Source organism: Synechococcus sp. 63AY4M2, assembly GCF_002760475.1.
GTDB lineage: Bacteria > Cyanobacteriota > Cyanobacteriia > Thermostichales > Thermostichaceae > Thermostichus.
Genome location: NZ_AXUX01000001.1, coordinates 1,162,669 through 1,246,449, shown reverse-complemented (window position 1 = coordinate 1,246,449; position 83,781 = coordinate 1,162,669). Strand labels below are relative to the sequence as shown.

Genomic DNA, 83,781 nt, shown 5'->3' with positions numbered 1-83,781 from the left:
GAGGGGCAATGCAAACCGGAGCAGAAGCTCAAGTCCAACAGCGAAAAAAGGAGGCAGGATCCTGGAGAGACATTCGGCTGTTGGTATTGGACATCGACGGCACGATTGCCGGGCCTTCCAACCAGGTTTCGGAGCCGGTGCGGCAGGCCATTCAAAAAGCCAAGGCGGCAGGCGTGCGGGTAGCCATTGCTACAGGTCGGATGCATCGCTCTGCTGAGCGGTTTCACTACGCCATTGGGGCCGATATGCCCCTCTGCAGCTATCAGGGGGCGCTCATTCGCGATCCCGACAGCCAAAAGACCTTGAAGCATTGGAGCCTGGACTGGTCGCTGGCGGAGGAGCTGCTGCAGGTGCTGCAGGATCAGCCGGTGGGGGTGCACCTCTACATCGACGATCAGCTCTATTTGCGGGAGCTCAGCCCCCTCAGCCAAGCCTATGCCGAGCGCTCCCAGGTGCCGTTCCAGATGCTCTCCCCCGCCCAACACGGGAAAAGCCCCACCAAGATCCTGGCTGTTTCGGAGGATACGGAGTTTCTGCAGCAACTCCAGGGATCCCTGCGGCAGCGGTATTCTCCTGAGCAGATCTACCTCACCCGCTCGGAGCCGATTTTTTTGGAGGCCACCCATGCGGCGGTGAACAAGGGCAATGCCGTTCGTTTTCTGGCGGAAGAGCTGCTGGGGGTGTCGGCGGATCAGGTGATGGCCATCGGCGATGGCGACAACGACATCGAGATGCTCCAGTATGCGGGGATCGGGGTAGCCATGGGGAACGCCTCGCCGGCTCTGCTGCCCCACGCTGATTGGGTTGCTCCCCCCGTCACCGAAGATGGGGTGGCGGTGGCCATTGAGACCTTTATCCTCGGCTAGTTGCGGATGCAATGGTGAGCTTGGCAGATTCTCCTTTTCCCCAAGTCACGTTGCGTCCAGAACAGCAACGGGCATTGGCGTATCGGTCGGGGCCTCTGGGGATCGCGGCAGTTCCGGGGAGCGGCAAGACGTTTATCCTGGAGCTGCTAATCGCCGATCTCATCCTGAATCGCGGCGTTCCACCGGAGCGCATTGGGGTGTTCACCTACATGCGTTCGGCGCGAAGCAATTTGATCAACCGCATCAACCAACGCCTGCAACAGGCGGGCTATCCGGATCGCTTTACCCAAGCCTTCACCTTGCACTCGCTGGCGCTGCGGGTGTTGCGGGAGGTTCCCGGCCCTTGGGAAGAGCTGTCCATCCTGGAGGAATATGAACAGGAGCGCCTGCTCAGCCGTCTCTGCCGCGCCTGGCTCGCCCACCACACCCACCTCTGGGAGCCCTTGATCCCTGCCGAGAAGCCCCACAAGGTGGTCCGAAACCGGCTGCGGTTTCGACGCAGCTTCCAGCAGATGGTGCGGGCGGTGATCAGCACGGCCAAGAATCTGCGTCTGGGGCCGGAGGCGATCCCCACAACTACTCAGGGCTATCTGGGCTGGGCGGCCCCCATCTATGCTGCCTACCAAGCGGAGCTGCGTCGCCTGGGCAAGCTGGACTACGACGACCTGGGCTGGCAGGCAGTGGAGCTAATCGAGCGCGACCCGGCCCTGCGGCAGCAGGTGCAAAATTGGTACGACTACCTATTCGAGGACGAGGCCCAGGACAGCTCCCCCCTCCAAGAAGAGCTGCTGCGGCTGCTCAGCCAGCGCACCGGCAACCTGGTACGGGTCGGGGATCCCAACCAAAGCATCATGGGCACCTTCACCACCGCCGAGCCGCGGCTGTTTCGCGCCTTTTGTCAGGCCAATCCCCAGGTGACGTTGAAAGAGTCCAGCCGCAGCGCCCCCCAGATCCTGGAGTTGGCCAACCGCCTGGTGGACTGGGTGAACCAGAAGCACCCCATCCCAGCCCTGCGCACCGCCCTGGCTCCCCAGCACATTTGCCCGGCCAGCGCTGGCGGCCTAAATCCCCCGGCCAGCGAAGGGGAGGTGGTGTTTCGCCGGGTAGTCGGATCCCCGGAGCAGGAGCTGCAGGAGGTGACGCGGTGGGCCCTGGCAGCCGCCCAGGCTTTTCCCGACCAGACGGTGGCCATTCTGGTCACCACCAACGAGCTGGGGGGCAAGGCCCTCGACTACCTGCGGGAACTGGGGGCAGAGCAGGTGATCGATCTGTTGCGGGGCAACCCCAGCCAGCGGCGGGTGTTGCTGCAACTCAAGGGAATCATCGACTGGTTGGCCCAGCCCATTTCCTCTGCCCGCTTGGCCGCTGCTGTGGATCACCTGGCCGACTGGGCCGGGATCCCGCGCCTGGAGCTGGGGCCGATGCTGGACTGGATCCGCGCCTCGCTGCCGGAGCGGCTGCTATTTCCCCAGTTTGGGGAAGCCCCCACTTTGCCGGATAGCCCCTCTTGGCAAAACTTGGGCAGGCTGCTGCGCATCCTTGCCGGTTGGCTGCGGGCCGGGCGCTCCCCTTGGCCGGAGGTGCTCAATGTGATTGTCCAAAGCCTCTACCGCAAGCCGGAAGAGCTGTTTGTGGGTTGCTACGTCATCGACCAGTTGGAGCAGGTGCTGGGATCCCTGCCCGAGGTCGATTGGCAGGAGATTGCCCAAGAATTGCGGGTGATTCTGGATCGCCGCCTCAACAACCTGCCCTCGGAGATCTTTGCCTTCAACCCGGAGCCGGGCAGCATCACCGTTACGACTCTGCACCGCGCCAAGGGCTTGGAATGGGATCAGGTGTTCATCCCCCAGGTGTCGGCCTACGAGTTTCCCACCTACTCTGAAGAGCGACCGGTGGGGCTGAGGTTTTTGGAGGATGTCGATATGAGAGCAGAAGCCCTGGCCCAGTTGCGGCAGCTCAGCCGCAGAAGTTGTTGGGAGCAGCAGGCCGACTCGGCCACCGAGCAAGCCTTTTTGGATCTGGCCGCAGAGCGGCTGCGGCTGCTGTACGTGGGCATCACCCGCAGCAAACGGCGGCTTACCCTCTCCGTCTCCAGCCAATCTCGCTTTGGCGAAGAGCAGAGTGCATCGTTGGTGTTTCGCGTGTTGAGCCGCCCTTGCGAGGCAAGTTGACAGCGAGGCGCCCGGGCCTCTGGTTCTTCATTGCCCCGCGGCAGGCTGCTAGCATGGCTAAGCCCGATAGCGCCGCCTTGCGCGATGGGGCAGTCGTTTAAAAACATGGGTATTCTGCAATGCAACCTCGGCGTGTTGCCCGCGAACTGGCCCTGCTGGGGGTCAACCAACTGCCGGCCACAGCGGCCAAACTGAGCGAAAAACAACTGGAGGACTTGCTGCTGGCAGCCATCCGCGCTCTGCAGGAAGAGACCCATGAAACTCTCTCCACAGCGGCGGCGGAGATCCAGCGCAGCGATCGCCTGTTGCACGAGAGCGATCCCCTGTTATTGGCCGCTTCTGATGCCAAGGAAGAGGGCGGAGCTCGCTCTCTTACTGTCCGCCTTCAGCAGGCCCAACGACATCTGCAACGCTTGGAAACGGCTCTGAAGGAGGCCAACGCCGGCGACACCGTGCAGGGAGAATTGCTGGAGCTGGCCCACCAAGCCCAAGTGGCCCTCAGCAACGCCGGCCAAGCCCTGGAACACCTGGAACAGCGGCTGTACAGCGTCCGCCGCATCCTGGATGAGGTCGTTCAGTTGTCCCAAAAGGCGGTCAACCGGCTGGGAGTTGCCCTCTCCATGCCGGAGCTGTTGCACATTGCCCAAGCTCAAGAGGTACGCGCCTACGCTCTCCAACTGTTGACCGCCCTGCGCACCCATAAGGAGGCTATCGACGCCCGTTTGCAAGGGGTTTTGGTAGGCTGGCAACTGAAGCGGGTGGGGCGGATCGAGCGCGATATCCTGCGCCTGGCGGTAGTGGAAATGGAGATCCTGCGCAGCAGCCCCGACAAGGTCGCCATCAACGAAGCTGTAGAATTGGCCAAAAAATACGGGGATCCGGAGGCCGCCGCTTTTGTCAACGGGGTGCTACGGCGGCTGGTGGACAGCCGCATGGAAGCCCCTTTCGGTCGGAATCCTTCGCCAGCCGGGGATCTCAGAAGCTAGGCTCCTCACTGCCTTAGGGTGAAGGCCCTGCGTGGGGCAGATTGTTTGACCCTCCTACCGCCCAGGGGATTTTTACGCAGTCCGCAAGCGGACTCACAGAGGCGTTGTCAAGACACCTCTAGACAGTTCCTGGAGGCAAGGCCCCAAGGTTCTGCTGACTTTTCTGATCGCGTCAGCGGGACGGAGTCGTTGCAGGTTGGCTGAGACGGCAGTCTCTTCCGGACGCTTGCCACCGGTCGGGTTTTTCACCGTCTTAGGGGCTCGCCTGGGAACGGCACGCCTCGGTGATAACTATGCCATTGATGAGCAGCTAAAGTTGCTCACGGGCCTTTCCGCCCCGCACTCAAGTACGGGGCCAGCCAGCTATCCCTCTGTGTTTTCGATGGGGAAGCGGGCGATGAGATTCGAACTCACGACATCCAGCTTGGGAAGCTAGCGTTCTACCACTGAACTACGCCCGCAGGGATCCAGGCTCGACAACCTGGAGACTTTCCTAACGCATAGTTTAGCATTTCTTGGACGGGATCCCTGGTACAACAGAAGCAGCGTTCTACTTCTTTTGTTGATCCATGCCGGCCATCCTCCTGCTCTCCGGTAGTCCTGGCCCTCTTTCTCGGGAAGCCGCTGGCCCGCCACCGCGGTCGGAAGCGATTTTGCACCACGCTGCCGGGATCCTGTCCGGTCTGGGATTGACGACGGAGTTTGTCTCGGTGCGGGATTTGCCGCCAGAGGATCTGGTGCGGGTTAACTTTGAGAGCCCTCACCTCCAGCAGATTCAGGAAAAGGTGGCCCAGGCTGCCGGGATCGTCATCTCTGCTCCTGTCTATAAAGCTTCTTATCCAGGCGTGTTGAAGGCGCTGCTGGATTTGCTAGACCAGGATGCTTTTACCGGCAAGGTGATTCTCCCCATTGCCACCGGGGGAACCCTGGCCCACCTGCTGGCCATCGACTTTGCCATGAAGCCGGTGCTGGCCGTGATGGGCGCAACCCATATCTTGAAAGGGATCTACATCCTCAGCTCGCAGATCCAGTTTGAGGCCGACGGCACCCTGCGGCTGGAGGCCGACATTGAAGAACGTCTGCAAGCAGGGATCCGGGCGCTTGCCCAGGCGGTGAAATAAGGATTTTTCGTTCATGCGGAAGCGCCCAGCCAACAACTGAAAGGCAACTCTCCGGTGCAGCCTTCAGGGATCCCTCAACAGCACCGTCGCAGTCACAGCGGCACTTTGTCCCAACCGGTCGAAAACCCGTAAACTGAGCAGGTAAGAGCCGGGCACCAAGTTCAAAGGGGGGCGGATGCGGAAGCGAGTAGTGCAGGACACGTTGCCGGAGACACAGTTGACCTGGGCTGCTGACAGCGTCTGCACCTCGATCCCCGACCATGACACCTGAAACGCCAGCTCCGCTGGGAGCCGCCCCGGCACCGACACCGAGACCCCAACCTCCAAAAAGCCGCCCCGGCTAACGGCGGCAGGAATGTCGCTGCTGGTGATTAGCGGCGGCAGAGGGGGGCTGGCAGTGAGCGCGGCGGCACCACAACCGACCAGAGCCACGCCCAGCAGGGCCAGCGTCAACCCCCAAGGTTTGGATCCCAGCTTGATCACAGGGCTCCCGCTTCAGAACTCCATCCCCCAAGTATAGAGGATGGAGGCAACATCTCTAGCGTTAGTTTTGGGAGAACTCAAAAATTCACGCTATAGGTGGTGTCAAGCTGGATATTTGCCCGGAGCATCTGCTAGAGTAAAGCCCATAATCTGTCGAGCAGCCGGGCTATGGAAGTGGAAGAGGAGCTGAAAGCTTTGCGGGCGCGCGTGCGCAACTTGGAGCGATCCCTAGCAGAGTCAGAGGCACTGTCATTGCAGCAGATTGAATGTACCCATCGCCTGGAACAGCAACTGCTGGAAGCGCAGGCCCAACTGCAGGAGCGGGAGCAAGCTTTGCAGGCTTGTCAAGAGGAGAAGGCGCGGCTGGAACAACGTCCTACCCTGGAAGCTTTTCAGCTCCAACAGCAGCACATTGAAGAGTTACAAAATCTTCTCTGGGAAATGGAGCGCCGACCCACGCTGGAGCACTACCAGATCCTGCAGCAACAGTTGCAGACCAGCCAAGCAGAAATCGAAACCCTGAAGGCAGAACTGCAGCGGCGCGTCGATCCGGCCCGGTTCTATCAACTGCAGCAGGAGCTCTGGGAGCTGAAACAGCAGGCCAACCAGTTGGGGGAATACGCCGTCAAGTTGCCGCAGGTACAGCTTTTACAAGCCCAATCGCAGCTCCGCATTCAAGCGCTGGAGGAAGAGAAGGCGCAGTTGCAGGCGCAAATCCAGGAGCTGGCCGCTCGGCCCTCTGCGCAGGAAATGGAAGCCCTACGGGCGGAGCTGGAGGCGGCCCACCGCCAGGCCGAGGCTGAGGGGCAGCGTCTCAAAGCCGAGCTGGAAAGCGAAAAGGCACGCCTGCAAGCCGACCTGAATGCAGCGCAGCAACGTCTTCGCGAATTGGAAGAACGCCCTTCGCAGGAGCAATGGGCAAGCTTGCAAGCGGAGCTGAACCAGTTGCGCCAACAAGCCTCTTTTGCCAAGGCCGAGCGAACCACCTTGCTGGCGGAGCTGCAGCAGAGCCAGCAGCGCCAGGCAGAACAGGCCCAGCAAATTGCCAAACTGGAGGCGGAGCTGCAGGCTCTGCGCCAAGAGCGAAAAGCCCAAGTGGATCCCAGCGGCGAGGCGGAGTCTCTGCAGACGCAGCGGCTCCTTGCTCTAGAAGAGCAAGTGCAGGCTCTCACCCGGGAGCTCGACGCCTTGCGGGCCGAACGGGATCAGCTTCTCCAAGAGCTGGCTCAGCGGCCCACCCTTGTCCAGTGGCAGGAAGTGCAGCAGCAGCTTCGGGAGCTGGCCCAGCGACCAACTCGGGAAAGCCTGGAAGAAGCCCGGCGGGCACAGGAGCTGGCGGAGGCCCATCATCTGGTTAGCCAGAAACAGATCGAGAAGCTGCAGCAGCAGGTGGCGACTTTGAAAACCGAGTGTGTGCAGGCCCACGCCTATGCCCAAACTCAGGAAAAAGAGGTGGCCCTGTTGTTGCAACGCAATCAGGAGCTGGAGGAGCAGCTAGCCGCTCTGCGGCAGTCGTCTGCGGCTCCTCCCCAAGCAGGTGTCGAGCTCAGGTCTGGCCGCCCGGCTCAGGAACGGGTTCAGGCGGCAGCTGAAGGGCCTGCTCCCTCCCCAGCGGTGGCTGCCGCCCCACCCACCAGCCGACCCACAACTGGGAGAACGCCCGCTGGTGGGATCCCACCCCTTGCCCTTGAGGAGCGGCAGGATCGGGCGGAGAAGCTGCTGAGACGCTCCGCCTTGGCGGCTGCACGGGCTGGGGGAGAAGGGGGCAGCCGCAGCCGCATCGAGTTGCCGGCTTTTGTACAGCGGCGGCCCTACTGAGGCTGCCATTCTTGCGGATCCAAGCGCTCTCCCGCCTGGAAACGGGGCCAGGCCCAGCGCAGCAGGGATCCCAACTGGGCGTGGAACCGCTCCGGCGCAAATTGCAAGGCATGGGTCCGAATCCGCTGCGGATCCCATTCCTGGCGCTCCGCCTGGCGCAGCCCTTCGACGAGGGCTTCCACCCTGGCTTCGGGGATGAGGATCCCCGTCTGGCCGTGGATGACGGTCTCGCGGGTGCCTCCCCGGTTCAGGGCGACCACAGGACGACCACAGGCTTGCGCCTCCACCGCCACCAGGCCAAAATCCTCTTCCCAGGGAAACAGCAGCAGCCGGCAATTGGCCAGCAGCTCCTGCAGGCGGTCTTGGGGCTGGTGGGGCAAAAACTCCACTTGCGGCCCTGCCAGTTGCTTCAGTCGCGGCAGCTCCGGCCCTTCCCCCACCACTACCAGGCGGCGGCCCAGCTGCTTACAGGCAGCGATCGCCAAATCCACCCGCTTGTAGGGCACCAGCCGGCCCACCACCAGGTCGTAGTCGGCTTGGGGATGGGTTACCGGCTCAAACCCCTGCAGCGGCACCGGCGGATAGATAACCACAGCCTCGCGGCGGTAGAGCTTGGCCAGGCGCCGGCGGATGTGCTGCGAGTTGGCAATCAATAGGTCTGGCCGCTGGGCTGCCACAAAGTCCCACTGGCGCAGGCGGTGCAACAGCCAGCGGCTGAGGGCGGCAAGCGGGCGGATCCCCGTCAACCCCTCCCGCTCCAGATAGAGCTCCTGGTTTTCCCAGAGGTAACGGGGCGGGCTGTGGATGTAGCTAAGGTGCAGAGTGGAAGGCCCTGTCAGGATCCCTTTGGCAAAGGCATGGCTGCTGGAGATGACGCAGTCATAGGCGGAGAAGTCAAAGCTCTCGTAGGCCAAGGGCATCCAGGGCAGCAGGTACTTAAGGCGGCTGTGATAGTTGCGCCGCAGCACCCCCAGCCAGCGGGCCCAGCCCTGCAAAAACGAGGTGTAAACCGACCGCTGCTGCCAGCTCGGCGGCAAGGTGTGGGACGAGAAGAGGCTGACGTAGAGAGGTGCCTGTGGGGCAAAGGCAAGGAGCTCCTGCAAAACCTTTTCCGATCCCCCTGGCCAGATCAAATACTCGTGCACCAGCGCCAGGCGCTGCGCCCAGGAGGGATCCCAAGCAGGCATGGCTAGGCTTGGGTCGAGGGGGACCTTTTGCCGATGGGCCCGCTTACTTGCCTGGCTTTCTCGTCCAGCCGTTCGCTGATGTAGGCGTAGATCTCGCGGAAGCGGGGCACTGCCCGCATCTCTAGGCGGCTGCCGTCTTTGAGGGTGAGCACCATATCGCCCCAGGTGCCTAGGCCCCGTGGCACCGTCACCACCTTGGCAATCTCTTTGTAAATGACATCAGAGCGCTCCTTGCCGCCCCAGCCGCCGATCACAGTGATGCGACGGTTGGTTATCCGGTAGTGAACCCAAAGCTTGCGCACCAGGGCGCCCACAAACAGAGGCAAGCCAACGAGGGTGAGGCCGAGGAAGGAGTTCAACACCAGATCGCCCGTGTGAGGGCCGCCCTCAAAAAAAACTTCTTCTTTGATCGCCATGCTCAGCCCACCTAATGTCGAATGTCAGCATCAACAATGCTAAAAACAATCTTAAGCTAAACGGTTTCTCACCCCAACTGTCTGCCGAGTTAGCGGTGGATGCGGGATCGAGTCAGTTTTTGGAGGGCTTGCCCCGAGCGGTAGGTAGCCAAGATCAGGTGAACAAACAACACCATCACCACCAGCGCCACCGCCACCGCCCCGACATTGCCCAGCCAGCCCCACCCTTCCAGACCTGTCAGAGCCACCAAAGCCCAAGAGGCAGGGTGCAGCATTCCCCCCAAAAGAAGAATCTGGGAGAACAGGTGCCCGGCTGTGAAGCGGGATCCCAACGCCACCAGCGCCAGGCCGCCGCCGATGTTGATCAGCCCCATATTGCCCAAAAAGGCGTAGCAGATGTGCCAGGCGTACTTTTGTTTGGGCACCTCTTGCCAGGAAAGGGGTTCCCTAGGGATCCCTGGCAAATCTTGCGGAGCGGGCAGCAGCGGCTGAACCTGACTGAGGATGAGGCCCAGGACGATGGCTGCCAGCAGCATCACCACTCCCGCCTTTACATTGAGCTTGCCAGGGATGGCCAATTCAGGATGTGCCAACATTGCAGGTTCTCTCGATCCCGTCCTAGCCTATCCTGTCTTTGCCCCCAACCGGCAGATTGGCCAGCGGACTGCTGGCTGGAGAGGCTTGGCTATCCGGATAGAGCGGCGTGCCGCAGCGCTTACAAAACTGGGCATCCTCATCGTGCTGGGAGAGGCCGCATCCCGGGCAGGCCCACTGCAGCGAGGTGCCGCTTTTCACCAGTTGCTTGATCAGCTCCCCTACTTGCCAAGGGATCAGGGCCACGCCCGTCAGGATCATCAGCACCGTCAACAGCCGGCCCAGCTCAGAGGTGGGGGTGAGATCCCCAAACCCTACCGTGGTCATGGTAACAACCGAAAAGTAGAAAGCATCCAAAAAGGTGGCAAAAGCGCCGGGATTGGCCGGATGTTCCACCTGGTAGATGAGGCCAGAGTAGACGAAGACAATCGCAAAGAGAGTAAAAAGGATGCGCAACAAGATGCGGGTGTCGGCGGAGATGACCTGACCAAAGAGGGTCTTGCCCTCCACCAGGCGCAGCAGCCGCAAGATACGAAACCAGCGCAAGAGGCGGATAAAGCGAATATCCGTCAGCCCGGCAAAAAAAGGCAAAATCGCCAGCAAGTCAATGAGCGAATAGAGGCTGAAGACGTAGCGCAGCTTCTGCAGGGCCGCTGCCCAGCGCAGTAGATATTCCACCACGAATAGGCCGAGGATGAGGCGATCCAGCCGCTCCAGCCCAAGGCGGAGTTGGGGGGGAATGGGGTAGGTCTCCACTACAAAAAAGGCAGACGAACAGAAAACCAGCACCGCCACCAGCCAATTGACCCAGCGGCTTTCGGGTGTGTCCTGATCCCCCCAGTAGCGCTGGAGGAGGCCAGCAGGGGCAAGCTCAGTTTGGGTGGCCTGGGAGGGTAGGGTGGTCACAGACGGGATCCCGTTGGGAAGAGATCGAGAGGGTTTCCCTTGAGCGCCTATCGGGCGTACCTTGACTAGGTTAATGGAAACTAGTAGTAGAGCAAACTTCAGTCCTGCAAACGTCTAGGCTTGAGTTGAGCATTGAATCGATGTTGCCTCCCATTGTCCTGGCTTCGCAATCTCCTGCCCGCCGCCAATTGTTAGAAGCTGCCCGGATCCCTTTTCGCGTTCAACCCAGCTACTTTGACGAAAGCCAAATCCAGAGCCCGGATCCGGTGGAGCTGGTGCAGAAGCTGGCTGCGGCCAAAGCCGAAGCGGTGGCGGCTCAGCAACGGGAGCCCGTCTTGGTGATCGGGGCTGACTCCGTGCTCTACCTAGGGGGGGAGATCCTGGGCAAGCCGGCCAATGCTCTAGAGGCGGAACGGCGCCTGCGGCAAATGCGGGGCGAAGTGGGAGAGCTCTACACGGGCCATGCCTTGATTGACACGAGGCAGAACCGCCGCCTCGTCCACTATGCGGTAACACGGGTGTTTTTTGCCAAGCCCAGCGACGAGGAGATCCGCGCCTACGTGGCCACCGGCGAGCCGCTCAATTGTGCTGGCTGCTTTGCCATTGACGGCCGCGGCAGCTTGTTTGTGGAGCGGATCGAGGGGTGCCCTGGCAACGTCATTGGGCTGAGTTTGCCGTTGCTGCGGCGCATGATCCAGGAATTGGGCTATTCCCTCACCGAAGCCTGGAATTAGCCGTCTAGATGCCGCTTGAGCAGCTCGTTGGCCAGCTTGGGATCCGCCCGTCCTTGGGTTTTTTTCATCAGTTGCCCGACAAAGTAGCCGAAGAGCTTGGTTTTGCCCTCCCGGTACTGCTGCAGTTGCTCGGGGTTCTCGGCCAGCACCTCGGCGATCATTGGCTCCAAGAGGCTGCTATCGGAGATCTGGGTCAGGCCCTTGGCCTCCACCAGGGCGCGGGCCGAGCCGCCTTTTTCCAGCAGCTCCGGCAGGATCTCCTTGGCAATTTTGCTGGAAATAGTGCCTTGCTCGATGAGGCCGATTAGCTCAGCCAGGGTTTCCGGCTTCAAGGCGATGTCCGGGTAGTCCAGCTTGTGGGTGTTGAGGTAGCTGGCGATGTCGCTCATCATCCAGTTGGCGGCTGCCTTCGGGTCGGCGCCGGCAGCAACCACGGCCTCAAAGTACTCGGCGGTGTTGCGTTCGTCGCTGAGGTAGCGGGAGTCATACACCGAGAGGCCGTACACCTGTTGGTAGCGCCGCCGCTTCACACTGGGCAATTCCGGCAGCTCCGCCTGCCAGCGGGCTTTTTGCGCTTCCGTCACACGAATGGGCGGCAGATCCGGCTCCGGAAAATAGCGGTAGTCGCTGGATCCCTCTTTCTTGCGCATGCTGATGGTGCGCTGGCTGTTTTCTTCCCAGAGGCGGGTCTCCTGTACGATGGGCTCGCCTGCTTCCACGGCCTTAACTTGGCGGTTGAACTCGTACTCGATGGCCCGCTGGATGGCGTTGAAGGAGTTCATGTTCTTGATTTCCACCTTCGTGCCAAAGGTCGGGGAGCCCAGCGGGCGCACCGAGATGTTGACGTCGCAGCGCAGGGATCCCTCCTGTAGGTTGCCATCGCACAGCCCGGCGTAGCGGAGGATGCGGCGCAGCTCCTGTACATACTCGGCTGCTTCTTCCCCAGTGCGGATATCCGGCTCGCTGACGATCTCGATGAGGGGAACTCCTGCCCGGTTGAAATCCACCAGGGAATAGCTGGATCCCGACAGCCGATCGCTGCCGGCATGCACCAATTTGCCCGCGTCTTCTTCTATGTGCAAACGGGTGATGCCGATGCGCTTGCTGCGGCCGTCGCTGAGCTGGATCTCGACCCAGCCGTGGGTGGCAATGGGCAGGTCGTACTGGGAGATTTGGTAGTTTTTGGGCAGGTCGGGGTAGAAGTACTGCTTGCGGTCGAACTTGCTGTAGGGGGCGATGGTGCAATTGAGGGCCAGGCCAGCCTTGACCGCGTATTCCAGCACCTTCTCGTTCAGCACGGGCAGGGTGCCGGGCAGGCCCATGCAGACAGGGTCAATTTGGGTGTTGGGGGGAGCGCCAAAGGCCGTCGCGCTGCTGGAGAAGATCTTGGAGCGGGTGCTGAGCTGGCAGTGCACCTCCAGCCCAATCACAGCTTCGTATTCCACTTTGGCAGGGGCAGCAACCGTCATGGCCAAACGAGAAAGAGTAGGTTTTCCCATTCTAGTGGGATATCGCTAGCTGCTGAGCTGCTGCCTCAAACGGTGGGGCGGATCTCGAAGGTGGAGAGGCCTTCGGGTGGCTCGAAGCGGTGTTCGACGGCCTCCACCCGCGAGCCGGGGCTGCCCTGCTGGCACCAGCGCAACATCGCCTCCACCGCCGCCGGGGATCCTTCAAAAACCGCCTCCACCCGGCCATCCCGCAGATTGCGCACCCAGCCGTGGACGCCGGCGTTGCGGGCCATGGCTTCGGTGTAGGCCCGAAACCCCACTCCCTGAACCCGCCCGCGCACCCAAACGTGAACGCGAACCCTGTCGCTCATGCTGAGGGGGATCCCTCCGAGGTGTTGCCAAGTTCTGAAGCCGAGGGCGACTCGGCTGGCTGGGCCGTAGCTTTCTCCGCCTGCTGCTCTAGGCGCTGCCAGAGAAAGTTGACAAGGGCAACCAGTCCCACGATCCCCAGCGAGATCCCGCCGGCGTACCCAATGGCTTGCCACAGCACAGGAGACATAGGCCAACCTCGCTGGTGCAGAAAGCTCCCTTCTGACCTTACCAGACGGAAACCCCAGAGAGAGGGGATCCCTGGCGGCTTGGCCCTCTCCTCGACAACGCCCTCCAAGCTGGACAAGATTCGGCACAATGGGGAGAAGTGTTGCTAGCGAGCAGTTGAGAAGAGGCCATGGCCCACAAACTCTGGATCTACGGCCAATGGGTTGACAGCCAAGGGGGAAACCTGATGGTCATCGAGAACCCGGCTACGGGCGAGCAATTGGCGGAGGTGGTGGACGCCAGCCCTGCCGATGTGGATCGGGCGGTGCAGGCGGCCCACACGGCTTTCTACGATGGCCGTTGGTCGAAGCTCACCCCCGGCGAGCGATCCCTGGCCCTCTGGAAGTTGGCGGATCTCATCGAAGCTCGCGCTGCCGAGCTGGCCCGTCTGGAGTCGGAAAACACCGGCAAGCCCTACGAGCTGGTCAGCTTGGGAGGGGATCTGGCCTTTGCGGTGGATAACCTGCGTTTCTTTGCCGCTGCCGCCCGCGACATCCATGGTTTGAGCGCCGGAGAATACGCCAGAGGTTACACCTCGCTATTTCGCAAGGAGCCAGTGGGGGTGTGCGCGCAAATTACCCCTTGGAACTACCCGCTGCTGATGGCCGTCTGGAAGATCGGCCCCGCCCTGGCTGCCGGCTGCACAGTAGTGCTCAAGCCCGCTCCCACCACCCCTCTGACTACCCTGATGCTGGCGGAGCTGACTGCTGAGGCCGGGATCCCGCCGGGGGTGGTCAACATCGTTACCGGAGGCGATGCTACCGGCCAAGCCCTGGTGGAGCACCCGCAGGTACGCATGGTCAGCCTCACCGGCTCTACTGCCACTGGCAAGCAGGTGATGCGGACGGCGGCAGACACTCTCAAGCGGGTGCATCTGGAGCTGGGAGGCAAAGCCCCGTTTTTGGTTTTCGAGGATGCCGACGTGGAGACTGTGGCCGCCAAGGCTGCTTTTGCCGCCACCTTCAACAGCGGCCAGGACTGCACGGCAGCCACCCGCCTCTATGTGCACGAGAGCAAGCTGGCGCAGATGCAAGAGGCCATCGTCGAGGCGATGCGCAAAGTAAGGCTGGGATCCCCTTTTGAGGCGGGGGTGGAGATGGGGCCCTTGGTCTCGGCAGCCCAGCGGGAGCGGGTGAGGGGATTTGTGGAGCGGGCCAAAGCCGAGGGAGCCAAGGTGCTGACCGGCGGGCGGATCCCTCCTCAGTTTGACCGGGGCTACTACTACGAACCCACAGTGATTACCCATGTCGATCAAAAAGCGGAGATCGTGCAGAGTGAGGTTTTTGGGCCGGTCCTCACGCTCGGCTCGTTCCGCGAAGAAGCGGAAGCGCTACGCCTGGGCAATGACGTCCTATACGGGCTGGCGGCTTCTGTGTGGACTCAAGACCTCGGACGAGCCATGAAACTGGCCGCCGATCTGGAGTTCGGAACCGTCTGGATCAACGATCATCTCCCCATCGCCTCCGAGGCTCCCCACGGCGGCTTCAAGCAATCGGGATTTGGCAAAGATCTCTCGGCAGAGGCCGTGCGAGAGTATCAAATTGCCAAGCATGTGATGATTGCTACTTGTTGAGGGGTGGCTCTGGCAACCTCGTTCGAGGAAGAGGCTAGCGGTAGCCAGTTGGCAAGGCTCCGGGAAACTCCTACAAGCGATAGACTTGAGTGCATGTCTCCCTACCTCGAGCCCCTATCGTGCCGATGGCCACGTTCTACTCCTCAACCTCAGGATCGGCAGCTCTAGCCCCTCCCCGCACTTTCCCTCTTACCGCCGTGGTCGGCCAGCAAACCGCCAAGCTGGCTCTCCTGTTGGCGGCGGTGGATCCCAGCTTGGGAGGAGTGGTGCTGGTGGGGCCGCGCGGCACGGCCAAGTCGGTCTTGGCCCGAGGGATCCACGCCCTGCTGCCCCCCATCGAGGTGATTGCCGGCTCCTATTGCAACGACGACCCGGCGCGGCCCGAGACCTGGTCGGACTGGGCCAAGGCCCGCTACCCCCAGGGAACGACACCCCCCACCCAGGTGATAGCCCCTCCCTTTGTCCAAGTGCCTTTGGGGGTGACCGAGGATCGGCTCTTGGGATCCGTGGATGTGGAGGCCTCGGTGAGGCAGGGGGAAACGGTTTTTCAGCCGGGGCTCTTGGCTGCCGCCCACCGCGGCGTGCTCTACGTGGATGACATCCACCTCTTGGACGACGCCATCGTCAACCTGCTGCTGACGGTGGTGGGAGATGGGGTCAACCGCCTGGAGCGGGAAGGGCTGAGCCTGCAACACCCCTGCCGGCCTCTCTTGGTGGCCACCTACAACCCCGAAGAGGGATCCCTGCGCCCCCACCTGCTGGATCGCCTGGCGCTGGTGGTGCCGGTGGGGCAGGAGCTGAGCCTGGAAGAGCGCAGGGAAATTGTCCAGCGGGCAACGCAATTTGTCGACGCTCCCGAGTCCTTTCTGGCGGAACACCAAGCGGAACTGGAGGAAATCCGCACCCGCATTCTCCTGGCGCGGGAGTGGCTGCCCCAGGTCAAGCCCAAGCGGGAACAGATCCTCTACCTGGTGCAAGAGGCCATCCGCGGCAACGTCCAAGGCCATCGAGGGGAGCAGTTTGCCCTGCGGGCCGCCTGTGCCCTGGCCGCCCTGGAGGGACGGGATCGCCTGGTGGCCGAGGATCTGCAACAGGCAGTGCAACTGGTGCTGCTGCCCCGCGCCCGCTACGATCCCGACCAACCCCCGCCGCCACCCCAATCGCAACAGTCGGATCCCCCGCCCAGCTCCTCCGACAACAGCGACCCAGAGGAGACGGATCCCCAGCCGCAAAGCCCCAGCCTGCCCCAGGAGTTTTTCTTCGATCCCGAACAAGTGGCCCTCGACCCGCGCCTCTTGGCCTTTGCCCAATCCCTCAACCAACAAGGGAAAACGGGATCCCGCAGCCTGGTGTTCAGCGCCGACCGGGGCCGCTACGTCAAGCCCATCCTGCCCCAGGGCGCCAATCCCCGCATCGCCGTCGACGCCACTCTGCGGGCGGCTGCCCCCTACCAGAAAAGCCGCCGCCAGCGGCAGCCGGGGCGGGCCGTCATTGTTGAGCCCGGCGACATCCGCGCCAAGAAGCTGGCCCGCAAGGCAGGGGCCTTGGTGATCTTCGTGGTAGACGCCTCCGGCTCCATGGCCCTCAACCGCATGCAGGCGGCCAAAGGCGCCGCCCTGCGCCTGCTCACTGAGGCCTACCAAAACCGCGACAAAGTTGCCCTGATTGCCTTTCGCGGCGAGGCTGCCGAGGTGCTGCTGCCCCCCACCCGCTCCATCGAGCTGGCCCGCCGCCGCCTGGAATCCCTGCCCTGCGGCGGGGGATCCCCACTGGCCCATGCCCTCACCCAAGCGGTGCGCCTGGGGGTGAACGCCCGCGCCAGCGGCGACGTGGGAGAGGTGCTCCTGGTAGCCCTCACCGATGGCCGGGCCAACATCCCCCTCAGCCGCTCCCTGGGACGCAGCGAAAGCGATCCCATCGACCTGAAGCAGGAGCTGCGGGAGATCGCCCTGCGCATCCGCGCCCTGGGATTGAAGCTGCTTCTCATCGACTCGCAGAGCCGCTTTGTAACCACCGGTTTCAGCGCCGAGCTGGCGGAACTGGCGGGCGGACGGTACTTTCATCTGCCCCGCGCCACCGACCAGGGGATCGCAGCCGTGGCCCGCTCGGCCATGCAAGAGGGACGCCCATACCCTTGAGAGAGCAGCTCTCCCTCGGTAGGAGCTGTAACTTTTCTTAATGGTTGGTTATGATCCCTGTAGGCGCTCTTAGCTTGCCCTATGGTCACAGGACTCCTGCCAGAACTCTCTTTGCCTCATTCCATGCTTACTGACTGGGTCAGCCGGGGAGTGAGCGCAGCCATTCGCGCTCTCTTCAAGCAGGCAGAGCGGCTGGAGGCGCGCGTGCGGGCAGAGCCCATCGCCAAGCTGTTGCAAGGACGCATCGACAGCTTTGAGCTGGTGGGCCAGAACCTGCAGATGTACAACGGCCTGCGGCTTTCGCTTTTAGAGCTGTTTTGCAACGCTGTAGCCATTGACTTTAGCCAAATCTGGCAGGGTCGGATTAAGCTGCGGCAGCCGGTGCAGGCCAGGATGCGGGTGGTGCTGAGCGAAGCGGATCTGGCGCGATCCTTTAACACGCCTTTTGTGCTGAACAAGCTGGCTCAGGTGGATCAGGGGGGCAAGCCGCTCTCATTTCATCAGGTCGAGGTTCACCTCACCCCAGAGCAGCGGTTGCGATTGCAGGCCGAGGTTCAGCCAGGGGGAGAAAAGCCCTTGCAGGTGGGCTTTTCCGCTCGCATCGAGGTGCTAGAACGTCGCCGCATTTGCCTTGCCGATCCGCTGTTTGAGGGCGACACGGAGGAGGGGCGGGCCCTGAGCCGAGCCTTGGTGGATCACCTGAATGCGCTCCTGGATTTGGATCGGCTAGCCCTGCAAGGGAGCAAGCTGCGAGTAGATCGGGTGTGCCTACAGCCTCACCAGATGATCCTCTACGGCAGCGCTGCTCTGGTGCGGTTTCCCACCCGCTAGCCCCCCTGGGAAAATGCTTGACAACCTTTTGGAAGGCGGGTACGCTCAGGGGTGGTGAGGAGTGAAGAGAAGAAGCCTCTGGGGTCGAAACACGGACAGACGCCCAGAGGTTTTTTCATGACCTGCTCAGCCTCAACGGGGACACCGCCATCCCTACCTAGCCTCCGAGTTTTAACTATTCTCAACCACAGGGGATGGGGGACTTTTCCCAACACCCCGGCCTCTTGCCCCAATTGGGAAAAAGCCTGTCCCCCCAAACTGGCTACGACCCTTTGAATTCAGGCTGGGACATAGCACCTGCCACAACTTTTTTTGCTCGAAAAGGTTCCAAAGAGTCTCCCCTGAGCCTCAGGGGTCTTGGTTCAGTTGCAAGTCCCCTCCCAGGTCATCGCCTGCCAGAAGGCCGCAGAAGGTTGGTGCAACACAATGCGATTGCCATCGGGATCCCGGAAGTCCACCTCCTGGCCGTGAAAGGCCTGCCGCAGCGGCGAAACGGAGATCTGGTGCTCCGCCAACACCGCCGCCAGGGATCCCAGGCATGCCGCCAGATCCTGCACCTGCAGGCAAAGACTTGCTGCTCCCGCCTGGGCGGCAAACTCTGGATGGAGACTGCGGTAGAGGCCCAGTCGCAGGCCAGGCAGGCGAAACTCCACATACACTGGCTCTCCCTCCCTGGAGAGCTGGACTTGGGGCGGGATCCCCAAGAGGGCCTGGTAAAAGTGCAACAAACGGGGCAAATTGGGGGTGGCCAAGCTCAGCAAAGCTGCAGCAATCTGCATCGCAACCGGAAAAAGGAAGCCACTCATTCTAATCCGAACTTCCGCTGATAGCCAGCCCTAACTGCGCCACTCGGAAAGGGATCCCCGCCTCTCCTAGGATTGGACTATAGTAGGTAGCGAGACTTGCTGCTCTTTCTTCACGAATAAAAACTGGAGCAACCTACCGTGGGGCTATTCAGCCGATTTTCCCGTGACATGGGCATCGATCTGGGCACGGCCAACACCCTAGTCTATGTGGCTGGCCGCGGCATTGTCCTACAGGAGCCCTCTGTCGTCGCCATCGACCAAAACACCAAACAACCGCTGGCCGTGGGGGAAGATGCCAAAAAAATGTTGGGCCGTACCCCGGGCAACATCGTGGCTGTGCGTCCTCTGCGGGATGGGGTGATCGCCGACTTCGACACGGCGGAGATGATGCTGAAGCACTTCATCCAGCGGGTGCATGGAGGTCGTTACTTGATCGCCCCGCGCATCGTCATCGGGATCCCAAGTGGGGTGACCGGCGTAGAGCGACGGGCAGTGATGGAAGCGGCCCTGCAAGCCGGCTCGCGGGAGGTGTATTTGGTGGATGAGCCGGTGGCAGCAGCCATCGGCGCGGGGCTGCCGGTGCAAGAGCCCACCGGGAACATGATCATCGACATCGGCGGCGGCACCACCGAGGTGGCCGTCCTCAGCTTGCAAGGGATCGTCCTCAGCGAGTCGGTGCGGGTGGCAGGAGACGAGCTGAGCGAGGCCATCATTCAGTACATGAAAAAAGTTCACAATCTCACCATCGGGGAGCGCACTGCCGAAGAGATTAAAATTCAAATCGGCTCTGCCTACCCAACTCAAGAGGAGATGACCATGGAAGTGCGGGGGCTGCATTTGCTTTCGGGTTTGCCCCGCACTGTGACGGTGAAGAGCACTGAGATCCGTGAGAGCATGGCCGAGCCCCTCTCGGTCATTGTGGAGGCCATCAAGCGCACCCTGGAGCGCACGCCGCCGGAATTGGCGGCAGACATCATCGACCGCGGCATTATGTTGGCGGGAGGGGGGGCGTTGCTCAAGGGGCTAGACGCCCTGATCAGCCATGAGACCGGGATCCTGGTTCACATTGCCCCGGATCCCCTCAGTTGTGTGGTGCTCGGTACAGGGCGGGTTTTGGAGGATTTCAAAACCTTGGGTCGAGTGTTGAGCGGCAGCTTCAAGGGTTAGAGGAGTTTCCTCTGAATCCCTGATTCGAGGTGTGAGTCGAGTGGGTTAGAGAGGTATTGCTTGAATCGGCTACACCAGTGGTGGATGCGTTATGGTTTGGGGTTGCTCCTGTCTGCTTCGGCGATAGGAGGGGCGTGGGCTTTGCGCCAGACCCAGGGATCCCTGCTGGTGGAGCTGTACAGTTGGCTCACCGCACCCATCCGTCCACCTGTGGATCCTGACGCCGTACTTAGCCAGGCCGCCACCCGCGAGCTACAGGCCCTGGTGGCCGAGCTGCGGCACCAAAACCGCGAGCTGAAGCGCCTGCTGCAATTTACCGAGCAAATGCCCCAAGCAGGGATCCCGGCGGCGGTGGTGGGCCGCAGCGCCGATCACTGGTGGCAACAGCTCACCCTCAGCCGCGGCAGCCAGCATGGGGTCAGGGTAGGAGATGTGGTTATGGCACCGGGGGGATTGGTCGGGCGGGTTGAGGCGGTAACCCCCAACACCAGCCGCGTGCTGCTTATTAGCGATCCCACCAGCCGTGTCGGGGTGATGCTCAGCCGCAGCCGGCACATGGGCATCTTGCGGGGCACCGGCACCCAGAACGCCATCTTGGATTTTTTCGATAAGGATCCCAAAGTGGAAGTGGGGGATGTGGTGGTAACTTCGGGCCTGAGCAGCTTCTACCCGGCGGGGGTTGTGGTGGGAACGGTTCGAGCCATCAACCTGGATGCCAGCCCTGCCCCACAAGCCACAGTCGAATTGTCGGCGCCCCTGGGCCTCTTGGAGTGGGCCTTGATTTACCGCTATGCTCAACCTTAAGTCTCGCCTCAATTGGCTGGTCACCGCCTTGTCAGGGCTGTTGGCGGTGGTGGCCCCTTGGTGGCGGGGGCCGGGCTTGGAGCTGGCGGGCCTAACCCCCGATTGGCCCCTGATCTGGGTGGTGTGCTGGAGCGTGCGGCGCAAGGCTTGGCAGGGGGCTGTTGCCGGGATCACATTGGGTTTTCTGCAGGATGCCCTGACCAACCCTTATCCTACCCATGCCCTGGGGTTGGCGGTGGTCGGGATCCTCACGGCCAAGTTGCAGAAGCAGCGCTACATGCAAGAGGACTTCATCTCCGTGGCTTTGATCGTCTTCGGCATGGTGGTGATTGCCGAGACGCTGATGGCGCTGCAATGGATGTGGCTGACGGCCTCTCAGGGATCCGCTGGCCTCGAGCCGGCGGAAATGGCAACTTGGTTGGATGGGTTGGCAAACTCCTCGCCCGCCGCCGGCGCCATTGGCGGCGATGGCCCCCGTTCTCTGGAGAGCATCTGGTGGAACCATCAGCGCAATGCCCTCACGTCGGCCATTTTAAGCAGCCTGTGGGCCCCCGCTCTCTATTGGCCCCTCAGCCGTTGGTGGCAATCTCAAGAGCAGGATTTGAGAGAGACCTAGCTGCAGGTTCTGCCGCCAGTGATCTGCATTCCCCACAGCCGCTGCCGGGCGCGATGGGACATCGGTTGCACAGCTACTGCTCCCAACGGCGGCAAAACGGTTCCTTGCCCCATTTCCTCTCTCCCTAGGAGAGGAACGGGGGGTGAGGGCTTGGGGTCGCTCTCAGAGGGATCCGTTTTCGCCTAAAATGACAAAGCCCTCTGCCACCCACTGCCAACGGGCCAACAGACTCTGGGCCAAGCGGATGGGAAGGTGTTGAGGTTGACTCGATTGAGGGAGAGGGATCCATGCCTCATACCATCGTCACCGATATTTGTGAAGGCGTTGCCGACTGTGTGGAGGCCTGCCCCGTCGCCTGCATTCACCCTGGGGACGGCAAAAATGCCAAAGGCACCGACTACTTCTGGATCGACTTTGCCACCTGTATTGACTGTGGCATCTGTCTTCAGGTTTGCCCTGTGGAAGGGGCGATCCTGCCGGAGGAAAAACCGCACCTGCAGCGAGTGCCCAACTAGCCCGGCGGGCTGCTTCTTCCCAATTTTGCAATTGCCTTTCAGCCCAGAGAAGCCAAAGCCACAACGGCGCTGGTCAACCAGTTCAAGGACAGGAGCCCGCCCAGGAAGGCCAACGGGATCAGACCCGCCAGGCGCCACCACTCCAGATCCAGCGCCACCGCTGCCGCCCGCACCTGCCAAACCACAAACCACAACAGCGCCACGAACCCCAACAGGGATCCGGCCACTCCGCCCAAGGATTGGGCAGGTCCCAGCAGCAGCCAGGGCAGGCCAGCAAAGCCCGTCAGGCAGAGGAGCGACGCAAAAGAAGGGGCAGCCCGCCCAAAACAAAAGGCCAGCGCCTGCAGCAGGGCCGCCAGGCTTACCCATCCCAGGAAGCCTGCCAGCAGCGCCAGCACCATGCTCGGCAGGTTTACCCCGAAACGACGCACAGCCTCGAGAATGTTCAGCAGCGCCACCACCCCAAAAGCTTGCCAGAGAACAGGCTGTTGCCGCAGCGAGCGAAAGGTGGGCTCCGGCAGAAACCAAGCGCCGTAAATGTTATCCAACAAAGAGTCGAGCATGGCCGGCAAAAAGTCGGTCTGCCCTCCTATCCTAGCCCAACGACAAGAGGGCTCCTCCAAAGCCAAGCAAATGCCGATCCCGTCCTTGGCAAAGCCCTGATGAGCACTTGACAAGCACGGCCCGCAGATGCGGTATGATGGGCTAAGGATTCTGAGGCGTTGGTGACTGCCGTTACGTTTTTGCGATCGATACCCTTCGACAATTAGGACGGGTGTGGATGTGAGAGCAGTAAGCCAAACTCGATTTGGAAACTATCGATAGTCATCCCCGATGTCCTACACTGGCTTTTCCAGGTCGAAAACCACGGTAAAACGGCGCAATAGGATCCTCAAGAAGGCTCTCGCTGGAGGGCCTTCTTGCTCTTAATGGCTGCACGGGATCCCTCGTCAGGCAAGTTTTGAGGGGAGCTGAGGTGGTTGTGGGATGGGGGTTAGGCGGCCTGTTGTTTGGCCTGTTGGCAATTTTGAACGGCAGGGATGCGGCGCCAATTTAAGTTAGCAAGCACCAGGGCGCTGAGGGGACGGGTGTGAGCCAGCAGCCCGGCAAGGAGCAGCAGCCAACGGCTCAAGGCAGAGCCGGCCAACAGCCAATGGATGAGCAGAGCTGCCCCTCCTCCTTCTACCCCTGCCGCCAAGACCCAGGCCCAGGCAACTTTCCCATGCCGGGACAGGAGGATCCCTTGCAATCCACCGACGCCAAGCCCCACCAGCAAGCCACGCAGCGGGCTGGCCATCGCCTGCAAGGCGTTCTGCAGCCAGGGATCCCTGGGATCGAAAGCGAAGGTTGCCATCCCCGCCTCCAGGGTATCTGCTGCTACCCAACCCAAAGCCGTGGCCAGCAGCGTGGCCGCCACCCACCGCCAAGAGACCTGCCGCCGCAATACCGCCCACTGGAGTAGCCCCATCCCCAAGCCCAGGCCGGCCCCGGCCACCGCTCCTTGGAGCGAACCCAAAGCAGCCAGCAGGGGAGCTGCCGCCCCCAGCCCCAGATAGCCGATCCCAGCCGCCGCCCAATTGGCCAGGAGCCAGCCCAGGGCCAATCCTTTGCGCTGGCGGGGCTTGCCTGAGGTGGGGAGGGTGGGCTTCTGGTGGGGGCTAACCTGTTCCTGGCCGACCTGCTGTTCGACCTCGCGCAGCCCCTGTTCTGCCGAGGGGTTACCCGGCTCCAGCCGCAGCACTCCTTGATAGTCCATCTGGGCAAGGCCCCAATGGCCCTGCCGCTGGTGGGCCAGGCCGCGGTATAGGTAGTAGCGGGCTTCGTTGGGGGCACTCTGGATCAGCTTGTTAAGCAGGTGGACAGCCATTTTGTATTCGCCTGCCTCGATCAAACGCACCGCCCGCTGCAGCTCTTCTTCCTCAGCTTCCGAAACAGGGGCGGCTCGGCTCTGCTGGGTGGCTTGCTGGCCAAAGCCGGCAGGGATCCGCTGCAGAGGAGCCTTTTGAGGGGGAGGCGGGATCTTGTCCCCATAGACGGCTCGGAGCTGCTGGGCCAGCTCCTCCATGGTGGCCGGGCGAAGGGCAGGGTCTTTCTCCAAGCAACGCAGCACCACCTTTTCTAGGGCCTCAGGGATGGGGTGGGGCAGCGGATGGTCTTGAAAAGGGCGGGGCTTTTGAAAGTTGTGGACGTGGTACCAGCCCTGCAGGGTGTCGGTCTCTGGCTCGAAGGGCAACGCACCGGTTAACAGCTCGTACAAAACCACCCCCAGGGAATAGATGTCGGAGCGGCCATCCAGCTTCTCTCCCCGCATCTGCTCCGGCGAGGCATAGACCATCGTGCCCAAAAAATACCCGGTTTGCGTCAGGCCACGAGAGGTTTCCCCCATGAGTTTGGAAATGCCAAAGTCCAGGAGCTTGACCCGTTCTTTGCCATCGGGCCCTTTTTGCACAAAGATGTTGCTGGGCTTGATATCGCGGTGGATGACCCCTCGAATCGAGTGTTTGCCCAGATCCATGTGAAAGTTGTGGGCGTGGTGCAGGGCCGAGCAAATTTGCAAAGCCAAGTTCACCACCCGCTCTGGGTGCAGGGGACCTTCCCGTGCCAACACATAGTCCAAGCCCTGGCCCGTGTAAGGCTTGGCCTTCAGGTACTCCATCACCAGGTAGGGCTGGTTTTGGTACAGACCGTAGGAGCGCACCTGCACAATGTTGGGGTGCTCGCCCAACAGGGCGCTGACCCTGGCCTCGTCCAGGAAGCGCTGCTGCAGTTGCTGGTAATACTCCGGCTCCATGTCTGGCGGCGGCGGGCGCAACAACTTAACGGCCACCGGCTCGTCATTCAACTGGGTATCCACCGCCTCGAACACATTGCCGTAGCCACCCTCGCTGATGTGGTGGGTCAGTCGGTAGCGGTTGCCGATCAGTTGTCCAATTAGGCGCTGGTTCATGGAGGAGGAGGGCCAGCCGAGGGGAGGGTCTACCTAAAATGATTCTAGTCAGCTTGAGGGCGCAAGACCTGTGGGTGAGGGATCCGCCCTTTTTCGCCCCAGAAGTCAGGGATCCCGCTAGGATTGGGGCATGGGTGCTTCTCCTGAAACCGCTTCTCTCCCGCCCTTCTGGCTGGAGGTTACCGAGTTTGCCCTGCAGGCCACGGCAAAGGTCGGAGCGCAGCTCTTGGCAGACTTTGGCCAGGCCTCCTCTACGGAAAAAGCGGACGGCAGCTTGGTGACCGCTTCTGACCAATGGGCGGATCGCGCCTTTCAGGAGGCAATTGCCGCGGCCTACCCGGATCACGGCTGCCTGAGCGAGGAGTCCAACCACATTTTCCTGGAGAAAGAGTGGTGCTGGGTGGTGGATCCCCTGGATGGCACCACCAATTTTGCCCACGGGATCCCCATCTGGGGCAGCTCGCTGGCGCTGTTGCACTGGGGTGTGCCTGTGTTTGGCTGTGTGCATCTGCCCCCCATCCGCCAGACTTTCTACGGCTACTGGCCTCAGTTTCCCGACGACGCGCCGGCAGGAGCTTTTCTCATCCGCCACGACCGGGATCCCGTCCGTCCTCAGCCCATTGGCCCCAGCACCGCCCCACCCGGACCCAACCAACTGTTTAATTTTTGCTCCCGCAGCAGCCACTGGATTAGCCCGCAATTTCCCTGCAAAGCCCGCATGCTGGGCGGCGCTGCCTACAACCTGCTGGCGGTGGCCGGCGGCAGCCTTTTGGGGGCGGTAGAACGCTCGCCCAAGATCTGGGATGTGGCGGCGGTGTGGGCCATTGTCAAGGGGGCCGGCGCCGTTTGGGAACCCCTTGGCCCTGCCGACCCGGATCCCGGAACGCCCTTGCTCCCCGGCAAGGACTATGGTCGGCTGACCTATCCGACCCTGGTGAGCGCTCAGAACAGGTGGATCCCCGTGTTTCGGGCTTTCATCGCTCTGTAGCTCTCGTAAACCGCCTGGACGTTGTACCAGTTGAGGAAGAAAACCCGACACAGCTCCAAGGCCAACTGCGAGCGGCCCTGCCGGATCAACCAGCGCAGCAGCGGCTCTAAGCGCTTCTCGTTCAGCCACCCCCCCAGCGACAGAAGGCCCCACAGGCATTGATGCAGAGGCGTCAGTTGGATCATCAGGCGCACGGCCCAGGTGGGGTGCTTTTGGTAAAAGAGGATGCCCATGCGGCCCCGCTGCCGCTCCCGCTCGATAAGGGCTGGGATTTGCGCCAGCTCGAAGGGCGGATGCCAATGGTAGCCGGTGGCTTGGGGGCACTTGACCAGGCGCAGGCCCAGGCGCTTTAGCCGCACCCCCAGCTCCAGGTCTTCCCAGCCGTAGAGGTGAAACCGCTCGTCAAAGGGGCCGGCAGGGGTTTCACAAGCCCGCTCCAGCCAATGGCGGGCAATGGCCACGTTGCCGGTGGCAAAGAAGGCTGCCGAAAAATCGGTGGGCTTGAAGGGCTCGGAGCAGGGATCCCGAAAATTGCAGGTGTTGATTACCCGCCCGTAGGTGAAGACCTTGGCCTCGTGGGGCGAGTCGGGATTGCCGGTAACCCCGTGTCGCCGCAGCATCTGGGCATGAGCGGCCAAAAAGTGCTCCACCACCACCAGGTCGCTGTCGATAAAGACAATGATGGATCCCTGGGCGTGGCGAAACCCCAGGTTGCGGGCGGCAGCAGGGCCGCGGTGTTCTTGGCACAAAAGCCTGATCGGCGGCAAATCTGGCGGCTGGCTCTGCAGCCATTCCAGCGTGCCATCGGTGGAGCCGTCGTCCACCACCACCACCTCGTAGCCGTCGTAGGGGCCAGGCTGCTGCTGCGCCAAGGCCTGCAGACATTTCTGCAAGATGGGACGGCGGTTGTAGGTGGGGATGATGACGCTGATGTACACCGGGGATCCCTGGCTCGTAAGGCAAACCCTACCCCTAAAGTCAAGGGGTTTTTCCATACGGCTAGAGAGCTTTGAGCAGCTCTGCCGCCTGGCGCACCGTCTCGAAAAAGTGATGGACATTGGCCTCCGGAGTGGTGTGGTGCACGCCGTGGCCCAGGTTCATGATGTGGCCGCGAGATCCCGCCTTTTGAATCACCTCCAGGGTGCGCTGCCGGATGAATTTCGGGGATCCCAGCAACACCATCGGGTCGAGATTGCCCTGCACCGCCAGGGATCCCAGGCGGGCCCTGGCCTCGGCCATATCGCTCATCCAATCGAGGCTGAACACATCGATGCCAGCTTTGCCCACCCGCTCCAACAAAGCAGCGCTGCCGTTGATGTAGAGAATGAGCGGCACCTGCGGGCACCGAGCTTTCACCTGATCCACAATTTGCTTTTGGTAGGGCAAGGCCCAGGTTTCGTAGTCGCCGGGGCTGAGCTGGCCGGCCCAGGTGTCGAAGAGCTGCACCACCTGGGCGCCGCACTCGATCTGGTAGATCACGTAGCGGGCAATGCTATCCGCCAGCTTACTCAGCAACTGATGCAACACCTGCGGCTGAGTGAAGGCCAGGCTCTTGATATGGGCATAATCTTTGGAGCTGCGGCCCTCCACGGCGTAGCAGGCCAAGGTCCAAGGGGAGCCGACAAAGCCCAGCAGCGTCGCCTTCCCTTCCACCTCGCGGCGCAGAGTGCTGAGGATGGTCTTGATAAAGGGCAGGCTTTCTTCCGGCTCTAGCAGTCGGATTTGCTCAACTTGGGCCTGGGAGCGGATCGGCGGGTCGATGATCGGCCCCTGCTGCTCCACCAACTCAAAGGGGATCCCCATGCCCTCGAGGGGGGTGAGGATGTCGCTGAACATAATGACGCCGTCGGGGGCAAAGGCGCGAAACGGCTGCAGCGAGATCTCAATCGCCAGCTCCGGGATCTCGCAGCGCTGCTTGAAGGTGTATTTGCTCTGCAGCTCGCGGTAGGCCGCCATGTAGCGACCCGCCTGGCGCATCATCCAAACGGGGGGACGATCTACCACTTCCCCGCGGGCCGCCCGCAGCAGACGGTCGCCATCGCCGACGGAGGAAGGAGAAGCGCTGAGCTGAGCAGGTGAGTGGGACATGGGAAGACCAAGCCGGTTCAAGATCCTCAATGCATCCTGACATTGGGGGGACGGCTAGCGCAAGCTCGCGGCCCTTCCTCTTGACCCTTTCCTTAGGGGTTGCAACTTGCTTTCACCGGCTGAGGAAGGCGGATCCCGACCTAGAGTGGACATGAGATAATGTCAGCTTGCAGGCCTGTTGTAGAACCCCTTCCCGCCGTTGCTGAGTTGAGAGGAGCCCTCCCTTGGTTGCCCAAACCTTCAACCTGGACACCTACTTGAGCCAACGCCAGCAACAGGTGGAAGAGGCGCTTTCTGCGGCATTGGTTCCCGCCTATCCGGAGCGCATTTACGAGGCGATGCGCTACAGCCTGCTGGCGGGGGGGAAACGCCTGAGGCCGATCCTCTGTCTGGCGGCCTGTGAGTTGGCCGGCGGCTCTGTGGAGCAGGCCATGCCCACCGCCTGCGCCCTGGAGATGATCCACACCATGTCGCTGATCCACGACGATCTGCCGGCGATGGACAACGACGATTTTCGCCGCGGCAAGCCCACCAATCACAAGGTATTCGGCGAGGATATCGCCATTTTGGCAGGAGATGCCCTGTTGGCCTATGCCTTTGAGCATATCGCCAGCCAAACGCGGGGGGTGCCGCCGCAGTTGGTGCTGCAAGTCATTGCCCGCATTGGCCATGCTGTGGCGGCAACCGGCTTGGTAGGGGGCCAGGTGGTGGATCTGGAGTCCGAAGGCAAAGCCATTTCCCTAGAAACTTTGGAGTACATCCACAGTCACAAGACGGGTGCTCTGCTGGAGGCCTCGGTGGTTTCGGGAGGGATCCTGGCAGGGGCCGATGAGGAGCTGCTGGCGCGGCTGAGCCACTACGCTCGGGACATCGGCCTGGCTTTTCAGATCGTGGACGACATTTTGGATGTTACTGCCACCAGCGAGCAACTGGGCAAAACGGCAGGCAAGGATCAAGCTGCCGCCAAAGCCACCTACCCCAGCTTGTTGGGCCTAGAGGCTTCCCGGCAGAAAGCTGAGGAACTGATCCAATCGGCCAAGGAGGCGTTGCGCCCCTACGGATCCCAGGCCGAGCCCCTGTTGGCTCTGGCCGATTTCATCACCCGCCGCCAGCATTGAGACAAGAGGACAAGAAGGTAGATGGGATCCCTGTCCACCCTGTCGGAGACCCTGGTCGCGTTCTGGTGCCGGAGAGCCCTATGCTGCAGCAGTTGATGGCCAACCACGTTCTCTGGGTTGCTCTGCTGGCCAGTGTCTTGGCCCAGGCCATCAAGCTGATCCTGGCCTATGTGCGTTCGGGCAAGCTCAACCTGCGGGTTTTGGTGGAGACAGGGGGGATGCCCAGCTCTCACGCAGCGCTGGTAACGGCTTTGTCGGTGGGGGTGGGGCTGGAGGAAGGCTGGGACAGCCTGCTGTTTGCGGCAACGATGGTCTTTGCGCTGGTGGTGATGTACGATGCCGCCGGGATCCGTCAGGCTGCCGGCAAGCAGGCGCGGGTGCTGAACCGCCTCATGGAAGAATGGTTTGAGGAGAAGGGTGCAGATCGCTTCCAGGAGCCCTACTTGAGGGAGTTGCTGGGCCATACGCCCGTCCAGGTGATCGCCGGAGCAGCCTTGGGGGCAGCCTGTATCACGTTATCTTTTGTCCTGGGAATCAACTGAACGCAATTGGGGCATGCTAGAGCAGGAGCATCACGGGTGGTCATGGCCTCCAGTTCTCAACCTCGTCCGATCCAGCGCTGCCCGGCCTGTGGCAAGCCGATCCCGGCCTATCGCTACAAGTCCCCCTACTGCGACCACTGCGGTTGGCGGGCAACCCCGGCAGGGCAAACCCCTCAAACAGGCGGATCTGGGGGCCAGAGATCCGGAGCTCAGGGGAGTAGGATTCAACAACACATTCAGCGCCTCGGCCTGCCCCCTCTGTTGCAGCCGCTGTTGAAGTTCGACTTTTACCTCTATCTGGGCTGGGGGATCAGCCCTCTGTTTCCGCTAGTCGTGGATCGACCGCTGCTGGCCGAATCCAATTACCTGTTGCTGCTCCCGCTCCTGTTGAGCTGGGGGCTGCTCTACTTGGCAGTGCGGGATCGGCCGTTGCCCCAGGATTTGCGGCTGCCGCGGCTGCTGCTGGATGTGGCGTTTATCCTGCTGCCCTTCTTCCAAAAAATCAACGTTTCCAAGGCCCCCAACCGGCCCTACTGGAATGCTCTGCTCATCTGGGTCATCGGGCTCCTCCTGTTTGCCGCCGTGGGGCTGTGGAGCTTTAGCCTGCTTCTGACGGCATTGACGCTGCTGTTGACCAGCTTCTGCACGCTGCTGTTCTAGCCGAGATGGTTGACAAACACTCCAGCCTCCCATGAGCATTCCTGCTGCCCGCCAACGCTTCCTCCAAGAAATTCAAGCGGATCCCATCGATCTGGACCGAGCGGCCCTCTGGATCGCCCAAGAAGCCTATCCCGACTTGGATGTAGAAGAGTATTTGGCCGCTTTGGATGAGATGGCCGCAGAAGTGCAAGAGCGTCTTCCTCCCGAGCGCTACCCCCTGCGCGTCATCCGGATTTTAAATCGCTATCTCTTTGAAGATCTGGGCTTTTGTGGCAACAGCGAAGACTATTATGACCCGCGCAACAGCTTTTTAAACGAGGTGATCGATCGGCGCACCGGGATCCCGATCACTCTTTCTCTGATCTATCTAGAGCTGGCGCGGCGGATCGATTTTCCCATGGCAGGGGTAGGCATGCCCGGCCACTTTCTGGTGCGGCCCCTGTTTGCAGACGCGGAGATTTTTGTGGATCCCTTTCATCAGGGAGAAATTTTGTTTCCCGAGGACTGCCAAGAGCGTTTGGCACAGATCTACGGGCCCAGGATCCCTTTACAAGATCATCACCTCCGCCCCACCCCTCCTCGCCTAATCTTGGTGCGGCTGCTCAACAATCTTAAGCAGATTTACTTGAGCCGCGCCCAGCTAGAGCTTGCCTTGGCAGCGGTGGAGCGCATCTTGTTATTGATCCCAGAGTCCTTGCCCCACCTGAGGGATCGGGGCTTGCTCTGTTACCAGTTGGGGCGTTGGCAGCAGGCCTGTCAGGATCTGAGGCACTACCTCAACCAGGCGACCCTCCACCCAGAGCTCAGCGGCCCCGACGAGCATTTAATCCAAGAGATCCTACAAAGGCTAGAAGCTTACTCTGACTAAAGTCAGGTGCAGCAATTGCTCGAAAAAATCCTCCAATCGAGAGCTGGCCACCTAAGCAATACGGATCTCACCTGAGATCTCGCCTTGCCATCTTTGGGTGTCGCTGGGGCTTTTGCAAGAGTCTGGAGCAGCTTTCACCTCCTGGCGAAGAATTGCCTCTACCAGCTCGTCTAAAGCTTCCAGGTCAGATAGGTTGTAGTCTTTTTCCCGAAGGATTTTGTTAATAGAAAACTCCTGCTGCAGCGTCAGGGTCGAGGATCGTAAGACCTCGTCGATAATCTCGCGAATGCTCATTACAACCTCACAATCTGATGGCAATCTCAGCGGAGAATTTGTTATCTGAGCTCATAAACCTAGAATGCAAGAAATACTTGACGTAGCCATCCTGAGGATCACGTATTTTGGCCAAGATCTAGGGCCGCCCATGCTAAGGGAAACTGCCAAGGGTACTTTCACGGGGCCTCGCCGAGGCTTGGGAGCTCCCCAGGGAGGCTTGTCCGGTTCGCCTTTCCCAATCTTTTGCGAAGGGGGTGGGAGTGATGGGTTCACCCGATAGCTGCTGCAGTTTTGGCGACTTTGGGGCCAGTCGCGCCACGAGTGAGTTGCTTGGTCTAGGATCCCGGGGGGCGATCCACTAGTCTGTTGGTACTCCATTAGGATGAAGTGGGATCCTGTCGGCTAGCGGGTTTTGTGGGAAATCCCAGTCAAATCGCAGGTGAGGTTGTAGCACCATGACATTGACTTGGCAAACGGATGGACAGACTTGGTTTCTTCTGCCTCCCCAACCCCGTGCCGTGATCCACTTTCTGGGCGGAGCTTTTGTGGGATCCGCCCCACAATTTTTCTACAGCCGCCTGCTGGAAGAATTGGCCCGTATGGGCATGGCCGTTGTGGCTACCCCCTACACCACCGATATCGATCACGCGCAACTGGCTTTTAAAGCAGCGCAATCTTTGCATAGAAGCCTGCAGAGCAAAGGTTTGATGGGGTTGCCCCTCTTTGGCTTGGGCCACAGCCTTGGCGGTAAGCTGCAGATCCTCTCCTGCCTAGCCCTTCCTTCTTTGGGATCCCAGCGGCGCGGCAATATTTTCTTGGCCTACAGCAATGCGGGACTGGAACGGGCGCTGCCGGTGCTGCAGGCCTTGGCCCAGGCGTGGCCGCAACAGCAACTGAGCACTCTGTGGCGGATGTGGATGGGATCCTCGTCACCGCCAGTGAATCTGTGGTTGGAGTTTGAGCCTTCTCCGGCAGAAACCAATCGCCTTATCGAGGAGCAGTATCCGGTTAGAAACAACCTGCTTGTAGAGTTTCAGCAGGATGATATTGACGATATTCCGCTGCTCTATCAACAGCTTCGCCGCAAGTACGGAGGCTACACCGAATGGCAACGCCTGGAGGGGGATCACTTAACCCCGCTGGGTTTCAGCTATCCTTTCCGGGTCGGGGGGGAGTTCAGTCCCATCGATGCTTTCGCGCAGTTTTTTTATCAAAACTTACTGGCTCCTAACCAACGAATGATCCGGAGTATTCAAGCCTGGCTGGCAGCACAACTGGCTTAGTCGAGCCAGCTTAGGTCGGAGAGGAGCTCCTGTGAGTGGGGAGACTGAGCCTGCAGAGGAAACAGCATCTGTAGAATATCGCTCATCAGGAAGTAACAGGTTAAAACACCACCGGCAGCTACGGCCACCAGCGTTCCCGCCAACATGCGCGAGAACTCCTGCCGCTGAAACGCCTGTTCCATTAAGCGCAGCGCCCAGAACCCCAGTAGGATCACAATGGCAAGGATAATCAACATATCGTAATCTAAGCTGTAATCTATTGTAACGAACCTGTCGCTCAACTGCTATTGACAAAACCTGGTTAAAGCGTAAAGAGTTCTCTGTCTTCTGCAGCCAGCAACTTGTCGGCGGGGTAGCGGCGGGCGCGGCCCCCTGGGGCCTTGCCGGCCTTGTCTAAGCTACAGGCCCCAAAGGGATCCCGCTGGCAAAGATTGCTGGGCGTTCAAGCGGCCTACACCTGTCGCCCTTCGGGGGAAGCGCCGGCAACTGTTGCAAGATCTGGCAAAGGAGAAAGCTTCCGGGCAGCTCCTAGCTCCTCAGGCCAATTGTCTGCAGGATACCAAAATACATCGACCCGCCAGCGGCTGCTCGTAGGGGGATCCCTTACACTTGAGCTAACTGCTGCTTGAGAGGTGGGGTATGGTACGGCGGAGGCTGGCCGGCGCGGCTGGATCCCTGGCACTTCAGCGTTCTCTGCAGGCTCCTTTGCAGCAGCGCAGCCGGGCGATCAACCGTCGCCGCAAACTGATCTACCGCAGAACTCGCCTACTCTACCAGCGCAACTTGCCCCTTTACCTGCGCAATTTGCTGTTGCAGTACCGCACCAGCTTTATCTACAACCTCAAAGCTAGAGCTGTGATCAGAACTCGCTAGAGAATGTCGAGCTATCTTTTCGCTCTCAGCACAACGGTCTTCACAGCGCGAAAAACAGGCAGATGGCGATGGACATTGCCCTGCCGGAAAGTCTGGATTTATAGTTAAAAATTGTTGTCTGTAAGTCTTCTAAGAGAGAGGCCGGTCTCCCTCCGAGAGAAAAGAGTTGGAAGCGGGAGCCAAGCTAAGGCTACCGAATTGTAAAGCGGCCAACTCCTATCTTCTCGCCGTTGACATGAACCTCGACGCGGTAGCGCCCGGTGTAGGGTTGGCTGAAGCTGAGAAAGCCTCGCACCGTGTCGGCTAGGGGATCCCAGGGAAAATCAAACTTGCGGATCAGTTGCTCGCTCCCGGCTTCTCCGCCCTTGTAGTACCAGAGCATCTCCACCTGGGCGTTGGCAGGGAGGCTGCCCACCGGCAAGATGGCCCAGATCAAGGTGTCGGTGGTCTTAAACTCGGTTGTGGCCTCGCCAGGGCTGCCGTCTCCCCGACCTCGGTGCAGGCTGATCACCCTTGTCCCCGCCTCGTTTGGGGCTTTCTGGCTATAGGCGCGGGCATTGGCTTGCGCTTCCTGAGCGAGGCGATCCAGCTCGGCCAGCAAATCTTCCTGCCGCTTCAGGGCCTCGGTTGCTTCCTGTAGCCAGTGGGCGATCGGCTGCTCTGGAGCTGGGGAAGAAGGCTTTCGGGCGGCCCCGGTAAGGTTTTGGATGGGAAAGCCCCGAGCCGTCCCCACCTCGCTGCCCAGCAAGTTCAGCCAGCGGCTCCGCATTTCGGGTGTCATCTCTGGCTTGGCGGCGTAGGCAATGCGCACAGGGCCGTCTGGGCCTTGGGTGATGCGGCCAATTTCATGCTCTTGGATCCCGGCAACCTGCCCACGACAGCCGGCGCTACGGAACTCGTAGAGGACATCCTCTTCGCTTTCCCGGTGAAACTCCCACATTGTTTGGGGGCAGTACTCTAGGAGATTATTCCGCATATTGTTTGCCAGGAAGCGGGGCAATTTTGGTACCTGAACGTTCATGACCGAGAGCATTTCTCTCCAAGAGGCCAAGCTCGCCTCGGGCCGTATGAGAACAGTCAATGTAGCTGTCTCAGTAACTTGGCGATCGGCAAAAGCCCACTCCCCCACATCTCCTTCAATGAGGACATTTCCTGAAGGGCTGAGGTGAGCCAAGGCAAAGAGCAGGCCGGCAAAAAGGTTCAACATGATGATCCTCCCTACCAAGATTTGTACTGGGAAATGAGAGGGGAAAGTTCTCAATCAGCTCGCCGGGCAGGCAACGAAAGGAGACTGGACAAGAAGGACAGCCCTTTGTTGTCGCTTTCTCAAGGCTCACCCCAGAGGAGCTCAATGATCCGGGTGGCTTTTGGCAAAATGGCAGTTACAGCCTGCTTGGGCAAAACCCGTATCGTCACACGAGCTGAAACCTTACTCAGGTAAGGTTTTTTCTGTGGGCTATATTCCTTTGAACCGCAAGCTCTAGAGGGCACCAGTAGCCTATCACAGGCTAGCTCAGTTTCGATCCCTGTTTTTCAGAAACGCCACATTCTTTCTGAGCAGTATACTCGTTTACCTTAAGCAGATATGATTTTGTTCGTTCAAAAACCTAAAACTCTCTCGGATGACAATTGAGAGTCATCGAGAACAAATCATTCACCGGAGTCGTCGGCGCCAGAAGGGAGGATCTTCCCGGTTATCAACCAGTTATCCCCCACAGTCTGCAGTTGCGGCTCCAACAGTTGCCAGCTTTGGTTCACATCCGGGATCCCTTCTCCTGCTACGGGGGTTGGCGCGTCGGCCCCGCCCAAGATCTTGGGAGCGATGAAGGCGGCCACCTTCTGGATGGCCCCATCTTTAAGGGCTGCCCAGGCCAAGGTGCCGCCGCATTCCCAGAGGGCACTCAGACAGCCTCGCTCAAAGAGAACCTGCGCCGCTTGAGCCGGGGTTACTTGATCCAGGTGCAGCAGCTCCACCCCTTGCTTGGCCAGGGATCCCCAGAGGGGATGGGCTTCAGTGGCCTCGGTAATCACCAAAGTTGGCGCCTCCTCCGCTCGCCACAGGTGGGCCAGCGGGGGCAGATTCAGAGAGCGGCTGAGAACCACTCGCAGGGGCTGGGATCCGTGAAAATCCGGCAGGCGGCAGGTAAGGTGGGGGTTATCGTGCCAGACGGTGCCGGAGCCCACGATGACTGCATCGTGCCAGGCCCGCTGGCGGTGAACCCACTCTCGCGCCAGCGGATTGCTGATCCAGCGGCTGTGGCCGGTGGCGGCGGCGCTCTTGCCGTCTAGGGTCATGGCGTATTTGAGCAGGCCAAAACACCGTTTCTGCACAATGGCGAAGGCAAAGCCTTCGTTGAGCTCCTGACATTCCTGCTCCAGCACCCCCACCGTCACCTCAACCCCTGCCTCCTGCAGGCGGCGGATCCCTTTGCCGGCCACCAGGGGATTGGGATCCTGCATTCCCACCACCACCCTCCGGATCCCGGCAGCCAGGATGGCCTCGGTACAGGGAGGGGTGCGCCCGTAGTGGTTGCAGGGCTCGAGGTTGACGTAGAGGGTAGCGCCCTTGGCCAGGGATCCCGCCTGTTGCAAAGCCAACACCTCGGCATGGGGCTGGCCGGCTCCCGGATGAACGCCTTCCCCCACCACCTGATCCCCCCGGACAATAACGCAGGCTACCCGCGGGTTAGGGGAGGGGCGCTGCGGTGTGGAGCGGGCCAAGGACAGGCACCGTTCCATCCATTGCCGATCCGAGTTCATAAGGGGCCGGGATCAAGCTACAGTTGCTCTGGATTCTAGCCTTGCCATCTGGGGAACAAAAGCCGACCCGTTCCCTTCAAGTGCGCGACGGATCTGGGCGCTGTTGGCGACTTCACCCGCTGGCCCGTCCAGGAGCTGGAGGGCGTTTTTGGTAAGCTGGTTACGGCCTTGGCAGAAGGGATCCCATGGACAGCCTTCAACTTTGGCAGCGCTACTGCGATTGGCTCTACTACCATCCCGAGCTGGAAATTTTTGTTGATATCAGCCGCATCCGTTTTACTTCCGCTCAGGTGGAAGCGCTGCGGCCTGCCTTTGCCCGCGCCTTTGCCGAGATGCAGGCCCTAGAAGCCGGGGCCATTGCCAATCCCGACGAAGGCCGCCAGGTGGGCCACTACTGGCTGCGGGCGCCGGAGCTGGCTCCTAGCGCCGAAATTCGGCAGGCAATTCAAGACTGCGTTGAACAGGTGGAGAGCTTTGCCAAGAAGATCCACTGCGGCACGATCCCAGCCAGTGGGGGAGGGCGTTTCACCGAGCTGCTCTGGATTGGCATTGGCGGCTCGGCTCTGGGGCCACAATTTGTGGCGGAGGCCCTGGCTCCGCTGCAGCCGCCCTTGAACATTCACTTCATCGACAACACGGATCCGGACGGGTTTGACCGGGTGCTGGGACGGCTGGCCGGCAAACTGGGACAAACCCTGGTGGTTGTCACCTCCAAATCCGGCAACACGCCCGAGCCGCGCAACGCCTTGGTGGAAGTGGAGCTGGCTTACCGGAAGGCAGGGATCCCCTTTTCTGCCCATGCAGTGGCCATCACCGGCCCCGGCAGCCAATTGGAGCAGCAGGCGCGGCAGGAGGGGTGGCTAGCCGTTTTTCCCATCTTCGACTGGGTGGGGGGGCGCACCTCGGAAACTTCCGCGGTGGGCCTGCTGCCGGCAGCGTTGCAGGGGATCGACATCCGGGCTTTGCTGGCCGGAGCTGCCACCATGGACAAAGCCACCCGCGTACCCCATCTGGAGCGCAATCCTGCCGCCCTCTTGGCCATGGCCTGGTACATCGTCGGCGAGGGGCGAGGGCGCAAGGATATGGTGGTTTTACCCTACAAAGACCGCCTGGCGCTGTTTAGCCGCTACCTGCAGCAGTTGGTGATGGAATCTCTAGGCAAGTCCCACGACCTGCAGGGCAACCGCGTGGAGCAGGGCCTAACCGTCTACGGCAACAAGGGCACCACCGATCAGCACGCCTACGTGCAGCAGTTGCGGGACGGCCTCAACAACTTCTTCGTCACCTTCATCGAGGTGCTCCAGGATCGCGAGCCGGGGATCCCTTCCCCCTTCGTAGAGCCCGAGGTAACCAGCGGCGACTATCTGGATGGCCTGCTGCAGGGCACCCGCCAAGCCCTCTACGAAAACGGGCGCGACTCCGTCACCATAACGCTGCCGCGGGTGGACGCCCGCTCCGTGGGGGCCCTGATTGCCCTCTACGAACGGGCAGTGGGCCTCTACGCCTCTTTAATCCAGGTCAACGCCTACCACCAGCCGGGGGTGGAAGCAGGCAAGAAAGCGGCCAGCGCCGTCCTGCAGCTCCAGCGCCAGGTGCTGGAGGTGATGCGAGAGCAAAAGGGATCCCTGACCTTGCCCCAGTTGGCGGAAAAACTGAGCTGCCCAGAGCGCATCGAGACCCTGTACTGGATTGTGCGGCATCTGCAAGCCAATGGCCGCAGTCTAGTGCTTGTGGGGGATCCTGGCCGACCCTTGGAGCTAAGCATCCAGCCGCGCCCGGCCTGAGAGTATAGAAGAGGCAACCTGAAGAGAGGTTTGACCAATCTGTACCTTACCTTAAACCCCTCCTGTGCAGCCGGCCTGTCTGCCTAGAATCGAGCAAGAGGCTACTCCAGGAGGAGACTATGGACCAACCTGCCGCCGTCCTGCCTTTACAAACCCCAAAAGATGTCTCCATCGAGGACATTGAGCAGGAGCTGAACAAGATCTGGTCCTCCAAGGGAGAGAGCGTTGCCGCCCGGGCTGCCACCTTTACCCTGGTGGTGTATGAGTCGCTAGACGATGCCCTGCTGCTGCCTTCCCCCACCGTCGAAGCCATTGCCACCCAGAACCCCTGCCGCGTCATCGACCTAAGGGCCAAACGGGAGGGAGCCACAGACGACGCCATCGAGGCCCAGGTGGCGGCCTATTGCCCGGTGACCCGCGAGCAGCGCAGCTCGCTGGTGTGTTGTGAGTACATCACCCTGAAAGCGCCGGAATCGGCTTTTGTGCGCGCTTGCAGCACTGTCGCCTCGCTGTTGATCCCCAACCTGCCCACGTTCCTGTGGTGGCAAGGGAACTTAGACTTGAATAGCTTGTTGTTTCAAAAGCTGGTAGCCCTGAGCAACCGCGTCATCGTCGACTCGCGGGGCTTTGTCAACTCAGAAGAAGACCTGCAGGAAATTCATCTCCTCATCAGCGAGGGGCACCACTGCGGGGATCTCAACTGGCGACGGCTGCTGCCCTGGCAGGAACTCACCGCCCAAGCCTTCGACCCCCCAGATCGGCGAGAGTCTCTGTCCTGGATAGATCAAGTAACCATTGACTACAGAGCTGGCAACCCCTGCCAGGCCCTCCTTTTCTTGGGCTGGCTGGCCAGCCGGCTGGGGTGGACGCCCACCGAGCGGGCCCAGACTTGGGAACACGACTACGAGATCGACCGCATCCGCTTCCAAACCCAAGCGGGAGGCGAGGTGAGGGCAGAATTGGCTGCCGTGCCCCTGGTCTCGGAGATGAGCCAGGCGGGAGATCTCATCGGCTTGCGCCTCACCTCCAGCAACCAGGAAGCCGACGCCTGCACCGTGCTCTGTTCAGAAACCACAGGGTGCATGCGCATGGAAGCCAGGGGAGGTGCCCAGAGGTGCGTGGTTCGCCAGGTGGCTCCCCTGGAGCAGGAGTCCTTGGAAACGCTGCTAGCTGCCGAGTTGCAGCGGCCTGGCCCCGACTATCTTTACGAAGAGACCTTAGGGGTGGTGGCCCAGATCCTCAAATTAAAGAAAAGCGGAGCGCTGGGGTAGAATCTCGATTTCGTTGTTGGCAATCTTGGGGAGACGGATACTGTCTCGCGTTCAAATGCAGGGAAGCGAAGACCCCAACCCAGCGCTTGACAGACGAGAACCTAGGCTTCTCGGGATATCCCGACAAATCGGCCCAAGAAAGCTAGCCAGATCCGCCTATCCACTGTCGAAGCCAGCTCAGCGCAGCCCCAGGACGGAGGCCAGCACGCTGTGACCTACCAGGGCTTCCACCGCAATGCTCATGGCAAACCCCAGCATGGCCAATCGCCCGTTCCAGCGCTCGGCCTTTTCCGTCCACCCAATTTCCCACTCGGGCGGAGCCTCGCCCTCTTGCCCATACTGAGGCACGTATCGCGGACGAGCAGCACCCTCCCAGCCCGCAGGACGCTTGGAGTTGAAGAAAGCCATCGAACCGAGGGCAACAGCAGCCACCAGCCCGCTCACCATAACGGCAATGTAAGGAAAGAAAGGGTTGTCGAGGATCATCGGCCTGTTGGGTTCAGTGAAACAGTCAATAGCCTGGGTAGCGAGCCGATCGGGCAGCCCCCAGACAAAACGCCCGACCTGATGCTTGCGTAAAACTCAGATGTTCTCAACTATCGCAGTCCCAGCCACTGAGCGAGAGTGGTGGCAAAAACACTGTGACCCACCAGCGCCTCTGTGGCAACGCTGATCACCAAACCCACCATAGCCAGGCGGCCATTCCAACGCTCCGCCTGCTCCGTCCAGCCCGGGATCCAGTCGTTGGTGGTGTCGTAGTATTGGGCCACAGAAGCGGAGTCCAGGCGAGAAGGGATCCTAGGAGAGGATTGCATAGGTAATGCCTCATAACTGTACGTAAACAAACTTAACATAAAATTACAGTTCTTGACAACTTTTCCGACTGGCGAGGGGAGGTAGGGATCCCTGGCGAGAGGGAAGGAGTTTGCCGAGGGGTGCCCAGAGCGATGCCATACTGAGGGAGGTAGGCTTCTGCGCAGACTATGGCGGTATCCTCTCTTTCTTCCCCCAAGCTGGACCAGGCTTTTGACGCTGCTGCCGACTTAGCTGCCCAGGTGCGGTCGGATTTTCCAATTTTGCAGCGCCAAGTCAACGGCCAGCCGCTCATCTATTTTGACAATGCGGCCACTTCCCAGAAGCCGCTGGCGGTTTTGCAGGCAATGGATTTCTACTATCGGCACAGCAACGCCAACGTGCACCGGGGAGTGCATACTTTGGGCAACGAAGCCACGGAGGCCTACGAGGGGGCGCGGGAGAAGATTGCCCGCTTTATCAACGCGCCTTCCCCGCAAGAGATCATCTACACCCGCAACGCCAGCGAGGCCATTAACCTGGTGGCCTACAGTTGGGGCATGAGCACCCTAGAGCGGGGGGATGAGATTATTCTGTCGGTGATGGAGCACCACAGCAACTTGATCCCCTGGCAATTCGTGGCTCAAAAGACGGGGGCCTGCCTCAAGTTTATCCAGATCACGCCCGAGGGCGAGCTGGATTTGGAGCACTACCGCTCTTTGCTGGGCGACCGCACCCGCCTAGTGGCTGTAACTCACGTCTCCAACATGCTGGGATCCATCAACCCTGTCCGGGAGGTGGTTGAGTTAGCCCATCGCTGTGGGGCCAAGGTGTTGCTGGATGCCTGTCAGAGCGTGCCCCACATGCCGGTGGATGTGCAGGCCCTAGACTGCGATTGGCTGGCCTTTTCTGGGCACAAGATGGGCGGCCCCACGGGGATCGGGGTGCTCTACGGCAAGCGGGAGCTGCTGCGGGCCATGCCGCCCTTTTTGGGCGGGGGCGAGATGATTGCCGAGGTGTACTGGGATCACGCCACCTACGCCGATATCCCCCACAAGTTTGAGGCGGGCACGCCGGCCATTGCCCAAGCGGTGGGTCTGGGGGCAGCCGTCGATTACCTAAGCCAGATCGGTCTGGAGCGCGTGCATGCCCATGAGCAAAAGTTAACCGCTCGCCTCCTAGAAGGGCTTCAGCGCATTCCAGGCATTACAATCTATGGCCCCAAGGACCCGACGCGCCGGGCAGGACTGGTCAGCTTTTCGGCGGAGGGCATCCACCCCCACGACCTGTCCACCCTGCTGGATGAGCAGGGGATCGCCATCCGGGCTGGCCACCACTGCACCCAGCCGCTGCATCGCCACTTGCAGGTGCAATCGACGGCGCGGGCCAGCGTTTACCTCTACAACACCCTGGCCGAGGTGGATCGCTTCCTGGAGGTGCTGGCGGAGGCGGTGGCGTTTTTCAGGGAGGCCTTGGGGTAGCCGAGGAAGATGCTCTACCGCCGCTTTGGGCGCACACAGCAGCTTATGTCGGCTTTCTCCCTGGGCAGCATGCGCCTAGTCCATGTGCCGCCGGAGCAGGCCCAGGCCACGGTGGCAGCGGCGCTAGAAGCAGGGATCAACCACATCGAAACGGCGCAGGCCTATGGCCAGGCCGAGGTGCTCTTGGGGGAGATCCTGCAGAAGCTGGCGGTGCCGCGGCAGCGCTTGATCCTGACCACCAAGCTCACGCCTGGCGAGAGGCTGCGGGAACGGCTGGAGGGATCCCTGCAGCGGCTACAGGTGGAGTATTTGGATCAGTTTGCCTTCCACGGCATCAACCTGCCCGAACACCTGGAGTGGGTGCTGCAGGAGGGCTTGCCGCTGCTGCGGCAGGCGCAGCAGGAGGGCTTGGTGCGCTACATCGGCTTTTCCACTCATGGATCCCTGGAGCTAATCCTGCAGGCCATCCAGAGGGGCCAGTTTGACTTTGTGAATTTGCACTACCACTTTTTCCAGCAGCGCAATGCCGCGGCCCTGGAGGCGGCAGCCCAGCAGGATATGGGGGTGTTCATCATCTCCCCTGCCGACAAAGGGGGGATGCTCTATCGCCCGCCCCAGCGTCTCCGGGAGAGCTGTGCGCCCTTTAGCCCCCTGGAGTTTGCCTATCGATTTTTGCTGGCGGATCCCCGCATCCACACCCTCAGCCTGGGCATTACCCATCCCGACGAGCTGCAGACGGCCCTGGCGGCCCTGCAGGATCCCGAGCGCTGGTGGACGGAGGGCCTGCAGGTACAGGAGCGGCTGCATCAAGCGGAGCAGGAACGCCTGGGCTCCAGCCGCTGTGCCCAGTGCTACGCCTGCCTGCCCTGTCCCGAAGGGATCCACATCCCAGAGGTGCTGCGGCTGCGCAACTTGGCTCTTGCCCACGAGATGACCGAGTTTGCCCAATATCGCTACAACATGTTCGGCCAGGCAGGGCACTGGTTCCCAGGGGTGCCTGCCGACCGCTGCAGCGAGTGCGGCGACTGCCTGCCCCGTTGTCCGCAGCACCTGCCGATCCCGGAGTTGTTGGCCGAAACCCACCGCCTTTTGCACCGCTCTCCCATCCGGCGGCTGTGGGAGTAAGGGCCCCTTCTCCCAGGGGGTGAGGGGGGTGAAAATCCTGGCCAGGAGAGCCAGCTAGGGGGAAGCCTCTTGTTGCTCCGGAGTTCAAGGCTCTAGCGCCGCTTGCTGCGCAGGGTTTTGGCACGGTTGTGTACCTGTCTAACAAACAGAGGCAGGAGCTGTTCCTGAATGTAGGCAAAGGCTGCCGGGAGGCCTTCTCTTTCGTAGATAAGGCCGATTTCTGCCTCCACCTGGGTGGGATCCCGCAGAGCCGACAAAAATTGGTTGGAGGTGAGCCAGGTGAAGAGTTCCGCGCGGCTAAGATCGCAGCCGGGAGGGGAAGGCACCTGCCAGTCGGGTGGCGGGCCGAGCAGCCACTGGCGGGCAAAGAGGCTCAGCACCGCATCTCCTAGCCACGCCTTGTCCCGTCGGGATCCCTCGTCCAACTGGGCCACCTGCTGTCTGACGGTCGAAGCAAACTGGGATCCGGGCACCATGGGCAGCACTTAGAAGGAGCAGCAAGGGTAGCAGAGCTTCCCTGCCTCATTCTACTAAGATGGGGTCTGGCCCACCCTCAGCGGGTAAAGGGGCGGAGTTGGCTGTTTTGAGGATCTCAGTGCATGTTGTTGGAGCTTACCCCAGAAGAGTGCGAGGCGGTGATCCCGCTGGTGCCGACGCGGCTCCAGTACGCAGCTTACTGGAGCGATGCCCTCAAGAGCGTAGGCCGGATCATTACAGCTATTTTGGTGGGCGTAGCGCTGCTGGTGCTGTCTCGCGCTTTTGGCGAGGGATCCTTCTTGGGGGCAGTCTCCTTTCTGGCGGGGTTTCTCTCGTTGCTCTACCCTTTCCTCTGGGGGCCCCTCTACACCATCTCCCGCCGGCAGCTAGCCTTTCGCGAGATCCCTTACGGAGGGCTCTTTTTTGGCCAGGTGTTGAGCACCCGCCGCTACGAGGTGGTGGTGGAAGAGCGGGAAAAGGTGGATGAAGAGGGGCAACTCTATATTGAAGAAGTGCGCGAGCGCCAGTTTGAGATGGAAATTGGCGATGAAACAGGAGTTCTCTACCGAGTGCGGGCCAGGGACGATCCCCGCTACCGGCGAATTGTTAAAAAGCAATCGGTGCTGGCGCTGGTGAAGGCCTATTCCCGCGATCTGCGGCGCCGACCGACCTTGAGCGAAGTCTACGTGGTCAAGCTAGGGGAGTGGGTGGGAGATGTTTCCTATCTGGATCGGGAGGCGTTTTTGGAGTTGGCCGACGAGCTGCTGGCGCTCGAGCTAGGACCGGAGGCGAAGGCATAGAAACCTTATGTCAGAGGCTGGAATCACCCGCGCAGCTTGGATCGTGGCGGCCTTGGTGGTGTCGGCAGCCCTGGGGCCGCGGTTGGCTCTGCCTTTGGCTGGGATGGTGGGCTTGGTGATTGTCGAGCAGGTGGCCTTTGGGGGGCGGCTCTCGGGGTTGCTGGGCGCGCTGCTGGATTGGGCTTCTCCAGCCTATCGGCGGCGGGTCATCTGCCACGAGGCAGGACACATTGTGGTGGCCCACCTGCTAGGGATCCCCTTGCGCGGCTACGTGCTGGGCCCCTGGCAGGCTTTCCGACACGGGATCCCCGGCTACGGGGGAGTGCAGCTGGATCAAGCCCCCATGCGCACCTGGGAAGCCCAGGGGGGCATCCCCTGGGCAGATCTAGAGCGCTACAGCCTGTTTTGGATGGCAGGGGCTGCCGCGGAGTCTCTCCAATATGGCCAAGTGGTGGGAGATGAGGAGGATAGACAACAGTTGGCCAAGCTGCTGGCAGGGATCTCAGCAGCCCAGCCCTTGACCTCTGCGGCTCAAATGAGGGCCTACATCAACCGCTTTCTGCGCCAGAGCCGGGCCTTGTTGCAAGCCCACCCCGAAGCCTATGCCGTTGCCGTCCGGCACCTAGAGCAGGGATCCCCCCTCCAAGACTGCCTAGCTGCCCTTGCGGCCAGCTTGGAGGAGCGGTGTCAACAACCTCCCTCGCCCTCTTCTGAAACCTCTTGCTGATACACTGTGACATACGAAAAAAGCTCGGGATCCCCCAGGCTCGGGATCCCAGCGGTTGACTACATCGTTGTGTCGCTTAGGGAGGATCCATCTTGCGCCCCATCCTCATTGCCGGCAACTGGAAAATGCACAAGACTCAGGCTGAGGCTCGCCAGTTTCTGCGCGAGTTTCGTCCAGCCCTGCAAGCCTCGTCTGCAGGGGTGAGGCCGCAGCGGCAGATCATTCTCTGCGTGCCCTTCACAGACCTGGCCGTGGTGGTAGAAGAAACGCGGGGATCCGGCATGGCTGTGGGAGCCCAGAACCTGCACTGGGAGGATCAAGGGGCGTTTACGGGAGAGATCTCCGGCCCCATGCTGGCAGAGCTGGGGGTGCGCTACGTTATCGTCGGCCACAGCGAACGGCGGCAGTACTTTGGCGAAACCGATGAAACCGTCAACCGGCGCTTGGCCGCGGCCCAGCGGCACGGGCTCACCCCCATCCTCTGTGTGGGGGAAAGCTTGCAACAGCGGGAGCAAGGCCTGACCGAGTCTTGGATTGTGGGACAGTTGGATCGCGCCTTGCCGGGGATCGATCTGCGCAACCTCGTGATTGCCTACGAGCCAATCTGGGCCATTGGCACGGGGAAAACCTGTGCAGCCGCCGAGGCCAACCGCGTCATCGGCCTTATCCGCCAGCATCTGGGCGCCGACCACCTGCCCATCCTCTACGGTGGCTCGGTCAAAGCCAGCAACATCGACGAGCTGATGGCCCAGCCGCAGATTGACGGTGTACTGGTGGGAGGGGCCAGCCTCGATCCCCAAGAGTTTGCCCGCATTGTCAACTTCCAGGCCCTGACTCCTGCCGCAGCAGCGGCTCCCTAGGTTCCTCAGCGAGATTGCCCCCACAGTAGAGCCACGGGAAAAGACTTGAGGATGGCGCCCACCGACAAGGTGTCGCCGGCAGGGATCCCTTCTTGGGTGAGGCCATTGACCCACTCCAGCCGCTTCCAGCGCGGCAGCTGAATTTCTGTGTCTTTCCAAACAGCGTCCCCCAAGGGATCCTGCGTCTGGTAAATTAGGGAAGTTAGGAAGCGGGGCGCCACCACCAGGACGACTTGTTTGTCGTGCTGACGGGCAAAAGCAATGACATGGTTGGCATAGGAGCCGCTCACCTGCAGGGGAATATAACTGCCTTCCAGAAATAGCTGCGGCTGTTCCTGACGGGCCTTTAGCACCTGATGGATGAGAAACAGCTTAATGCGGCCGTCGTGGCGGTGAAGCAGAAGATCTTGGATAAGTTGCAGGGGATCCTGCTTGATTCGCCGTTGAATTTCTTCGAGGTAAGCCAGGCGGCGGGAAAAGTCCACAGGCCGACGATTGTCGGGATCGACCATGCTGAGATCCCACAGCTCCGTGCCCTGGTAGATATCCGGGATCCCAGGGCTGGTGAGCTTCAGCAGGGTTTGAGAGAGAGAGTTAAAGATGCCAAAGTGGGCAATTTTGCGCTGAAAGGGCAGGAAAGACTCCAAGAAGGGGCTTGAGGGCCGCAGGATCTGATCGATGAAAGCAAGGGTAGCTTCTTCGTATTCGGTATCGGGGCGAAGCCAAGCAGTATGAACCTTAGCTTCCCGAACTGCTTTAATGGCGTAGTCTTTAACTCGCTGGATAAAGGTAGGAACTTCCTCTGGTTGAAAAGGATAGGAGCCGATCAAAGTCTGATAAAGAAAATACTCGTCGTTGCGATCGGGCAGCTCCGAACGCTTCGCTTGCTTGCTGCGAACTTTGTAGCCAAGATTCAACTCATGCCAGAGTTTAATGTGCTTCTCCCATTCAGCGGGGAGTTCCGAGAGCACATTCAGGCGGGCCCGCACATCCTCGCCGCGTTTGGTGTCATGGGTGGAGGAAGCATTCATTGAGAAGGGCCACTGGGCTGCTCGTTCTTGGTTAAAGCGATGGAACTCTTGGACAGAAATGCCAAAACGATATAGATCCCCACCTACTTCGTTCAGGGATAGCAGCCTGTTGTAAACGTAGAAGGCCGTATCCTCTACCCCTTTGGCCATGAGAGGGCCAGCCAACTGTTGCAGCCGCATGGCAAAGTAGATTTGCTCGTTTTTCTCTTCCTCTGAGACGTTTTCGGGGAACTCAAGGCAGAGAAAGCGCTGCAGGAAATTCAGCTCGTTAACCAAAATGGGCAGGTTCTCCTTAGCTTTCTCTACAGCTTGGCGGACGGCCTGTTGACCTTCTGAGCTGAGGATCCCTTCGTGGATGTAGACTCGGTAAACTGGGAAACACACCAAAACCTCTGCCAAGGCTCGGCGCAAGCTGTAGAGGGTGAAGTCATTGGCATAGCGGTGATGGCTGGTAATCTGCTTGAGCAAAAAAGCAAGGTTGTCCATGTCCCCTGCCAGGTTGCGCTCGATAATCAGCCGTTTTTTATCTTCGATAACCTGTTCTGGTGACTGTTGCAGGTTGGTGAAATCTTGATAAAGAGCACTGAAGGCTTCTGCATTCTCCGATTGGCAAAAGATGCCATTAAGCTTAGCTAAAAAGTCGTAACCCGTTGTGCCTTGAACTGGCCATTGCTGAGGTAGCTTCTCATTAGCTTCTAGTATTTTTTCTACCACAATGTAGAGATCTGGACAGCGTTCTCGCAGACGGTGGAGATACTCCTCTGGGTTAAATAGGCCATCGATGTGGTCGATGCGTAAACCTGTGAAGCGCCCCTGTTCTGCGAGCTTGAGAATGAGCTGATGCGTTTTGCGAAATACTTCGCGATCTTCCATCCGCAGCGAGATCAGATCGTTGATGGTAAAAAAACGACGATAATTAATCTCCTCAGCACCCACCTTCCAAAAGGAGAGGCGAAAGTTTTGCCGTGCCAAAAGGCTGTCCAACAAGTCAAAGCTGGAGGGATCCCCGGGCTTGCCGTTGAAGATGGCGATGTTCTCGTCAAAGAAGCTTTGAATATGCGGGCTAGAGGTGTAGAGCTCCCAGAGGGAGTGCTTGGCAAAGCTAATTTGATCCGTGCGCTCTAGGAGATCCTCTTTGCTAGGAATAAACTTGAGGCTGAAGAGGATCCCGAGTAGTTTGACATAGTCGGGGTGGCTGCGCCCTAGTTTCCGCCGCAACTTGCCCAGGTTATAGGTAAAAACATCGGCATAGGTGTCAATATTGAGAGGAAATCTTAAGTTGTAGTAGTTAATGCTCAGGCCGTCGGCATCATAGCGTAGCTGAATCTGGCCTGACTCCAGGCACTTGTTGTAGAAGTCGCCCAGGAAGGGAGCAAGGATTCTGCCCTTGATCCCCAGATAGGAGTGATCCCAATTCACGTCAAAGTAGTCGATAAAGTCTGAGTTAGGCCCGCTTTCCAAAACATCCATCAGCATTTGGTTTTGGCCGTCGTAGGCCATGTGGTTGGGCACGATGTCTTGGATCCAGCCGATTCCCTGCTGGTTGAGGGTTTCCCACAAGAGTTCAAACTTTTCACTCCCCCCTAACTCCACGTTGATCTGCCTGGGATCCACGACGTCGTAGCCATGGGTGCTGCCCTTGCGGGCCTGAAAGATGGGGGAAGCATATAGATCGCTGATGCCCAGCAACTTCAGGTAGGGGACAATTTGCCGCGCTGCCTCGAAGTCAAATCCAGCGTGAAACTGAATGCGATAGGTGGAAGTCGGGATCCGCATGACGACCTCAAAACGACGACAAGGTGGCTCAGCCCATGACCAGAAGGGATGTTTCCAGGGTAGCGGCTAAGATCGGGAGGTCCCGCATAAAGATCGGCAAAACCCTAGATAGGTGTTCAGGGGCACAAGAGCGCCAAAGGGCAAGCAACGATGCTAAACCAGGCGGCGGCGAGATGGGCAACGATTTTTCTCTTGAGCGGCACTTCTGGGAGCGACCTGAGCTTTGCCCAAGGGGAGTTGCGGGTGGGGGACGAACCGGTTTTCACCCTGCCCACTCCCGCTGCCTCTGCCCATCTGCGTCTGGTGCAGCAACGTCTGGAGGAGATTTTGCTGCAGGCCAGCAGCTCCCAGCCCCAGGTCGGTTTGGAGATCCCTGCTCCTCCCACTCCGGATCCCTTGGTGGCTCCTCTGCCAGCCCATACTCTTCTCAATGGGCAACTGCCGTCGACAGTGACGCCGGTGGATGCAGAGGCCTACGCCACTTCTCAACCGGCGGATTTGGCGCGACGGCTACAGAAGACCCTAGACTCGGCGGAGAGCCAGCAGCGGCTCTATCGCCGATAATGGGCGGCTGGTTACCGGTGGACCGTGCATCGGGAATCATGTCGTTTATTGGCAGATCCCTTTTGGGGAGGATCCCCTGGGGTTTTCCTATCAGCCGGTGCTGCCGGATCCCCCGCCGGAGCGGCTATTTTTGTTAAACCGCCTGCCTCAGTTTGTGCCCTACGAGTTGCGACCCTAAGCGTTTTTCTACGGCCTCCTATGTCCTCTACACCATCCACGCCAACCCTTCCCCGCCAGCCCCGCATCCTGTTGGGCCTGCGGGCTGACCATTTTCGCCATCCTGTGGATCTGCAGGCAACCCGCTCTCTGCAGCAGGTGCCGGGGCTGGGCCTGCTGATTCAGAATTTGCTCGGCTCGACGGCAGGGGAGATTTTTTATCTGGATAACATCGCCTCGAGCATTCAAATCAACGAGCACCAGTTGCCGGAAATTCACCAGCTTCTGGTGCAGGCCTGTCGCATTCTAGATCTGGAAGTGCCCCAGCTCTACGTGCGCCAAAATCCCGTGCCCAACGCTTACACTTTTGCCATGCAGGGGAAAAAGCCCTTTATCGTCCTGCACAGCTCCCTGCTGGACTTGCTGGAGCCGCCGGAAATTCAAGCCGTGATCGCCCACGAGCTGGGCCACCTCAAGTGCAACCACGGCGTCTACTTGACGATGGCCAACCTTCTCATGCTTTCGACCAGTTTGCTCCCCTTCGGTGGGCTCTTCTATCAAGCGCTGCAAGATCAACTGCTGCACTGGCTGCGCTGTGCCGAGTTTACCTGCGACCGGGCGGCGCTGCTGGTTACCCAGGACGCAAGAACGGTGATCTCGGTGCTAATGAAGCTGTGCGGCGGCTCGCCGCAGTTGGCCGCCAAGCTCAATGTGGATGCTTTTCTGGAGCAGGCCCGCACCTACGAGGAGCTGGACGACGATCTCTGGCAGCTTGAGCTGAAGCAGATGCAGACCATTGGGCGCACCCACCCGCTGCCGGTGCTGCGAGCTCGGGAAATTGAGCGCTGGTTCCGCAGCAACACTTACCGGCAAATTTTGGAGCAGCACGGCTCGACTGCTGCCTGAGAGGCCAGGATGGCTTCCCTCGGAGTGACCTCTGGCCTCCCCCTGATTGTGGGGGAGACCCTTTTCGATTGTTTCCCAGACAAGGTGGTGCTGGGCGGTGCGGCTTTGAATGTGGCTTGGAACCTCAAAGGGCTAGGATCCGATCCCGTCTTGCTCAGCCGCGTCGGCCAAGATGAGGCGGCAGAACAGTTGTTGGCGGCGCTGCGGCGGCAGGGGCTGCGTCTGGAAGGGCTGCAGCGGGATCCGCTTCACCCCACCGGCCAAGTCCGGGTCACGCTGGATGGGGAGGGGATTCCGACCTTCGCCATCTTGCCCGACCAAGCCTACGACTACATCCAGTTGGACAGGGCAGCTCTGCAAGCCCTCCGCCCCAGCCTGATCTACCGGGGCAGCTTGGCGGCGCGTCGAGAAGCAGCCCATCGCCATTTTCAGGAGACCCTTCCCACTTTGGGCTGTCCGGTGTTTTTGGACCTCAATCTGCGGGATCCCTGGTGGCGCCCAGGCCCCGTCCGGGAAATGCTGCGCACCTGCGCTTGGCTGAAGCTGAACCAAGAGGAGCTGGAGCAGGTGGTGCAGTTAGAAAGCATCCCCGCCGGCAAGGTGGAGGAACAGGGGCAGGCCTTGCGGGCGCGGTTGAACCTGAGGGGCTTGTTCCTAACGCTGGGGGCGGCAGGTGCATTCCTGTTCACCGGTAGGGGGGTGTATCGGGGGGAGCCGGTGCCGGTGCCGCGGCTGGTGGATACGGTGGGGGCAGGGGATGGGTTTAGCGCGGTGGCCATCCTGGGCCTGCTGCAAGGATGGCCGGAGGCGGTGTTGCTGCAACGGGCGGTGGAGTTTGCGGCGGCCATCTGTGGAGTTGCGGGGGGCGCCCCCCCAGATCCGGCGTTCTATCGCCCCTTCCGGCAAGCGTGGGGGCTGTAGAAGCTACTGGAACTGGCGCCAGTGGAACTGGGCGTAGCGCCCCCCCTTGCTCAGCAACTCGCGATGATTGCCCTCCTCCAACAGTTGCCCCTGCTCGAGGACGAAAATGCGATGGGCGCTGCGCACCGTAGAAAGGCGGTGGGCGATCACAAAAACCGTGCAGCGCTGCATCAACCGCTGCAGAGCTTCCTGCACCAAGGCCTCAGACTCGTTATCCAAAGCAGAGGTGGCCTCGTCCAGGATCAAGATCTTGGGGTTGAGCAACACGGCGCGGGCAATGGCCAACCGCTGCCGCTGGCCGCCGGAGAGGGTAACTCCGCGTTCTCCAACACGGGTGGCGTAGCCATCGGGCAGGCTCTCGATGAAACTGTCGATGTTGGCCACGCGGGCCGCCTGCCGCACTGCTTCCAGGTCAAAGTCCTCTTGGCCGTAGGCGATGTTGCTGGCGATGGTGCCGGAAAACAGGGTAATCTCCTGGGGCACGATGCCGATCTGGCGGCGCAAGCTCTTGAGGGTGACGGTGCGGATGTCGATGCCGTCGATGCGGATGCAGCCTTCCTGGGGATCGTAGAAGCGCGGGATCAGGTTGACCAGGGTGGATTTGCCGGCGCCGGAGGATCCCACCAGGGCGACAATCTCGCCGGGGGCCACCTGGAAGCTGATCTGTTTGAGCACCGGCTGATCTGGTTTGTAGGCAAAGGAAACCTGCTCGAACTCCACCCAGCCTTCAATGGGCGGCATGGGGCGGGCGCCGGGCAGCTCCCGCACGCGGGAGCGGGTATCCAAGAGCTCGAAGATCCGCTCCACCGAGGCTTCCCCCTGTTTCAGCTCGCTGTAGTTGTTGGTGATGTGGACAATGGGGTCGATCAGCATGGCGACCCCGGCAATAAAGCCAAGAAACTGGCTGCCGGTCAGGTTGCCCTTGCTAATCTGCCAGCCCCCCACCCAAAACACCCCCAACACGCTCATGGCGTACAGAAAGCCCACCACCGGGTCTTGGATAGCTTTAACCTGTTCGGTTTGGAAGCGGGCCAGGCGGTTGTTCTCGGCCATGGCGCTGAAGCGGCGGATCTCGTAGTCCTCGGCAGCAAAGGCGCGGGTGAGGCTGATGCCGGCAAAGGCTTCCGTCAGAAGGGAGGACAGGTCGGCCATGCTCTCCTGGTTAAGGCGGGAGCGCAGCAGCAGCCGCTCCCCAAACCAACTGATCAAGGCGCCCATCAGGGGGGCAATCACCAGGGTGGTCAAGGTGAGGATGCCGTTGAGGTAGAACAGGTAGGCCACTACCGCCAAGATGGTGAGCACGCTGGGGATGAAGCGGTGGAAAAAGCGCTGCACCACTTCGCCCACCCGATCCAGATCGCCGGTGAGGCGGTAGACCAGGTCGCCGGTGCGGCTGCCGGAAAAGTAGTCCACATCCAACCCCTGCAAATGGGCGTAGAGCCGTTGCCGCAATTCCAATACCATTTGCAAAGAGGCCTTGGCCATAAGGGTGTCCTGGCCGTACTGGAAGGCGCCGCGCACCAGAAAAAACACCACCCCGATCAAGGCCAAGATCCGCAGTTGCCCCAGATCCCCCGCGCCGATGGAGCGGGCCACCCACTCGATCAAGTAGGCGAGGGCAGGCATAGTGAGGACAAAGCCAAGGGTACAGGCCAGCCCCAGCAGCAACATCCACAGGTGGGGCCGAATGAAGGGAAAAAGGCGGCGATAGCTACGACCCGGATGCACAGATCTCAGAAGAAAGGGCTTCTGCCCCACTCAGCTTACCGGATCGGGCCACAAGCTGCTGCCGGGATCCCTGGCCAGCGGGGTTGTCTCTTAGACGGCTCTGGCTAGCCTAACTTTTGCCCATACCTGGCAAGGGGGGATCCCCTTCTTCGACGGCGTCTGCGCCAACGTCGCCAGCGGGAGACCAGGCAATCGCTGAGGCTGTGGTTCAGCGAACCCAGCTCCAGCCCCATGCCCACCCAAAGCAGCGTCTCTGCGTGCGCATGCAACCCTTGCCAGAGGTGGTTGCGCCAGGCCCAGGGCCGCCACTGCCACCAGCCCAGGCGGGATCCCAGCCAAGCCCCCGGCAGGCCCACCCCCGCCACCCACAGGCCCAGGTAGAGCACGCGCAGGGCAGTGCCGACGATCGGCCCGTGGGACCAGAAGGAGCGGTGTTGCAGGCAGCGGCGGTAGGGGAGCCAAATCCAGCGCAGGAACAGCCAGCGGCGATACTGGCGAGAGTCAGTGTCCAGATCCCCGGAAAACATCAGGCCGCTGAAGAGATAGGCGGATCCCACGGCCAGAGCTACGGCAGCGCTGTTGCCCAACAGGCCGGCTGCCAAAGTGACGCCGGGAGCTGTCCAGAGGGTGATGCGATCGTGGGTGGATCCTAGAGGCATGAAGCCAGCGCAGCGCTCCGCTGCGGCTGAGTCTAGCCGCAGGAGAAGGAAAAAGCTTGCCCTCAGGCCGGGATCCCTCGATTGAGGCGATCCAACACCTGCAACTGCCGGTAGAGCATCTCCACCCGCGGCATCTGAATCCCGCCTTGCTGGGCATAGCGGAGCGGGTTGGCAAAAATAGCCTCCAGTTCCAGGGGACGCTTGCGCTCGTAGTCGATCTTCATGCTGGTTCGGTAGGGGGCCATCTTCTCGGTGCTGGCCAGCATCTCGGAGATCAGGGTCTGCGGGAGGTGGCGGCCACAGGCGGCAGCCCCCTGGATCACCTCGTGCATCAGCGTTTCCGCCAAAGCGCGGGCCTCAGGGTCGCGGATCATTTGCTGGGTATCGGCGTTGAAGATCACCGAGAGGCCGTTGAAGGGAATGTTCCAGACCAACTTCTGCCAGCGGGCCAACATCAGATCCGGAGAAAGAGAGGTCGGGATCCCGGCCCGCTGAAAATCTGCTTGAACTTGTTGAAGGCGAGGCGTGATCCCCTGGGGCGCATAGCCGGGGCCGTATTCCGCCAGCAGCACCGAGCCATAATCCAGATGACAGATGTGGCCGGGGCCGACTTTGTTGGAGCTGATAAAGCACAGCCCGCCGATCACCCGCTCAGGGCCAACCCAGTTGGCAATCTCCGGCTCCGCCCCCAGGCCGTTTTGCAGCAGGATCACCACGCCGTTGTCCGCCAGCACAGGCGGCAGCAACCGTGGCAGGAGGTGATTTTGGGTAGCTTTCAGGGCCACGATCACCCCTTCGCAGACGGGCATCTCCTCCACGGCGGCGTAGGCATTTACCTGGGGTAAGTGAAAGTCGCCCCAGCAGGACTCTACCCACAGCCCTTTCTGGCGCACGTGGTCGTAGTCGCTGTGCAAGAGAAAATGCACCGTGAAGCCAGCCTGTTGCAGTTTTGCCCCGTAAAACCCTCCCAGGGCGCCTGTGCCCAAGACAGCGTAGCGACGGGTTTCCGGCAAGACAGCCATAGCGGCAAAAGTCGGCAGATTATCCCCACCATACCGCACCCCAGGGGCGTCTCAGGCTCACTCTCTGCTGTTTTCCTCAAGTTTGGCGTCGATCAACAACACCCGCTCCTCGCCGTCGGTTTCCCGCAGGTGCACTTTGACGATCTGCTCAGGGGCCGTGGTTAGCTTGTGACCGCAGTAGTCTGGTTGAATGGGAAACTGGCGGTGGCCGCGGTCGATCAACACGGCCAGGCGCACTTGCTCCGGTCGCCCAAAGTGGTTGAGAGCCTCCAGAGCCGCACGGACGGTGCGACCCCGGAAGAGCACATCGTCCACCAACACCACTTCTTGGCCGGTCAGATCCCGCGGCAGCTCGCTGCGATTGGGAGTGCGCAGGCCGCCGGAGCCCAGGTCGTCTCGGAAGAAGGTGATGTCCAGCTCTCCTACCTGCGGTGGGCTCCCGAAGCCGGTGGCGATGCGATCCCGCAGGCGGTAGGCCAAGGGGACGCCGCGAGTGCGAATGCCGATCAACACCAGCCTGTCCAGGTGGGGGTGATCCCTGGCAATTGCTGTAGCCAGAGCGTCGATCAGCTCCGCTATCTGCTGCGCATTGAAGACCTCGACTGTGGACATGGATCCCTGTCCCCCCCTCGCCAGTTGGGACTCAGCTTATAAAAGCCCAAATTAGCCCAATCTGCCGGCGGGATCCCCATCCGGTAGGATAAAAGTAAGAGCAATCCCAAAGCCGTGGAGGTTTCCTGGAGGGATCTGCGATGTCTGTTGCTTGGCCGGCTTCTGGTTTGGTGAGACTGTCCTGGCTGACCCCTTTCCTGCGGGGTGCGGTGTTTTGCGGGCTGATCCTGTGCCTGGGTGTCGCCCTCTTGGGATCCCCGTCCTGGGCAGAAGACTACAGCAAGCGGGATCTGCAGGGGGCGAACTTTGCCGGACAAGACCTGAGCGGCTGGAAATTTCTCAAGGCCAACCTGCGACAAAGCGATCTCAGCCATGTCAAAGCGGCAGGGGCGAATCTGTTTGGAGCCAACCTCAGCAGAGCCAACCTGCGGGGGGCCGATCTGCGCGGCGCCACCTTGGACATGGCCAATTTGCAAGGTGCCGACCTGCGGGAAGCCCAACTGCAGGACAGCATGATGTGGCTGGCGCGGGTGGAAGGGATCGAGATCGAGGGGGCGGATTTCACCAACGCCCTGATCCGCAAAGATGCCCTTGCCATCCTCTGCGAACGGGCCAGCGGCGTTAACCCCGTCACCGGGCGGGCCACCCGCGACACCCTCGGATGCGACTAATCCCTCACCCTCGGACCCTCTCCCCTGAGGGAGAGGGGGGATGGGGAGGCCAGGAACGCCCTGTTTCGCCGCAAAGAGGTGTGGCTCAGGAGGTGGGGGCAGCCGCCTCAGAGCGGGCGGACGGGCGCCGAAACTGGCTGAGAAGCGAGTTCCAGGCCAAGCGGGCCATGGATAGCAGCCAATTGCCCTCCAATTCCTTGAACAAGTCCATGTTGAGCTTGAAGGCGTAGTTGGCTTCCGCCACAATGCGCTCGATGGTGGCCTGATCCAGCTCCAGCGCGTCCAACTGGGCGCGGTAGCGCTGCTTAAACTTGCCCTCGTGGGGGATCTGCTCGAAATCGTAAAAGGCCGTTCCTTCCCCCGGCGGCAGGCCCATGGCCCGGCGGGCGATGTTTTTCAGGATCTGGCCGCCCGAGAGGTCGCCGATGTAGCGGGTGTAGGCGTGGGCAATCAGCAGAACCGGGTCTTTTTCCACCACTTCTCGAATGCGGTTGACATAGACCTGGCAAGCGGGAGAGGGCTTGACCACGGCACGCCAATTGGGGCCGACAAAATAATTTAAATCCTTCTCCAGGCTGGCCCTGCGCCACAATTCGGGATAGTAAAGCCGGCCCACCAGCGGGTGCTCTCGCAATTGGGCAAAGCCCTCTTCCAGAGCGCTGTAGACAAAGTAAAAGTTGCCCACATAGCGGCTGTAGGCTTTTTTATCCACCACTCCCTTGAGGAAGCACTTGATGAAGGCCATATTCTCGGCCATGGTGTGGGACTGCTTGGTGCCCTCCCGCAACTGAACCGAGAGGCTGGCATGCTGGTGTTTTTGTTGCAGACTTTGACTCACAAAATCCTCCTCGCCAAAAACGGCTGCTTGTGTGAGCTGTTTTCAAAAACATCAATAAAGGTCGCCCTGGCCCCAGAGGCTGTGTAACCCCACTTCAACCCCTTCTCATCTGAATGGATGTGGATCCTGCCGGGGAACGACGCAGACCAGACCTCCACCAGGCTGAGCGCGCCCTCCAACGACTTGACCTAGCCTCCAGGCCCACCCCACTTTTCCAAGCCCTTTGACGACCGGCAAGCGGAGTCGGAGCAGCGGCTGACTTCCCAACGGTCAATGATTAGAATAATCTGCTTAAGTGTGAATGGATGTGAACAATCCTTAAGGCAGGTTGGGGATCGCCCCTGGCTTGGCAGCTTGGCTGGGATCCCAGGGGCCGTTGCCAAAACTTCCCGGATAACCCGGCGGCCCTTGTAACGTTCGTTGACGATCGTTGGCAGGGTTTCTATAATTAGAGGCCTGACTGCAGCGCAACCCCTGCCGAGCAACGCATGACACAATTAGCAGTGCCATCCCCTGCCGCTCCTACCTTGCCTGACCTGGTAGAGATTCAGCGGGAGAGTTTTTTGTGGTTTTTGCGAGAAGGGTTTGAAGAGGAGCTCCTCAGCTTTTCCCCTATCGTCGATTACACAGGCAAGCTGGAGCTGCACTTTCTGCCGGAGTACCGCCCTGGGGATCCCTCCAAAGGGTACAAGATCAACAAGCCGCGCTACGACCCTGAGGAAGCTAAGCGACGGGATGCTACCTACCAAGCGCAAATCCGGGTGCCCACTCGCCTGATTAACAAAGAGACGGGCGAGATCAAGGACATGGACGTCTTCATCGGCGAGCTGCCTTTGATGACGGATCGGGGTACCTTCATCATCAACGGCGCCGAGCGGGTGATCGTCAACCAAATCGTGCGCAGCCCCGGCGTCTACTACAAGTCGGAGCTGGACAAAAACGGTCGGCGCACCTACAGCGCCAGCCTCATCCCCAACCGGGGCGCCTGGCTGAAGTTTGAGACCGACAAAAACGGCCTGGTGTGGGTGCGCATCGACAAAACCCGCAAGCTCTCGGCGGCGGTGCTGCTGAAGGCCTTGGGCCTGAGCGACTCGGAGATCTACGACAGCCTGCGCCACCCCGAATTTTTCCAAAAAACCATGGAAAAAGAGGGGCACTACAGCGAAGAAGAGGCCCTGATGGAGCTGTACCGCAAGCTGCGGCCTGGCGAGCCTCCCACCGTCTCCGGCGGCCAGCAGTTGTTGGAATCCCGCTTCTTCGATCCCAAGCGCTACGACCTGGGCCGAGTAGGGCGCTACAAGCTCAACAAAAAGCTCAATCTCAACGTGGCGGAAAATGTGCGGGTGCTCACCGTCACGGACATCTTGGCCGTCATCGACTACCTGATTAACTTGGAGTACGACATCGGCCATGTGGACGACATCGATCACCTGGGCAACCGCCGCGTGCGCTCGGTGGGCGAGCTCTTGCAAAACCAAGTACGGGTGGGCCTCAACCGCCTGGAGCGGATCATCCGCGAGCGCATGACGGTCTCCGAGTCAGAGAACCTCACCCCGGCCTCGCTGGTTAACCCCAAGCCCTTGGTGGCGGCCATCAAGGAGTTCTTCGGCTCCAGCCAGCTCTCCCAGTTCATGGATCAGACCAACCCGCTGGCGGAGCTGACCCACAAGCGGCGGCTGTCGGCCTTGGGCCCCGGTGGCCTGAGCCGGGAGCGGGCCGGCTTTGCCGTGCGGGATATCCACCCCAGCCACTACGGGCGCATCTGCCCCATCGAAACTCCGGAAGGCCCCAACGCCGGGCTGATCGGATCCCTGGCCACCCACGCCCGCGTCAACCAGTACGGCTTCATCGAAAGCCCTTACTACCGGGTCGAAAACGGCGTGGTGCGCAAGGATCTGGGGATGGTCTACCTCACCGCCGACGAGGAGGACGAGTATCGCGTGGCGCCGGGGGATGTGCCGGTGGATGCCGAAGGCCGCATCACCGCCGACTTGGTGCCGGTGCGCTACCGCCAGGAATTTACCACCGCCCACCCCAGCGAGGTGCACTACGTGCAGGTGTCGCCGGTGCAACTGATCTCGGTGGCCACCTCCTTGATCCCCTTTTTGGAGCACGACGACGCCAACCGCGCCCTGATGGGGGCGAACATGCAGCGGCAGGCGGTGCCCCTGCTCAAGCCGGATCGGCCTTATGTGGGCACGGGTTTGGAAGCCCAGGCGGCGCGGGACTCTGGCATGGTGGTGGTGTCGCGCACCAGTGGCGTGGTGACCTATGTTTCCGCCGACGAAATCGTGGTGCGGCCAGACGACGGCGGGGATCCGATTGTTTACCGCTTGCAGAAGTACCAGCGCTCCAACCAAGATACCTGTCTCAACCAGCGCCCTCTTGTCTACGCGGGGGATCGGGTGGTGCCCGGGCAGGTGCTGGCGGACGGCCCGGCGACCGAGGGAGGCGAGCTGGCCTTGGGCCAAAACGTCTTGGTGGCCTACATGCCCTGGGAGGGCTACAACTACGAAGATGCCATCTTGATCAGCGAGCGGCTGGTCTACGATGATGTCTTCACCTCGGTACACATCGAGAAGTACGAGATCGAAGCCCGGCAGACCAAGCTAGGGCCGGAAGAGATCACCCGCGAGATTCCCAACGTGGGGGAAGATGCCCTGCGCAACCTGGACGAAAACGGCATTGTGCGCATTGGGGCTTGGGTGGAAGCCGGCGATATTTTGGTGGGCAAGGTCACTCCCAAAGGGGAGTCGGATCAACCGCCAGAGGAGCGGCTGTTGCGGGCCATTTTCGGCGAGAAAGCTCGCGACGTGCGCGACAACTCGCTGCGGGTGCCCAACGGCGAGCGCGGACGGGTGGTGGATGTACGCATCTTTACCCGCGAGCAGGGGGATGAGCTGCCTCCGGGCGCCAACATGGTGGTGCGGGTTTACATCGCCCTCAAGCGCAAAATTCAAGTGGGGGACAAGATCGCGGGCCGTCACGGCAACAAGGGCATCATCTCCCGCATCTTGCCGATCGAGGACATGCCCTACCTGGCGGATGGCACGCCGGTGGATGTGGTGCTCAACCCCTTGGGGGTTCCCTCCCGCATGAATGTGGGCCAGGTGTATGAGTGCCTCCTGGGCTGGGCGGCAGAACACTTGGGGGTGCGCTTTAAGCTGATGCCCTTCGACGAGATGCACGGCCTGGAAGCCTCGCGGTTGACGGTGGAGGCCAAGTTGCGGGAGGCCCGTGAAAAAACCGGCAAAGACTGGATCTTCAACCCAGAAGGCAAGTACTGCGGCAAGATCCAGGTGTTCGATGGTCGCACTGGCGAGCCTTTCGACCAGCCGGTTACGGTGGGCCGCGCCTACATGCTGAAGCTGGTGCATTTGGTGGACGACAAGATCCACGCCCGCTCTACCGGTCCCTACTCGCTGGTAACCCAGCAGCCCCTGGGGGGTAAGGCGCAGCAGGGTGGCCAGCGCTTTGGCGAGATGGAGGTGTGGGCTTTGGAGGCGTTTGGAGCGGCCTACATCTTGCAGGAGCTGCTCACCGTCAAGTCGGACGATATGGTGGGGCGCAACGAGGCCCTCAACGCCATCGTCAAGGGCAAGCCCATCCCTCGACCCGGCACGCCGGAATCTTTCAAGGTGTTGGTGCGGGAGCTGCAGTCCCTCTGCCTGGACGTGTCTGTCCATAAGGTGGAGGTGGACAGCGACGGCCAGACCCGCGATGTGGAGGTGGATCTGATGGCCGATGTCTCCAGCCGCCACACCCCCTCGCGGCCCACTTATGAATCCGTTACATCCGAGGATCTTTCTCCAGCGGCAGGAGGAACCTTTACCTTAGCCAGGCGCAGCCGCGAGGAAGACGAAGACAGGGAGGAAGAGGACGATTTTTGATTGATGCCAGGGATCCCATTCGGCTCAGGAGAGGAGGGGTGGGGTTCCTCTCCCCTTCCTTTGTAGTTGCTAGGGCAGCAAGTCAGGAGAACAACGGCAATGGCCAAAACGGAGCAACGCTTTGACTATGTCAAGATTGGGCTGGCTTCTCCGGAGCGGATTATAGAGTGGGGCCAGCGCACCCTGCCCAACGGCCAAGTGGTGGGAGAAGTCACCAAGCCGGAGACCATCAACTACCGAACCCTCAAGCCGGAGATGGATGGTCTCTTCTGTGAGCGCATCTTCGGGCCGGTTAAGGACTGGGAGTGTCACTGCGGCAAGTACAAGCGAGTGCGGCATCGCGGCATTGTCTGCGAGCGCTGTGGGGTGGAGGTGACCGAGTCGCGGGTGCGCCGCCATCGTATGGGCTACATCAAACTGGCCGCCCCGGTCACCCACGTTTGGTACCTGAAAGGGATCCCCAGCCACATCGCCACGCTGTTGGACATGCCGCTGCGGGACGTGGAGCAGGTGGTGTACTTCAACGCCTACGTGGTGGTGGATCCGGGCAACGCTCCCAACCTCTCCTACAAGCAGTTGCTGACCGAGGATCAATACCTGGAGATCGAGGATCAGATGTACGAGGAGGGATCCGAGCTGCAACTGCCGGAGAACTGGGCCATGATCGGGGCGGAGGCCATCGAACGCCTGCTCAAGGATATCGACCTGGAAAAAGAGGCGGAGCAGTTGCGGGAGGAGATCGCCAGCGCCCGCGGCCAGAAGCGGGCGCGCCTAATCAAGCGGCTGCGCGTGATCGACAACTTCATCGCCACGGGAGCCCGGCCAGAGTGGATGGTGCTGCGGGTGCTGCCGGTGATCCCGCCCGATCTGCGCCCGATGGTGCAGTTGGATGGGGGGCGCTTTGCCACCAGCGACCTCAACGATCTCTACCGTCGGGTGATCAACCGCAACAACCGCCTGGCGCGGCTGCAGGAGATCATGGCGCCGGAGATCATCGTGCGCAACGAGAAGCGTATGCTGCAGGAGGCGGTGGACGCCCTGATCGACAACGGTCGGCGGGGGCGCATGGTGGTGGGGGCCAACAACCGTCCCCTCAAGTCCCTCTCCGATATCATTGAGGGCAAGCAGGGGCGTTTCCGGCAAAACCTGCTCGGCAAGCGGGTGGACTACTCTGGGCGTTCGGTGATCGTGGTGGGGCCCAACCTGCGCATGCACCAGTGTGGCTTGCCCAAAGAGATGGCCATCGAGCTGTTCCAGCCCTTTGTGATCCACAAGTTGATCAAGCGGGGCATCGTCAACAACATCAAAGCCGCCAAAAAGCTGATCCAGAGCAATGACCCGCAGGTTTGGGACGTGCTGGAGGACGTAATCGACGGCCACCCAGTTTTGCTCAACCGTGCCCCAACGTTGCACCGCCTCGGGATCCAGGCTTTTGAGCCGATCCTGGTGGAGGGGAGGGCGATTCAGCTCCACCCCTTGGTCTGCCCGGCTTTCAACGCCGACTTCGACGGCGACCAGATGGCGGTGCATGTGCCTCTCTCCTTGGAAGCCCAGGCGGAGGCACGCTTGCTGATGTTGGCCACCAACAACATCCTCTCCCCGGCCACAGGCGCTCCGATTATTACTCCCAGCCAAGACATGGTGTTGGGGTGCTACTATCTGACGGCGGACAATCCCCACGCCCCCGACCTTGGCGATCGTTATTTTGCCAGCCTGGAGGACGCCCTCATCGCCTACGACCGCGGCGTCATCGGCCTGCACAGCAAAATCTGGGTGCGCTACAGCGGCCCGATGGAGTTGGGCAAAGAGGAAAAAGAGTCGGAGCCTCAGATTATCGAGGAGCCGGGCGGCACCCGCCTCAAGATCACCAACTACCGCCGCATCCGCGAGGATCGGGACGGCAACGTGATCAGCCAATACATTCGCACCACGGCGGGCCGGATCATCTTCAACAAAACGGTGCAAGATATTTTGTCTGCTTGAGGCTGCCCCTGTGGACGTTGCCCTTGTCGATGGGTAGCTGGGATCCCTGCCCCCTTGTCCAGAACTGTCAGAGTTATCACCGAGGCATTATGAGCGAAAAAGGACGCTTTTCCGCCGGTCTAGTCCGGCAGGCCGCCGATGGCGCCAAGGCCAAGACCCCGCCGCCCCCTGTACCCTTTCGCAACTATCAAATCGGCAAAAAAGAGCTGCGCAATCTGATTGCCTGGTCGTTTGCTCGCTACGGCACCGCCCGCACCGCTCAGATGGCGGATGCTCTGAAGGCCCTGGGCTTCAAATACGCCACCCAGGCTGCCGTTTCCATCAGCATCGAGGATCTGCGCATTCCACCCAGCAAGCGGCAGTTGTTGGCCCAGGCAGAAGCGGAGATCGAGGCGGCCACGGAGCGCTACACCCGCGGCGAGATCACCGAGGTGGAGCGCTATCAAAAGGTGATCGATACCTGGAACCAGACCAACGACCAGATTAAGGAGGAGATGCTCAGCAACTTCCGCCAGAACGATCCCCTCAACTCCGTGTACATGATGGCCAACTCGGGGGCGAGGGGGAACGTCTCGCAGGTGCGGCAGTTGGTGGGCATGCGCGGCCTGATGGCCAACCCGCAGGGGGAGATCATCGACTTGCCGATTAAAACCAATTTCCGCGAGGGCCTGACGGTTACCGAATACATCATCTCTTCCTACGGGGCGCGCAAGGGCTTGGTGGACACGGCTTTGCGCACTGCCGACTCTGGCTACCTGACCCGCCGTTTGGTGGACGTGTCTCAGGATGTGATCGTGCGGGAATCCGACTGCGGCACCGACCAAGGGATCCTGCTGGAACCCCTGATGGATGCGGACAAGGTGGTGGTGTCGCTGGAGGAGCGCCTGGTGGGCCGGGTGCTGGCGCGGGATGTGGTGCACCCGCAAACCCAGGAGATTCTTGCCCGCCGCAACCAAGAGGTGGATCACGACTTGGCCAAGGCCATTGTGGAGGCCGGCATCCGGCAGGTGATGGTGCGTTCTCCCCTCACCTGCGAGGCCAACCGATCGGTGTGCCGGATGTGCTATGGCTGGAGCCTGGCCCACTCCCGGCTGGTGGATCTGGGGGAGGCGGTCGGGATCATCGCCGCTCAATCGATTGGGGAGCCGGGCACCCAGTTAACCATGCGCACCTTCCACACGGGAGGTGTGTTTACCGGGGAGGTGGCCCGCCAAATTCGCGCCCCCTTTGCTGGCGTGGTGCGGTTCCCGAAAAATCTGCGCACCCGCCCCTTCCGCACCCGCCACGGCGACGATGCCCTGCAGCTAGAAGCGAACAACCAAATTGTCCTGGAAGGGCCAGACGGACAACGGGAAGTCTTCGACATGACGCAGGGATCCACTCTGCTGGTGCGGGACGGGGCCCAGGTGCAGCGGGATCAGTTGATTGCGGAAGTGACTGTAGCCAAGGCCGTGCGCAAGAGCACCGAGAAAGCCCAGAAGGAGGTGGTGGCCGACTTGGCGGGGGAAATCCGCTTTGCCGATCTGCCCATCGAGGAGAAAACCGACCGCCAGGGCAACACCACCTGCACCGCGCAGCGGCAAGGGTTGATCTGGGTGATGTCCGGCCAGGTATACAACCTGCCGCCGGGGGCCGAGCCGGTGGTGAAAAACGGGGATCGGGTGCAGGCGGGGGATGTGATCGCTGAGACCTCGCTGGTAACCGAGCACGGCGGCATCGTGCGGCTGCCGGAGCGCAGCGACACCAAAAGTGGGCGCGAAGTGGAGATCATCAACGCCGCGGTGGTGTTGCACGAGGCGCGGGTGCGGGTGGAATCCCACCAGGGCCGGGAGCAATTTTTGCTGGATACGGCCAGCGGCCAGACCTTTGTCCTCAAGGCCACGCCGGGCACCAAAGTGGGCAACGACGAGGTAGTGGCGGAGCTGATCGAGAACAATTTCCGCACCCAGACGGGCGGCCTGGTGAAGTTTGCCGGTGTCGAGGTGGCCCGGCGGGGCAAGGCGAAGCAGGGCTATGAGGTCATCCGGGGCGGCACCTTGCTGTGGATCCCGGAGGAGACCCACGAGGTGAACAAGGACATCTCCCTGTTGAACGTGGAGGATGGCCAGTACGTAGAAGCCGGCACCGAGGTGGTGAAGGACATCTTCTGCCAAAATGCTGGCGTCGTCGAGGTTATCCAGAAAAACGACATCCTGCGGGAGATCGTCATCAAGCCCGGATCCCTGCATCTGGTGGACGACCCCGCCGACCTGGAAATACCCACCGGCACGCTAATCCAGCCGGGCCAGAAGCTGCTCAGCAGCATCGTCCCTGACCGATTGGTCTATCTGGAGCAGGTGGAGACGCCTGAAGGGCCAGGCCTGCTGCTGCGCCCGGTGTACGAGTACGAGATCCCCGACCGGCCGGTGGTGCCCAGCCAAGAGTCTACCAGCGAGTCTGGCCGCTCCATTCGCCTGCGGGCGGTGCAGCGCGTTCCCTTCAAGGATGGGGAGCGGGTGAAGTCGGTGGGGCCGGTAGAACTGCTGCGCACACAACTGGTGCTGGAGATCGATACCGACGCCCCGCAACTGAAGGCCGATATTGAACTGATCCAAGATGAGAAGGATCCCAGTATCCGTCGCCTGCAACTGGTGATCTTGGAAACCCTGCTGCTGCGCCGAGACGTGGAGGCGGATCTAACCCAGGGGAGTACCCACACGCGGCTGTTGGTGAGCGAAGGAGACAGTATCGGCAGGGGGGGTGTTATCGCCCGCACCGAGATTCAGGCCAAAAAAGCCGGGATCGTGCAGGGGATCCGCCAGGGCGCGGAGGTGGTGCGACGGGTTCTGGTGGTTACCGACGACGACCTGCTGACGGTGCCTCTGACGGGCCAAGCCAGCGTCGAGGTGGGAGCGCTGGTGCGGGCCGGCGACGAGCTGGCGCCGGGGATCCCTGCCCCCGAGTCGGGGCAAGTGATGCAGATTGCCGATGGCCAAGTGGTGTTGCGGTTGGCGCGGCCTTATTTGGTGTCGGCGGGTGCCATTCTGCAGGTGCGGGATGGGGATCTGGTGCAGCGGGGGGATTCTTTGGCCCTCCTGGTGTTTGAGCGGGCCAAGACGGGGGACATCATCCAGGGTCTGCCGCGGATCGAGGAGCTGTTGGAGGCCCGCAAGCCCAAGGAAATGTGTGTTCTGGCCAAGCGGCCCGGCACGGTGCAACTGAGCTGGCGAGGAGAAGAGCCGGATCTGCGGGTCATCGAAGCCGATGGTACGGTTACCGAGTATTCGGTGATGCCGGGGCAAAACCTGATCGTGGTCGATGGCCAGCCGGTACAGGTGGGGGATCCGCTGACCGACGGCCCGGCCAACCCCCACGACCTCTTGGAGATCTACTTTGAGTACCATCGCCAAACCTTGGGCGACGACCAAGCGGCACGGCTAGCCTTGCGGGAGGTGCAGCGCTTCCTGGTCAACGAGGTGCAGAACGTCTATCGCTCGCAAGGGGTGGAGATTGCCGACAAGCACATCGAGATTGTGGTGCGCCAGATGACCTCCAAGGTGCGGGTGGACGACAGCGGCGACACCGTCCTGTTGCCCGGCGAGCTGGTGGAGCTGCGGGAAATCCAGCAGACCAACGCTACCATGGCCATCACCGGCGGGGCGCCGGCTAAGTACACGCCCGTTCTGCTGGGGATCACCAAGGCCAGCTTGAACACCGACAGCTTCATCTCGGCGGCCAGCTTCCAGGAGACCACGCGGGTGCTGACGGAGGCGGCCATCGAAGGCAAGTCCGACTGGCTGCGGGGCCTGAAGGAGAACGTGATCATCGGGCGCTTGATCCCGGCGGGCACGGGCTTCAGCACCTACGAGGAGATGGCGCCAGAACCGGAGCCGGAGGAAGAGGAGGAGCCTGTTGTGCTGCCAGAGCTGCCGCCTCGCCTGATCTTGGATGACGACCAGCTCATCGACGACTCCACCCCCGTTGACGAGCCGACGGAGGATGAGGGAGAAGAAGAGTGAGGCGTTGGCGGATCACCAGCCCTGGGCGGCGCTACAGGCTGAGATCGTCGCTTGCCGCCGCTGTCCCCGCCTGGTGGCTTGGCGAGAGGCGGTTGCCCAGCAAAAGGTGGCCCGTTTTTGTGACCAGCTCTACTGGGGCCGACCGGTGCCGGGGTTTGGGGATGTGCAGGCGCGGCTGTGGGTGATCGGCTTGGCGCCGGCAGCCCATGGGGGCAACCGCACCGGGCGGGTGTTTACGGGGGATCCCAGCGGGGATTGGCTATTTCGCGCTCTGCGCCGGGCCAGGTTTGCCAATCAACCCATCTCTCTGCACCGGGAAGATGGCCTGCAATTGCGGGATTGCTACATCTCAGCCGTGATGCGCTGCGCGCCGCCGCAGAACCGCCCCACCGCCGCAGAAGCCAAGACCTGCCTGGGCTATCTGAGACAAGAGCTGGAGCTGTTGACCCAGGTGCGGGTCATCTTGGCGTTGGACCATAACCACATGCCATGGCCATGACGACCTTGCTGAGCCGCCAGGCCCGGCGGGGATCAGGCGGGCTGCCAGGTTTCCAGGCGGTAGGCGCTGTCCCAGAACAGCCATTCCAGGCGAGAGGCGGTGACAAAAGCAGCCGTCATCTTCTCCCGCGTCGCCGCTGTGGTCTGCGTAGCCAAGGAGTCGGTGATGTCCAGGGCCTGTTGCACCACCTGGGCAAATTCTTCCCCGGCATAGGTGTCGATCCATTGTTGATAAGGATTGTTGGGCTTGGCGGTGCGGTAAATGGCGGATCCCACCTCACGGTAAATCCAGAAGCAGGGCAGCACAGCGGCCATGGCCACCTCGTAGGGATCCAAGGCAGCCGCAGCCAATAGAAAACGGGTGTAGGCGAAGCAGGCAGGAGCGTAGGTTGTCTCCGGCTGGATGTCGTAGAGGCGAAAGTAACTCTCGTGCAGGCTGCGCTCGGCCACAATGGCCCCCAGGGCAAAGTTCAAGAAACTCACCACCCGCTCAGCCCCCTCGGAACGGGCCCCGATCAAGGCAAGGGCGCGGGCAAAATCGGTGAGATAAAGAGCATCCTGCTGCAGATAGAACTGAAAGCGCTGCCGCGAGAGGCTGCCTGCGGCCAGCTCTTGGTTAAAGGGGTGATCCAAGATCTGTTGGTAGATGGGCTCGATCGTCTGCCAGAGGTGGGCGGTAAAAGATTGAGACATGGTGGCTCTCTCGCGGCGTTTCTGGGGTTCTTTTCAACTGATTGAGATCTCTGGGTGTGGGGGAAACTCTTTGGGTGCCCTGTGGCCGGAAAGTTGGACGTGAGTATCTCGATTCCAGATCCCTACCCCCGCTAGGGCGGGGATCTCCTTGTCTCAGATTGCCCCTCCTCTCAGTTACCGCTTTTCAGGGGGTCAGCCCAGCTAAACCTAGGCTTCGGGCATAAGGGGACGGAAGCCGTGCTTGCGGGACAGTTGCCCGATTAAATCCAGCTTTTCTAGGGTGATCAAGTTGCGGCCCCAACTAAAATTGGTGTACAGGCCCTCGAACTCCAGGAGCATCGCCTCGGCAAAGCAGGCGAAGAGCTGGCGGGCCGGGTTGGCCACATTCAAAAATTGCATAATATTCCACTCGATATCGAGAGAGTGTTCCACCATGCCGCCGTCGATCACGTACAGCCCCTTGCGCTGCAACTTGGAGGCGATGTTTTTCGGGTAGCCACCGTCGATGATCACGCAGGGATCCGGAAGCACCTGAGGATCGAGGGTCACTCCTTGGCTCATGCTGGCCACCCAGACGATGAAATCGGCGCGGGGCAAGGCCTCTTCCAAGGAACAGACCTCCCCTTTTTTAAGTTTGGCCTGCAGCTCTTCCAGGCGTCGCCGCTCGCGGGCTATCAACAGCAATTTGGCCGGGGAAGTGTGGGCTACCAACCACTGGCAGATGGCACTACCGATATCGCCGGTGGCCCCCACCACGGCAACTGTGGCAGCTGCCAAATCCATGGCGTAGCGCTGGGCCGCCGCCTGCAATTGCTGACAGATGATATAGGCCGTGTGGGTGTTGCCGGTGGTAAAACGCCGAATTTCCAGGTCGATGTTGCGCACCCGCCTGAGGGTGTCGAGGCGAAAATTCTCGAAAATAATGCTGCTAAATCCTCCCAGGGTGGTGATGTTCAAGCCGCGCCGCTGCGCCAAGGCCATCGCATTCAAAATCTTGCGACAGGCCGCCTTCACCCGTCCCCCCGCCAGCATTTCCGGCAGGAAACAGGATTCGACGTACTGGCCATAGATTTTTTGGCCCGTGATGCTGGTCACCACGATCTCGTCCACCACCTGAGGCGGAGCCATGCACCAAAATTCCAGGTCGCTCTCCGCATATTCGGAATACCCCAGCTTATCTGCCACCCGTTTTGCGTGGGCCAGGCTGGTCAGGTGCCCGATCAGGCCGAACATAGATGCTCACTCACTTCGATACTTAACTTTATGAGCTCCATCCGGATCCCATCAAAACATGTCCGCACCCAGAGAGGGTAGGGAGCGTTCCAGCCAGGCCGGAAAACCAATCGGCAGGCAGAGTTGAGTTGCGTCAGGCGGCCCGCAGACCCTGGGCCGAGAGGCGCATTACCTCGCGGGTGTTGAAGCCGATGCTGGCCAGGGCCTCGCCGTAGGCGATCATGAAGTCTTCTACAATGGCCTCGCGATCCATGTAAATGGCTTCCACATCCGCCTCTACCTGCTGCAGCATCTGCCGAACTAGAGGCAGATTTTGGGCGTTGGCTGCTTCGATCTGGGCTTTAACCTCGGCAAAGTGCTCGCCCAGCCAGCGCTCCCCAAAATTGAGGTGCAGATACTCGTCCTTAACTACCCCCTCGGTGATCTTGCGGGCAAAGTCATCGGCAACCGGGATGTAGATGTTGTAGGCGGCAATGGCAAAGCACTCGATGATCAAAGACTGAATGACAAAACAGGAGACCAGATCCCCTGCCGCTGCGGCGCTTTGGAAATTGTCCCGCAAGGGCGCGAAAAAGGCGCGGGCAAACTCCACATCGGGTTCCACCTGCAGGTTTTTGCCGCAGGCCTGGAAGCCTTTCATGTGGCGCAATTCCATCTTGGCCAGCTTGCGCAGCTCCTCTGCAGCTTCCGGCAGCATTTCGGCCAGCTTGAGGTAGTTGTCGTGGGCTTCTTGTTCGCCTTCGATAACAATACCGTTGATGCGGGAGTAGGCCTGCCGATACCTTGGGCTGCTGTAGTCTAGGGCAGTGCCGCCCCCATCAGTGGGGGACGGGGGGGTGTTGGGCAGGACGTTCGCTGGGGCCATACTCGTGCATCTCCTTTTGTAGTTGTAGATTGTTGTGAACCGCTTCGCCGGCCCTTCAACAATCCTGGCGCTTGCCACTAAATTGTTCCTCTACTCAGAATAGCCTCAGGTGGTGCGGAATTCATCGGATCCCTTTTGCCCAGGGAGGCAAGCCTGTTAGGGTGAGTGCTCAGGTGCCGTTGAGGAGCCGGGGGTATGTCTGCTCTTGGGGAGGGCCTGAATCAGCTGCGCCAGTTGCTGGTGGATCTGGAGGAACAATCCCTCGATCAGCCGATTGGCAGCGCCGAGGAGGTGTTGCAGGCAATCGAGATGGCGACGGCTTTTGAGCTGTTCGAGGCGGAAAGCAGCCGTTTGCTGCTGCAGATTGTGGCCAATCTCTGGGATCGGGTACGCCAGCACGATCTGTCGGCGCAGGAGATCGAGGCGGTGGCAGAGAAGCTGCGGGCGGTGGGCTATACCGATGCCGAGATCCAGGAGATCTTGGATCTGGAGCCTCAGGACAACTAGCCGCAGGCTAGGCGGAAACCATGCCCAACTCGGCGGGAACGACATCTGCTTCTAGGTGAGTGGCCGTGTCGTAACAGGCTCCCCGCAGGTTGGCAAGCTTGAGTTTACAGCCGCTGAGGTTGGCCCCTTTCAGGTTGGCGCCGCTGAGGTTGGCCCCCGCCAGGTCTGCCTGGCTGAGATCGGCACCACTCAGGTCGGCTGCGGTCAGGTTGGCGCCGCGCAGGTTGGCCCCTTGCAATCGAGATCCCTGCAATTTGGCCTTTTCTAGATTGGCCAGGCGCAGGTTGGATCCCTGCAGATCGGCTTGGCTGAGGTCGGCGCCGCTCAAGTAGGCCCGCTCCAGGTTGGCAGCGGCCAGTTTGGCCTGCTGGAGGGTTGCTCCGCCCAGGTCGATCCCGGCCAAGTCGGCACCGGCCAGGTCAGCTTCGGCCAATTGGCTGTTGCTGAAGTCCCGCTCGCCGCTGCCATAGCGCTGCAACAGTTCCGCTGCGGTTTCGACCATTGCTTTTCCCCATCCTAGACAAGTCGGATCCTACCGAGGAACAGGGTTGCCGCCAAGGGCGCACATCCTCCAGGCGGCGCCTATCAGCCATGCCTCCAGATCCGAACATCTGCCAAGGCCATCAGCCCTCTTGCCTGCGAGAGCGCGCTAGGATGGGCGCAACGCCCTTTTCTCTGGATCCCATTTGTTCTGTTATGAGCTTGCCCCGCGTGCCCCGCTCCCGGCCCCGCCCAAAGTTACGCTCGATCCCTCGCCGCAAAACCGAATCGGCTCTCTATGCCGAGATGCAGCAGCTCACTGTGGAAAAGCAGCGGCTCAACCAGGAATTGGAGTTCATTCAGGAACGGCAAGGGCAAATTCAAGCAAGGCTCCGGGAAATCGAACAAGCGCTACAGCGTTTTCAGCAGGAGGCAGAGAGCTTTCGGGATCCCGCCGCTGCTCGAGAACCGGGCACTGGCCGCTTCTCCTCCTCCCGTTTCCCGCCGATGACCTTTGAGTACTGAGCCAGTTCCCTGCCGAGTGGGGAAGCCAAAGCCATTGCCAAAGGAGCAAAAAACTGGGTTTAGAGCCCCGTTCTGTCCTTTGGGACGGCCTTGTGGTACCTTTTGTATGGCGGCATGGGTAGTCAACCGCTTCAAAAACCCAGTAGTCTAACCCCTAAGACATTAGCTAGGGTTTTGTATTGGCCTTGAAGCGGTACCCTTGGGCAGAAGAGAACCGAGCCGCGAGACCGAAGTCCAGGGGTAGACCTGTTGGCTTTTGCTACCGGGATCCAGCCGCCCAGTCCGAGATCTTCTCATGGCCCATTCTGAAACTCCCATCCGGCATCGCTGAGTCCATAACTGCAACTGAGTACACAAGGAGCTGAGCCTCGACCATGGTTACTGCCACCGCTACTGCGACCAACGTTGGCTACATCACTCAGGTCATTGGACCTGTGATCGACGCCGAGTTTCCCAGCGGCAAGCTGCCTGAAATCTACAACGCTCTCAAGGTGGAGGCGACGACCGAAAGCGGATTGAAGGTCAAAGTCACCTTTGAGGTGCAGCAGCTTTTGGGGGATAACCGCGTGCGGGCCGTGGCCATGTCTTCTACCGATGGCTTGGTGCGGGGCATGCCAGTGGTGGATACAGGTGCCCCGATTACCGTGCCGGTGGGCGAGGCTACCCTGGGTCGCATTTTCAACGTGCTGGGGGAGCCAGTGGATCAAGGAGAGCCGGTGCAAGCCAAGGAGTTTGCCCCCATCCACCGCAGCGCGCCGCCCTTTGTGGAGCTGACCGTCAAACCGGAGCCCTTTGAAACCGGCATTAAGGTGATCGACCTGCTGGCCCCCTTCAAGAGAGGTGGCAAGGTGGGCCTGTTTGGCGGCGCCGGCGTCGGCAAGACGGTGCTCATCCAGGAGCTGATCCACAACATTGCCGAGGAGCACTCCGGCCTATCGGTGTTTGCCGGCGTGGGAGAGCGCACCCGCGAGGGGAACGACCTCTACAACGAGATGAAAGAATCGGGGGTGCTGGACAAAGTAGCGCTGGTGTACGGCCAGATGAACGAGCCGCCGGGCGCTCGTATGCGGGTGGGCCTGACCGCCTTGACGATGGCGGAGTACTTCCGCGACGTCAACAAGCAGGATGTGCTGCTGTTTATCGATAACATCTTTCGCTTTGTGCAAGCTGGCTCGGAAGTGTCGGCGCTGTTGGGCCGCATGCCCTCGGCGGTAGGCTACCAGCCCACCTTGGCCACGGAAATGGGCAACCTGCAGGAGCGGATCACCTCCACCAAGCAGGGATCCATCACGTCGGTGCAAGCGGTGTACGTGCCCGCCGACGACCTGACGGACCCGGCGCCGGCGACGACGTTTGCCCACCTGGATTCGACGGTGGTGCTGTCGCGCAGCCTGGCGGCCAAGGGCATCTACCCGGCGGTGGATCCCCTGGATTCTTCGTCCACCATCTTGCAGGCAGACATTGTGGGCGAGGAGCACTACAACACCGCCCGGGCCGTGAAGCAGACGCTGCAGCGCTACAAGGAGCTGCAGGACATCATCGCCATTTTGGGCCTGGACGAGCTCTCTGAAGAAGACAAGCTGGTGGTGGCCCGCGCCCGCCGCATCGAGCGCTTCCTGTCGCAGCCGTTCTTTGTGGCCGAGGTCTTCACTGGCTCGCCTGGCAAGTACGTGAAGTTGGAGGACACCATCAAAGGCTTCCAGCGCATTCTCTCCGGAGAACTGGATCATCTGCCGGAGCAGGCTTTCTATCTGGTGGGCACCATCGAGGAGGCCATCGAGAAGGCGGAGAAGCTCAAGTCCAAGTAATCCCTCACCCTCAGCCCCTCTCCCAGGGGGAGAGGGGGGTTGGCGGCTGCTGAGGATCCTCGGCCACAGGCCCGAAGCGGTAGCCTTTGCCATAGACGGCGTGGATCAACTCGGGGGAGCCGGGCAGACGGAGGCGGCGCCGCAGCAGGCGCACCTGAGCAGCCAGGACGTTGCTGCTGGGGGGATCCTCGCCGGCCCACACCCGCTCGTAGATCTGCTCGTGGGTGAGCAACTGGCCGGGGTGGGCCATGAAGTACTCCAGCAGGCGGAACTCTTTTTGGGAGAGGTGGATCATCCGTCCTTGGCGGTAGGCCACTTGGTTCTCCCGATCCAGCTCTAGGTCTCCAATTTGCAGGCGAGGGATCCCTTCGCCGGGGCCGGCAGCCCGCCGCAAGAGGGCTCGCACCCGCGCCAGCAGCTCCCGCAGCTCGAAGGGCTTGACCAGGTAGTCGTCGGCGCCGGCGTCCAGCCCTTCCACCCGGTCGTCGAGAGTATCTTTGGCGGTCAGGAAGAGGATGGGGGTGGCGCGATCTACCTGTCGCACCTGTTGGCAGAGGGAGAGGCCGGACAGGCCCGGCAACATCCAGTCCAGTACCAGCAAGTCGTAGGGTGGGGCTGGGGGCTTCTGCAGCAGCTCCCAGGCGCTGTTTCCCTCGTAGGCCACGTCCACGCTGTGGCCCTCTCGCCGCAGGTGCTGGGCCAGGGAATCGGCCAGCTCCACTTCGTCGTCCACCAACAAGATGCGCGCCATGCTCTAGGATTCTGTCTCGTCGTCGCTTGCCGGAGGGGCCAGGGAGGGAGGGGGCTCCAGTTGTAAGCAGAGATCGTAAAGGCGGCGCCGCGTCCACAGGGGGGATCCCTGGAAGCGCCGGGCCAGTTGGCGGCTGGCAGCGGAGCGGGGAAGGCCCTCGGCCAGCAGGCGGGCCAGCTCCTGGCGAACTTCCGCTTCCGAGGGGGAGGTTTCTTCGCCCTTTTCGGAGGCAGGCCGCCCCTCTAGAACAAGGGTGAACTCCCCCCGCAGCGGCTGGGCGGCGCAGTGCTCCAGAGCGGCGGCCAGGGATCCCCGCCAGAAGGACTCGTGCAGCTTGGTCAGCTCGCGGGCCAGCACGATCTGCCGCCGGGGGCCGCAGTGAGCCAGGAGATCTTGCAGGGTTTGCTGCAGGCGATGGGGGGCTTCGTAGAGAACGACGGTGCGCTCTTCTTGGGCCAGTTGTTGCAGACGGGCTTGTCGTTGGCTGGCTTTGAGCGGCAAAAACCCCTCGAAGACAAACCGCCCTGTGGCCAGCCCAGAAGCAGCCAAAGCGGCCACTGCCGCTACCGGGCCAGGCACCGGGATCACCGGGATCCCAGCTTGGATACAGGCGCGCACCAGTTCCTCTCCTGGATCGGAGATGGCGGGTGTGCCGGCATCGCTGATTAGGGCCACCGACTGCCCTGCCGCCAGATACTTGAGGATTTGCGGGATGCGCTGGGCGGCGTTGTGCTCGTGGTAGCTGATGAGGCGGGCGGAGATCTGAAAGTGTTTAAGAAGCTGGCCGGAGTGGCGGGTGTCTTCTGCCGCCACCCAGTCCACTTCCCGTAGGACTCGCAGCGCCCGCAGGGTAATGTCTTCGCGGTTGCCGATAGGGGTGGCCACCAAGTAGAGGCTGGCGGTGGGGCGCTCCATCTCGACAAGGCCAGAGCTAAGCGGGTACTGCTTTCCAGGTTAAGGGATCCCTGTGGCAGGATCGGGGAAGATTGGCGGGAGAAAGCAGGTGCGCCTGACCACGCGAGCTACCTATAGCATCCGGGCTTTGCTGGATCTGGCGATGCTTGGCCAGGTGGCCTCGGTGCGGGCCATTGCCGAGCGACAGCAGATCCCGGCCCCCTATCTGGAAAAGCTGTTGATCGAGCTGCGCCAGGCTGGCTTGGTCTGTTCGCAGCGCGGGGCGCAGGGGGGCTACCGGCTGGCACGGGCACCGCGGCGGATCCCAATTAGCGCCATTTTGGCGGCGGTGGGAGAATCTCTGGATCCTCTCCCGGCTGAGAGGGCAGGGGCTCAGCAGGAAGGCTCTGCGGATGGGCTGGACTGGGTAACGGAGGCCCTCTGGCGGCGGATCGCCCAGCGGGTGGAGCAGGTGTTGGAGGAAACAACTCTGGAAGATCTCTACTTCGACGCCCGCAGTTGGCAGGCAGCCCAAAGTCAGGGGGGAGGGTTTGTGGTCTGATCGCGCCTGCGGGAGGGAGACCTTGCTGTTTTTCCCGAGTCAGCCAGCCGCTCCCCTGGTGCTGGCGACGGCTTTGGGTCTGGATTACTGGTTGGCAGATCCCTGGGGGTGGCCCCATCCGGTGCGGGTGATGGGGGCGGTCATCGCCTGGGGCCAGAGTTGCATTCTCAGGCGCTGCCCAACGCCGGCGGCCCAGCGCTGGGGCGGGGCAGCTCTCACCCTGGCGCTGCTGGCGGGATCCTACGCGGCAGGCTGGGGGCTGATCGCCGTTGCCCAGGCTCTCCATCCCTGGGCAGGGATCCTGATGCAGATCATCCTGATGGCCAGTTGCCTAGGGGGGCGCAGCCTGCGCTTTGCCGCCTTGGAGGTGTTGGATCCCTTGGAAAAGGGGGATCTGCCGCAGGCCCGCCAGCGCCTAAGCCGCTACGTGGGCCGGGATACGGAGCACCTGACGGAGGCGGAGATCTTGCGAGCGGTGGTCGAGACGGTAGCCGAGAATACCCCCGACGGGGCGACGGCCCCTTTGTTCTATGCCTTTTTGGGAGGGGCGCCCTTGGCTTTGGCCTACAAGGCCAGCAGCACGCTTGATTCGATGGTGGGCTACCGCCATGCCCCCTTCACCTACCTGGGCACGGTGCCGGCCCGCTGTGAGGATGGGCTGACCTGGCTGCCCTGTCGCCTGACGGTGCTGACCCTGGCCCTGCTCAGCGGGGATCCCTGGGGATTTTGGCAGCGCTGTCGCCGCGACGGGCGGGCGGATCCCAGCCCCAATTCGGGGTGGAGCGAGGCGGCCTTTGCCTGGCGGCTGCAGATCCAGTTGGGAGGCACCAATTTCTATCGCGGCATCCCCAAAGAGAAGCCCAAGGTGGGGATCCCGGCTCGTCCCTTGAGCCCCCAGGTGGTGCGGGAGAGTCTGGGGCTGCTGAGGCAGGTTCTGGGGGTGTGGGGAAGTTGGATGGTGGGAGTAACTCTAGTTCTCAACTCTCCTCTCCCTCTAGGAGAGGGGTTGTAAACTACTCCAGACTAAAGTCAGGAGCTTTTAGTAGCCCTGCAGTCGGCAAACCGACCGCGGACCTCTGGGCTGGTTTACAGCAGCCCCAATCGACCGTTCCCAGTGCCTTAAAAGCCGTTTCTGGTGCGCGCAACACTAGGATAATTCAGAAGCAGCTAAAGCTGCCTAAGCCGAACAGAGGCAGAAAAGGCGAGGTCTTGCAGTCAAAACTGAACGGTCTGGAGCGTCGCATGCGCATGGGAAGGAGCTCCGGGATCCAAGGGCTTTTAATCTTAACGGGTGCTAGCTCAGCGCCCAGCGCTGCAGGGCAATGCCGAGGAGCAGGCCCAGGCCGCCAAAACGCAGCACCTGCCAAAAGGTGGCAGGAACGGGGTTAAACACTTCCAACAGGTAGGCTTGCAGACGTTGTTCCAATTGGCTGACTTCCGCCTGGATTTCAGCCCAGTGTTCGGGGGAGAGCTGGGATAGGCGCTCCAGCTCGCGCAGGTCGGCCAGCCGCGCTTGCAAGATCTCGAGCTTGGCTTGCAGAGCCTCAAGGGAATCGGGGGAATCGGGAGGAGCGGTCACGGCTGCGCCTCGGCTGGGGGGGCGGGGGAACGGGATCCGGCAAACCCGGTTTGGATCTCGTTGAAGGGTTTGGCTTGGATCACCCCTGGGGGGACGGGATCCAACTGGAAGAGGGCGCGAATGGCGTTTTCCACTTCGGTGATGGGGCGGTTGCCAATGGATTGGTAGACGAGGTTGCCCTGGGAGTCAAAAAGCAGGGTCTGGGGGACTTGGCCGCTGTAGTATTGGCCACGCTCATCCCCAGGCAGGAGGGAATCGACAGAATAAGGAATGAAATAGACTCCCCAGCCATAGCGAACTTGCAGGTTGGCCAGGGTGGCTGCGTATTTTTTGCAGTCGCTGCTGTCGTCGATGTAGTACACCAGCAGGGCCGGGATCCCTTGTTCTTTGGCCTGTTTCAGGGAGACACGAGGGGGGATCATGCCGCCGTTGGAGCCATAGAGGGCAAAGATGTTGCCGTCGTAGCGGTCGTCGTTGAGGAGAGCATGGGCAGGCGGAGACAACCAGCCCATTAACACGACCCACAAAGCTACCAGGAGAAGACGCAGCCACAGCATGATTCAAAACAGCATGATCCAGGGAGGATTGTCGGGCAGAGGGGAGGCTCTCTCATTGTGCCATTTTGCCCCGGTTCAGTCTCAGGGGCGGTGGATGATGGCCTCGACCCGCCGTTGTTTTTTCACCGGATCTACGCCCACCAGCCGGATGTAGTCCTTGGGAAAACGGCTGAGGCACTGCTCGACAGCCTGACAGGCAGCGGCCCATTCTCTCAGGTGGGCAACTCCACACTCCTGCCAGGAATGAACGCGGTAGCGGCGCGGATCCGCATGCTCCACCAGGATCTCATAGCCTTGGGCCAGGATCTGGCGAAGCTGGGCCTGCACGTCTGGGTTGAGGGAAACTGGGGCAGGATCGGCCGAGTTGGCAGCCACAGGAGGAGGGGATGGCGGGGAAGCGGGGGGCGGCTCTTGAGGAGCGGAGCGCCGGAGGCCAAGGTATTCCTCGGAGAGGCGACGGGCTTCTACTTGGTGTTGCTCGGCTTTGAGCTGGTGGCCGGCCTGGATCAACTGCTCCAGAGAAAATCGCGGTGGCGGAAACTGGGGGGCGCCCTCTTTGCTTTTGAGCAGGCGAAAGGCAATCCCTTCCAGGCCGACTTCTTGGATAAATTGCCATACCTGCTCGTCGTAGAGCTGGGCGCGCAGGGCGCCGAAAAAGTCGATGGCCTGCTCGGGAAAGGCGTCCACCAGGCGCTCAATCTCCTCAAGAGACAGCCCGTCGGCTTGAAAAATGCCGTGAACGATGTGGATGCGGTCGGTGCGGCTGGGCTCCCAGTAGAACTTGCGCATGCGCCCATCGCGGATGAGGGGGGCATAGAGGGTGGAAAAGTCGTTGCCGGTGGCGATGATGGGCACCCGCGGCAGGGGCTTGGGATCGTAGCTGCCGGGAAGCTGCACGTTGGTGGGGTTGTCGGCGATGTTCATCAGGGTGGCGCTCACCAGTTGGGTGTTGACGGTGTACTGGGTCATGCTGTTCAGGCGACCGGCGCCGGCATCCAGGTCGTTGATCATCAGCACGGCCATCTGGCCAAATTTGCGGATGTGCTCGGCAGCTTCACGGTAGCGCAGGCGAATCATACGGGCGGGATCCCCGGCGTCGGGACTTTCCAGCTCGCCCCCCGAGATGTGGACGGCATAGACCTTCATGCGCTCAAAGATGAGGTTGCATTGGAAGGTCTTGCCCTCCCCCTTGCGCCCGTGGATGCCCAAGATGAGCGGAACGGGCACGTCGGGCAGAGGAAGATGATTTTTGGTCAGGTGCAGGGCGACAACTTTAAGAAAGGTGGGGGGGATGTAGTAGCTCATCGGTGAGCTTGGTTGCGAGAGTTTCTATTTCCTCCATTGTCGTTCTGGGAAGTTGGCCCCTGCCCCTCCTCGGCCCAATTCTCGGCGGGCAGCAGGGACAATACTCCAGATAAGTGCTAATTATCTGGACTATCGGCAAGGGGAAAGAGTGCCCACATGGGCGTTGCCATGGGATTACGCGGGAGGTTAGTTTTTGTAACAGTCTTCCGGCAGGGCGACCCCAGAGATGGCAACACAAGCTTTTCTGGCGCTCTGGTCAGGCCGGCTTAGACGAAAAGCTGTCCATCTAAGGGTGAGATCTTGCTGTTGAATTGCCTAAGCTCTGTGTTGCTGGCTGTCGAAGCCGCCGCTCCCGTCGAGGCGCCAGGGGGAGACAACCTCTCTCCCTTGATCTTGGTGGCGGTGCTGCTGGCCTTGGTGGTCATCTACTTGGCCAGCCGCGTTGGCGGAGAAATGGCCGTTCGCCTGAGTTTTCCCCCCGTGCTGGGAGAGTTGCTGGGAGGGGTGTTGGTGGGCGGTTCTGGCCTGGGGTTACTGGTTTTTCCCGAAGGGCCGCTTTCTGCCGAGGCGTTGCCTACCTTGGCCCAGTCCTCAGCTCTGATGCAGATTCTGCAGGCCACCGCGGGTCTTGACAAGGGATCCCTGGTGCAGGTGTTCTCCTCCCAAAGCCAGATCATCGACATCCTCTCGGAGATGGGGGTGGTTATCCTTCTCTTTGAAATTGGTCTTGAGTCGGATCTGGGGGAACTGTTGCGGGTTGGCCCGCAGGCGGCGGCCGTGGCCGTTATTGGGGTTGCTGTGCCCTTTGCGGCGGGAACACTGGGCCTGCTCTACCTCTTTCACGTGCCTGTCATCCCTGCCATCTTCGCCGGGGCGGCTCTGACGGCAACCAGCATTGGCATCACCGCCCGCGTCTTGGCCGAGCTGCAAAAACTCACCTCCCTCGAAGGGCAGGTGATCATCGGCGCCGCCGTCCTGGACGACGTGTTGGGCATCATCATCTTGGCGGTGGTGGCCAGCTTGGCCAAAACCGGAGAGGTTGACGTCGCCGATGTTGGCCTCATCGTCGTCAGCGCTGTCGTCTTTCTCGTCGGCTCTATCGTCTTGGGGCGACTCCTCAGCCCCTACTTTGTGGCTCTCCTCAACAACCTGAAAGCCCGCGGCAACCCCCTTTTGCCCGCTCTGGTCTTGGCTTTCTTGTTGGCCTACGTAGGGCAGGTGATCCACCTGGAGGCGATTTTGGGCGCTTTTGCCGCCGGCCTAATTCTAGGGGAAACCGACAAGCGCCAGGAGCTAGAAGAACAGATCAAGCCCGTTTCCGACCTGCTGGTGCCCATCTTCTTCGTCTGCGTCGGGGCCAAAACCAACCTCGCCGTGCTCAACCCCACCCTCCCCGCCAACCGCGAGGGGCTGATCATTGCCGTCTTCTTGGTTAGCGTTGCGATTGTGGGCAAGCTGGCCGCCGGCCTGGGGGCGTTCGGCAAGCCGGGCATCAACCGCTATGCCATCGGCGTGGGCATGATCCCGCGCGGCGAGGTGGGCCTGGTGTTTGCCGGCGTGGGAGCGGCCAGCGGGGTTCTCTCCGAGGCTCTCGACGTCAGCATCATCGTCATGGTGATCGCCACCACCTTTATCGCCCCCCTCTGGCTGCGGGGAGTATTGATCGGGGAAGTAGACTCTCCTCCTTCTCTCCTGGATCTGCAGGCAGAAGCATCAGAGCAAGACCGCGTCGAAACCCCATCAGCTCGCTCAGACTCAGAGCAGGTGGGCATTCCTGAGAGTTGAATCACCTCGACTTTCTCCCCAAACGTCCCCAGAGCGTCTGGAACAGCAGCCACAGCGGGTTGCGACGGCGGGATCCCACGTCTTCAACCTTCTCCGCCCTCTCCTGTTGGGGCAAAATCACCCGCATCGAGGGCGGGTCAAACCGCTGCATCGTTGTGGAGCGCCGATCCACCACCTCCGCCTTTAGGCTGCGAAAGCTGACAGACTGGAGATACCGCTGAAACTCTTCGTTCGACAACTGGCGAATGCAATACTGCATCCGCACCTGATCCCCCAACTGGATCTGATCCCCATCCTTGAGATCCCAGCTCAGACATTTCTGCCCGTTTACTGAGATGCCATTGGTGCTGCGCTTGCCTTCGATATTGCCGTCCAACAGCCGGTAGGTGTAGCCACCGCCCTTTTGCGGCAGCCGCAAGAGCAGCGCGTGCTGCCGAGAAACCGCCGCCGAATGGACGACAATGGCGTTGCTGGGATCCCTGCCGATGGAATAGGTGGCGGCACTGAGGGCCACAGCCCGCCGTCCCTGCTCGTCATCGATCACCAGCACATGCCAAGTCTGGGAGGGGGAAGACGCTGGGTCAGCAGGCATCGTTTGGGGTTGGCTTTGCCAGAGAAAGGTTCGGCAGAAGAAGGGCCTTCCTTCATAATGATAGGATAGGGCTTAGCCACCCGCGAGGAATCGTAAACAGCCGCCATGACTGCAACTCCCTCCCTTCTTCAGGAACTTCCCCCCATCTACCCTGGCGTGGCCGTGCGGGTCATCAATCCCAACGATACCTACTACCTCTTTGAAGGACAAGTACAGCGGGTTACCGACGACCATGCCGCTGTCCTCTTCGAGGGGGGCAACTGGGATAAATTGGTTACCTTCCGCCTTTCGGAATTGGAAGTGGTGGACAAGTCCCGCCGCTAGCTCCGCTCCGCTTTCCTCTAGAACTTCCCCATGCGCAGCCATTGGCAGGAACCTTTCCTTTGGATCCATGCCGCCGGGATCCTCCTCTTCCCCTTGTGGATTGGGCTAACCGTCATTGGGTTGGCCACCGGGGATCCTCTCCTGTCGGTGGGAGTAGAGCAGGCCGCAGTGGCTGTGGCGGGCATTGGGCCAGTCTTTGCCATGCAGTGGCGCAAGCCCTTCGATGTCTTCAGCCTGTGGGTGGCCGCCGTTCCTCCCGAGGAACTCACCCCCGACCAACGCCGCATCTTGGCTGCCTTCCTCAGCCCCGAACACAAGATCTTGACGCTATTGGCGGCACTCCTGCTGCTGGAAGTCTTTGAGCGCCTCTACGACTTCGCCCCCCTCTTTGCCCCCCTCACCCCTGGCAACGGCACCCGTCTGGCCGGCCTGGCCATAGCCGCCTTCGGGTTTTGGGGGGCCAACCTGTTCTTGCAGATCCCCCTTGCTGCAATACGGGTACTTCTCCTCAGCGAGCCGGAGCTGGCCCAACTGGATCCCATCCCTGCTGAGGAGATCGAGAGCCGCTTCTCCGTTGTTGGCGATCGCCACACCCCGCTGTTGCAACGGCTGCTGCGCCGGATTGCCGCAGTCCCATCGCAGGCACAAAAAGATGGAAATCAGAGACTCGACTGTAAAGTAGAAGTAGCCGAAGCTGCCGGCTCAGATGCCGAATCCGAAGGACGGGAGGCTGCCACACCGGAAACGACCCCTGACTTCACTTAGACAGGTTGCTGGGACGGATTTCTACCCCAAAGAAACTGCAGCTCGATGCTAGAGTGGACGGGATCCAGACTGTTGTCTGACCATCGGCGTTCTCCTGATCTTCGAGGCTACCGCACCGGCAATGGCGAGCAACTTTTCCTTCCGCTTTAAACAGTTCACCCAACGCCTCAGAGAAACCACCCAGCTTCCCCAGTTTTTCACCGAGCAAGCCACCAGCGAAACCCAAAACCTCGCGCGGGAGTTGGCATTGGTTGGGGAATACGCCACCCAGCTCAGCCAGGTGGTGATGGAGGTGGACTTCCTCAACCAGCTCTACACCCGTCTTTTGAACGAGCGGGAAGTGCTGCAGCAGGAAAAAGACAACTTAGAAGCGCGGGTCTTCGAGTTGCAGCAGGAGCGCAACGAGACTGAACCCCAAGTGATGTACCTACGTGAACAACTGAGCCAGGCCGCCTTTCAACTGGAGCAAACGCAAAACCGCGAGCGCAGCCTCAGCGAGCGGGAACGGCAACTGTCGGAGATCGTGGCCCAACTGGAGCGCCGGCGGGCTGTGCTCAACCAGGCCATCGAAAACCTCACCAACCAAGAGGCCGATTACACCGTTCGCAACAAAGAGCTAGAGGCCGTCATCAAAGATAACGAGCGCAAAGCCAAGCAATACCTAGAAGCCGCCAACCACTACCGGGCGTACTTGGAAGAGCTGAACGCCCAGATACAGGAAGCTCAGGCCAAGCTGAGGAGCCTCGGTGTTGAGCCCAAACCCGCCGACCTGCCGCGGCTTGAGGATATGGAAAAGCCAACTCCCATCCCCACGCCGCCGCCCTCTACTCCCATCGGCTACCCACCACCCCAACAGCCTCCTCCACCCCAGTCGGGCGGCTACTGGTCGGACAGCCCCTTCGATGACGATCCCTGGAGCTAGGGGCTATCCCAACAGCGCTTGTAAGTCAGCTCTGCGGCAAAGCTCAGTGCCCTCTGCCCTGAGCCGCCTTGGGAGAGCTGAGGGAGACGCGTACCCTAAAGAAGAGATCCACAGTAGGGGATCCAGCGTCCAGTTACACCCAAGCCAGACCTATGGAACTGACTGTGCCGGATTTGCAAGCCCTCAGCCAATGGGATCGGCAGTTCTGCCGCTTTGCCGAGCAGCAACAGCTCCTCAAGCCCAAACAACTGGCCTTGGCCCTGAAGATCCAGCGGCAGCAGCACGGCCCCCTGGCCTTGATCCTCTGGCAGTTGGGGTTTGTGGGCCTGCAGCACTTGGCGCAGTTTTGGGAGAGAGTATCTGGCGACGCTGACCCGGAGCTGCTCCAAGACAAGGCCTTCGGCTGACAAAAAGGGTGACTGCTGCCGTCTGTTTTCCTGGCCGAGGAGCGAGACTGCAGTATGGCCTTTTCGGACTCCACCGTCACTCATCCTGAAAGTCCTGTAGCGGTGAGCTGCGGCTGATACATTTACGCTGAACACTGCTGAGCATTACTGCTCAGCGGTGAAGCGATAGCATTCTGTCCGTTTCCGTTGTCACTACGCGACGCTGACGCGACCGCGCTACTCGGACGGAGTCCAAACAGAAAGGCGGTATCCCGCAAAGCCCTGAGCATAACACCCAGAGCGCCTTGCCAATCTCGTGGTAGCCTATGGTTGCACTTTGGGCATCTAAACACCTTTGCGCCACCCAACTTGGTGTGGATGTGCCCGCACTTGGTACAGGTTTTGCTGGTGTACGCTTCCGATACTTCCACGACAACCACGTTTTTCTTCTTGGCTTGAAACTTCAGGAACTGCTTGAACCGATAGTGCGCCCAGGTG

At 61.0% G+C, this 83,781-nt stretch carries 82 protein-coding genes and 1 tRNA gene; 45 read left to right on the top strand and 38 right to left on the bottom strand.

Annotated features, from left to right (window positions below):
- From SYN63AY4M2_RS05600 to nusB, 3 genes are all read left to right on the top strand, one after another.
- A partial coding sequence (locus SYN63AY4M2_RS05600) for an HAD family hydrolase (protein WP_346426046.1) occupies positions 1-866 on the top strand: 866 nt, incomplete at its 5' end.
- An 11-nt stretch (positions 867-877) separates the two neighbouring features.
- The gene (locus SYN63AY4M2_RS05595; protein ID WP_041438062.1) at positions 878-3,037 is read left to right on the top strand and encodes an ATP-dependent helicase; all 2,160 of its coding nucleotides are present in this window, start codon (positions 878-880) and stop codon (positions 3,035-3,037) included.
- A 119-nt stretch (positions 3,038-3,156) separates the two neighbouring features.
- Positions 3,157-4,023 carry a transcription antitermination factor NusB gene (gene nusB, locus SYN63AY4M2_RS05590; protein ID WP_011429259.1) on the top strand — a complete coding sequence of 289 codons (867 nt, stop codon included), beginning with the start codon at positions 3,157-3,159 and terminating at the stop codon, positions 4,021-4,023.
- A gap of 389 nt (positions 4,024-4,412) precedes the next feature.
- Here the strand turns inward: nusB and SYN63AY4M2_RS05585 are convergent.
- Positions 4,413-4,484 (bottom strand) — tRNA-Gly (locus SYN63AY4M2_RS05585).
- A 108-nt stretch (positions 4,485-4,592) separates the two neighbouring features.
- Here SYN63AY4M2_RS05585 and ssuE point away from each other — a divergent pair.
- Complete coding sequence (gene ssuE, locus SYN63AY4M2_RS05580) at positions 4,593-5,144, top strand: NADPH-dependent FMN reductase (RefSeq protein ID WP_011429260.1); 552 nt, start codon at positions 4,593-4,595, stop codon at positions 5,142-5,144.
- A gap of 63 nt (positions 5,145-5,207) precedes the next feature.
- Here ssuE and SYN63AY4M2_RS05575 read toward each other — a convergent pair whose 3' ends face one another.
- A complete protein-coding gene (locus SYN63AY4M2_RS05575; RefSeq protein WP_011429261.1) occupies positions 5,208-5,627 on the bottom strand; it encodes a hypothetical protein in 420 nt (139 codons plus the stop codon).
- Positions 5,628-5,795: 168 nt separating this feature from the next.
- Between SYN63AY4M2_RS05575 and SYN63AY4M2_RS05570 the strand changes: the two genes are divergently transcribed.
- Positions 5,796-7,445 (top strand): hypothetical protein, encoded by a 1,650-nt coding sequence (locus SYN63AY4M2_RS05570; RefSeq protein WP_011429262.1) that lies wholly within the window; start codon positions 5,796-5,798, stop codon positions 7,443-7,445.
- On the opposite strand, the gene SYN63AY4M2_RS05565 is transcribed toward SYN63AY4M2_RS05570, so the two are convergent.
- The 4 genes from SYN63AY4M2_RS05565 to SYN63AY4M2_RS05550 form a co-directional block, all read right to left on the bottom strand.
- Positions 7,439-8,632 carry a glycosyltransferase gene (locus tag SYN63AY4M2_RS05565; protein WP_011429263.1) on the bottom strand — a complete coding sequence of 398 codons (1,194 nt, stop codon included), beginning with the start codon at positions 8,630-8,632 and terminating at the stop codon, positions 7,439-7,441. The two genes, SYN63AY4M2_RS05570 and SYN63AY4M2_RS05565, sit on opposite strands and share 7 nt — an antisense overlap.
- A 2-nt stretch (positions 8,633-8,634) precedes the next feature.
- Entirely contained in the window at positions 8,635-9,048 is a 414-nt protein-coding gene (locus SYN63AY4M2_RS05560) for a PH domain-containing protein (protein WP_011429264.1), read from the bottom strand.
- Positions 9,049-9,137: 89 nt separating this feature from the next.
- A complete protein-coding gene (locus SYN63AY4M2_RS05555; RefSeq protein WP_240527286.1) occupies positions 9,138-9,644 on the bottom strand; it encodes a hypothetical protein in 507 nt (168 codons plus the stop codon).
- A gap of 22 nt (positions 9,645-9,666) precedes the next feature.
- Positions 9,667-10,548, bottom strand: coding sequence for an ion transporter (locus tag SYN63AY4M2_RS05550; protein ID WP_011429266.1), 882 nt, complete (start codon positions 10,546-10,548; stop codon positions 9,667-9,669).
- A 140-nt stretch (positions 10,549-10,688) separates the two neighbouring features.
- Between SYN63AY4M2_RS05550 and SYN63AY4M2_RS05545 the strand changes: the two genes are divergently transcribed.
- Positions 10,689-11,282 carry a nucleoside triphosphate pyrophosphatase gene (locus tag SYN63AY4M2_RS05545; protein ID WP_099834680.1) on the top strand — a complete coding sequence of 198 codons (594 nt, stop codon included), beginning with the start codon at positions 10,689-10,691 and terminating at the stop codon, positions 11,280-11,282.
- On the opposite strand, the gene gatB is transcribed toward SYN63AY4M2_RS05545, so the two are convergent.
- The 3 genes from gatB to SYN63AY4M2_RS05530 all read right to left on the bottom strand — a co-directional run bounded on the left by gatB (position 11,279) and on the right by SYN63AY4M2_RS05530 (position 13,289).
- On the bottom strand, positions 11,279-12,751 hold the full coding sequence (gene gatB, locus SYN63AY4M2_RS05540; protein ID WP_011429268.1) for an Asp-tRNA(Asn)/Glu-tRNA(Gln) amidotransferase subunit GatB: 1,473 nt from the start codon (positions 12,749-12,751) through the stop codon (positions 11,279-11,281). The two genes, SYN63AY4M2_RS05545 and gatB, sit on opposite strands and share 4 nt — an antisense overlap.
- 65 nt (positions 12,752-12,816) lie before the next feature.
- Positions 12,817-13,101, bottom strand: coding sequence for an acylphosphatase (locus SYN63AY4M2_RS05535; RefSeq protein ID WP_099812511.1), 285 nt, complete (start codon positions 13,099-13,101; stop codon positions 12,817-12,819).
- Positions 13,098-13,289, bottom strand: coding sequence for a hypothetical protein (locus tag SYN63AY4M2_RS05530; RefSeq protein ID WP_041438067.1), 192 nt, complete (start codon positions 13,287-13,289; stop codon positions 13,098-13,100). The genes SYN63AY4M2_RS05535 and SYN63AY4M2_RS05530 overlap by 4 nt, the downstream gene beginning before the upstream one ends.
- 168 nt (positions 13,290-13,457) lie before the next feature.
- Between SYN63AY4M2_RS05530 and SYN63AY4M2_RS05525 the strand changes: the two genes are divergently transcribed.
- The 3 genes from SYN63AY4M2_RS05525 to SYN63AY4M2_RS05515 all read left to right on the top strand — a co-directional run bounded on the left by SYN63AY4M2_RS05525 (position 13,458) and on the right by SYN63AY4M2_RS05515 (position 17,869).
- Positions 13,458-14,900 carry a gamma-aminobutyraldehyde dehydrogenase gene (locus SYN63AY4M2_RS05525; protein ID WP_011429272.1) on the top strand — a complete coding sequence of 481 codons (1,443 nt, stop codon included), beginning with the start codon at positions 13,458-13,460 and terminating at the stop codon, positions 14,898-14,900.
- A gap of 125 nt (positions 14,901-15,025) precedes the next feature.
- The gene (bchD, locus tag SYN63AY4M2_RS05520; protein ID WP_099887256.1) at positions 15,026-17,038 is read left to right on the top strand and encodes a magnesium chelatase ATPase subunit D; all 2,013 of its coding nucleotides are present in this window, start codon (positions 15,026-15,028) and stop codon (positions 17,036-17,038) included.
- Between the two features lie 81 nt (positions 17,039-17,119).
- Positions 17,120-17,869, top strand: a complete 750-nt coding sequence (locus SYN63AY4M2_RS05515) for a DUF2993 domain-containing protein (protein WP_011429274.1) — start codon at positions 17,120-17,122, stop codon at positions 17,867-17,869.
- Between the two features lie 362 nt (positions 17,870-18,231).
- Here SYN63AY4M2_RS05515 and SYN63AY4M2_RS05510 read toward each other — a convergent pair whose 3' ends face one another.
- On the bottom strand, positions 18,232-18,648 hold the full coding sequence (locus tag SYN63AY4M2_RS05510; protein WP_071813547.1) for a VOC family protein: 417 nt from the start codon (positions 18,646-18,648) through the stop codon (positions 18,232-18,234).
- Between the two features lie 165 nt (positions 18,649-18,813).
- On the opposite strand from SYN63AY4M2_RS05510, the gene SYN63AY4M2_RS05505 reads away from it, so the two are divergent.
- From SYN63AY4M2_RS05505 to SYN63AY4M2_RS05490, 4 genes are all read left to right on the top strand, one after another.
- Positions 18,814-19,842, top strand: a complete 1,029-nt coding sequence (locus SYN63AY4M2_RS05505; RefSeq protein WP_011429276.1) for a rod shape-determining protein — start codon at positions 18,814-18,816, stop codon at positions 19,840-19,842.
- Positions 19,843-19,902: 60 nt separating this feature from the next.
- The gene (gene mreC, locus SYN63AY4M2_RS05500; protein ID WP_011429277.1) at positions 19,903-20,646 is read left to right on the top strand and encodes a rod shape-determining protein MreC; all 744 of its coding nucleotides are present in this window, start codon (positions 19,903-19,905) and stop codon (positions 20,644-20,646) included.
- Positions 20,633-21,262, top strand: a complete 630-nt coding sequence (mreD, locus tag SYN63AY4M2_RS05495) for a rod shape-determining protein MreD (protein ID WP_011429278.1) — start codon at positions 20,633-20,635, stop codon at positions 21,260-21,262. The genes mreC and mreD overlap by 14 nt, the downstream gene beginning before the upstream one ends.
- Positions 21,263-21,549: 287 nt before the next feature.
- Entirely contained in the window at positions 21,550-21,777 is a 228-nt protein-coding gene (locus tag SYN63AY4M2_RS05490) for a ferredoxin family protein (RefSeq protein WP_011429279.1), read from the top strand.
- A 38-nt stretch (positions 21,778-21,815) separates the two neighbouring features.
- On the opposite strand, the gene SYN63AY4M2_RS05485 is transcribed toward SYN63AY4M2_RS05490, so the two are convergent.
- Both SYN63AY4M2_RS05485 and SYN63AY4M2_RS05480 read right to left on the bottom strand, forming a co-directional pair.
- Positions 21,816-22,340, bottom strand: coding sequence for a YIP1 family protein (locus tag SYN63AY4M2_RS05485; RefSeq protein ID WP_011429280.1), 525 nt, complete (start codon positions 22,338-22,340; stop codon positions 21,816-21,818).
- Positions 22,341-22,771: 431 nt separating this feature from the next.
- The gene (locus SYN63AY4M2_RS05480) at positions 22,772-24,724 is read right to left on the bottom strand and encodes a serine/threonine-protein kinase (protein WP_011429281.1); all 1,953 of its coding nucleotides are present in this window, start codon (positions 24,722-24,724) and stop codon (positions 22,772-22,774) included.
- A gap of 130 nt (positions 24,725-24,854) precedes the next feature.
- On the opposite strand from SYN63AY4M2_RS05480, the gene SYN63AY4M2_RS05475 reads away from it, so the two are divergent.
- Positions 24,855-25,712 carry an inositol monophosphatase family protein gene (locus SYN63AY4M2_RS05475; protein WP_011429282.1) on the top strand — a complete coding sequence of 286 codons (858 nt, stop codon included), beginning with the start codon at positions 24,855-24,857 and terminating at the stop codon, positions 25,710-25,712.
- Here SYN63AY4M2_RS05475 and SYN63AY4M2_RS05470 read toward each other — a convergent pair.
- The gene (locus SYN63AY4M2_RS05470; protein ID WP_011429283.1) at positions 25,667-26,650 is read right to left on the bottom strand and encodes a glycosyltransferase family 2 protein; all 984 of its coding nucleotides are present in this window, start codon (positions 26,648-26,650) and stop codon (positions 25,667-25,669) included. The two genes, SYN63AY4M2_RS05475 and SYN63AY4M2_RS05470, sit on opposite strands and share 46 nt — an antisense overlap.
- A gap of 61 nt (positions 26,651-26,711) precedes the next feature.
- Positions 26,712-27,800, bottom strand: coding sequence for a uroporphyrinogen decarboxylase (gene hemE, locus SYN63AY4M2_RS05465; RefSeq protein WP_011429284.1), 1,089 nt, complete (start codon positions 27,798-27,800; stop codon positions 26,712-26,714).
- Positions 27,801-28,024: 224 nt separating this feature from the next.
- On the opposite strand from hemE, the gene crtE reads away from it, so the two are divergent.
- The 4 genes from crtE (at position 28,025) to SYN63AY4M2_RS05445 (ending at position 30,988) form a co-directional block, all read left to right on the top strand.
- Complete coding sequence (crtE, locus tag SYN63AY4M2_RS05460) at positions 28,025-28,918, top strand: geranylgeranyl diphosphate synthase CrtE (protein ID WP_011429285.1); 894 nt, start codon at positions 28,025-28,027, stop codon at positions 28,916-28,918.
- An 80-nt stretch (positions 28,919-28,998) separates the two neighbouring features.
- The gene (locus tag SYN63AY4M2_RS05455; RefSeq protein ID WP_041438070.1) at positions 28,999-29,460 is read left to right on the top strand and encodes a divergent PAP2 family protein; all 462 of its coding nucleotides are present in this window, start codon (positions 28,999-29,001) and stop codon (positions 29,458-29,460) included.
- 42 nt (positions 29,461-29,502) lie between these two features.
- The gene (locus SYN63AY4M2_RS05450; RefSeq protein ID WP_011429287.1) at positions 29,503-30,120 is read left to right on the top strand and encodes a hypothetical protein; all 618 of its coding nucleotides are present in this window, start codon (positions 29,503-29,505) and stop codon (positions 30,118-30,120) included.
- A 31-nt stretch (positions 30,121-30,151) separates the two neighbouring features.
- Entirely contained in the window at positions 30,152-30,988 is an 837-nt protein-coding gene (locus SYN63AY4M2_RS05445; protein ID WP_011429288.1) for a transglutaminase-like domain-containing protein, read from the top strand.
- Positions 30,989-31,039: 51 nt separating this feature from the next.
- On the opposite strand, the gene SYN63AY4M2_RS05440 is transcribed toward SYN63AY4M2_RS05445, so the two are convergent.
- A complete protein-coding gene (locus SYN63AY4M2_RS05440) occupies positions 31,040-31,282 on the bottom strand; it encodes a hypothetical protein (RefSeq protein WP_041438072.1) in 243 nt (80 codons plus the stop codon).
- A gap of 437 nt (positions 31,283-31,719) precedes the next feature.
- Between SYN63AY4M2_RS05440 and SYN63AY4M2_RS05435 the strand changes: the two genes are divergently transcribed.
- Complete coding sequence (locus SYN63AY4M2_RS05435) at positions 31,720-32,547, top strand: DUF1350 family protein (RefSeq protein ID WP_011429290.1); 828 nt, start codon at positions 31,720-31,722, stop codon at positions 32,545-32,547.
- On the opposite strand, the gene SYN63AY4M2_RS05430 is transcribed toward SYN63AY4M2_RS05435, so the two are convergent.
- Positions 32,544-32,783, bottom strand: a complete 240-nt coding sequence (locus tag SYN63AY4M2_RS05430; RefSeq protein ID WP_011429291.1) for a hypothetical protein — start codon at positions 32,781-32,783, stop codon at positions 32,544-32,546. The two genes, SYN63AY4M2_RS05435 and SYN63AY4M2_RS05430, sit on opposite strands and share 4 nt — an antisense overlap.
- A 403-nt stretch (positions 32,784-33,186) precedes the next feature.
- Here SYN63AY4M2_RS05430 and SYN63AY4M2_RS05425 point away from each other — a divergent pair, with 403 nt between their 5' ends.
- Positions 33,187-33,420, top strand: a complete 234-nt coding sequence (locus SYN63AY4M2_RS05425) for a hypothetical protein (protein WP_011429292.1) — start codon at positions 33,187-33,189, stop codon at positions 33,418-33,420.
- Between the two features lie 190 nt (positions 33,421-33,610).
- Here SYN63AY4M2_RS05425 and SYN63AY4M2_RS05420 read toward each other — a convergent pair whose 3' ends face one another.
- Both SYN63AY4M2_RS05420 and ribD read right to left on the bottom strand, forming a co-directional pair.
- Positions 33,611-34,627 carry a hypothetical protein gene (locus SYN63AY4M2_RS05420; protein WP_240530348.1) on the bottom strand — a complete coding sequence of 339 codons (1,017 nt, stop codon included), beginning with the start codon at positions 34,625-34,627 and terminating at the stop codon, positions 33,611-33,613.
- A gap of 443 nt (positions 34,628-35,070) precedes the next feature.
- On the bottom strand, positions 35,071-36,180 hold the full coding sequence (gene ribD, locus SYN63AY4M2_RS05415) for a bifunctional diaminohydroxyphosphoribosylaminopyrimidine deaminase/5-amino-6-(5-phosphoribosylamino)uracil reductase RibD (RefSeq protein ID WP_099812499.1): 1,110 nt from the start codon (positions 36,178-36,180) through the stop codon (positions 35,071-35,073).
- A gap of 185 nt (positions 36,181-36,365) precedes the next feature.
- Between ribD and SYN63AY4M2_RS05410 the strand changes: the two genes are divergently transcribed.
- Complete coding sequence (locus SYN63AY4M2_RS05410) at positions 36,366-37,964, top strand: glucose-6-phosphate isomerase (RefSeq protein WP_099835658.1); 1,599 nt, start codon at positions 36,366-36,368, stop codon at positions 37,962-37,964.
- Between the two features lie 119 nt (positions 37,965-38,083).
- The gene (locus SYN63AY4M2_RS05405) at positions 38,084-39,235 is read left to right on the top strand and encodes a glucose-6-phosphate dehydrogenase assembly protein OpcA (protein ID WP_099835656.1); all 1,152 of its coding nucleotides are present in this window, start codon (positions 38,084-38,086) and stop codon (positions 39,233-39,235) included.
- Positions 39,236-39,412: 177 nt separating this feature from the next.
- Here the strand turns inward: SYN63AY4M2_RS05405 and SYN63AY4M2_RS13930 are convergent, their stop codons facing one another.
- Positions 39,413-39,721 (bottom strand): hypothetical protein, encoded by a 309-nt coding sequence (locus tag SYN63AY4M2_RS13930; RefSeq protein WP_011429297.1) that lies wholly within the window; start codon positions 39,719-39,721, stop codon positions 39,413-39,415.
- A gap of 110 nt (positions 39,722-39,831) precedes the next feature.
- Positions 39,832-40,050 carry a hypothetical protein gene (locus tag SYN63AY4M2_RS05395; RefSeq protein WP_011429298.1) on the bottom strand — a complete coding sequence of 73 codons (219 nt, stop codon included), beginning with the start codon at positions 40,048-40,050 and terminating at the stop codon, positions 39,832-39,834.
- Positions 40,051-40,218: 168 nt separating this feature from the next.
- Here SYN63AY4M2_RS05395 and SYN63AY4M2_RS05390 point away from each other — a divergent pair, with 168 nt between their 5' ends.
- Together SYN63AY4M2_RS05390 and SYN63AY4M2_RS05385 are read left to right on the top strand one after the other, a co-directional pair.
- A complete protein-coding gene (locus tag SYN63AY4M2_RS05390) occupies positions 40,219-41,508 on the top strand; it encodes a cysteine desulfurase (protein ID WP_011429299.1) in 1,290 nt (429 codons plus the stop codon).
- Positions 41,509-41,517: 9 nt separating this feature from the next.
- On the top strand, positions 41,518-42,633 hold the full coding sequence (locus SYN63AY4M2_RS05385; RefSeq protein WP_099812494.1) for an aldo/keto reductase: 1,116 nt from the start codon (positions 41,518-41,520) through the stop codon (positions 42,631-42,633).
- Positions 42,634-42,725: 92 nt separating this feature from the next.
- Here SYN63AY4M2_RS05385 and SYN63AY4M2_RS05380 read toward each other — a convergent pair whose 3' ends face one another.
- A complete protein-coding gene (locus SYN63AY4M2_RS05380) occupies positions 42,726-43,109 on the bottom strand; it encodes a hypothetical protein (protein WP_011429301.1) in 384 nt (127 codons plus the stop codon).
- 123 nt (positions 43,110-43,232) lie between these two features.
- Here SYN63AY4M2_RS05380 and SYN63AY4M2_RS05375 point away from each other — a divergent pair, with 123 nt between their 5' ends.
- The 3 genes from SYN63AY4M2_RS05375 to tpiA all read left to right on the top strand — a co-directional run bounded on the left by SYN63AY4M2_RS05375 (position 43,233) and on the right by tpiA (position 45,497).
- Positions 43,233-43,910 (top strand): hypothetical protein, encoded by a 678-nt coding sequence (locus SYN63AY4M2_RS05375; protein ID WP_011429302.1) that lies wholly within the window; start codon positions 43,233-43,235, stop codon positions 43,908-43,910.
- Positions 43,911-43,917: 7 nt separating this feature from the next.
- On the top strand, positions 43,918-44,637 hold the full coding sequence (locus SYN63AY4M2_RS05370; RefSeq protein ID WP_099812493.1) for a hypothetical protein: 720 nt from the start codon (positions 43,918-43,920) through the stop codon (positions 44,635-44,637).
- Positions 44,638-44,729: 92 nt separating this feature from the next.
- Entirely contained in the window at positions 44,730-45,497 is a 768-nt protein-coding gene (gene tpiA / locus SYN63AY4M2_RS05365) for a triose-phosphate isomerase (protein ID WP_011429306.1), read from the top strand.
- A 5-nt stretch (positions 45,498-45,502) separates the two neighbouring features.
- Here tpiA and treY read toward each other — a convergent pair whose 3' ends face one another.
- On the bottom strand, positions 45,503-48,304 hold the full coding sequence (gene treY / locus SYN63AY4M2_RS05360) for a malto-oligosyltrehalose synthase (protein ID WP_011429307.1): 2,802 nt from the start codon (positions 48,302-48,304) through the stop codon (positions 45,503-45,505).
- A 192-nt stretch (positions 48,305-48,496) separates the two neighbouring features.
- Between treY and SYN63AY4M2_RS05355 the strand changes: the two genes are divergently transcribed.
- From SYN63AY4M2_RS05355 to SYN63AY4M2_RS05345, 3 genes are all read left to right on the top strand, one after another.
- Positions 48,497-48,868, top strand: a complete 372-nt coding sequence (locus SYN63AY4M2_RS05355) for a hypothetical protein (protein ID WP_143597300.1) — start codon at positions 48,497-48,499, stop codon at positions 48,866-48,868.
- A gap of 198 nt (positions 48,869-49,066) precedes the next feature.
- Positions 49,067-49,930 carry a M48 family metallopeptidase gene (locus SYN63AY4M2_RS05350; RefSeq protein WP_011429309.1) on the top strand — a complete coding sequence of 288 codons (864 nt, stop codon included), beginning with the start codon at positions 49,067-49,069 and terminating at the stop codon, positions 49,928-49,930.
- A gap of 9 nt (positions 49,931-49,939) precedes the next feature.
- Entirely contained in the window at positions 49,940-50,851 is a 912-nt protein-coding gene (locus SYN63AY4M2_RS05345; protein WP_041438075.1) for a PfkB family carbohydrate kinase, read from the top strand.
- 3 nt (positions 50,852-50,854) lie between these two features.
- Here the strand turns inward: SYN63AY4M2_RS05345 and SYN63AY4M2_RS05340 are convergent, their stop codons facing one another.
- The 4 genes from SYN63AY4M2_RS05340 to pyrR all read right to left on the bottom strand — a co-directional run bounded on the left by SYN63AY4M2_RS05340 (position 50,855) and on the right by pyrR (position 54,872).
- Positions 50,855-52,579 (bottom strand): ABC transporter ATP-binding protein, encoded by a 1,725-nt coding sequence (locus tag SYN63AY4M2_RS05340; RefSeq protein WP_011429311.1) that lies wholly within the window; start codon positions 52,577-52,579, stop codon positions 50,855-50,857.
- A 104-nt stretch (positions 52,580-52,683) separates the two neighbouring features.
- Positions 52,684-53,238: a metal-binding protein gene (locus SYN63AY4M2_RS05335; RefSeq protein WP_011429312.1), complete on the bottom strand. Its 555-nt coding sequence runs from the start codon at positions 53,236-53,238 to the stop codon at positions 52,684-52,686.
- Between the two features lie 62 nt (positions 53,239-53,300).
- A complete protein-coding gene (locus SYN63AY4M2_RS05330) occupies positions 53,301-54,260 on the bottom strand; it encodes a putative 2-dehydropantoate 2-reductase (RefSeq protein ID WP_011429313.1) in 960 nt (319 codons plus the stop codon).
- Positions 54,261-54,317: 57 nt separating this feature from the next.
- A complete protein-coding gene (gene pyrR / locus SYN63AY4M2_RS05325) occupies positions 54,318-54,872 on the bottom strand; it encodes a bifunctional pyr operon transcriptional regulator/uracil phosphoribosyltransferase PyrR (RefSeq protein WP_011429314.1) in 555 nt (184 codons plus the stop codon).
- A 140-nt stretch (positions 54,873-55,012) separates the two neighbouring features.
- On the opposite strand from pyrR, the gene SYN63AY4M2_RS05320 reads away from it, so the two are divergent.
- Positions 55,013-55,543, top strand: a complete 531-nt coding sequence (locus tag SYN63AY4M2_RS05320) for a pentapeptide repeat-containing protein (protein ID WP_099812490.1) — start codon at positions 55,013-55,015, stop codon at positions 55,541-55,543.
- A gap of 85 nt (positions 55,544-55,628) precedes the next feature.
- Here the strand turns inward: SYN63AY4M2_RS05320 and SYN63AY4M2_RS05315 are convergent, their stop codons facing one another.
- Entirely contained in the window at positions 55,629-56,381 is a 753-nt protein-coding gene (locus tag SYN63AY4M2_RS05315; RefSeq protein ID WP_276307359.1) for a biliverdin-producing heme oxygenase, read from the bottom strand.
- Positions 56,382-56,869: 488 nt separating this feature from the next.
- Between SYN63AY4M2_RS05315 and rpoB the strand changes: the two genes are divergently transcribed.
- From rpoB to SYN63AY4M2_RS05290, 4 genes are all read left to right on the top strand, one after another.
- On the top strand, positions 56,870-60,271 hold the full coding sequence (gene rpoB, locus SYN63AY4M2_RS05305; RefSeq protein ID WP_011429317.1) for a DNA-directed RNA polymerase subunit beta: 3,402 nt from the start codon (positions 56,870-56,872) through the stop codon (positions 60,269-60,271).
- A 99-nt stretch (positions 60,272-60,370) separates the two neighbouring features.
- Complete coding sequence (locus tag SYN63AY4M2_RS05300) at positions 60,371-62,254, top strand: DNA-directed RNA polymerase subunit gamma (protein WP_011429318.1); 1,884 nt, start codon at positions 60,371-60,373, stop codon at positions 62,252-62,254.
- Between the two features lie 89 nt (positions 62,255-62,343).
- Complete coding sequence (locus SYN63AY4M2_RS05295) at positions 62,344-66,252, top strand: DNA-directed RNA polymerase subunit beta' (protein WP_011429319.1); 3,909 nt, start codon at positions 62,344-62,346, stop codon at positions 66,250-66,252.
- On the top strand, positions 66,233-66,751 hold the full coding sequence (locus tag SYN63AY4M2_RS05290; RefSeq protein WP_011429320.1) for a uracil-DNA glycosylase: 519 nt from the start codon (positions 66,233-66,235) through the stop codon (positions 66,749-66,751). The genes SYN63AY4M2_RS05295 and SYN63AY4M2_RS05290 overlap by 20 nt, the downstream gene beginning before the upstream one ends.
- Positions 66,752-66,783: 32 nt before the next feature.
- On the opposite strand, the gene tenA is transcribed toward SYN63AY4M2_RS05290, so the two are convergent.
- From tenA to SYN63AY4M2_RS05275, 3 genes are all read right to left on the bottom strand, one after another.
- On the bottom strand, positions 66,784-67,443 hold the full coding sequence (tenA, locus tag SYN63AY4M2_RS05285; protein WP_011429321.1) for a thiaminase II: 660 nt from the start codon (positions 67,441-67,443) through the stop codon (positions 66,784-66,786).
- Positions 67,444-67,650: 207 nt separating this feature from the next.
- Complete coding sequence (locus tag SYN63AY4M2_RS05280) at positions 67,651-68,676, bottom strand: long-chain acyl-[acyl-carrier-protein] reductase (RefSeq protein WP_011429322.1); 1,026 nt, start codon at positions 68,674-68,676, stop codon at positions 67,651-67,653.
- A gap of 133 nt (positions 68,677-68,809) precedes the next feature.
- Positions 68,810-69,541: an aldehyde oxygenase (deformylating) gene (locus tag SYN63AY4M2_RS05275; protein ID WP_011429323.1), complete on the bottom strand. Its 732-nt coding sequence runs from the start codon at positions 69,539-69,541 to the stop codon at positions 68,810-68,812.
- Between the two features lie 195 nt (positions 69,542-69,736).
- Here SYN63AY4M2_RS05275 and SYN63AY4M2_RS05270 point away from each other — a divergent pair, with 195 nt between their 5' ends.
- Entirely contained in the window at positions 69,737-70,048 is a 312-nt protein-coding gene (locus SYN63AY4M2_RS05270; RefSeq protein ID WP_011429325.1) for a hypothetical protein, read from the top strand.
- Between the two features lie 7 nt (positions 70,049-70,055).
- On the opposite strand, the gene SYN63AY4M2_RS05265 is transcribed toward SYN63AY4M2_RS05270, so the two are convergent.
- Positions 70,056-70,550: a pentapeptide repeat-containing protein gene (locus SYN63AY4M2_RS05265; protein ID WP_011429326.1), complete on the bottom strand. Its 495-nt coding sequence runs from the start codon at positions 70,548-70,550 to the stop codon at positions 70,056-70,058.
- 152 nt (positions 70,551-70,702) lie between these two features.
- Here SYN63AY4M2_RS05265 and SYN63AY4M2_RS05260 point away from each other — a divergent pair, with 152 nt between their 5' ends.
- Complete coding sequence (locus tag SYN63AY4M2_RS05260) at positions 70,703-71,053, top strand: gas vesicle protein GvpV (RefSeq protein ID WP_228375407.1); 351 nt, start codon at positions 70,703-70,705, stop codon at positions 71,051-71,053.
- A 374-nt stretch (positions 71,054-71,427) separates the two neighbouring features.
- Positions 71,428-72,861, top strand: coding sequence for a F0F1 ATP synthase subunit beta (atpD, locus tag SYN63AY4M2_RS05255; protein ID WP_099884275.1), 1,434 nt, complete (start codon positions 71,428-71,430; stop codon positions 72,859-72,861).
- Positions 72,862-72,871: 10 nt separating this feature from the next.
- On the opposite strand, the gene rppA is transcribed toward atpD, so the two are convergent.
- Positions 72,872-73,612 (bottom strand): two-component system response regulator RppA, encoded by a 741-nt coding sequence (gene rppA, locus SYN63AY4M2_RS05250; protein WP_011429329.1) that lies wholly within the window; start codon positions 73,610-73,612, stop codon positions 72,872-72,874.
- A gap of 3 nt (positions 73,613-73,615) precedes the next feature.
- Entirely contained in the window at positions 73,616-74,527 is a 912-nt protein-coding gene (gene rsmI / locus SYN63AY4M2_RS05245; RefSeq protein ID WP_011429330.1) for a 16S rRNA (cytidine(1402)-2'-O)-methyltransferase, read from the bottom strand.
- Between the two features lie 88 nt (positions 74,528-74,615).
- On the opposite strand from rsmI, the gene SYN63AY4M2_RS05240 reads away from it, so the two are divergent.
- Both SYN63AY4M2_RS05240 and cbiB read left to right on the top strand, forming a co-directional pair.
- Complete coding sequence (locus tag SYN63AY4M2_RS05240; protein ID WP_011429331.1) at positions 74,616-75,068, top strand: Rrf2 family transcriptional regulator; 453 nt, start codon at positions 74,616-74,618, stop codon at positions 75,066-75,068.
- A 22-nt stretch (positions 75,069-75,090) separates the two neighbouring features.
- The gene (gene cbiB, locus SYN63AY4M2_RS05235; protein WP_011429332.1) at positions 75,091-76,080 is read left to right on the top strand and encodes an adenosylcobinamide-phosphate synthase CbiB; all 990 of its coding nucleotides are present in this window, start codon (positions 75,091-75,093) and stop codon (positions 76,078-76,080) included.
- A 282-nt stretch (positions 76,081-76,362) separates the two neighbouring features.
- Here cbiB and SYN63AY4M2_RS05230 read toward each other — a convergent pair whose 3' ends face one another.
- The 3 genes from SYN63AY4M2_RS05230 to SYN63AY4M2_RS05220 all read right to left on the bottom strand — a co-directional run bounded on the left by SYN63AY4M2_RS05230 (position 76,363) and on the right by SYN63AY4M2_RS05220 (position 78,509).
- Positions 76,363-76,647 carry a hypothetical protein gene (locus SYN63AY4M2_RS05230; protein WP_011429333.1) on the bottom strand — a complete coding sequence of 95 codons (285 nt, stop codon included), beginning with the start codon at positions 76,645-76,647 and terminating at the stop codon, positions 76,363-76,365.
- Positions 76,644-77,159, bottom strand: coding sequence for a thylakoid membrane photosystem I accumulation factor (locus tag SYN63AY4M2_RS05225; RefSeq protein ID WP_228375408.1), 516 nt, complete (start codon positions 77,157-77,159; stop codon positions 76,644-76,646). The genes SYN63AY4M2_RS05230 and SYN63AY4M2_RS05225 overlap by 4 nt, the downstream gene beginning before the upstream one ends.
- 126 nt (positions 77,160-77,285) lie before the next feature.
- The gene (locus SYN63AY4M2_RS05220) at positions 77,286-78,509 is read right to left on the bottom strand and encodes a ribulose bisphosphate carboxylase small subunit (RefSeq protein ID WP_011429335.1); all 1,224 of its coding nucleotides are present in this window, start codon (positions 78,507-78,509) and stop codon (positions 77,286-77,288) included.
- Between the two features lie 330 nt (positions 78,510-78,839).
- On the opposite strand from SYN63AY4M2_RS05220, the gene SYN63AY4M2_RS05215 reads away from it, so the two are divergent.
- Complete coding sequence (locus SYN63AY4M2_RS05215; protein WP_228375494.1) at positions 78,840-80,294, top strand: cation:proton antiporter; 1,455 nt, start codon at positions 78,840-78,842, stop codon at positions 80,292-80,294.
- Position 80,295: 1 nt separating this feature from the next.
- On the opposite strand, the gene SYN63AY4M2_RS05210 is transcribed toward SYN63AY4M2_RS05215, so the two are convergent.
- A complete protein-coding gene (locus tag SYN63AY4M2_RS05210; protein ID WP_011429337.1) occupies positions 80,296-80,886 on the bottom strand; it encodes an FHA domain-containing protein in 591 nt (196 codons plus the stop codon).
- A gap of 105 nt (positions 80,887-80,991) precedes the next feature.
- Here SYN63AY4M2_RS05210 and SYN63AY4M2_RS05205 point away from each other — a divergent pair, with 105 nt between their 5' ends.
- The 4 genes from SYN63AY4M2_RS05205 (at position 80,992) to SYN63AY4M2_RS05190 (ending at position 83,304) form a co-directional block, all read left to right on the top strand.
- Positions 80,992-81,210, top strand: a complete 219-nt coding sequence (locus SYN63AY4M2_RS05205) for an NAD(P)H dehydrogenase subunit NdhS (protein WP_011429338.1) — start codon at positions 80,992-80,994, stop codon at positions 81,208-81,210.
- A gap of 30 nt (positions 81,211-81,240) precedes the next feature.
- The gene (locus SYN63AY4M2_RS05200; protein ID WP_011429339.1) at positions 81,241-81,975 is read left to right on the top strand and encodes a low-complexity tail membrane protein; all 735 of its coding nucleotides are present in this window, start codon (positions 81,241-81,243) and stop codon (positions 81,973-81,975) included.
- 121 nt (positions 81,976-82,096) lie between these two features.
- Entirely contained in the window at positions 82,097-82,897 is an 801-nt protein-coding gene (locus tag SYN63AY4M2_RS05195; RefSeq protein WP_011429340.1) for a hypothetical protein, read from the top strand.
- A 152-nt stretch (positions 82,898-83,049) separates the two neighbouring features.
- Entirely contained in the window at positions 83,050-83,304 is a 255-nt protein-coding gene (locus SYN63AY4M2_RS05190; protein ID WP_041438079.1) for a DUF2949 domain-containing protein, read from the top strand.
- 122 nt (positions 83,305-83,426) lie between these two features.
- Here SYN63AY4M2_RS05190 and SYN63AY4M2_RS05185 read toward each other — a convergent pair.
- The coding region (locus SYN63AY4M2_RS05185; protein WP_143597423.1) for a zinc ribbon domain-containing protein at positions 83,427-83,781 on the bottom strand (355 nt) is incomplete at its 5' end.

What these genes read in the sequence shown, in the direction of transcription:
- SYN63AY4M2_RS05595 (WP_041438062.1), top strand. Translation starts at nt 878, where the DNA reads ATGGTGAGCTTGGCAGATTCTCCTTTTCCCCAAGTCACGTTGCGTCCA.
- nusB (WP_011429259.1), top strand. Translation starts at nt 3,157, where the DNA reads ATGCAACCTCGGCGTGTTGCCCGCGAACTGGCCCTGCTGGGGGTCAAC.
- ssuE (WP_011429260.1), top strand. Translation starts at nt 4,593, where the DNA reads ATGCCGGCCATCCTCCTGCTCTCCGGTAGTCCTGGCCCTCTTTCTCGG.
- SYN63AY4M2_RS05570 (WP_011429262.1), top strand. Translation starts at nt 5,796, where the DNA reads ATGGAAGTGGAAGAGGAGCTGAAAGCTTTGCGGGCGCGCGTGCGCAAC.
- SYN63AY4M2_RS05565 (WP_011429263.1), bottom strand. Translation starts at nt 8,632, where the DNA reads ATGCCTGCTTGGGATCCCTCCTGGGCGCAGCGCCTGGCGCTGGTGCAC.
- SYN63AY4M2_RS05560 (WP_011429264.1), bottom strand. Translation starts at nt 9,048, where the DNA reads ATGGCGATCAAAGAAGAAGTTTTTTTTGAGGGCGGCCCTCACACGGGC.
- SYN63AY4M2_RS05555 (WP_240527286.1), bottom strand. Translation starts at nt 9,644, where the DNA reads ATGTTGGCACATCCTGAATTGGCCATCCCTGGCAAGCTCAATGTAAAG.
- SYN63AY4M2_RS05545 (WP_099834680.1), top strand. Translation starts at nt 10,689, where the DNA reads ATGTTGCCTCCCATTGTCCTGGCTTCGCAATCTCCTGCCCGCCGCCAA.
- gatB (WP_011429268.1), bottom strand. Translation starts at nt 12,751, where the DNA reads ATGACGGTTGCTGCCCCTGCCAAAGTGGAATACGAAGCTGTGATTGGG.
- SYN63AY4M2_RS05535 (WP_099812511.1), bottom strand. Translation starts at nt 13,101, where the DNA reads ATGAGCGACAGGGTTCGCGTTCACGTTTGGGTGCGCGGGCGGGTTCAG.
- SYN63AY4M2_RS05530 (WP_041438067.1), bottom strand. Translation starts at nt 13,289, where the DNA reads ATGTCTCCTGTGCTGTGGCAAGCCATTGGGTACGCCGGCGGGATCTCG.
- SYN63AY4M2_RS05525 (WP_011429272.1), top strand. Translation starts at nt 13,458, where the DNA reads ATGGCCCACAAACTCTGGATCTACGGCCAATGGGTTGACAGCCAAGGG.
- bchD (WP_099887256.1), top strand. Translation starts at nt 15,026, where the DNA reads ATGGCCACGTTCTACTCCTCAACCTCAGGATCGGCAGCTCTAGCCCCT.
- SYN63AY4M2_RS05515 (WP_011429274.1), top strand. Translation starts at nt 17,120, where the DNA reads ATGGTCACAGGACTCCTGCCAGAACTCTCTTTGCCTCATTCCATGCTT.
- SYN63AY4M2_RS05510 (WP_071813547.1), bottom strand. Translation starts at nt 18,648, where the DNA reads ATGCAGATTGCTGCAGCTTTGCTGAGCTTGGCCACCCCCAATTTGCCC.
- mreD (WP_011429278.1), top strand. Translation starts at nt 20,633, where the DNA reads ATGCTCAACCTTAAGTCTCGCCTCAATTGGCTGGTCACCGCCTTGTCA.
- SYN63AY4M2_RS05490 (WP_011429279.1), top strand. Translation starts at nt 21,550, where the DNA reads ATGCCTCATACCATCGTCACCGATATTTGTGAAGGCGTTGCCGACTGT.
- SYN63AY4M2_RS05485 (WP_011429280.1), bottom strand. Translation starts at nt 22,340, where the DNA reads ATGCTCGACTCTTTGTTGGATAACATTTACGGCGCTTGGTTTCTGCCG.
- SYN63AY4M2_RS05480 (WP_011429281.1), bottom strand. Translation starts at nt 24,724, where the DNA reads ATGAACCAGCGCCTAATTGGACAACTGATCGGCAACCGCTACCGACTG.
- SYN63AY4M2_RS05475 (WP_011429282.1), top strand. Translation starts at nt 24,855, where the DNA reads ATGGGTGCTTCTCCTGAAACCGCTTCTCTCCCGCCCTTCTGGCTGGAG.
- hemE (WP_011429284.1), bottom strand. Translation starts at nt 27,800, where the DNA reads ATGTCCCACTCACCTGCTCAGCTCAGCGCTTCTCCTTCCTCCGTCGGC.
- SYN63AY4M2_RS05455 (WP_041438070.1), top strand. Translation starts at nt 28,999, where the DNA reads ATGCTGCAGCAGTTGATGGCCAACCACGTTCTCTGGGTTGCTCTGCTG.
- SYN63AY4M2_RS05450 (WP_011429287.1), top strand. Translation starts at nt 29,503, where the DNA reads ATGGCCTCCAGTTCTCAACCTCGTCCGATCCAGCGCTGCCCGGCCTGT.
- SYN63AY4M2_RS05445 (WP_011429288.1), top strand. Translation starts at nt 30,152, where the DNA reads ATGAGCATTCCTGCTGCCCGCCAACGCTTCCTCCAAGAAATTCAAGCG.
- SYN63AY4M2_RS05440 (WP_041438072.1), bottom strand. Translation starts at nt 31,282, where the DNA reads ATGAGCATTCGCGAGATTATCGACGAGGTCTTACGATCCTCGACCCTG.
- SYN63AY4M2_RS05435 (WP_011429290.1), top strand. Translation starts at nt 31,720, where the DNA reads ATGACATTGACTTGGCAAACGGATGGACAGACTTGGTTTCTTCTGCCT.
- SYN63AY4M2_RS05430 (WP_011429291.1), bottom strand. Translation starts at nt 32,783, where the DNA reads ATGTTGATTATCCTTGCCATTGTGATCCTACTGGGGTTCTGGGCGCTG.
- SYN63AY4M2_RS05425 (WP_011429292.1), top strand. Translation starts at nt 33,187, where the DNA reads ATGGTACGGCGGAGGCTGGCCGGCGCGGCTGGATCCCTGGCACTTCAG.
- SYN63AY4M2_RS05420 (WP_240530348.1), bottom strand. Translation starts at nt 34,627, where the DNA reads ATGTTGAACCTTTTTGCCGGCCTGCTCTTTGCCTTGGCTCACCTCAGC.
- ribD (WP_099812499.1), bottom strand. Translation starts at nt 36,180, where the DNA reads ATGAACTCGGATCGGCAATGGATGGAACGGTGCCTGTCCTTGGCCCGC.
- SYN63AY4M2_RS05410 (WP_099835658.1), top strand. Translation starts at nt 36,366, where the DNA reads ATGGACAGCCTTCAACTTTGGCAGCGCTACTGCGATTGGCTCTACTAC.
- SYN63AY4M2_RS05405 (WP_099835656.1), top strand. Translation starts at nt 38,084, where the DNA reads ATGGACCAACCTGCCGCCGTCCTGCCTTTACAAACCCCAAAAGATGTC.
- SYN63AY4M2_RS13930 (WP_011429297.1), bottom strand. Translation starts at nt 39,721, where the DNA reads ATGATCCTCGACAACCCTTTCTTTCCTTACATTGCCGTTATGGTGAGC.
- SYN63AY4M2_RS05395 (WP_011429298.1), bottom strand. Translation starts at nt 40,050, where the DNA reads ATGCAATCCTCTCCTAGGATCCCTTCTCGCCTGGACTCCGCTTCTGTG.
- SYN63AY4M2_RS05390 (WP_011429299.1), top strand. Translation starts at nt 40,219, where the DNA reads ATGGCGGTATCCTCTCTTTCTTCCCCCAAGCTGGACCAGGCTTTTGAC.
- SYN63AY4M2_RS05385 (WP_099812494.1), top strand. Translation starts at nt 41,518, where the DNA reads ATGCTCTACCGCCGCTTTGGGCGCACACAGCAGCTTATGTCGGCTTTC.
- SYN63AY4M2_RS05380 (WP_011429301.1), bottom strand. Translation starts at nt 43,109, where the DNA reads ATGGTGCCCGGATCCCAGTTTGCTTCGACCGTCAGACAGCAGGTGGCC.
- SYN63AY4M2_RS05375 (WP_011429302.1), top strand. Translation starts at nt 43,233, where the DNA reads ATGTTGTTGGAGCTTACCCCAGAAGAGTGCGAGGCGGTGATCCCGCTG.
- SYN63AY4M2_RS05370 (WP_099812493.1), top strand. Translation starts at nt 43,918, where the DNA reads ATGTCAGAGGCTGGAATCACCCGCGCAGCTTGGATCGTGGCGGCCTTG.
- treY (WP_011429307.1), bottom strand. Translation starts at nt 48,304, where the DNA reads ATGCGGATCCCGACTTCCACCTATCGCATTCAGTTTCACGCTGGATTT.
- SYN63AY4M2_RS05350 (WP_011429309.1), top strand. Translation starts at nt 49,067, where the DNA reads ATGTCCTCTACACCATCCACGCCAACCCTTCCCCGCCAGCCCCGCATC.
- SYN63AY4M2_RS05345 (WP_041438075.1), top strand. Translation starts at nt 49,940, where the DNA reads ATGGCTTCCCTCGGAGTGACCTCTGGCCTCCCCCTGATTGTGGGGGAG.
- SYN63AY4M2_RS05335 (WP_011429312.1), bottom strand. Translation starts at nt 53,238, where the DNA reads ATGCCTCTAGGATCCACCCACGATCGCATCACCCTCTGGACAGCTCCC.
- SYN63AY4M2_RS05330 (WP_011429313.1), bottom strand. Translation starts at nt 54,260, where the DNA reads ATGGCTGTCTTGCCGGAAACCCGTCGCTACGCTGTCTTGGGCACAGGC.
- pyrR (WP_011429314.1), bottom strand. Translation starts at nt 54,872, where the DNA reads ATGTCCACAGTCGAGGTCTTCAATGCGCAGCAGATAGCGGAGCTGATC.
- SYN63AY4M2_RS05320 (WP_099812490.1), top strand. Translation starts at nt 55,013, where the DNA reads ATGTCTGTTGCTTGGCCGGCTTCTGGTTTGGTGAGACTGTCCTGGCTG.
- rpoB (WP_011429317.1), top strand. Translation starts at nt 56,870, where the DNA reads ATGACACAATTAGCAGTGCCATCCCCTGCCGCTCCTACCTTGCCTGAC.
- SYN63AY4M2_RS05300 (WP_011429318.1), top strand. Translation starts at nt 60,371, where the DNA reads ATGGCCAAAACGGAGCAACGCTTTGACTATGTCAAGATTGGGCTGGCT.
- SYN63AY4M2_RS05295 (WP_011429319.1), top strand. Translation starts at nt 62,344, where the DNA reads ATGAGCGAAAAAGGACGCTTTTCCGCCGGTCTAGTCCGGCAGGCCGCC.
- SYN63AY4M2_RS05290 (WP_011429320.1), top strand. Translation starts at nt 66,233, where the DNA reads ATGAGGGAGAAGAAGAGTGAGGCGTTGGCGGATCACCAGCCCTGGGCG.
- tenA (WP_011429321.1), bottom strand. Translation starts at nt 67,443, where the DNA reads ATGTCTCAATCTTTTACCGCCCACCTCTGGCAGACGATCGAGCCCATC.
- SYN63AY4M2_RS05280 (WP_011429322.1), bottom strand. Translation starts at nt 68,676, where the DNA reads ATGTTCGGCCTGATCGGGCACCTGACCAGCCTGGCCCACGCAAAACGG.
- SYN63AY4M2_RS05275 (WP_011429323.1), bottom strand. Translation starts at nt 69,541, where the DNA reads ATGGCCCCAGCGAACGTCCTGCCCAACACCCCCCCGTCCCCCACTGAT.
- SYN63AY4M2_RS05270 (WP_011429325.1), top strand. Translation starts at nt 69,737, where the DNA reads ATGTCTGCTCTTGGGGAGGGCCTGAATCAGCTGCGCCAGTTGCTGGTG.
- SYN63AY4M2_RS05265 (WP_011429326.1), bottom strand. Translation starts at nt 70,550, where the DNA reads ATGGTCGAAACCGCAGCGGAACTGTTGCAGCGCTATGGCAGCGGCGAG.
- SYN63AY4M2_RS05260 (WP_228375407.1), top strand. Translation starts at nt 70,703, where the DNA reads ATGGGCGCAACGCCCTTTTCTCTGGATCCCATTTGTTCTGTTATGAGC.
- atpD (WP_099884275.1), top strand. Translation starts at nt 71,428, where the DNA reads ATGGTTACTGCCACCGCTACTGCGACCAACGTTGGCTACATCACTCAG.
- rppA (WP_011429329.1), bottom strand. Translation starts at nt 73,612, where the DNA reads ATGGCGCGCATCTTGTTGGTGGACGACGAAGTGGAGCTGGCCGATTCC.
- rsmI (WP_011429330.1), bottom strand. Translation starts at nt 74,527, where the DNA reads ATGGAGCGCCCCACCGCCAGCCTCTACTTGGTGGCCACCCCTATCGGC.
- SYN63AY4M2_RS05225 (WP_228375408.1), bottom strand. Translation starts at nt 77,159, where the DNA reads ATGGGCTGGTTGTCTCCGCCTGCCCATGCTCTCCTCAACGACGACCGC.
- SYN63AY4M2_RS05220 (WP_011429335.1), bottom strand. Translation starts at nt 78,509, where the DNA reads ATGAGCTACTACATCCCCCCCACCTTTCTTAAAGTTGTCGCCCTGCAC.
- SYN63AY4M2_RS05210 (WP_011429337.1), bottom strand. Translation starts at nt 80,886, where the DNA reads ATGCCTGCTGACCCAGCGTCTTCCCCCTCCCAGACTTGGCATGTGCTG.
- SYN63AY4M2_RS05205 (WP_011429338.1), top strand. Translation starts at nt 80,992, where the DNA reads ATGACTGCAACTCCCTCCCTTCTTCAGGAACTTCCCCCCATCTACCCT.
- SYN63AY4M2_RS05200 (WP_011429339.1), top strand. Translation starts at nt 81,241, where the DNA reads ATGCGCAGCCATTGGCAGGAACCTTTCCTTTGGATCCATGCCGCCGGG.
- SYN63AY4M2_RS05195 (WP_011429340.1), top strand. Translation starts at nt 82,097, where the DNA reads ATGGCGAGCAACTTTTCCTTCCGCTTTAAACAGTTCACCCAACGCCTC.
- SYN63AY4M2_RS05190 (WP_041438079.1), top strand. Translation starts at nt 83,050, where the DNA reads ATGGAACTGACTGTGCCGGATTTGCAAGCCCTCAGCCAATGGGATCGG.